Here is a 115,343-nt window from a genome sequence, read left to right on the forward strand (position 1 = left end):
TCCGCGGCCTGGGCAACACCGACTTCGACCTCAATGCGTCGCAGCCGGTGTCGCTGGTGTATGACGATGTGGTGCAGGAAAGCCCGTTGCTGAAGGGCTTCCCGCTGTTCGACCTGGCCAACGTGGAAGTGCTGCGTGGCCCGCAGGGCACGCTGTTCGGCCGCAATACCCCGGCCGGTGTGGTCAAGTTCGACTCGGCGCGCCCGTCGCAGGATGCCGATGGTTACCTCCGCGTCGGCTATGGCAGCTACAACAGCTGGAACGTGCAGGGCGCCTACGGCGGCCCGCTGACCGACCGCTGGTCGGCGCGCGTCTCGGCCATCTACCAGCGCCGCGACGACTGGGTCGACAACACCCGCGTCGGTGCACCCAACAGCGGCTTCGAGGGCTATGACGAAGCGGCCGGCCGCGTGCAGTTCCTGTACGAAGGCGATGACTTCGAAGCGCTGTTCAACCTGCACAAGCGCAAGCTCAACGGCACCGCCCGCCTGTTCCGCGCCAACATCATCCAGAAGGGGGGCAATGCGCTGGTCGAGAACTTCGACCGCGACAAGGTGGCCAACGACGGCGTCAACTTCTCCGACCTGGAGACCTGGGGCGGCAGCGCGCGCCTGCAGTGGAACCTCGGCTCGGTAACCCTGCACTCGATCACCGGCTATGAAACCGCCGAATCGCTCAACCGTGGCGACATCGACGGTGGCTACGGCGCGTCCTTCCTGGGTGCCGGCAACTACGGCCCCGGCCTGATTCCGTTCTCGTCGGAGTCGGCCGACGGTCTGCCGCACCACCGGCAGTGGACGCAGGAAGTCCGCGTCGAGTCCGACGAGTGGGGCCGCTTCGACTGGCAGGCCGGCGTCTTCTACTTCGATGAAGACGTGACCATCAACAACTTCAACTACGACTCGCTGACCCCGGGCAATCCGCAGACCGGCCACGTGGTGCAGAACCAGCGCAACAAGGCGTGGGCGGTGTTCGCCTCGGGTGACTTCGATGTCACCGACCGCTTCAAGCTGCGCGCCGGCGTGCGCTACACCCAGGACAAGAAGGACTTCAGCGCCAGCGTGCTGCAGGCCGTTCCGTTCGGCACCCCGGTCAGTGGCCCGTACCTGGCCAACACCGACGTCAACGACGTCAGCTGGGATTTCAGTGGCGTCTACAAGCTGACCGACGACATCAACGCCTATGCCCGCGTGGCCAAGGGCTTCCGCGCGCCGTCGATCCAGGGCCGCCTGGCCTTCGCGCCGGGCCTGTCGCAGGCCGATTCGGAGAAGGTGATCTCGTACGAGGCCGGCATCAAGGCCGACCTGTTCGAGCGCCGCGCGCGCCTGGGCCTGAGCGTGTTCCGCTACAACGTCGATGGCCAGCAGCTGATCGCGGTGGGCGGCGCCAACAACACCGCCACCCTGCTCAACGCCGACAAGACCGTCGGCCAGGGCGTCGAGCTGGACCTGGAGGCCTACCTGGCCGACAACGTCCTGCTGACCTTCGGCAGCAGCTACAACGACACCGAGATCAAGGACAAGAACCTGGCGGTGGCGATCTGTGGCGGTGGCTGCACCATCACTGACCCGACCACGGTGATCAACGGCCAGACCTACGCGCTGGTCAACGGCAACCCGCTGCCGCAGGCGCCGAAGTGGATCCACAACGCTACCCTGCGCGTGGGCTTCCCGCTCAGCGATGGCAGTGAGCTGTACGCCTACACCGATTGGGCGTACCGCAGTGCGGTCAACTTCTTCATCTACGAGTCGCCGGAATTCCGCGGCCGCAGTTCGCTGGAAGGCGGCCTGCGCCTGGGCTACAACTGGGATTACGGCCAGTACGACGTGGCCGTATTCGGCCGCAACCTGACCAACCAGACCCGCGTGGTCGGCGCGATCGACTTCAACAACCTGACCGGCTTCCTCAATGAGCCGCGGACCTGGGGCGTGGAGTTCACCGCGAAGTTCTGATGCGGTGGCTGCGGTAGTGCAATGAAGAAGGGCCGGCGCAATGCCGGCCCTTCCTTTTGATGCGCGACCATGTCGCAAATGGACACACCCGCACTGCGGGCAGCGGTCAAGAAGTGTGAGCGGCGGCAAGAATATGTCTCAGTTGCCGTGAACCCGAGCCCGTGTCGATGCGCTCGGATGGAACAGGCGTACAACCGTAGCTACCGGAATCTTCCGGGCAACCGGGGTACTGCAATGAAGAACAGAATGTCGCGGATGACCGTAGGCTTGGCCATGCTCGTGCTGTCGATACAGGCATCTGCGGGGGTGAACGCTGCTGAAGCAGCAACAACGACGCTTCCGGACGACCAGCACCTGCACCTGGAGAAGCGGACCGCGTCGATCACCGATCAGCGATCATTCGACGCGTATGCAAAGGCATTCGGGGACACCGATACGTTTCCCCTTTACAAAATGACGCCTGCAGCGCGCGCGCGGTTCACCGCATCGCTACGGTTCAGTGCGCTCGGACTGACCACCTTCGATTACTCCGATCTGGCACGGGAACTGGGAGCGGCCGATCTCCATCGCGTACTCAAACCGTTTGGGTTCCAGCACCTGGTGGCGGTCATTCCCGATGTCAGGGTCAATTCGGAAGAAGACCAACGGGTTCTGCAGATACAGAACACTGCGCGCAGCCTGCGTTGTAGCGTGGGAGAACATTGCAACGAGGCAGACTATCCTGGCTACAAGTGCATCTCGCACGCGACATGCGAGGAATCAACGGCACACATATGCACGTCCAACTGCTGATCGCGGCCCTGCGGCGCCCACGGGTCATGATGCGTGGGTTGCTCCCGGTCGCCACCACGCTGGCGATGATCCTGTCCTCTCCCTGTGCCGCCGGGGTATCTCTGGAGGAGGGCTATGCCACCGTGCAGGGAACGTGGGAAAGTCTCTCAGGGCCGGACCATGACTGGCGTGAGCGCGGAGCCCAGGTTGATCGTGCGTTTGACACGGGTGTTTTGCCTCATACCGCTACGCTGTCCCGCCTGAGCACACCCGACCTGCGGGTACTGTTGCGGGCGACCCACGCGGCCGCCGTGGCAGGCAAGCAGCCGCACTACTCGGCCATTGCACTGAGCGTGGGGGTCGAGCTCCGCAAGCGTGGTGAACTGCAGCCTGCTGACGCACGCGCCGGAGCGACCATTGCCGTTCTGAGCCGTGATGCCGCTGCGTTGGCCCCGGTATCGCCGTGGCGGGCCGCTTTCAATGGCCGCCCCGTGCCCCGGTGGCCGCGCGTCACCAAGCCGTTCGAGTACTGGACGCCCAGTGCGGATGGCGCGAGCTTTCGCGCGGCGCACGCCGACATGGCGTCGTTGAAGATCATTGTCATCGCGCATCCAGCCTGCGGCTTCACGCGTGCGGTGGCAGAAGCGGCGCGCGCCGACCCCGACGTGTTGCGGATACTTTCAGGAAGCCGCGCGCTGTGGCTGTCCCCGCAGGACGGGACGCTTGATCTGCGCATCTTCACCGACTGGGCCGAACGCCATCCCGATCTGCCGATCCAGGTCGTGGCCCGCCAGACGGACTTTGCAGACTTCGGCTACTGGGGAACACCCACCTTCTACATCCTGCGCGACGGCAGGGTCGCCGCGCGGGTGGTGGGTTGGCCGCGCGGCGGCAACAAAGCAGCCCTGCAGAAGGCGTTCGCCGACGCAGGGATCGCCGCAGAGCCCTGACCCTGGCACCGACCGTTACAGCGCGCTCTGCGGGCGGATCTTCAGCACCGCGTTCTCGGTGGTGCAGTCGCGGCTGGAGTGCAGACCGGCCTTGCGTGCCGCTTCGATCTCCCTGCGTGCGGCCAGCAGGTCCTTGTTGAACGCGGCGTTGTCGTGCAGGCGGGCCACGGCGGCGGCACCCATGAAGCGGCCTTCGAGGATGTCGCTCTGCCAGTGCACGTTGCAGACCAGGCGGCTCTCGCCGTAGTTGCGGCCACGGGCCTGGATGGCGTCGGCGCGGTCCGGCGCGATCTCTGACAGGATCAGGGCCCAGGCCCAGCCGATCGAGGTGTGGCCGGAGGGGTAGGAACCGTTCTTGCGCAGGCCGTCCTCGTCCTTCGGCGAGCAGGTCGGCTCACCGTTGACCATGAACGGGCGCGGGCGCTGGTAGTGGTTCTTGGCCGCCTTGGTCGCCGCACTGGCGTCGATCCGGCTGCGCTCCAGCAGGCGGTACAGCGCCGGGGTCTTCACCGCATCGACGTCGATGTCGGCGGCGCAGGAGAAGTGGTTGGCGCCCTCGGGGAAACCGAGTTCCGCATCGACGCCGGCCTGGGCGAAGCGCGGGCTGCCACGCAGCGCGCGGGCTTCACGGCTGACCTGCTCGTCCAGGGCGAGGGCGGCCGAACCGGCGACCGGCGGTGCCGGCACCAGGTCGAGGCTGGCCGGAACCGCGCTCTTGTCCAGATAGCCGACGGCCTTGGTGGTGATGTTGGCTTCGACGGCGGTCGGCTTGGTGGCGGTGGCGGCACAACCGGCCAGGGCCGCAGCCACGGCAAGGCCGAGCAGCGGGCGGGCAGGGTGGGAAATCAGCGACATGGACAGGCTCTGGGCAGGAAACACCGCGCCATGATCGCAGCCCCCGCACGACACCGCAGTGACCGTCGGTCATACGGCCAGACCCGGCATGGTCACTGCCATGGAATAAAAACCGTCATCGTTCGGCGTCATTCTCCCGATTCCGGGCGCAGCGCACGGACTTTCACGCGCCTGCAGCGCGAGCATCGACACAACGGTGGTCGAGATGCCGTCCAGTTCCAGTCGGGTCGGGGGGATCCGCTGACAGAGGGAGAGAAGCGATGCGCAGCACCGCAACAGGAAGTACCGTCCTGGCCCTGCTCCTCGGGCTGGCAACCGCCCCGGCGCAGGCCGCCGACGTGGTCGGCGTGGCCTTCGTGCATGGCACCGGCGCGCAGACCAATGCCACCCAGGACTACTGGCAGCCGGCGATCATCGACACCGTGCGCCAGGGCCTGCCCAACAGCAGCAACTACGTCGTCATCAACTGTGACTTCACCCAGTACATGTGGAAACCGGAAGCGGCCGGTTGCCTGGCCAACCAGCTGACCGGCTTCATCGACAGCCGTGGCATCACCCAGCTGGTGGTGATCACCCACTCCAACGGCGGCAACGTGGTGCGCTGGATCCTGTCCAACCCGACCTACGACAGCCGCTATCCGAAGATCATCCGTACGCTGCGCAAGGTCACCGCGCTGGCGCCGTCCTCGGCCGGCACGCCATTGGCCGATGCGGTGCTCAACGGCAATACCTTCGAAACCTCGCTGGGCTGGCTGCTCGGCTACAAGAACGACGCGGTGCGCCAGCAGCAGGTGGCGAGCATGGCCACCTACAACGCGCAGAACCTGTATGGCACGGCCGGTCGCCCGGCGCTGCCCAAGCCGTTCCGTGTGGTGGTCGGCAGTGACGTGGAATCGGCGGTATGGGACAGCAACAGCTACTGCGGTGGCTATGCCGCCAATGTCGGCCTGGAGTTCACCCAGAACTGGCTGTCGTCCTGCTCCGATGGCTTCCTGGAGTGCAGCAGCCAGAAAGCTGCCGGCACCACCTGGTTCACCGACAAGGCGCGCACCCAGGGCGCAGAACCGCTCAGCCACAACCAGAGCCGGCGCGAGTGCTTCGGCCTCGGCACCCTGCTGCGCAACGACCTGACCCAGTGAGGGAGATGACCATGACGATCCATTCCACCCTGCTGGCCAGTGCGGTGCTGGCAGTGCTGTCCCTTTCCACGGCGCAGGCCGCGCAGCCGCTGCAGGCGGCCCGCGCGGGCGATCAGGTGCCTGCCACCCTGGTGGCCGCGCCGCTGCCCACCGATGACAGCGAACACGCGCCGCTGGCGTTCGCCTGGACGCTGGACCCGGCGCAGCCGCTGCAGGCAGCCACGCCGTACGCCTCGGTCAGCCGCAGCTACTGGCAGCAGGTCGATGGCACGCAGCTGCAACGCGGCCTGGACCTGCCGCTGACGGCCGCCGATGCGGTGATCCAGCTGAGCCCGGCCGAAGGTGCCCGCGCGCTGCCGGCCAATACCCTGCAGGTGCGCGACCCGGCCGGCCGCAGCAGCGTGGCGCGCAGTGTCGATGCGCGCGCGCTGCAGGAGGCCGGCATGCCGGTGAAGGATGGCAGCAGCATGCTGCGCACCGGCGCGACCAGTGCCGCCGGTGCGTACACCCTGCAGAGCGCACAGGCACAGGGCCGCTACGTGGTGCAGGTGCTCGAGCCGAACAGCCCGCTGCGGCTGGAAGTGCAGGCCAACCAGGCACAGGTGCTGGCCGGTGGCAGCGTGCAGCTGCAGGCACGCCTGCTGGAAGACGGCGCCACCACCGCCCAGCTGGCATCGCGGCGTAGCGGCCTGGGCGGTGAAGCGCTGCTGGTGGCACCGGACGGACGCAGCTGGCCGCAGCGGCTGCTGCGCACCACCGATGGCGCCCTGCGTGCGCAGGTGCGGATTCCGTCCGACGTCGGCAGCGTGCAGGGGCTGTGGGAGTTGCAGGTGTTCGCGCAGGCCGATGGCGTGCTGCGCGATGGCAAGGTCGCCTTCGCGGTGGCGCGGCCGACCGCGCGTTTCAGCGGCCAGGCGGCACCGGACCCGGCCAGCCGCCAGGTGGCGCTGCCACTGCAGGTGGCCGCAGCCGGTCGCTACGAGGCGCGTGGCACGTTGTATGCCACCGGTCGCGACGGCCAACTGAGGCCGGTCGCGCAGGGGCATGCAGCGGCGTGGTTCGATGGCCCCGGCGCGGGCCAGCTGGTGCTGCCGTTCGACCAGGCCGCATTGCCGGCGGGCTTCGGCGCACCCTATGAGCTGCGAGACCTGCAGCTGCAGGACCAGAGCCGGATGGCACCGATCGAGTCGCGCGCGCTGGCGCTGAAGTTCTGAGCAAGGGTGCAGCGGGCCGGAACCTCCGGCCCGCTGCATTGCAGCCTGTAGAGCCGAGCCCATGCTCGGCTGCTGTGTGCTGTGATCACGAGCCGCCGAGCGTGGGGTCGGCTCTACAACCGCATGTCGATTACCCCGCGTACGCGGTCAGCCGGCCTTCCTGCTCGCACACGGTGATCGTGCCGCCGAATACCGCCGACAGCGGCGTGCTGCGCAGCAGCTCGGCGCGGGTACCGTCGGCCTGTACGCGGCCGTCGCGCAGCAGCACCACCCGCTCGATCTCGGGAATGATCTCTTCGATGTGGTGGGTCACCAGCACCAGGGTGATGCCCTGCTGCGCCAGTACCCGCATGGTCGCCACCAGCTGCTCGCGCGCGACCAGGTCCAATCCGGTGGACGGTTCGTCCAGCAGCAGTGCCTGCGGCCGGTTGACCAGCGCGCGGGCGATCAGCACGCGGCGGGTCTCGCCGGCCGACAGCTCGGCGTAGGCGCGTTCACGCAGGGACAGGGCGCCGGTCATCGCCAGCGTTTCGCCGACGCGGGCGCGCATGTCGTCGGTCACCTCGCGGAACGCGGGCACCACGTAGCTGGCGAAGAAGCCGGACAGCACCGCCTGCTCCACGGTCAGCCCCGGCATGTCGGCCAGGTTGCTGCTGAGGTCGCCAGTGACGATGCCCAGCTGCGAGCGCAGCCGGTCCACCTGCCAGCGGTTCTGGCCCAGCACCTTCACGGCCACCGAGCCGTCGCCCAGCGCCAGCGGGTACAGCTCGCGGGTGATCAGCTTGATGAAGGTCGACTTGCCGCAGCCGTTGGGCCCGAGCAGGGCGGTGTGCTGGCCCTGCGCGATGCGCAGGCTGAGCCCGTGCAGCACCTTTACCTGGCCGCGCACCACGGTGGCGCGGTCCAGTTCGATCAACGGGGGCGGCTCCGCGACGGGCGGGGCAGCGGTGATGGCGCTGGTGCGTGGATCAAGGCTCGACAACTCGGGTCCCCAACTGTGAACGGTGCCACGGATGGCGATGCGATACACCGCCGTAGGGATGCAGTTTGCAACGCAAGCGCCCATCATGTCTGCCATCCCCGCGTCGATCCGGAGAGCTGCCATGCCTGATGCCCTGATGTCCCTGTTGACCGGTGGTGTGCTCGGCCTGGGCGGGTGGGCCCTGCTGGCGGTGCTGCTGGTCTTCACCCAGATCACCATCTTCTCGGTGACCCTGTACCTGCATCGCAGCCAGGCCCATCGCGGGGTCGATTTCCACCCGGCGCTGGCCCATGTGTTCCGCTTCTGGCTGTGGCTGACCACCTCGATGATCACCCGGGAATGGGTGGCGATCCACCGCAAGCACCACGCCAAGGTGGAGACCGAGGACGACCCGCACAGCCCGGTCACCCGTGGCATCGGCAGGGTGTTCTGGCACGGCGTGGAGCTGTACCGGGAGGCACGCGCCATGCGCGCGGACATCGAGCAGTACGGGCGCGGCACCCCGGACGATGCGATCGAGCGCCACCTGTATACCCCGCACGCCACGCTGGGCCCGGTGCTGCTGCTGGTGATCAACAGCGTGCTGTTCGGCCTGCCGGGCGTGGCGTTGTGGGCGATCCAGATGGCGTGGATCCCGTTCTGGGCGGCCGGCGTGGTCAACGGCCTGGGCCACTGGTGGGGCTACCGCAACTACGAGTCGGCCGATACCTCCACCAACCTCACGCCGTGGGGGTTCTGGATCGGCGGCGAGGAGCTGCACAACAACCACCATGCCTTCCCCAGTTCGGCGCGCTTTGCGATGCGGCGCTGGGAGTTCGACATCGGCTGGAGTGCGATCCGACTGCTGCAGGCGCTGCGCCTGGCCAAGGTGCTGCGGGTGGCGCCGGCCATGGACGTGCGACCGAACATCGCCGTGCCCGATGCCGAAACCCTGAAGGCGCTGCTGTCGCATCGCTTCCAGGCGATGACGGATTACCAGCGCAACGTGTTCATGCCCGCCCTGCGCGAGGAAGCCGCGCAGGCTGGAGCCAAGCTGCGCCGCCTGTTGCCGCGCCGGCTGCGCCGCGGCCTGGTCAATGATGGCCGCTGGCTGAAGCCGGACGGGCGTGCCCAGCTCAGCGCCTGGGTGGCACAGCGCCCGCGCATCCGCACCCTGGTCGAGTACCGCGCGCGGTTGGCGGCGCTGCTGGAGGCGCGCGGCCACGATGCTGCCGAGCGCCTGCATCAGCTGCAGGCCTGGTGCCGCGAGGCCGAGGAAAGCGGTATCGCCGCGCTGCAGGCCTACGCCGCACGGTTGAAGGGCTACAGCCTGGTGGGCGCGTGAGGGCAGGGCACGGGCTTCTGCTGGCGCTGCTGTTGCCGGGCGTGGCGCTGGCCCAGGTCACCGACACCGCCAGCTATCTGCAGCGGATGGACAGCGATGGCGACGGCCGGGTGAGTGAATCCGAGTACGTGCAGTGGATGCTGTATGCCTTCGACCACATGGACCGCAATGGTGATGGCGTGCTGAGCGCCGACGAGCTGCCCGGCGGCAAGGGCAGGGCGATCAGCCGCGAGCAGCAGCGGCAGGTGATCGTGCAGCGCTTCCACAAGCAGGATGCCAACGGTGATGGTTTCCTGGACGCCCGTGAGCTGTCCGCGCCGCCGCGTTGAGCGGGCGTAGAATCACCCCATGCCCGAACTACCCGAAGTCGAAACCACCCGCCGCGGCCTGGCGCCGCACCTGCAGGGCCGGCGCGTGCATGGCGTGATCCTGCGCCGCGCCGACCTGCGCTGGCCGATTCCGCCGGAAGTGGCCGAGCTGCTGCCGGGCCAGCGCATCGAGGACATCCGCCGCCGCGCCAAGTACCTGCTGCTGGATACCGCCATCGGCAGCGCGGTGCTGCACCTGGGCATGTCCGGCAGCCTGCGCGTGCTGCCGGGTGATACCCCGCTGCGGGCGCACGACCACGTCGACATCAGCCTGGACAACGGCCGCCTGCTGCGCTTCAACGACCCGCGCCGCTTCGGCAGCCTGCTCTGGCAGCCGGCCGGCGAGATCCACCCGCTGCTGCAGGGGCTGGGCCCGGAGCCCCTGGACGATGCCTTCGACGGCGATTACCTGTTCGCCCGCAGCCGGGGCCGCAGTGCGCCGGTGAAGACCTTCCTGATGGACCAGGCGGTGGTGGTGGGTGTCGGCAACATCTACGCCGCCGAGAGCCTGTTCAAGGCCGGCATCAGCCCGCTGCGCGAGGCCGGCAAGATCTCGCGCGAGCGCTACCAGCGGCTGGCGGATGCAGTGAAGGAGATCCTGGGCTACGCGATCGCCCGCGGCGGCACCACCCTGCGCGATTTCATCAGCCCCGATGGTGCGCCGGGCTACTTCGAACAGGAACTGCTGGTGTACGGCCGTGACGGGCTGCCGTGCCCGAACTGCGGGCGCGCGCTGAAGCACGCCACCATCGGCCAGCGCGCCAGCGTCTGGTGCAGCCACTGCCAGCGCTGAGCCGGGCAGCCAGCGGCAGCTGAACGGGCAGGGCGCGTCTCCGCTGCCCGTTAACGTTTGTCTGCCTATCATGGCCGACCTTCCTCCCTGTGCCTGACGCGCCTGCATGCAACGACGCGACTTCATCCGCAATGCCTCCCTCGCCCTGGCTGCATTCGGCCTGCCGTCCCTGCCCGCGTGCGCGGCCAGCCGGAGCGGCCAGATGGGCCTGCGCCGCCTCGGCCAGCCGCAGCCGTTCGATTTCGCCACCCTGAAGGGCCAGGCGCGCGCGTTGGCGCAGGCGCCCTACAAGAGCCACAAGCGGGTGCTGCCGGGCCGCCTGGAGGGCCTGGACTGGGACCAGTACCAGTCGATCGGCTACCGCCAGGACCATGCGCTGTGGGCCGACCAGCCCGGCAAGTTCCAGGCCAAGTTCTTCCACCTGGGCCTGTACTTCCATTCGCCGGTGCGCATGTTCGACGTGGTCGACGGCAAGGCGCAGGAGCTGGCCTATGACGGCGCGGCGTTCAACTACGGCAAGAGCGGCATCAAGGATGGCGAGCTGCCGGCCGACCTCGGCTTCGCCGGCTTCCGCCTGAACACCCGCAAGGATACCGACCGCGATTTCGCTGCCTTCCTCGGCGCCAGCTATTTCCGCGCGGTCGGCAAGGAAGGCCAGTACGGCCAGTCCGCGCGTGGCCTGGCGATCGACACCGGGATGGGCAAGCCGGAGGAATTCCCGGATTTCATCGCCTACTACCTGGAACAGCCGTCGGCTGATTCGGACACGATCGTGGTCTACGGCCTGCTGGATTCGCCCAGCGTGGCCGGTGCCTATCGCTTCGCGATCACCAACGGTGACGTGCTGCTGATGGACATCGACAGCGCGCTGTACCCGCGCAAGCCGATCGAGCGGCTCGGCATCGCACCGTGCACCAGCATGTACCAGGTGGGCGAGAACGACCGCCGCATGGGCTGGGACTGGCGCCCGGAGATCCACGATACCGACGGCCTGTCGCTGTGGACCGGTGCCGGCGAATGGATCTGGCGCCCGCTGCTGAACCCGCGCAACCTGCGCTTCAACATGTTCGTGGACCGCAACCCGCGCGGCTTCGGCCTGCTGCAGCGCGACCGCAACTTCGACCACTACCAGGATGACGGCGTGTTCTACGAGAAGCGCCCGTGCCTGTGGGTGGAGCCGAAGGGCGAATGGGGCGAGGGCTCGGTGCAGCTGGTGGAGATTCCCACCGTGGACGAGACCTTCGACAACATCGTGGCGTTCTGGAATCCGAAGGAGAAGCCGCAGCCGGGCCAGGAGCTGCTGGTTGGCTACCGCCTGTACTGGGGCGCCGAGCCGCCGGCACGTCCGCCGCTGGCGCACTGCGTAGCCAGCCGTACCGGCCTGGGCGGTGTGGTCGGCAAGAAGCGCGAGTATTTCAGCTGGCGCTTCGCGGTGGACTTCGAAGGCGGCGAACTGGCCAGACTGATCGACAAGGCCGAGGTCGAGGCGGTGGTGGAAGCCAGCCGGGGCCGGGTCGAGATCGTGTCGGCGCGGCCGCTGCGCGAGATCAACGGCTATCGCGCGATGTTCGACCTGGTGCCGCCGGAAGGCAGTACCGAGCAGATCGACATCCGCCTGTTCCTGCGCAGTGGCGGCAAGACCCTGACCGAGACCTGGCTGTACCAGTACACCCCGCCGCCGGCCGGAGCGCCGGAGCGCACGCTGTACTAAGAGGGGTGCGGGTTTGCAGGGCTTGCAGCCCTGCACCTGCCGAGGCCAAAGCCACAGCAACAGCCGAAGCAGAAGCTGGTTTCCTGAGGGTAGGCGGGGTGGGTCCGGTGGCGGGAGACGCCGTAAACCCGTCCATGGGGGCTTGGCCGCGGCATTCATGCCGCGGACGCTCCCGCCACCGGCCCGCCATCCCACGGAATGCGGCTCTGGCTTTGGCCGTTGCCGTTGCTTCTGCAGGTGCAGGGCTGCAAGCCCTGCAAAAGAACACCCTTTACAGCGGCAGGGGCGCCTGCGCCGGGTCGATCCGCCCTTCACCGCGCGTGATCTTCTTGAACTCCGCACGGCTGACCGACACGTAGCGGTCGTTGCCACCGATCTCCACCTGCGGGCCGTCCTGCACGGCGTGGCCATGCTCGTCCACGCGCACGGTCATGGTCGCCTTCTTGCCGCTGTGGCAGATGGTCTTGATTTCCTGCATCTCGTCGGCCCAGGCCAGCAGGTACTGGCTGCCCTCGAACAGTTCGCCGCGGAAGTCGGTGCGCAGGCCGTAGCACAGCACCGGAATGCGCAGCTGGTCGACCACCTCGCTGAGCTGCCAGACCTGGGCGCGGGTCAGGAACTGCGCCTCGTCCACCAGCACGCAGCCCATCGGCCCGTTTTCCGCAAGGTCCTGCTCTACCCAGCGCTGCAGGTCGGTGTCGCGGTCGAAGGCCATGCCCTCGGCGCGCAGGCCGATCCGCGAGGCAACCACGCCGGCGCCGGCCCGGTCGTCCAGGCGCGGCGTCAGGATCGCCACCCGCATGCCGCGCTCGCGGTAGTTGTGTGCGCTCTGCAGCAGGGTGGTGGTCTTGCCGGCGTTCATCGCCGAGTAGTAGAAGTAGAGCTTGGCCATCGGCCGATTGTACGCCGCCGCCCCCACTGGCCGAAGCTGTTCAGCAAGCCTGCCGGCCGCCCGCTGTGGTTGTCCCGCCCGCCCGCTACAATCCCCACTCCATGCACGGTCTCAATCCCCCCCAAGCTGCCGCGGTCCTGCACATCGAAGGCCCGTTGCTGGTGCTCGCCGGCGCCGGCAGCGGCAAAACGCGCGTGATCGTGGAGAAGATCGCCCACCTGATCAGCTGTGGCCGCTACCCGGCGCGCCGCATCGCCGCGATCACCTTCACCAACAAGTCGGCCAAGGAAATGCGCGAGCGCGTGGCCAAGCGCCTGCGCGAGCAGGACGCCGACGAAGTGACCATCTGCACCTTCCATGCGCTGGGCCTGAAGTTCCTGCAGATCGAGCACGCCGCCGTGGGCCTGAAGCGTGGTTTCTCGATCTTCGATGCCGATGATGCCGCCGCGCAGATCAAGGACCTGATGCACGGGGCCAAGCCCGATGACATCGAGGACATGAAGAACCTGGTGTCGCGTGCGAAGAACGCCGGCCTGTCGCCCGAGCAGGCGATGGCCGCCGCGCGCAGCAACCGCGAGAAGGAAGCGGCCAGCGTCTACGAGCGTTACCAGCTGCGGCTGACCGCGTTCAACGCGGTCGATTTCGACGACCTGATCCGTCTGCCGGTGCAGATCCTGGAAGAGAACCCGGAGATCGCGCTGGCCTGGCGCGAGCGCATCGGCTACCTGCTGGTGGACGAATGCCAGGACACCAACGACGCGCAGTACCGCCTGCTCAAGCAGCTGGCCGGCGAGAAGGGCAACTTCACCTGCGTGGGGGACGATGACCAGTCGATCTACGCCTGGCGCGGGGCCAACCCGGAAAACCTGCAGCAGATGGGGCGCGATTACCCCGCCCTGGAGATCATCAAGCTGGAGCAGAACTACCGCTGCTCCAACCGCGTGCTGCGCGCGGCCAATGCGCTGATCGCCAACAACCCGCACGAGCACCTGAAGAAACTGTGGAGCGACCAGGCCGACGGCGAGCGCATCCGCGTGTGGGAATGCCGCAACAGCGAGCATGAAGCGGAAAAGGTCGCGGCCGAGATCGCCTTCGTGGCGCAGTCGCGCAAGGTGCCGTGGAGTGATTTCTGCATCCTGTTCCGCGGCAACTTCCAGTCGCGGCCGCTGGAAAAAGCGATGCAGCTGCTGCGCATCCCGTACCACCTGACCGGCGGCACGATGTTCCTGGAGCGCCAGGAAGTGAAGGACACGCTGGCCTGGCTGCGCCTGCTGGTGAACCCGGACGACGACACCGCGTTCATGCGCGCGGTGCAGTCGCCCAAGCGCGACGTGGGGGCCGGTACGCTGGCCAGGCTGGCCGAGCTGGCGCAGGAAAAGGACATGCCGATGGCGCATGTGGCCGAGACCATCGGCGCCCTGCAGCAGTTGCCGCCGCGCGCGGCCAACAGCCTGGCGCGCTTCACCGACATCCTGCGCGACCTGCGGGCGCAGATGCGCCAGGTGACGTCCGGCGACATGATCCGCAAGGTGGCCAAGGAATCGGGCCTGCTCAGCGAACTGCGCCAGCAGGCCAAGGAAGAGGCCAGCTACCAGCGCCGCGCCAACAACATCGAGGAACTGGCGCAGTGGTTCGAGGGCGGCCCGCGCGGTGCCACCGCCGCCGACCTGGCCGGCCAGCTGGCGCTGCTGTCGCGCAGCGACAAGGACGAGGGCGGCAACCAGGTGCGCATGATGACCCTGCATGCCTCCAAGGGCCTGGAGTTCCCCTATGTGTTCATCGTCGGCTGCGAAGACGGCGTGCTGCCGCACCAGGTCAGCCTGGATGAGGGCAACCTGCAGGAAGAACGCCGGCTGCTGTACGTGGGCATCACCCGCGCCAAGATCCAGTTGTGGATGAGTTACAGCAAGCTCACCCGCAAGTTCGGTGAGCATGTACGGCTGAAGCCCAGCCGGTTCTTCGAGGAAATTCCCGCCGAGGAGATCCAGCGCGATGGTGCCGATCCGGTCGCCGATGCGGCGCGCAAGAAGGAGCGGGCGACGGCGGGTCTGGCGGCGATCGAGGCGCTGTTCGATTGATCCGGCACCCCGGCTCACGGCCCTACAATCGGTTTTCCCATTGGAGATCCGCGCGTGCATCCCATTGAAAGCGAACGCCTGCGCCTGCGCCGGATCGATCCTGACCGCGACGCGGTGCCGATGCTGGCCTTGTTGAATGACCCCGGCTTCCTGCGTTTCATCGGTGACCGCGGCGTGCGTACGGCGCAGGAGGCACGCGACTACGCCACGGCGCGGGTGCTGCCGGCCTATGCTCTGCACGGCTACGGGATGTATGCCATCGAGCGCTTGTCCGATGGCGCGTGGCTGGGCAACGCCGGGCTGGTGCGGCGCGATGGCCTGCCGGGACCGGATATCGGCTATGCGGTGCTGTCCGAATTCGCCGGGCAAGGCTATGCCGGTGAGGCGGCGCGGGCGGTGTTTGCCTATGCGCGTGGCGAGCTGGGCCTGCGCGATCTGTATGGCATCACCGACCTGGACAACGTGGTGTCCGGAAAGATCCTGCTGGGCCTGGGCATGCAGGAGCGCGGGGTGGTCCAGCTGCCGGGCGTGGACAGCCCGAGCCGGCTGTATGCCACGCCGGGTGCGGCCGACGTCGGGTAGTGCCGGCCGCTGGCCTACAACCAGGCACGACCAGATGCCGGCCAGCGGCCGGGCACTACCGCCGCACCCGGGCAGGGCTATGCCGGTGAGGCGGCGCGAGAGCGCGGGGTGGTCCAGCTGCCGGGCGTGGACAGCCCGAGCCGGCTGTATGCCACGCCGGGTGCGGCCGACGTCGGGTAGTGCCGGCCGCTGGCCGGCAACCAGGCATGACCAGATGCCGGCCAGCGGCCGGCACTACCTGCGCATGTCGACGCTCAACCGCGCAGTTCGGCCAGCTGCGCCTGCAGTTCGGCCACGGCTGCTTCCAGCTGGGCCACGCGCTCGGCCAGGCCCGGCTCGGCCGCGTCGCTGCTGCCGCTGCTGCTGGCGTACTTCGCCGCCAGCGCCGCGCCATCCACTTCACCGCACAGCAGGTGCATGTAGCGGTCTTCGCGCTGGCCACTGGCACGCGGCAACACCACCAGCAGCGCGCGCTGCTGCAGGCGCTCGATGGCATGGCGGGCTTCGTCGGTGTCGGCGAAGCGGTGCAGGCGCTCGCTGCGCGTGACCAGCTCGCCCAGCGTCTGCGGCCCGCGCAGCAGCAGCAGCGCCAGCAGCACAGTCTGCTGCCGGGTCAGGTCCAGCGCTGCCTGCAGGCGGTGCTCGTAGCGGTCTGCCCGCGAGGAGAAGTGCTGGCGGGCCAGCCCCAGCGCCTCCAGCTGGCGCAGCGCGTGCTGCACCGTGCCGGCATCAACGTTCATCACCGGCTCGCGGGCGGTCTTCTGGTTGGCGGCCGATTGGGCGGCGTTGACCGTCAGCGGGTAGGTGTCCGGCGTGGTCGCCTCCTTCTCCACCAGGCAGCCCAGCAGGCGGGCCTGCACGGCGTCGAGCAGGGGGACGTCGGGGGTCTGGCTGGAATCGGTCATGGCGGCCTCCGGAAGGGCAACGGGTCAACCGCCAAGCATAGCCGTCCCGGGGCCGCCTTTGCCGGTAAAATGCGCCGGTATATCTGATTGCCGGTGAATCCATGCGTCGTCCCGTTTCCCTGTCCCTGACCCTGCTCGCTACCGCGGCGCTGGGCCTGTCCGCCTGCAAGCGCGTGGAGGCGCCTGCCGCCGAAGCCGCTGCCCCGCAGGCGCCCGCTGCCGCTGCCAAGGCCGAAGGCGCGCTCGATGCCACGGCCAACGACAACCTCAATGCGGTGCTGTGGATGCAGCGCGCGCAGGAGTACAAGGCGATCACCGAGCAGACCTACCGCGCCGCCGCCGACCATCTGGATGTGGCGCTGAAGGAAGCCCATTGGGATGCGCTGGTGCCGGAAGAGCGCGGCAACGATGCCAAGGGCCTGAAGCCGGCGGTGGTGCTGGACGTGGACGAAACCGTGCTGGACAACTCGCCCTACCAGGCGCGCCTGGTGCGTGATGGCAAGGAATACGACGAGCTGAGCTGGGACCAGTGGGTGGCCGAAAAGAAGGCCAAGGCCATTCCCGGCGTGGTTGATTTCGCCAAGGCCGCCAACGCCAAGGGCGTGACCCTGCTGTACATCTCCAACCGCGCCGTGCACCTGAAGGACGCGACGCTGGCCAACCTGCGCGAGCAGGGCCTGCCGGTGGCCGATGACAGCGTGTTCCTGGGCCTGGGCACGGTGGTGCCGGGGTGCGAGCAGGCCGGCAGCGAGAAGAACTGCCGACGCCGCCTGGCCGGGCAGAAGTACCGCGTGCTGATGCAGTTCGGCGACCAGCTGGGTGATTTCGTCGAAGTCACCGCCAATACCAATGAAGGCCGCGACGCGCTGCTGCAGCAGTATCACGACTGGTTCGGCGAGCGCTGGTGGATGCTGCCGAACCCGACCTACGGTGGCTTTGAGCCGGCGCAGTTCAACAACGACTACAGCCAGTCGCGCCAGGCCCGCCACGACGCCAAGCGCGCCGCCCTGGACTACGCCCCGTGAGCCGCGCACCGCTGCCGCTGCGCGATGACGAGCGCCTGATCTTCGCGCTGGACGTGCCTGATCGCGTGCAGGCACTGGACTGGGTCGATCGCCTCGGTGACAGCGTGGCGTTCTACAAGATCGGCATGGAACTGCTCGCCTCCGGCGAGTACTTCCAGGTGCTGGACGAGCTGGCCCGCCGCGACAAGCGCGTGTTCGTCGACCTCAAGTTCTTCGACATTCCAGCCACCGCGGCGGCGGTGATCAAGCGCCTGTCGCACTGGCCGGTCAGCTACGCGACCATCCATGGCTGGCACCCGGCGATGATGGAGGCCTGCGCGGCCGCCAACAGCAGCGACATGCGCCTGCTGGCGGTGACCGTGCTGACCTCGATGGGGCGCGCCGATCTGGCGCAGATGGGCATCGACCGCGAGCCGGTGGACGTGGTGGTCGAACGCGCGTTGGCCGCCCAGGCAGCGGGCGTCGATGGCGTGATCGCCTCGGGCCAGGAGGCTGCACCGATCCGCGCCGCGACCGGTAGCGGGTTCTCGATCGTCTGTCCGGGTATCCGCCCCGGTGGTCCGGCTGGCGATGACCAGAAGCGCACCGTCGGCGTGGCCCAGGCCTTTGCCGATGGCGCCGATGCCATCGTGGTCGGTCGCCCGATCCGTCTGGCGGCCGATCCGCAAGCGGCAGCGCGGGCGATCCAGCAGGAAATCGCGTCGGCTCTGGCTGCACGCTGAGCCCACTGCTGACGCCGGTCACGCCGGCACCACGAACGCCATTCCGATCCATGCGGGATGGCGTTCGCATTTGTCGGCCTGCGACTGTCGCAGGCAGCGCATTGCGCCGAAACTGTGCGCGCGTTCGCGCTGCAGGCTTCATCCCTGCTCCCCAATCGATGCACCGGCACGGACCGCGGCCGCGCCGGTTCCAACCATTGATAGAGGAGTACAGGGATATGTATCGCAGCACCTCTTTGTTCATCGGCCTGTTGTTGGCCGCGTCCGCCGTACCCGCCTTCGCTGCGCCACAGGTGCGCGATGCGCCGCGCGTGATCGGCGGCGAAGCGGCACTCGCCGGCGAGTACCCGTTCATGGTCAGCATCCAGGGCATCTTCGACGGCGATTCGGATCATGACCGCCACTTCTGCGGCGGAACGCTGATCTCACCGTCCTGGGTGCTCACCGCCGCGCACTGCCTGCAGGGCGAGCAGCCGATGGGGTTGGCGGTGCTGGGGGGCCAGGCCACGCTCTCCACCGGTGCCGCGCCGCGACCGTCCAACGTCAAGGCGATCCACGTCCATCCGGCCTTCAACAGCGGCAATTCGCTCGAACACGACGTTGCGCTGGTCCAGCTGAGCGCGCCCCTGGAGGGCGCACAGCCGGTGGCACTGCGGCTGCGGCCCGACGCCAGCTACCTCAAGCCGGGCCGCGAGTTCACCGTGATCGGCTGGGGCGACACCGACATCGGCGATGGCCGGATCTACCCCACCCAGCTGCAGACCGCGCAGGTGCCGTTCGTGTCCTTCAGCGACTGCCAGCAGGCCTACAGCGGTGAACTGTCACGCGGCAAGGTGATCTGCGCCGGCCGTGAAGGCGTGGACAGCTGCCAGGGCGATTCCGGCGGCCCGCTGCTGCTGCGCCTGCGCGAGGGCTGGACCCAGTTCGGCATCGTCAGCTGGGGCGAGGGGTGCGCGCTGGCCGGCTATCCCGGGGTTTATGCCCGAATCGCCGAAAAACATGCCGTAGATTTCATTGAGGCGGTTTGGCAACGAGACTGATCCATTAAAATCAAGTAGATACGATGCATTACGTAAAGTGTTGCCTTAACTTGGGCGGCAGCGTAGGATCGCCGCCATCCGGTCCTTGACCGGACATGCGCCACAACACTGTCCTCCGGCCCCGTGCCGGCTTGAAGAGCCTGCGATCCCCGTGATCCGGGCTCTTTTTTTATCCCGGTGGCGGCTCTGGGGTCAGATTCCTTCTGCCTGCGGGCAGAAGGGACCTGACCCCCGTGGTTGGAAACCGTGACCGCACGGCTTGCCGCTGTCACGTCGCAGGCCGCAAGATGCGGGCCGGTCCGGGGAGTCCGAGTGCATGAGCGTGGCGGTGCGAGGAAGGTCTGCGCGTGGGTGGGGGCTGGCAGCCATGCTGCTGCTGGTCGTGGCGGCGTGCCGCGAGCCTGGCAACGATCCGGCCAGGCCGGCGGCCGAGCCGGTGGCGGCCGTGCAGGCGATGGCATTGCGCCTGGCCGACGATGATCTGGTCGGCTACGCAAAGCTGTCGGTACCGCCAGGCCAGTACCAGCGCCTGCAGCAGGCCTGGGCCGAGGGACACAGCCAGTGGCCGCTGACCGAACTGCCGCTGGGTGACCAGCTGCTGCCGATGCTGGCCGCACTGCGCAAGCCCGGGGCCAGCGCCGAGCTGCAGCGCAGCTTCGACCGCCAGCTGGCCGGCCAGGCCAGTGCCGTGCGCCAGGCTGCACAGTCGATGGGCAACTTCGGCGTGCAGTACCTGCGCCATCAGAAGGGCTACACGCCCGGCCAGCAGGCGCACTACATCGCCCTGGTGGAAACCCTTGCCGTCTGGGCGCAGGGCGCGCCGATCAGCGACCGCGCCCGTGCACGCAGCACCATCGCCGCGCTGGTCGGCGCGGCCGGCAAGGTCGGTTTCGACGACGAGGCGGGCCTGCAGGCCGCCGGCATGGAAGGCAGCCTGCAGCAGCTGGCGCCGTTCATCCACACCCTCAAGGCGGTGCTCGGCAGTTACGGGCTGGGCGTGGACGACGCGCTGCGCAGCGTGCGTGGCGAGCTGCTCTCGGTGGAGGGCGACAACGCGCTGGTGCGCCTGCACTACGACCTGGCCGGCCGTGAGATGAGCCTGCAGCTACCGCTGAGCCGCCGCGAAGGCCACTGGTACCTGACCCGCACCCTGGCCGACACCGATGCGCTGCTGCGCAAGGCCGACGCGGCCCGCGCTGCGGCCTCGCCGTCGCCGGCTGAGGCCCCTGCCGGGGGTGGGGAAGCAGCAACGCCGCCGCCTAAGCCATAATGGCGCCGATGTCGAAACAGAACCCGCTGCCGTTCCCCGGCGAAGAATCCCAGTCGACGCTCGCCGATACGGTGCCGGCGTCCCCCTCGACCGGTACCGGCCCGAACCCGGTACCGCCGCCCGCGCACGCGCGCCCGGCCGGCCGCCGCCCGCTGTGGGCGCGCCTGCTCGGTCGCCTGGTCGAGCCGTGGCTGTCGCTGAAGATCGAACCGGAAGACCCGGGCCAGTACAACGATGGCCGTCCGGTCATGTACGTGCTGGAAGACTACGGCCTGTCCAACGCGCTGATCCTGGACAAGGCCTGCCGCCAGGCCGGTCTGCCGTCGCCGCTGGTGCCGCTGGCCGGTGATCCGACCGGGCGCAAGCGCGCCTACCTGGCGCTGTCGCGGCGCAGTTCCAGCAATTCGCTGATTCCCGAGCAGCGCGGCGCCAAGACCCACTCCGATTCGCTGGCCAAGGTCCTGCAGGCGCACCGCGTGCGCGATGACCTGGACGTGCACCTGGTGCCGGTGTCGATCTTCGTCGGCCGCGCGCCGGACAAGCAGAGCGGCTGGTTCGCGGTGCTGTTCTCGGAAAACTGGGCGCTGGTCGGCCGCTTCCGCCGCCTGCTGGGCCTGCTGCTGAACGGGCGCAATACCATCGTGCGCTTCGCCCCGCCGATCTCGCTGCGCAGCACCGTGGACGAAGGCCTGGAGCCGGAACGCACGGTGCGCAAGCTGCAGCGCGTGCTGCGCACCCATTTCCGCCGCATCCGTGAATCGGTCATCGGCCCCGACCTGTCGACCCGGCGCCTGCTGGTGGACCAGGTGCTGGCCGCCGAGCCGGTGCGCGAAGCGATCGCCGCACAGGCCAAGCGCGACAACTCGAAGCCAGCCGATGCCTGGAAGAAGGCGCACGCCTACGCCTGGGAAATCGCCGCGGACTATTCCAGCCCGGTAGTGCGCTCGGCCAGCTTCATGCTCAGCCACGTGTGGAACCGCATCTATGCGGGCGTGCTGGTGCACCACCTGGACAAGTTCAAGGCCGCCGCGCCGGGCCACGAAGTGGTCTACGTGCCCAGCCACCGCAGCCACATGGACTACCTGCTGCTGTCCTACCTGCTGTACGACCGTGGCATCGTGCCGCCGCACATCGTGGCCGGCATCAACCTGAACCTGCCGGTGGTCGGCACCCTGCTGCGCAAGGGCGGTGCGTTCTTCATCCGCCGCTCGATCCGTGGCAACGCGCTGTACTCGGCGGTGCTCAGTGAATACGTGGCGCAGCTGGTGGCCGGCGGCTATTCGCTGGAGTACTTCGTCGAAGGTGGCCGCTCGCGCACCGGCCGCCTGCTGCAGCCCAAGGGCGGCATGATCTCGATGACGCTGCGTGCGTTCCTGCGCCAGCCGCGCAAGCCGGTGCTGTTCCAGCCCATCTACATCGGCTACGAGAAGCTGATGGAAGGCGGCAGCTACCTGGACGAACTGTCCGGCCGGCCGAAGGAAAAGGAATCGATCTGGTCGCTGCTGTGGGGCATCCCCAAGGTGCTCAAGCAGAACTACGGCCAGGTGGTGGTGAACTTCGGCGAGCCGATCGCGCTGAACGACGTGCTGGCCGAAAAGGCGCCGGAATGGAAGGGCGAGGCAGTGTCCGAGGACGAGAAGCCGGCCTGGCTGTCGACCACCGTGGATACGCTGGCCGAGCGCATCCAGGTGCGCATCAACGGCGCCGCCGACGTCAATCCGATCAACCTGCTGGCACTGGCGCTGCTGTCCACGCCGAAACACGCGATGGGCGAGGCCGACCTGATCGCGCAGATCGAGCTGTGCAAGACCCTGCTGGCCGAGATGCCGTACTCGGACCGGGTGACGGTGACGCCGCATTCGCCGGAACGGATCATCGCCCACGCCGAGGAAATCAACGTCCTCACCCGCATCAAGCACCCGCTGGGCGATGTGCTCAGCGTCAGCGGCGACACCGCGGTGCTGCTCAGCTACTTCCGCAACAACGTGGTGCACCTGTTCACCGCCTCGTCGTGGGTGGCGTGCTGCTTCCAGAACAACCGCCGCATGAGCCGCACCGGCCTGGTGCAGCTGGGGCGCACGGTCTACCCGTTCCTGCAGGCCGAGCTGTTCCTGCCCTGGAGCGAGGACGAGTTCGCCCAGCGCATCGACCGCACCATCGACGTGTTCGTGCGTGAGGGCCTGCTGCAGAACGTCAACGATGACGATGGCGGCATCCTGGCGCGCAACACCGGGCAGACCGACGAGGTGTTCCGCCTGCGTGCGATCGGCCATTCGCTGCAGCAGGCGTTCGAGCGCTACTACATCGCCATTTCGGTGCTGGTGAAGAACGGCCCGGGCGTGCTTGGCGCCGCCGAGCTGGAGAGCCTGTGCCAGCAGGCCGCGCAGCGCCTGAGCCTGCTCTATGCACCGGCCGCGCCGGAGTTCTTCGACAAGGCCCTGTTCCGCGGTTTCATCCAGAAGCTGCGCGAACTGCGCCTGGTGTGGCCGGACGAGAACAGCAAGCTGCTGTTCGACGAGCGCCTGGACGCCTGGGCCAAGGACGCCAAGTTCATCCTGGGTCGCGAGCTGCGCCACACCATCGAGCGGGTCAGCCCGGAAGCGGCCCGCCCGGACGAACCTGCGCCGCAGGATTGAAGGCAGCGCCGGGTCCTGCCCGGCGAACGGCATGCCAACCAGGGGGGCATCTACCGGGGCCAAGCAGTAGATCCACGCCATGCGTGGATGGCCACCGCTCAGGCCGGTTCGTCGGGAATCTGCAGGCTTTCCAGCTTGGCGATGCAATCCTTCAGCTGCAGCTTGCGCCGCTTCAGGCGCTTGGCTTCCAGCTCATCCTCGCCGTTGGCGGCCATGCGGGTGATCTGTTCATCCAGCAGGCGGTGCTCGGCGCGCAGGGCAGCGAGGCGTTCGACGATCTCGGCGGGGTCGTAGGTATCCACGGCTTCGAGGATACACAGCGTTGATGACCGCCGGGAGAGGGGAATCCCGACTCCCGGCCGGGGCCGCTCCGAGCCGTTAGAATGGACCCCATGAGTGCCGTGATTTCCCTTCCCGATCCCCCGCCGCGCACCGCCCGCGATCCGCGCGTGGCCGAACGCGAGCAGCACAAGCTGGCCAAGCGCCTGCGCCGCCAGGTGGGCGAGGCGATTGCCGACTTCGGCATGATCGAGGCCGGCGACAAGGTGATGGTCTGCCTGTCCGGCGGCAAGGACAGCTACACCCTGCTGGATCTGCTGCTGCAGCTGCAGAAGAAGGCACCGGTGCCGTTCGAGCTGGTGGCGGTGAACCTGGACCAGAAGCAGCCGGGCTTTCCCGAGCACATCCTGCCGGAGTACCTGGCCGGGCTGGGCGTGCCGTACCACATCATCGAGCAGGACACCTATTCGGTGGTCAGCCGGGTCATCCCGGAAGGCAAGACCATGTGCTCGCTGTGCTCGCGCCTGCGGCGCGGCGCGCTGTACCACTACGCCGAGACCCACGGCTTCACCAAGATCGCGCTGGGCCACCATCGCGACGACAGGGTGGCCACGTTCTTCATGAACCTGTTCCACCATGCCAAGCTGGCGAGCATGCCGCCGAAGCTGCGCAGCGATGACGGCAGGCACGTGGTGATCCGGCCGCTGGCGTACGTGCGCGAGAGCGACATCGTCGAGTACGCGCAGGCACGCCGGTTCCCGATCATTCCCTGCAACCTGTGCGGCAGCCAGGAGAACCTGCAGCGCCGCCAGGTCGGCCTGATGCTGAAGCAGTGGGAGAAGGACCACCCGGGCCGCATCGAGCAGATCGCGCGTGCCCTGGGCGACGTCCGGCCCTCGCAGCTGGCCGACAGCACGCTGTTCGACTTCATGTCGCTGGGCCGTGGCGACGACGCGCCACTGCCCGACGCCCATGCCTGGCTGGCCGGTACCCCGGCTGACGCCGACGCAGATCCCGAGACGCCCGCCGTTTAAGGTCGGTCGCCCTTCCTCTTTGCCATCCGGAATTCCATGTTCTTTCGCAACCTGACGTTCTTCCGTTTCCCGACCACGACCGATTTTTCCGAAGTCGACACCCTGCTGCCGCATGCCGTGCTCAAGCCCGTGGGCGCGCTGGAAATGAACTCGCGTGGCTTCATCTCGCCGTTTGGCCGCGAGGAGAAGGAACTGCTGTCGCACCGCATCGCCGAACACCTGTGGCTGACCGTGGGCGGCGAGGACAAGATCCTGCCGGCGGCGGTGGTCAACGACCTGCTCGAGCGCAAGCTGGAGGAGATCGAGGAGAAGGAAGGCCGCCGCCCCGGTGGCCGCGAGCGCAAGCGCATGAAGGACGACCTGCTGCATGAACTGCTGCCGCGCGCCTTCGTGAAGTCCTCGCGCAACGACGCCTTCATCGACCTGCAGCACGGCTACGTCGCGGTGGATACCTCCAGCCGCAAGACCGGCGAGTACTTCATGTCCGACATCCGCGGCCTGCTCGGCAGCTTCCCGGCGATGCCGCTGAACGCTGAAGTCGCGCCGCGCTCGATCCTGACCGGCTGGATCGCCGGTGAGCCGCTGCCGACCGGGCTGAGCCTGGGCGAAGAGTGCGAGATGAAGGATCCGGTCGAAGGCGGTGCGGTGGTCAAGTGCCAGCACCAGGAACTGCGCTGCGACGAGATCGACAAGCACCTGGACGCGGGCAAGCAGGTGACCAAGCTGGCGCTGATCTTCGAGGACAACCTGTCGTTCGTGATCGGCGACGACCTGATCGTGCGCAAGCTGAAGTTCCTCGACGGTGCCCTGGACCAGCTGGAGCATGCCGACGAAGACGGCCGCCGCGCCGAGTTCGACGCCCGCTTCGCCCTGCAGAGCGCCGAGATCCGCCGCCTGTTCCTGTTGCTGGAAGACGCGTTCAAGCTCAGCAAGGCTGACTGAACACGCACCTCATGGGCCGCCGGTCATCCGGCGGCCCGAAGCAGCGCTATGCTGGGTGCATGAGCCGTCTGCTGCGCCGCCTGATCAGCCCGACCCCGCCCGCCACCGTGCAGCGCGACACCGTTCGCCTGCGCCTGGAGGATGCCGAGATCGAGGTACTGCGCGTGCGCGATCCGCGGGCACGCCGGATCAAGTTGAGCGTGGACGAGCGTGGCGCACGCCTGACCCTGCCGCCGCGGGCCAGCCTGGTGATGGGCGAGCGCTTCCTTGAGCAGCACCGCGACTGGCTGGCGCTGCAGTTGCGCCAGTACCAGGGCCAGGGCCTGCCGGCCCCGCTGCAGCCGGGCGAAGCCGGCGTGCTGCCCCTGCGCGGCGAACTGCTGCCGCTGCGATGGCAGGAAGGCCGCTACGCGCGGCTGGAGATCGATGAGCACGGCGCCTGCGTGCAGTGGCCGACCCGGGGCGGCGATGCCACCCTGCGCCGCCTGCTGCGCGAGTTCTACGAAGCCCAGACCCGCGCCGATGTCGGCCGCTGGCTGCCCAGGTACCTGCCCACCCTGCCACGCGCACCCAGCCGCCTGCGGCTGAAGGTGATGTCCTCGCAATGGGGCTCGCTCGCCCCCGATGGCAGCATGGCACTGGACCTGGCACTGGTGCTGGGCCGCCCCGAAGCGTTCGAGTACGTGCTGGTGCACGAACTCTGCCACCTGATCCAGCCCAATCACTCGCCGGCGTTCTGGCATGAAGTGGAACAACGCTTCCCGGACTGGCGGCAGCAGCGCGACTACTTCCAGCTCGAAGGGCGACGCTTGAAAGCCATGCTCCGCCAGCTGTTGTAGAGCCGAGCCGATGCTCGGCTGACGCGCGTAGCGCGGATATTCAGCCCTCGCGATCAACAGCAGCCGAGCATGGCTCGGCTCTACAAAAGCGCGCGCAGCGCGCGACCCGCTCCTGCTCTTCCTTCTTTCTTTCTTCCGTGATGGGCACACAGGAAACTGTCCGTGGCCGGGCGGGGTGGGTTGCGCAGGGGCGTGAGCCGCATGGATGCGGCGACCGAGCTTACAAGGACGTACTTGCAGCGACCCCTGCGCAATCCACCCCGCCCGGCCGAGCACGGCTTCTGATTTGAACGACCCACCACGAGGGGCTCAGCCGTTGGCCGGAACCCTCATCCCGCGCGCAACGCCGCCGCTGTCGCCCAGCGCGCCGCCACCCGCGGTGCGGTGATGCACACCGCCTGGTCGGTCACCGTGGTCACCGCGCGCTCCAGCAGCTGGATGTCGGCCTCGTGCTGGCGCGCCACATGCGGGTCCTCGAAGAAGATCGCGCGCTGGCAGCGGCCCTCCAGCACGCGATCGGCAATCTGCGCGTCGCCACCCATCGGGCCACTCTGGTACCGCGTCACCCACGGCGTATCGCTGGGCCACCCCCGGCTCCACGCCAGCTCGTTCAGGCGTTGGCCGGTGGTGCCGGTGGCAACGCGCTGGCCAAAGCGTGCCAGCACATCGAAGTGTTCATCGGCAAAGGCCAGCATCGCCGGCTTCATTGCATCATGCGCGATCAGCGCCAGTGTCTGTTCCTGGAACGCATGCAGGTCGTCGGCACCGGCATCGGCCGCCAGCCCGGCGTGGATGCGCTCCACTTCGATCCAGTCGCGCGCGGTGGCCACGGTTGAGATGAACGGCTTGCCGTGGATCACACACTGCCGCTTGAGCGCAGTGGCTTCCGGAAACACCGAGGAAGGATCGACCGGGTCGATCAGGTAGATCGCACCGTCCAGGGTGCGCTCCGGTCCCATGCCGACCACTTCGGCCACCAGCTTCATCAGGCCACCTTCGCGGCCGTAGGGATAGCGGTGCAGGCCGCCGTACCCGGCCAGGAAGCCCTGCCGCGCGATGGCATCGTGGGTACGCCCGACCGCATGCAGTGACACCCCCAGCTCGCGCAGGCCCGCCTCGCTGGCACGCAGCCAGCGGAACAGCGCAGCGCGTGCATCGTGGTGATGGAGACGGTTGGCGGCCAGGCCGATACGCATCGAGCGCTCCGTAGGGACGGGTAGAAGCGGCAGTGTATGTCGCCATTCGCCGATGCGGATGTTTTTCCAATTTTTCTCATTGTGGCGGAAGCCTGCCCCGCTAGCGTGGCTGGCAGCGGTACCGCTGCGCGGCCGTGGTTCCTGCCCGCGAAATGAGGACGCCAACCGTGAATGCCGCCGGCCGCCGCGCCGTCGCCGCTGTCATGACAATGCTGCTGCTGCCCGGCGTCGCCACTGCGTCCAGCTGCACAAGCCCGTTGCAGGTGGCATGGCGCTCCGATCGGCCGCCGCTGTCCTACAGCGTGCAGGGCGACCTCGCGGGATTGGCTGCAGACTATCTGCCGCTGCTGGGCGAGCCGGCGGCGACGGATGCCAGGCCGCTGGCTGCTGCGGCGCTCACCGAGGGCCAGGTGCCGGCCGGCACCCAGGTGCTGTTGGGGTGGCCGCAGGCACAGCTCCCCGCCGGATGGGTGGCCAGCAGGGCCTACTTGGAGGTGCCACAGGTGATCGTGCGGCGCGAGAGCGCGGCAGCCGTGCTGGGGCTGGAGGACCTGCATGGGCGCAGCGTGGCCAGTCCGGACCGGCTACCGCTGGAGGCACTGCTGGCCGAGCAGGCTCCGGGCGCGCAGCTGCTGGCCCCTGCGCCGCTGGACCATGCGCTGTCACTGCTGCGCGCCGGGCTGGTCGATGCCGTGATCGCCAATCTTGCTGAAGTCGAAGCCGCGCTCCGTGCCGGGCCGGGTGACCCGCTGGTGATCGCCGCACCGGCGGGCTTCGGCGATGCCCTGGTGGTGGCAGCGGTGCCGGCCTGTGCCGGGGTGATCGCTGCCTTCGACCGGCAGTTGCGGCAGGAGGACGACGCGCATCGCGCATCCGAGCACAGCGCGTGGCGGCCGGAGCGGCCACGGGCACAACCCGCCGGCGCGACGCTGCGTTGGCTGGTGCCGGCGTCGCTGGTCCTGCTCGCGCTCGCGCTGGTCCATGCCTTCGGCTATTGGCGCGTGCATCGTGAGAGCACCCGCCGGCGCGTGCTGGAGCAGCGCTTGCAGGAGGTCACCGCGAACCTGCCGGCGGTGGTCTACCAGGCCCGCCGCTCGCCGACCGGGCACTACAGCCTGACCCAGATCGCCGGTGATGTGCAGGCGCTGTTCGGGGTGAGCGTGGAGACCGCGCGGATCGATCACTTCCAGCTGCTGGCCGCCGTCCATCCCGACGACCGCAGCCGGGTGATGGCCTGCATCGAAGCTGCCGCGTTGGCGCGCGGCCCGATCGACGTCACCTTCCGCACCCGGTCGGCGCAGGGCTGGCGCTGGGTCCGCTCGCAGGGGCGTCCGTTGCCGTGCGATGACAGCAGCGTGGAATGGAGCGGTTACTGGATGGACGTCAGCGAGGCACAGGCGCGGGCGACGGCGCTGGCTGATGCACGCCGCGCAGCCGAGCAGGCGGCGCTGGCCAAGAGCCATTTCCTGGCGACCATGAGCCACGAGATCCGCACGCCGATGAGCACCCTGCTGGGCATGCTGGAGCGGTTGGCGGGCGGGCCGCTCGACGCGGGCCAGCAGCAGGTGCTGGGCACGGTGGCGGATGCGGCGCAGATGCTGCGGCAGATCCTCGACGACGTGCTGCACAGCCAGCGCCTGCAACCCGCCCCGCTGCAGCTGCGCCCGACCGACCTGGCGGCGATGGTGCGGGCGGTGCAGCAGCTGCTGGCGCCGGTCGCGAGCAGCCGGGGCCTGCAACTGCACAGCGAGATCGACCCGGCATTGCAGGCCTGGTCGCTGGCCGATGGGCTGCGCCTGCGGCAGGTCCTGTTCAACCTGGCCGGCAATGCACTCAAGTTCACCCTGCAGGGGTGCGTGGTGTTGCAGGTCCGCGTGCTGCAGCAGCGCGAGGGCGGCCAGCAGCTGCGCCTGCAGGTGACCGACACCGGCGTGGGCATCAGCGTGGAACGGCAACAGGCGGTGTTTGCCGCCTACGAGCAGGCCGAGGCGTCGACCACGCGCCGTTTCGGCGGCAGTGGCCTGGGGCTGTCGATCTGCCGCGAGCTGGCGACGTCGATGGGCGGGCGCCTGCACCTGCGCAGCGTACCCGGCAAGGGCACCACCGTGTGGCTGGAGCTGGACCTGGCGGCCTGTGCGGCCCCCGCGGCGGGACCGGCGACGGCACGGGCCGCGCAACGACCGCTGCCACCGGCGCGGGTGCTGGTGGCCGAGGATCATCCGACCAACCTGCAGTTGCTGGCACAACGCCTGTGCGAGCTGGGACTGCAGGTGCACGCCTGCGGCGACGGCCTGCAGGCCTGGGAGGCCTGGCAGGGGCAGCCGTTCGACCTGGTGATCACCGACTGCCACATGCCGCACATGGATGGCTTCGCGCTGGCCCGGGCGATCCGGAGCGACGCCTGCGCCACCCGTGCGCGGGTCCCGATCATTGCGCTGACCGCCAGCGTGCTGGAGCGCACCCGTGAGGCCTGCCGTGATGCGGGCATCGACCATTTCCTGGCCAAGCCGCTGGAGGCGCGCGAACTGCGCGCGCTGCTGGACGCGTTGCTGCTGCCGGACTCAGTGCGCCAGTAGGCGGACGATGCTGGCAGCGGCGTCGCGACCTTCGGCCACGGCGGTCACCACCAGATCGGCACCGCGCACCGCATCGCCACCGGCGAACAGGCGCGGGTGCGCGGTCTGGAACGGCAGACGGTCCTTGCCACCGGCGAGGATGCGGCCGTTGGACTGGGCTTCCACGCCCAGTTCGGCCAGCCACGCCGGCACGCTGGGCGAGAAGCCGAAGGCGATGATCACCACGTCCGCCTCCAGCAGCGATTCACTGCCTTCGATCGGTAGGGCGTTCTGGCGGCCATTGGCATCGGGTTCGCCCAGCCGCGTTTCGACCACGGTCACGCCGATCACTTCGTCGTCGGCGCCGGCTTCGATCGACAGCGGTTGCCGGTTGAACAGGAAGCGCACGCCTTCTTCGCGCGCATTGGCCACTTCGCGCGCGCTGCCGGGCATGTTGGCTTCGTCGCGGCGGTAGGCACAGGTGACCTTGGCCGCGCCCAGGCGCACGGCGCTGCGTACGCAGTCCATGCCGGTATCACCGCCACCGAGCACCACCACGCGCTTGCCGTTGAGGTCGGGCAGGGCGATGGTGTCTTCCCAGCCGGCAATCGGCCGCCCCTTCGGATCATCGCCGCCGACGATGCGGCTGTTCTGCACCAGGAACGGCAGTGCCGGCAGCACGCCCTTCAGGTCCTGGCCGTCGAGGCCACCGTCGGTGTAACGGTAGGCACCGGTACCGACGAACACGGCATCGTGGGTGTCCAGCAGCTGCTGCACGCTGAGGTCGCGGCCGATCTCCACGCCGAGGCGGAACTGCACGCCCATGCCCTCCAGCACTTCGCGGCGCCGGTGGATCACGTCCTTGTCCAGCTTGAAGCTGGGAATGCCGAACTGCAGCAGACCGCCGATCTGCTCGTAGCGGTCGTAGACCACCGCGGCAATGCCGGCGCGGGCCAGGCGATCGGCGCAGGCCAGACCGGCGGGGCCGGCCCCGATCACCGCAACGCTGTGGCCGGTCGGCCGCACCGCGCCCAGGTCCGGGCGCCAGCCACTGGCCAGGGCGGTATCGACGATGTACTTCTCCACCGCGCCGATGGTGACCGCGCCGAATTCCTCCAGCGTGCAGCTGCCTTCGCACAGCCGGTCCTGCGGGCAGACCCGGCCGCAGACTTCCGGCAGCGGGTTGGTGCTGTGGCACAGCGTGGCGGCCTCGTGGATGCGGTTCTCCTGCACCAGCTGCAGCCACTGCGGAATGGCGTTGTGCACCGGGCACTTCCAGCTGCAGTACGGGTTGCCGCAGTCCAGGCAGCGGCCGGCCTGGTACTGCGCGTCTTCCTTGCCGAACTTTCCGTACAGCTCGCCCCAGTCGCCGGAGGTGCGCAGTTCCACCGGAATGCGCTGCGGCATGGTGCGGGGCAGGTCGAGGAACTGGAAGGCGTGCTTGCGGCTCATGGCGGGCTCTGTGGTGTTTTGCGGTTGCCGGCCAGCGGCCGGCACTACGTGATCCTGGGTTGCCGGCCAGCGGCCGGCACTACGTGGTCCTGGGTTGCCGGCCAGCGGCCGGCACTACCGTTACGCGGCGCGGCGCAGCGTTTCGGTCAGCGACTCGATGCTGGCGGCCTTCGGTTTGACCAGCCAGAACTTGCCGATGTAATCGCGGAACTCGTCCAGGATCTGCTGTGCCCAGATGCTGCCGGTCAGCTCGCGGTGGCGGCCGATCAGGCGGTGCAGGTGCTGGCGATAGTTCTCGAAGCCTTCGGCGGATACGCGATGGATGTCGATCAGCTCGTGGTTGTAGCGGTCGACGAAGTCGCGGTCGACGTCCAGCACGTAGGCCAGGCCGCCGGTGAAGCCGGCACCGAAGTTCAGGCCGACCTTGCCCAGCACCAGCACCACGCCATCGGTCATGTACTCGCAGCAGTGGTCACCGGCCCCTTCGACCACCGCCAGCGCGCCGGAATTGCGCACCGCGAAGCGTTCGCCGGCACGACCGGCAGCGAACAGTTCACCGCCGGTGGCGCCGTACAGGCAGGTGTTGCCGATGATGGCAGTGCTGCGTGCCTCGAAGCGCGCGCCCCGCGGCGGCCGCACCACCAGCCGGCCGCCGGCCATGCCCTTGCCGACGTAATCGTTGGCTTCGCCTTCCACTTCCAGGTGCAGGCCGCCGACATTGAAGGCGCCGAAGCTCTGCCCGGCGCTGCCGCGGAAGCGCAGTTCCAGCGGCGTGTCGGCCATGCCCTGGTTGCCGTGCGCGCGTGCCACCGCGCCGGCCAGGCGGGTGCCGATGCTGCGGTCGGTGTTGTGGATCAGGAAGCGATGCTCGCCGCCGCGCTTGTGCTCGATGGCCGGGGCCAGCAGGCCATCCATCTGCGTGGCCAGGCTGTCCGGCGATTCGTACAGGCGCTGCGCGGCGCAGTGGCTGCCTTCATAGCGGCTGTCGGCCAGCAGGCGCGACAGGTCCACGCGGACGCCGTCACGCGGCGCGGCCTCGATCTGCCGCAGCAGGTCGGTGCGGCCGACGATCTCTTCCAGCGAACGCGCGCCCAGGTAGGACAGCCAGCCACGCACTTCTTCGGCCAGCAGCCGGAAGAAGTTCTCCACGCGCTCCGGCTGGCCGGTGAAGTGGTTCTCGCGCAGGCGTTCGTCCTGGGTGGCCACGCCGGTGGCGCAGTTGTTGAGGTGGCAGATGCGCAGGTACTTGCAGCCCAGCACGATCATCGGCGCTGTGCCGAAGCCGAAGCTGTCCGCGCCCAGCAGCGCGGCCTTGACCACGTCCAGGCCGGTCTTCAGCCCGCCATCGGTCTGCAGCAGGGTGCGCCCGCGCAGGTCGTTGGCCAGCAGCGCCTGGTGCGCTTCGGCCACGCCCAGTTCCCACGGCACGCCGGCATAGCGGATCGAGCTGACCGGCGACGCGCCAGTGCCACCGTCATGGCCGGAAATGGTGATCAGGTCCGCACCGGCCTTGACCACGCCGGCGGCGATCGTCCCCACGCCGGCATGGCTGACCAGCTTCACCGACACCAGCGCGGTCGGGTTGACCTGCTTGAGGTCGTAGATCAGCTGCGCCAGGTCTTCAATGGAATAGATGTCGTGGTGCGGCGGCGGCGAGATCAGGCCGATGCCGGGGCGTGCGTAGCGCAGCCGTGCGATCAGTTCGTTGACCTTGTGGCCGGGCAGCTGGCCGCCTTCGCCGGGCTTGGCGCCCTGGGCGACCTTGATCTGCAGCACCTCGGCATTGACCAGGTACTCGGCGGTCACGCCGAAGCGCCCGGAGGCCACCTGCTTGATCTTGCTGCGGCGCTGCGTGCCGTAGCGTGCCGGATCTTCGCCGCCTTCGCCGGAATTGCTGCGGCCGCCCAGGCGGTTCATGGCAATGGCCAGCGCTTCATGCGCTTCCGGCGACAGGGCGCCGAGGCTGATCGCCGCGGTATCGAAGCGCGGGAACAGTGCGCTGGCCGGGGCGACCTCGTCCAGCGGCACCGGCACGGCGGCCGGTACCAGTTCCAGCAGGTCACGCAGTGCCGAGGGCGGGCGCGCATGCACCGCATCGCAGTACTGCTGCCACGCACGCGGGTCACCGCTGCGCGCCGCGCGCTGCAGGGTGGTGACCACGTCCGGGTTGTACATGTGGTATTCGCCGCCATGCACGTACTTCAGCAGGCCACCGACATCGACATCCTGCTGCGCGTCCCAGGCCTGCGCGCACAGCTCGCGCGCATCGGCGTCCAGGCGTGCGAAGCCGGCGCCGCCGATGCGCGAGGCGGTATCCGGGAAGCACAGGTCCACCACTTCCGGTTCCAGGCCGATGATCTCGAACAGCTGCGCGCCGCGGTAGCTGGCCACGGTGCAGATGCCCATCTTCGAGATGATCTTCGACAGGCCCTTGTAGACGCCCTTGCGGTAGCGGCGGCCGATCTGCGACTGCTCACCGCCCTTGCTGAGCTTGAGGATGCCGCGACGGCCGAGGTCGAACAGGGTCTGATAGGCCAGGTACGGATACACCGCGGTGGCACCGAAGCCGAGCAGGCAGGCCATGTGGTGCGGATCGCGCGCGGTGCCGGTCTCGACGATCAGGTTGACGTCGCAGCGCAGGCCCAGCCGCGACAGGTGGTGGTGGATGGCGCTGGTGGCGAGCAGGGCATGCACCATCGGGCGTCCGGCCACCGGGTAGCGGTCGGACAGCAGCAGCATCACCATGCCATCGCGCGCGGCCTGTTCGCCCTCGGCACAGATGCGCTCGATGCCGGCGCGCAGGCCCTCGTCTTCGCTGTAGGACAGATCGAGCAGGCGGTTGGCCTGCACGTACTGGTCCATCTTCAGCAGCTGGCGCAGCTTGCGTTGGCTCAGCACCGGCGAATTGAGGATGACGTGGTTCACCGTCTCCGGGCCGGCATGGAAGATGTTGGTCTCCTTGCCGAGCTGGGTGGACAGGGACATCGCGCAGTCTTCGCGCAGCGGATCGATCGGCGGGTTGGTGACCTGCGCGAAGGCCTGGCGGAAATAGTCGTACAGCGGGCGGCTGCGCTGGCTCAGCACCGCCATCGGCGTGTCGTCGCCCATCGAACCGGTGGCTTCCTGCTCGGTCTCGGCCAGCGGCCGCAGCACCTGCTCCACTTCCTCGCTGCTGAGCTGGTACAGCTTGTGGTAGCTGCGCAGGGTGGCTTCGTCGAACGGCTCTTCCACCAGCGACGGGTCGATCAGTTCGGTCTGCAGGTAGGTCACGCCCTGCTGCAGCCACTGCTTGTAGGGCGCGCGGCCGCGGTTGATGCGGTCCACCGCATCGGAGTCGAGCAGGTCGCCGCGCTTGAGGTCGATCGCGATCATCTCGCCGGGGCCGAGCTTGCCCTTGCGCACCACCCGCTCGGTGGGCACTTCCCACACGCCCGCTTCAGAGGCAACCAGGAAGTGGCGGTCGGCGGTCAGCATCCAGCGCGCCGGGCGCAGGCCGTTGCGGTCGAGGGTGCAGACGGCGTAGCGGCTGTCGCAGGCAACGATGCCGGCCGGGCCATCCCACGGCTCGCTGTTCAGGCCGTGGAACTCGTAGAACGCGGCCAGGTCCGGGTCCTTGAACTCCAGCGACTGGGTGGCCGGCGGCACCAGGATGCGCAGCGCCTGGATCAGCTCCATGCCACCGGCGACCATCAGTTCCAGCATGTTGTCCAGGCTCTGCGAGTCCGAGCCGTGCATGGAGATCACCGGGTCGAATTCGGCGATGTCAAAGCGCGGCGTCTTCCACACCTTGCTGCGCGCCTGGGCCCAGCGGCGGTTGCCTTCGATGGTGTTGATCTCGCCATTGTGGGCGAGCATCCGGAACGGGTGGGCAAGCGGCCAGCGCGGCAGCGTGTTGGTCGAGAAGCGCTGGTGGAACACGATCGCGCTGGAGGCCAGCTCGCGCCGCTGCAGGTCCGGATAGAAGCGGCTGAGCTTGTCCGGCAGCACCATGCCCTTGTAGCTGATCGCATCGGGGGTGAGGGTGGTGACGTAGAAATCAGCGTGATCGCGCAGCTGCTGTTCGCTGCGGCGGCGGGCCAGGAACAGCGCCAGCGCGAAGCCGGCATCGTCCTGGCCGACGCCGGCATCGACGAACACCTGCTCGATGCGCGGCAGGGTGTCACGCGCCAGCTGGCCGCAGACGCTGTCATCGGTCGGCACTTCGCGCCAGCCGGCGACCCGGCAGCCGACCGCTTCGACCTGCGCCTGCAGCTGGGTGCGGCAGGCATGGGCGGCATCGGCGTCGTGGGGCAGGAACACCAGGCCGGCAGCAAAGCGTGCGGAGACGGCGATGCCGGCTTCGCTGGCCAGCAGTTTCAGGAACGCGTCGGGGCGGCGCAGCAGCAGGCCGCAGCCATCGCCGGTCAGGCCATCGGCGGCAACACCGCCACGGTGGGTCATGCGCGACAGCGCGGCGATGGCGGTATCGACCAGCAGGCGCGAAGGTTGATCGTCGAGCTGGGCGACCATGCCAAAGCCACAGGCATCGCGCTCGGAGCGCGGGTCGTAAAGCCCTTGGCGGTTGCGGGGGGCCATCTCTACCTCGATGCGGGATGAATTGAACGGGGACACTCAAGCCCGCCCAATCCCTGGAGCGCATCGTGAGGCCACCGGATGCCTCGACTAGATCACAGGTTGCTGCAACGCCGCAATACACGGTTGCAGGTGCAACGGAACGCGCCGGCAACCCCGTGCCGGCGCGGGGTCGGCCTCAGCCGCAGCGCACGCCGCTGACCAGGCCCTTGTCGTCCACTTCGATGTTCAGGCGGTCGCCAAGGAACTCCATCGTGGCCACGTCGTTGGGCTTCATCACGCGCAGCTGGTGGGCACCGGCATCTTCCTGCGCCTGCTTGCCCAGCGCGTCGGCATAGGCCTGGCCGACCAGGCTCTGCACCTGGCTGGCATCGCAGGTGCCGACCGGCGGTGCCTCGGTGGCCTTGCCGGCTTCGTCGGCCGGTGCCTTGGCCGCTTCGGCCGCCTGCTGCGCATGGGCCGTGGCCGAATCCTGTTCATCCAGCGCCGGAGCCTGGCAGGCGGTCAGGGCCAGTACGGCCGGCAGCAGCAGGGCGGAGAGCGAACGGGCGCGAATCGGGAACGACATCATGACTCCGGAAGGGATTGTGAAAACCCGAGCATAGCGGCGATCCGGCCCTCACGTGTTTGTCTTCTGTTATCGACAGGATCGCGGCATCGCGACGGCGACACTGTGGTCATGCCAACCCCCTCTTCCCCCGAACGACAGGCCGCGCGCGCGGCCGGCCTGCGCTATGTCGATGACACCCAGCCGGGCATCAGCCGGCGCCGCGCCGGCCAGGGCTTCAGCTACCGCGACGCGGACGGTCACGTGGTCCGCGACGCGGCCACCCTGCAGCGCATCCGCGCATTGGCCATTCCACCGGCCTACACCGCCGTGTGGATCTGCGCCCACGCCAACGGCCACCTGCAGGCCACCGGCCGCGATGCGCGCGGGCGCAAGCAGTACCGTTACCACGCCGACTGGGCGAAAGAGCGCGACGCCGGCAAGTTCGACCGCATCATCGCCTTTGGCGACGCCCTGCCCACGCTGCGGCGACGGCTGTCGCGGGACCTGAAGCGTCCAGGGTTTCCGCGCGAAAAGGTGCTGGCGATGGTGGTCGCACTGCTGGCCGACACGCTGGTGCGGGTCGGCAATGAAACCTATGCCCAGCAGAACCGTTCATTCGGGCTGACCACCCTGCGCAACCGCCATCTGGAGCTGTTGCGGGGTGGGCGGGTGCGCATGCGCTTCCGAGGCAAGTCCGGCCAGCTGCAGGAAGTGACCGTGGGTGATCGCCGGCTGGGGCTGCTGGTGCGGCGCCTGCAGCAGCTGCCGGGCCAGGCGCTGTTCCAGTACCGCGACGATGAAGGTGCGCTGCAGCCGGTGGATTCGGGTGCAGTGAACGATTATCTGCGCGAAGTGATGGGCGAAGATTTCACGGCCAAGGATTTCCGCACCTGGGGCGGCACCGTGGCCGCAGTGCAGGCGTTTGCCGCCACCGAGCTGCCGGAACCGGCCAGCCAGCGTGCGTTGGCGCAGGCACAGCGCAGCGTGGTGTGCCAGGTCGCGGCGCGGTTGGGCAACACACCGGCCGTGTGCCGCAAGGCCTACATCGACCCGTGCGTGTTTGCCGGCTGGGAGCGCGGTGAACTGGCGGCGCTGGCCGGCCTGCGTGGGCCGCGCCAGTGGGAGCAGGCCACCCTGCGCGTACTGCGCAGGGCGCGCCGGCTCAGCCGCCGTCGTCAGCCGCAATAGATCGCGACGATGTTGTTGGTCCGGCCTTTCTCGATGGTCAGGCGGTCGCCGCCTTCACTGGCCGGTGGTACCCGCGGGCCGTCATGGCGCAGCACGCGCACCTGCAGGCTGTCGCTGTCCACGCGTGCGCGGGCCACGGTGGCGTCCGAAGCGGCCAGGCCCACGGCGCCACGGACCTTGTCGCTGTGGCACTGGCCGGAAATCACGCCATCGATCGGCTGTACCTGTGCGACCGGCGTACTGCTGCAGGCGGTGACGGCGAAAGTGAGTACGGCCACGCTGAATGCGCGCATCATGGTCCTGCTCCGTGGTGATCGGGTCGACAGCGTGCCGGGCGCTGCGTGGTGACGGCATGAATGGCCTGCACGCGCGCGACACAGGGCATTCACCGTCGGCGACATCGGCGATGGCCACACTGACGTTTCTTTCCACACCACGGAGGCGCGAGATGGCCACCTGTGATGTCTGCGGTAACGACTACGACAAGAGCTTCACCCTGCAGCAGGGCGGGCGCAGCGGCACGTTTGACTCGTTCGAGTGCGCGATCCATGCCTTCGCCCCGCACTGCGCGCACTGCGACTGCGCGGTGATCGGCCACGGCGTCGAAGGCGACGGCCGGATCTTCTGCTGTGCGCACTGTGCCAGCCACGCCGGCGTGCAGGGCGTGGCCGACCGCGCCTGAGCAGCCCCCATTCCCATCTGACTGAAGGAGACCCCATGGCCACGAGCAAGAAGGTGCCCGCCCGCCGCAAGGCATCCCCCAAGGTACGCAAGGGTGCGAAGGCGCCGGCTGCGGAAACGGCTGCAGGCACTGCGCGTACGCGGGTGGTGAAGACCGCAACGCGCAAGGCCGCCGCCGGTGATCCCCGCGCTGCCCGCGTTGCCGCCCGGCAGCGGCGCCTGCAGGACCAGGAAAAGGCCAAGGACGCCCGCGCGGCCAAGAAGGCCACGAAAAAGACCGCCACCCAGGCCGGCGCACGCCGCCAGCCGGAGGCCATGCCGGCCCAGCAGCTGGCAAAGCCGGGGCACGAACACGAACTGGCGCTGGCGCCGCGTTTCCTCGCGCCGGACTACACCGGCAGCGGCAAGCTGCAGGGCATGCGCGCGATCGTCACGGGCGGTGATTCCGGCATCGGCCGCGCGGTGGCCGTGCTGTTCGCACGCGAAGGCGCCGATGTGGCGGTCCTGCACCTGGACGAGGCCGAAGATGCCGACCTCACCCGCCAGCACGTGGAGCGCGAAGGCGGCCGCTGTGTGGTGATCGCCGGTGACGTGCGCGACCCGCGCTTCTGCAACAAGGCGGTGAAGCAGGTGGCCAAGGCCTTCGGTGGCATCGACATCCTGGTCAACAACGCCGCGTTCCAGCTGCACTGCGAGCGGCTGGAGGATCTGGAAGACGCGCACCTGCAAGAGACGCTGCAGACCAACATCGGCGGCTACATCCAGATGGCGCGTGCGGTACTGCCGCACATGGGCGAGGGCGCGAGCATCATCAACACCGGTTCGGAAACCGGACTCTTCGGCAGCAAGGCGCTGATCGATTACTCGGCCACCAAGGGCGCGATCCATGCGTTCACCAAGGCCCTGGCCAGCCAGCTGCTGCCACGTGGCATCCGGGTCAACTGCGTGGCACCCGGTCCGGTGTGGACGCCGTTGAATCCGGCTGACAAGCAGGCTGAAGACGTAGCGGAATTCGGCAAGGACAGTGACATGGGCCGGCCAGCACAGCCCGAGGAGCTGTCACCGGCCTATGTGTTCCTGGCGTCGCCAGCCTGTGCCAGCTACATCAGCGGGGTGATCCTGCCGGTGATGGGCGGGCCGCGTGGGTGAACAGGCACTGCCGGTAGTGCCGGCCGCTGGCCGGCCGCCTCAGGGCACGGTCACCGCAGGCGCATAAAGATCGGCAATGCGTGGAATGAACTGCTGCGGATTGGCACCGACAAGATTGGTCAGCACCACCACTGCCACGCCGCGCTCGGGATAGACCACGAAGGCCGAGCGGGCACCGCCGATGCCGGCGACCTGCAGGTCCGGTGTGTCCTGCAGCACGGGCCAGCCGGCGGCCCAGGGGCCGGCACGGCCATCGGCCAGACGCTCGGCCGACCACATGCGTGCACGCGCGGCGTCGTCCAGCAGGCGGCCTTCGGTCAGCGCGACCAGCCAGCGCGCGGTGTCGTCGGCGGTGGTGAGGATGCCGCCACCGGCCCACAGCGAAGGCGGTATGTCATAGAACCAGTGCGACAGGCGCGACGGCGCATCCGCCGCGTCGGTGGCACGCGGGGCCAGGCTGTACATCGTCGCCACATCCGGAATCAGGTCATAGCTGTCGCCGAAGGTGGTGCGCGCCATGCGTGCACTGCTGAACTGGCCGGTGGCCAGGAAGCGTTCGTAGGGCATGCCGGATAGCTGCGCGATGATCCTGGCCAGCAGCACGTAGTTGGTCTGGTTGTAGGCAAAACGCTGCCCCGGGGCGGCTTCGACAGGGCGCGCGGTGACTGCCGCCCATGCCTGTGCCTCGGAGCCACCGCCAAGCAGTCCGTTCACATCGAGGATGTCCGGAAGGCCTGAGGTATGCGCCAGCAACTGGCGCACGCGTACGTCTTTCCACGCAGGTGGAAGATCATCCAGGTAGCGCGACGCCGGCGCGTCCAGATCCAGCTGCCCCCGCTGTGCCAACTGTGCGGCGGCCACGCCGGTGAACGCCTTGGTGGCCGAATTGAGCGGGAAGCGGGTGTCGCGCGTGGCAGGCACGCCATTCTCGACGTTGGCCAGGCCATAGGCCTCTGACAGCACGATCTGTCCCTGCTTGACCACGGCGACCTGCAAGCCGGGGATGCGCTGTTCCAGCATGACCTGGCGGATCAGGCGGCGGGTCTGGTCGTTGGCCGGGTCGTGGCTGGCAGAGATGGCAGCGAAGGGCAGTGCACTGATGAGCATGAGCAGCACTCGGAGCGTGGGACGGAACATGCGGCATTCCAGTGGGACGTTGCGGATCGGATGCAGACGGCGCGTCAAAGGTTTAAGGGCGCGGTGGCGCCTACCGTTCGTCGGCCCATGACTTCCGGGGGGTTGACTACAACTGTCGTCACAGAGAAAGTGACGACACGTGTAGTCAAGGGAGTGGTGTCATGCGTGGCAAGACGATCGGGGACCAGGAACTGGCCCTGCTGCAGTACATCGATGAACATGCGCCGGCCACGGTCGGCGAGGTCGCCAGTGGCTACGGCGAGGCCCGCGGCCTGGCCCGTTCGACCGTGCTGACGATGATGGAGCGGCTGCGGGCGAAGGGGTATCTTCAGCGCCACCAGCAGGACGGCGTCTACCGCTACCAGGCCACCCGTGGCCCGCAGAGCGTGCTGCAGGGCGCCGTGGCCCAGTTCGTCGACAACACCCTGCAGGGCTCGGTGTCGCCGTTCGTGGCCTACCTGTCGCAGCGCCAGCAGGTCAGCGACAACGAACTGGCCGAGCTGGAAGCGCTGGTGGCCCAACTCCAATCGCGTCGCCACGAGGGCTGAGCCATGGACACCACGATGCTGATCCCGTTGTTGGAACGGCTGGGCTGGACCAGCCTGCAGACTGTGTTGCTGGTGGCCCTGGTGCATGGCGTGTGCCGCGCGCTGCCGTCACTGTCGGCGGCGACCCGCTGCCGCCTGTGGTGGCTGGTATCGCTGCAGGCCGTGCTTGGCCTGTTCTGGAGCCAGCCGCTGCAGCTGGCCTGGCTGCCCGCACCGCAGGCGGTGGCGATGACCGCAACCGATGCGGCCGCCGACGTGGTCTATCCGCTGGGCCCGGAAGCCTCGGCACAGCTGCTGGCTGCGATGCCCACGGCTGCGGCGGACATGCCGGCCATGGCGTGGTGGGCGGTGGCACTGGCCGGCCTGTGGATGTCGGGCGTGCTGCTGATGGCCCTGCGCACCTTCGGTGAATGGCGTCGCTGCCGCGCGTTGCTGGCGGCGGCGTATCCCTGCACGGACGAGGCGCTGGTAGCCGCGTTGCAGCTGGCGTCCGATGCACACGGCGTGCGCCCTGCGCCGCGGCTGTGGATGAGCAGGCAGGTGGACGCACCGCAGCTGGTCGGTCCGTTCCGCCCGGTGCTGCTGCTGCCGGCGGGCGACAACGCCCTGCAGGGCGACGCGCTGGACCTGGCACTGACCCACGAACTGCAGCACCTGCAGCGCCGTGACCTGCAATGGGGCCTGCTGCCCGCGCTGGCCCAGCACCTGTTCTTCTTCCACCCGTTGCTGCGCCTGTCGGTGCGCGAATACGCGCAGGCCCGCGAGGAAGCCGTGGATGCGGCCGTGGTGGGCCAGCAGGGTGCCAGCCGCCAGGCCTATGGCCGCCTGCTGCTGCAGCTGGGCGTTGCGCCGCAGCCACACCTGGGCGTGGCCAGTGCCGCGCCGGACGCCACCAGCCTCAAGCGCCGCCTGCTGTCGCTGCAGCCGCGCCGGGCCTGCCCGCGCGTTCTGGCGATGGCGCTGACGGCGGTGGTGGTCCTGGTGGGCGTGGCGCCGATGCGCCTGGTCGCGGCCCCGGTGCCGCCAACTCCGCCCGCGCCGCCGACGGCACCGAAGGTGGCTGTGCCGCCACCGCCGAAGGCTCCCAAGGCCCCGGCCGCACCGCCATCGGCCGCGGGTGTGCCGGCGGCGCCTGCAGCACCGGCTGCACCGGAGGCGCCTGCAGCACCGGCCGAACCCGCTGATACGACCGGGCCTGACGATGCCGACGTGGCCGATGTCGACGCCGCCGCCGGCATGGCCGAAGACCTCCAGGGAACGACTTCGACGGCCTCATCCATCACCACCTATGGCCGCCTGGACCTGGGCAGGTCGCCGCCGCAGGCCTTCGTGCTGGTCGATGGTGATTCGACCTTCGCCAACGGCGGCATGGATGACGTGACGGTGGCCCGCCGGCAGCTCGGCAAGGGCCCGGCGTTGTGGTTCCGCCAGGGCGACAAGCGCTACGTGGTGCGTGATCCGATGATGATCCAGAGCCTGCAGCGTGCCTACAGTGGCGCGGTGGATCTGGGCCGCCAGCAGCGCGAACTCGGCCGTCAGCAGAGTGCGCTGGGCCGCCGGCAGAGTGAACTCGGCAGGCAGATGGGCGAGATGGGTCGCCTGCAGGGCGAGGAGGCGCGACGCATCGCCTTGGCGGCCGCCGGGGCCGCGCGCAGCGCGATGGCCGCGCATGACATCAACCGCGAAGCGGCGGCCGAGGCGGCGAAGGCGGCGCGGGGCGCGACCCGCGATTCGGCCATTGCACGTGAGGCCGCGCGTGAGGCCGCAGCACAGGCACGTCGTGCCATGCAGGACGTGGACAACGAAAGCGTGCGTGCCAGCCACACCCGCGACATCCAGCGGCTGGCCAGCCAGCAGTCTGAACTGGCCAGCCGTCAGGCGGCGCTGGGCAGCCAGCAGGCCGCGCTTGGCGAGCGCCAGGCCCGCGTGCATGCGCAGGCGTCGCAGCAGGCACAGCAGGTGATCGCGCGCGCACTGGCCAGCGGGAAGGCCGAGCGTCTCTGACTGGTAGTGCCGGCCGCTGGCCGGCAATGTGGGGCGCCGGCCAGTGGCCGGCACCCACCGGGTCGATCAACCGCAGCTGGCGCGTTCGATGCGGTTCTGCGCGTCCACCTGCACGGTGACGCGGTCCTGGCGGAAGTCCATGGTCACCGCCATGCCCGGCTTGACCACCCGTGCGCCGCGCGCGCCGCTGTCAGCCACCAGTTTCCTGATCGTGGCCTCGTCGGCGGTCTTGCCGGTGAAGGCGTCCAGCGCCTCGGGTCTGCATTCGTGCCCGGCATCGGCCACGGGCGCCGGTGCAGGATCGTGGGCGGTGCTGCCGCCGGCGTGACTGCAGGCGGCCAAGGGCAGGATGGCGAGCAGGACAAGGGGACTGGGACGCATCGTCGGGCTCCAGGCGTGGATGGTGCCGGCAGTGTCACCGCTGCCACCGTCAGGGCATGTCAACGCCTACTGCCCGACCAGCGCCAGCGTCTCGCGTTCGCGCTGTTCCTCGCGTACCAGCCGCTGCAACAGCAGGGCCAGGGTCACCACGTCCTGGTGGTTGTGGTCGGCCACCCGCCGCAGGTTCACCGCGTCGCCGCCGCGCAGGAAGCGCAACCAGGCACCTGGCGCCTCCGAGCCCGGCAGGTCGTCCTCGCGCACGACGCGCAGCAGCTGGCGTTCGATGGTGGACAGCTTGCAGTTCTCCCAGCGGCCGCGGTAACGGCGGCGCGTGGGGTAGAGCAGGTCGACGTGGTCCAGTGCACTGATCGGGTCGGGCTGGCGGGCCAGCCGATAGCGCGCCTTCAGCAGCGGCGCATCGTAGCTGCGGCCGTTGTAGCTGCAGAACACGGTGGACGGTTGCAGCCAGCCGGCGAAGGTGGCCAGCATCGCGTCCTCGGCGGCCATCGTGGCCATCAGCAGCTGGCGGATGCGCAGGCCCTCGCCGCGCTGCGGGCACACGTGCCAGTCGGCCGCGCCGATCATGAAGGCGCGGGTGCCGGTGCCACCGGCCAGCCCGGTGGTCTCGGTATCGAAGAACAGCAGATCGCGCGCGGCCACGTGCTGGTCCTCGCGCCTGGCGAAGGCCAGTGACAACGGGGCGGCCGGGATCGGCTGCGGTTGCAGCGATTCGACCAGGAACAGGCCCGGTGCGATCTCCTCCCCCGGTAGCTGGCGATCCTGTGCGCTGGCGCGTGCCGGCGTGGCGGCGCCGCGCGCGCGCAGGCCGAGCAGGCGATGCAGGCTTCCCACCTCCGGCCGCCGCAGCGTTGCCGGCGCCGGTGTCGGGCAGGCCGCAGCGCCGGTCGGCTTGTGGCGGATCTCCTGTTCGACCCAGGCGAACACCGAGCGCTCGACCGGCGGCTGTCGCGCATCGTTGGCGGCCCGCGGTGCCGCAGGTGCAGCGGGAGCGTCCGGTGCCGCCGGTACGGCGGCTTTCGGATCGCCGGCCTGCTTCCGCAGCAGGCGCAGCTTGTCCAGGCTCAGGCTCACGGTGCCAGCCACTCCATCGGCTCGCGCGTGGTCACCACCACGTCGCGCACGTACTGGCAGGCCTCGGCATCGAACAGGTCCAGCACGCGCAGCGCCAGCGCCCGCAGCGAGGTCTCATCGTCCTCCTGTGCGGCCAGCACCGGGCCGACACAGGCCGGGCAGCCGGCCTTGCAGTCGCAGCGCTGGACCAGTTCGCGCGCGCGCTGCACCAGCTCGGCCTGGCGCTGCCAGAGCGGTTCGCTGAGGCCGACGCCGCCGGGGAAGTTGTCGTACAGATAGACCGTGGGTACGAACTCCTGCAGCAGCTCCACCCCGCCAGGATCGCCTTCGCTGCCGCGCAGCTGGCCACGGCCGCTCTGGTCGGCGATGGCGAACCAGGAACCATCGCCGTTGCCGACCGACTTCTGCAGGTCGCGCGCATCGGCCATCACCGCCACGGTGGCGACGATGTGCAGCGCATACGCCGCACCGAGGAAGCCATCGAGCGCATCCTGCTTGCTGGCGAACGCGCGCAGCAGCAGGGCCTGCGGCAACTGCCACCAGACCGCGGTGGTGTGCAGTTCCTGGTCGGGCAGATTCACCGGGCCATAACCGATGTTCTCGTGGGTGTAGTAGCGGATCTTCTTGTAGCCGGCCACGCGGCGCACCACGTGCACTTCGCCATGGTGCGAATCGCCGCGGCCGGCCACGCCGCCGTCGAAGCGGTCCAGCACCTTGAGCCGGGTGAAGTCGATGCTGTCGGTGTAGTAGTCCACGTGGGTGCGGGTGACGTAGGCCTTGCGGCCCTCCCAGTCCAGCGTTTCCACCTGGTAGGGCGTGGACTGCACCATGTGGATGGCGCCCTCGTACAGGGTGAGCGCGGCGGCGGAATAATCGACCTCGGCGATGATCTGCTGGCGGCCATCGCTGCGGTCGACCACCACGAAGTTGCCGTCGGCGACCGCGCGCAGGCTGACCGCGTTGGCCGGGTAGCTGTCGGCGATCCATTCCCAGCGTTCGCCTTCGCGGTGGAGGACCTCGGTTTCGGCCAGCGCTTCCAGGAACACTTCCGGGTCGATCGGGCCGAAGCCATCGCCGACCCGGAACGGCAGCTCGAACGCGGCGCAGCGGATGTGGTCGAACAGGATCAGCGGCTGGTCCGGCGCGATGCGCGCATGTTCGGGCGAGGCTTCGGCAAAGAAATCCGGATGCCGCACCACGTACTGGTCCAGTGGCTGCGAGCTGGCCACCATCACCCCCAGCGCCGGCTGCTGGCGACGGCCGGCACGGCCGAAGCGCTGCCAGGTGGCGGCCACGCTGCCGGGGTAGCCGTTGAGGATGACCACGTCCAGGCTGCCGATATCCACCCCCAGCTCCAGCGCCGAGGTGCTGACGATGCCGTCGATGTTGCCGGCGCGCATCGCCCGCTCGGTCTCGCGGCGTTCGGTGGGCAGGTAGCCGCCGCGGTAGGCACGGATGCGCGGCGGCTTGCGCGGGTCGTGGTCGAAGATGTCCTTCAGGTACTTGGTCAGCACTTCGACCATCAGCCGTGTCTGCGCGAACACCAGCGTCTTCAACCCGGACTTGATCGCGATGCGCGCGATGCGGTTGCTCTGCGAGCGCGCCGAAGCGCGCAGGCCCAGGTCCGGATTGATCACTGGCGGGTTCCACAGCAGCACCTGCTTCGGCCCGCTGGGTGCGCCGGATTCGGTGATGGCGGTGACCGGCGCCTCGATCAACGCCTCGGCATGCGCCTGCGGGTTGCCGATGGTGGCCGAGCACAGGATGAACTGCGGTTGCACGCCGTAGAACGCGCAGATGCGCTTGAGCCGGCGTAGCACGTTGGTGACGTGGCTGCCGAACACGCCGCGGTAGGTATGCACCTCGTCGATGACGATGTAGCGCAGGTTCTCGAAGAACTGCGCCCACTTGGTGTGATGCGGCAGGATCGCCTGGTGCAGCATGTCCGGATTGGACACCACGATGTCGCCATGCAGGCGGATCGCCTGCCGTGCATCACCCGGGGTATCGCCATCGAAGGTGAAGGCCTTCACGCCCAGGTCGCCGGCACGGTTGAGTTCGAGCAGCTCGGCCACCTGGTCCTGGGCCAGCGCCTTGGTCGGGAACAGGTACAGCGCCTTGGCCTTGTCCTGCATGGCCGCGCTGACCACCGGCAAGGTGTAGCACAACGACTTGCCGCTGGCGGTGGGGGTGACGATGGCCACGTGCTCGCCGCGCTGGCTGGCCTCCCAGGCCTCGGCCTGGTGGCTGTAGAGCTGCTCGATGCCGCGTGCCTGCAGCGCCGCGGCCAGCGCCGGCGGTACCGAGGCGGGAAGCGGCGCATAGCGGCCTTCGCGGCCGGGAATGGCGAAGCTGCCGGTGATGCGGTCCTGGTAGCGACGCTGCAGGCGCGCGCTGAGCAGTGCGCCATCGCGGGCCGGCAGGCCATCGCGGGTGGCGAGCTTCTGCTCGGCATCGGCGGTGCGCTTGGCGAGTTCGTAGACCATGGAAAGTGGAGCCGGGACGTTTTACGAGGGGTCACATGGCACCACATCCACGTCTCAGGATGTGAGACACCGCCTGCGCGGCCGTGAACCGTTCAGTGCCTTTGCCGGATGGCATCGCTGCATCTCCCCTGGCTGAACAGCTGCCGATGCAGCAACGAATTCTGAAGCCGGCATCCGTATCCTTGGGTGCTGGACGCGACCAACAGGGTGGATGGCTGTGGCACGACGTGGAACGCAGGGAGCACTCCTGGCCGGCCTGCTGCTGGCGGGTATCGCGCAGGCGCAGCAGGCCGCGCCGACAGCGGGGCCTGATCCAGCGCCCACTCCCCCGGTGGATGCGCCGGCTGCAGGCACCGCGTCCCTCCCCGCCGCTCCATCGCAGGACAACGTCACCACCCTCGGCGAAGTGCGTGCGCTCAAGCCCGACGACGAGCCGCTGGACCTGTACCGCTTCAAGAACCCGGTAAAGTTCGGCGACAACCGCTTCAGCCGCGACTGGAGCGAACCGCCGTCGCCGGAGCAGGTCAGCATGGGCGGCGGCTACATCATGATGGGCGTGGTCAAGGGCGTGCTGGCGGCGGCCAAGGGGATCAACAAGCTCACCGGCGGGCCGGACCAGATCCAGGCGGCCGTTGCACGGCCTCCGCCGGAGCTCAGTGCCGAACAGCAGCAGCGTGCGCTGCGCTTTTCCCAGCAGCAGGATGGGGGCGAGGCGCCGCCGGTGAAGTAGGCCGGTTATCCTGCGGGTTCCTCAATCGGTAGCGCTGCCATGTTCCTGCGTTCGTTCTGCCTGCTGGCTGCATTGCTGCCGGCGTCCGCCTTCGCTGACGGCATCGCCGGTGGGGGCGCCTGCCGCAATGGCGCATTCCCCTCCGAACAGGGCCAGTTTGCGCTGGCGCGGGTGGTCGATACGCCACGCCTGTACCTGCTCGGCGACATGGACGGCTGCCCGGCGAAGGGCGAACCCGCCTGCCGCCAGCGCGGCTATGTGATCAACGGCGATACGGTGGTGACCGGTCGCGATCTGGGCCGTTACCGCTGCGCGTTCTTCCCGAACAAGGTGGGCGGCAGTGCGGGCTGGGTGGACCGCAGCAAGCTGCAGCCGCTGCCGGTGGTTGTGCCGGCGCTGAAGGACTGGGCGGGGCACTGGAAAGACGGCGACAACGGCCTGCGCATCACCGTGCAGGGCGGGCAGCTGCATGTGGAAGGCGACGCCTACTGGCCCTCCGCCAACCCCACGCCGGAGCAGCGTCCGTATGGGCCGAACATGGGCCAGGTGGAAGCGCGCGCGACGCCGCGGGGTGCCGATGTGGAATTCGTTGAAGACACCTGCAAGGTGCGGGTGCACTCGCTGGGTGAGGTGCTGATCGTGGCCGACAACAGCGAATGCGGCGGCATGAACGTGCGCTTCAATGGCGTGTACCGGCGCGCGGGGAAGCACTGAAGGACGCATGACGGAGGGGGCTGGTAGATCCACGCCATGCGTGGATGCTGTGTGCGATCCAGTCGGTGGGTTCAGAGCCCTTTCGCCAGCGAAAGGGATCCGACCCCGGGTCAGCGCCGCCGCTCCAGCCACCACAGCAGCGATGCGCACAGCACGAATCCCAGCCACCCGGGCCAGCGTGAGCCCGGCACCGGCGACATGAGCGTCGTATTCGCCGACCTACGTGAGGCCAACGCCTGCGTGGTGGCCTCGATCATCGCCTGCCGGTGCAGTGCGGGCGCGTCCTTCGGGTCGAATGCGTAGCGCCAGACCGTAGTCTCACCGTGCCGCAGGCGCTGCCAGCCCGCCTCACGCGGCCACCAGCCCGCGCAACGCAGGTCTGACGTGGTGCGGTCGACGATCAGCGGCACACCGCCGCCGCGTGCGTTGAAGGCCTGCAGCGGTGCCTGCACGCCGCACAGCGCCTGCCGTTCGCCGGCCCAGCTGATCGGCTGTGGCGACCACAGCGCATCGGCGCTGCCTTGCGCACGCGCCAGCGTGGCAACCACGCCGCTCCACAGCTCGCCGTGGCGGTCGTCGCGGCCCGCCAGCACCCAGCGCCAGGTGTCGGTCAGTGGCAGCAGGCCGATGCGGCCCCGGCCGGCAGCGCGCCAGCCGCCGACCGCCCTGCCGGTGCGATCGTGCAGCAGCGCGGTGCTGCCCGGCGCCTGCAGCGCCAGTGCTTCCAGCGTGGGCAGGGCGGCGCTGTGCGAACTGCGGTCCGCCTCTTCGCCGTAGCCGGTCGGCAGCGTACCTGCGGCGAGCGGGCCACGTCGTGCCGCGAGCACCGCGCTGTCGCCGTCGCCGGGAAGTTCGAGCGCGTGGCTGCTGCCATCGCCCTGCACCGGCAGCCCCAGTTCGCGCAGGCGCAGGCGCGCGCTGGCCGAAGGCGTGCCGCCACTGCGCACCAATACACCCAGTCCTTCGCGCAGGGCCTGGCGCACGGTGGCCAGCTGGGCTGTGCTCAACGCGGCCAGGCTGCGCTCGTCCAGCACCAGCAGGTCGATGCGTGCCAGTGATTCCGCATCGAGCGGCAATGCACCGTCGCCGACGCTCACCCCGGCGCCGACATCGGCCTGCACCTGCACGTGGATGCCGGCATCGGCCGCCCATCGCCGCAGGTACTTCAGTTCTGGCCCCGGCGCACCGGCGCGCACCCGCAGGCGCAGCGGCGCGGCCGGCAGGGTCTGCTGCGGCACCGGCACGCTGTCCACCCCATGGCCGTCGGCATCAAGCAGGCGCAGCTGGAACACGCTGCGGCCTTCGGCGCGGGCAACGCCGCTCAGCTGCACCTGACCATCTGCTGCAACATCGCGGCGGTCGACGACGCTGCCGGCCGGGTCGAGCAGCTCCGCCTTCGCCCGGGCAGCGCCGCGCGCCTGCGCCCGTACCTCGAAGCGCGCACCGGGCGCGACGTCGGCCGGTGGTCGCAGCGCGATCCAACCGCGTGGTGGCGGCGCCGGCTGCCAGCGCACGTCCGGTGGCAGCGCGGTGTCCCGATCGCGCGCGGCCAGGCCGGCACCGACCAGGGTGAGCGTGGAGGCCGGGTGCAGGCGCAGCGCGGTGGCCAGATCGGGGACGCGCTGGGCGCCGGGCACATCGGCCGCTTCCGGCAACAGCAGCAGCGGGCCTTCGCTGGCCGGCAGTGCGCCGGCCTTGCCGGCATCGATTCCGAGCACGACCAGACCGCTGGCGGGTTGCTGGCGGGTGAGCGGCACCAGGCAGACGTACAGCAGCGCGGCGGCGATGATCTGCAGGGCGATCAGCCACCATCGGCGGCCTGGGGACGCGGTGCTGCCACGCAGCTGGCGCACGCTGGCGATGACCACGATCAGGGCCAGTGCCAGCGCGATCCACAGATTCAGGCCGGCGGTGTTCATGGCTGCGCCTCCAGCGCATCGAGGTAGCGCTGGCCCATCGCATCAGCGGCACTGCGCCGCATCGCCTGCGGCAGTGGACGCTGCAGCGCCCGCCACAGCTGCGCGCGCAGGCGCTGGCGGCAATCGCTGCAACCGGGCTCGATGCGCAGTTGTTCGATGGCGGCGGCCAGATCGAGTGCATCGGGCAGGTAGGGAGCGTTGCGCTGCTGCCAGGCCGCGAGCGCATCGAGATCCGGTGCGCCGTTGTCATCACCGAGGCGCTGCCAGGCTTCGACGATGGCCGGATCCGGTGGGGTGCGCGCGGCCAACGGCAGCTCACGGCTGGCCAGCCCGGCGCGGTCACCGCCCAGGCGTCGGCCTTCATCGATCGGCGGCAGCTCCGGCCCGACCCGGGCCAGATAGATGCGTTCGGCCTGCTGCACCTGCTTGATGAAACCCAGGGCCTTGTAGGCGAACGGCAGCGCCTGCTGCGGGCGCCCCTGGCGCAGCTCGCCTTCGGCCGACCACATCTGGTCCAGCGCGGCCTTCAGGGTGGCGCGGGTCTGCGGATCGAGCAGCGTCGCCGCCTCGGCGTGGTCATGGGTGTGTCCGTATTCGGAGAGCACGTCGGTATCGCTGCCGAACACCGGTGGCGTATCGGCATTGGCCGGCTTGCCGCCGTGATCGTGGCCATGCGCGTCGTGCGCTCCGGCATCGGCGCCATGGTCGTGATCGTGATCGTCGTCGTGGCTGTCCGCGGTCGGCGCATCGCTGGTGGGCAGGTCGCTGGTCGGCGGCGGCTTCGGTGCGCCTTCGCTTTCTTCGCCCAGGAACTGGCCATAGCGCAGGCGCAGGATGCGCTGGTCGACGCCGATCGCATCGCTGCGCTTCACGAAGTCGTCGGCGGCAAGGGTGCGCCGCTGCCGGATCAGCGCTTCGGCATCGATGATGATCTGCCGCTGGCTGCGGAAGTAGGCCGGCAGGGTCTTCTTGATCCGTCCTTCCAGCTCGGCACCGAGCGCGACGTCGGCGCTGGGCAGGCGCAGGATCACACTGCTGCTGCGCCCGGTCTGCGGCGTCGGCGCGTGGTTGTCGCGTACCTCCAGCTGGGCGATGACATCGCTGCCGGGTTGCGCGCCCAGCGCGGCCAGGTCGAGGGTATGCGCGAAACGCCGCGCGGTTGCTTCGCCGCTGCCGATGAGGACGACACTGCGGCGAACGAAGGTGATGTTCTCGCCGCTGCCCTGCGTGACGGTGATCGACAGCGTTGCCTGCGTGGCCACGGCGTAGTCATCGCTGGCCTCGAAGCGCAGCGACCACTGGCGTTGCCCGGGCGTGCCCGGAACCAGGGTCGCGGCGGGCTCCAGCACGCGTACGCTGGGCGCGCGGTCAGCGACCACATCCAGCCGGTGCAGGCGGGCTTCGGCCAGTGCGGGTTCGCTCACCACGCGGTACAGCACCGGCGTGCGCGCCACGTCCTCCGCCTGCCACTGTCCATCCCGCTGGCTCAGCGGCAGCCGCCGGCCGTCGTGGAACTGCAACCATGCCTTGTCCGGCGCGCGATCGAAGCGCAGCGACCACGACAGCGTGCTGTCGGCGGCGACCTTGGCATCCAGCGTGCTCTGGGTAAGCGTGGCCTGGCCGGTATAGGCCGGCGCATTGATGCGCAGGCGGGCGGACTGCAGGTGCAGCGGGCCTGCGGCCGCCGTGCTGCCAGGCGCCGACGTGCGCGCCGGTGCGGGGCCCGGGCTGGAACGTGGCCAGCCGAATGCCAGCGCAACGATGGCCAGGCCAGCGACCCAGTTCAGGGCCAACGCCCTGCGCGGCCAGCGCGGACGCAGGTCCGGCATTGCGCGCTCCAGCGTGGCCAGCACATGCGTGCGCTGGCGCTGTTGCAGTGGATTGAGCGTAGCGCCATCGGCGAACAGCAGGTCGGCACTGTCCTCGCTGCTACCGCCGCCGTCGAGCTGGCGCTGCAGCCACTGCCGGTCCAACTGGCGGGAACGCGCCGTGGCGAGCGCTGCGCAGGCGAGCAGGCTGACCGTGCCGGCCACGCAGGCGCTATCGAAGCCCGCCAGGCGCAGGGCCAGCATCGTGGCGGCCAGCGCCCATGGCAGGCCCAGCAGCAGGGTGATGAGCGCCCGGCGGCGGCGCGCGCGTTGCCAGGCGCGTTGCAGGGTGTTCATGCGGCCACCCTGCGCCGGCGGCTGCTGGCCATCCAGCGCTCCAGCGCGAACAGCAGCACGATGGCCAGCAGCAGCCAAGGCGTCGGCTCGCGCAGCGGTGGTGTTGCAGCAGGCAATGCGGCCCGGTGCGGCGCCTGGTCACGTGCATCGCCGAGGCGCGGCGAAGGGGGCGCTTGCAGGGCCAGCAGCAGGGCACGCGGCACCTGTGGATCGCGCAAGGCAGTGTTGCCCGAGGCATCCCAGTCGCCGGGCAGAGACAGCAGGACCCCGTGGCCGACGCGTTGCTGCCACAGCAGGGGGGCGCCCTCGGCATCGCGCAGGAGGATGCGGGCGTCGGCAGCAGGCTTGCCGGCAGTCATCACCCGGCCACCGGCGCGCAGCCATGCCTGCCATTCCGCCGGCAGTGCGTCGCTGCGGCTCCAGACGCCGATCTCGCCGCGCTCGGGTAGGGTCTGCGCCGGCAGCGATGTGGGCAGCGCCCCCGCGCCCCACGCGCGCTGCAGTGCATTCAACCAGTGCTGGGCGGTGGCGGACGCTCCGTCGTGCGCGCGCAGCCGCGGAATGGCCACGGCCGTCCGGGAAGGAGTGACCGGCATCGGCTGCGGGTGCCATTGCACGTCGCGTGACAGTTGCAGGCGGGTGCCATCCAGGCCGGGCAAGGGGTCGGGAACATGCACGGTCAACGGGGTGCCCGCAGGCAGCTGCGCGTCCAGCTCACGCAGCAGGCTGGGCAGCGACGCACTGGATGCACCGGGCGCCTGATCGATGGTGGGGAAGCCGGGGGCCAGCCAATGCCAGTTGCCCTCGTCGGCGGTGCCGCGCAGCGCCGCAGCATCCAACCCCGGGGCCACGACCGTCCACGCAGTGGGGGCTGGCGCAGGCCCGGTCAACGCTGGTCGTGCCAGCAGTACTGCCAGCGCGGCCAGCAACAGCAGGCGCACCAGCAGCAACGGCCAGTCATCGAAGCGGATGCGCTGGCGCGGCCGGATCTGAGCGCGCAGCCAGCGCAGCGCGGCGAAATCCAGTGGCGTGTACGGATGGCGGCGGGCCAGGTGGATCAGCAGCGGCAGCAACCCTGCAGCGAGCGCGGCCAGGCCCAACGGGAACAGCAGGGTCATGCGCCGCCCCCGCGGCCGAACAGTGCCTGCAGTGGCTGGTCCAGCGGCTGGTCGAGCCAGCCGGTGGCACGGGCGATGCCGCTGGCCTGCAGGCGCGCCTGCAAGGTGCTGCGCGCCTCAGCGAAGCGCTGCAGGTAGTCGACGCGGATCGCCGCGCCGTCACCCAGCAGTTCCTCGCCGGTTTCCGGGTCGCGGAAGCGATGGCCGGCATCGAACGGGAAGTCGCGCTCGTCGGCGGTGAGGATCTGCAGCAGTGCCACTTCGCGGCGGGCGCTGGCCAGCTGTTCCAGCAGCACGATGCCGGCCTCGTCGAAGCCATCACCAATCGCCAGCAGCAGGTCGCCCGGGCGCACGCGCTCCCACAGCGGGCGCAGGCGATCAGCCGCAGGCCAGCCGCCGCGCGCCTGCAGGGCATGCAGTTGCAGGTGCACGCGATCACGCTGGCGTGCGCCGTTTGCGGCGGGTACCAGTTGCAACCCATCGCCATTGATTGCCAGCAGGCCGAAACGGTCGCCCTGCTGCAGGGCCAGTTCAACCACGCAGGCGGCCACGCCGCGCATGTGGTCCAGGCGCGTGCGCTGCGGTGCCGCGCGGTCGGCCTGGCCGGCCGAGGCGGTGGCATCAAGCAGCAGCCAGACCGTGATCGGGCTTTCGCGTTCGGACTCGCGCACGAAGAAGCGGTCCGAGCGGGCATACAGCTTCCAGTCGATCTGGCGCAGTTCGTCACCGGGCTCGTAGGCCCGGTACTGGGCAAATTCGAGCCCGGCACCACGGCTGCGGCTGGCGTGCTGGCCGATGCCACTGGCGCCGCTGGCCAGGCGTGGCCGCAGCCGCAGCAGGCGCAGGCGCGCACGCAGTTCCGGCGGCAACGTCAGGGCGGCAGCTGCGTTCACGCGTGGCTCAACCCGGGAACGGCACGGCCTGCAGCAGCGCGGCGACCACGTCGTCGGCACGCTTCTGCTCGGCCTCGGCGGCAAAGGACAGCAGCAGGCGATGGCGCATCACCGGTGCGGCCAGCGCCTGCACATCCTCGCGGGTGGCGGCGAAGCGGCCCTGCAGCAGTGCGCGCGCTTTGGCCGCGAGCACCAGCGACTGTCCCGCGCGCGGACCGGCGCCCCACTTGACCCACTGGTTGATCGCCGCCGGTGCGCCTTCGCCGGGCCGGCTGGCGCGCACCAGGCGGGTGATCCAGGCCAGCACGTCGGGGCTGACATGCACCTGCCGCACGGCCGCCTGCAGGGCGATCACCGCCTCGGCATCCATCACCTTCGGCACCGCGTCGGTGGTGCCACCGGTGGTCTGTTCCAGGATCCGCCGCTCCTCGTCCTCGCTGGGGTAATCGACCAGCACGTGCAGCAGGAAGCGGTCCAGCTGCGCTTCCGGCAGCGGGTAGGTGCCGGCCTGCTCGATCGGGTTCTGCGTGGCCAGCACGAAGAACGGCGCGGGCAACGCGTAGGTGGTACCGGCGTAGCTGACCGTGCGTTCCTGCATCGCTTCCAGCAGAGCGGCCTGGGTCTTGGGCGGGGTGCGGTTGAGCTCGTCGGCCAGCAGCAGGTGGGTGAAGATCGGGCCCTGCTGGAAGCGGAAATGGCGATGGCCGGTGCCGTGGTCTTCTTCCAGCAGCTCGGTGCCGAGGATGTCGCTGGGCATCAGGTCCGGGGTGAACTGCACGCGCCGGAACTGCAGCTCCAGTGCCTGGCCCAGTGAGCGCACCAGCAGGGTCTTGCCGAGCCCGGGCGCACCTTCCAGCAGGCAGTGGCCGCCGGCCAGCAGGCCGATCAGCAGCTGCTCGACCACGGTGTGCTGGCCCACCACCGCGCGTGCGAGCGCGGCGCGCAGTGCATCCAGGCGCGGCAACAGGGAATCGAGGTCGGGGGAGGTCATGGGCGTGCAGGTCCTGTCAATGGTTCAACGCGTACATCACGATGTTCACGCCGAAGCGGGTGTTGTCTTCGGCCAGGAAGCGCTTGTTGCGCCAGTCGTAGTCCCACTCGCAGCCGTAGTCCTTGTTGCTGTAGAGCAGGCCCAGGCGTCCGTCGACCTCGATGCCCTTCAGGTAGTCGTGCACCAGGTCGTCGCCCCAGCCGTTGAGTTCAAAGCTGGTGGCAGGCGGGCCCTCCGGGAAGCGGAAGAAGCTGCGGTACAGCGCGTGGCTGTTGGGCAGCTTCTGCAGTGCCTTCGGTCCGAACAGGCGACCCATCTGTGCTTCGAACGACGTGGCGAACAGGCCATCGATGTCATGGTTGCAATCGTCGACGAAGACGAAGCCGCCATTGCGCACGTAGCGCACGAAGTTCTGCCGTTCGGCGGCGTTGAACTCCACCAGCGTGTGCCCGGCCAGGTAGCAGAACGGCGCCTCCAGCATGCGCGGGTCGGCCAGCGCCACCACGTGTTCCTGCGGGTCCACGCGCAGCGAGGTGTAGTCGATCAGCGAGGTGATCAGGTTGGACGGCATGCGCGCGTCGACGTCCCAGTCACCGGAGTCGTACTGCAGGCGGGTGAACCAGAAGTCGTAGCGCGAACTGCGCGGGCCTGCCTGCGCCCAGGCCGGCAACGCCGCCGCCGAAGCGGCAGCGGCCAACCAGCGCAGGCAGGCCCGGCGATCCATCAGACCGCGTCGGACAGCGAGGTGAAGGTGAAATCGCGCAGCTTCATCGGCGGGATCATCATCACGAAGCTCGATTCATCACCGGCCACGCGCACCGGCTTGCCCAGCTCCTCGATGTTGTTGAGCATGATCACCGGCGACTCGTTGAAGCGGAAGTTCTTCACCGGGTACTTGATCTGGCCGTTCTCGATGTAGAAGGTGCCGTCGCGGGTCAGGCCGGTCAGCAGCACGGTCTGCGGATCGACCATGCGGATGTACCAGGTACGGGTGACCAGGATGCCCTTCTGGGTGCCACGCACCAGTTCGGCGGTGCTCTTGTCGCCGCCGCTCATCAGCAGGTTGCCCGGCGAGGCCTTGGCGGTCTTGCCCTGCTTCTGCGCCCAGAAGCGCGAGTAGTCCAGGTTGGCGATCCTGCCGTTCTCGATGATCGCCATGCGCTCGCGCGGCAGGCCCTCGTTGTCCCAAGGCAGCACCGGCGCCTCCGGATGCCACGGGTCGGCGATCATGGTCACGCGCGGGTCGTAGACCTGCTCGCCCAGCTTGTTGCCACCGCCCTTCTTCGACAGGAAGCTACGGCCTTCATCGGCCGAGCGTGCACTGAAGAAGTTCATCATGAAGCTGATCAGGCCCGCCGCTGCGGCCGGCTCCAGGATCACCGTGTACTTGCCCGGTTCCAGCGCCTTGGCTTCGGCCGATTCGGTGGCCTTGCGCATGGCGATGCGGATGTCCTGGTCGGCCTTGAAGTCGGCGGCGTCCTTCAGGTTGCGGCCCACCCAGCCCGAACCACGGCCATCCTCGGTGCGCACGGTGCAGGTGTAATTGAAGTTGGTGGTGCGCTGGTAGGCGAAGTTGCCGTTGCTGTTGGCGGTGGCCTGGAAGCCCTGGCCGTCTTCGAGGAAGCCGGCGGCGATCAGGCCATGGCCACGGCACGGCGCGATCGAATCTGCGGCAACCTTGGCACGGAAGGCCGGATCGATCGCGGCAGTGGATTCGCTGAAGGTGGGGCTGGCGCGGTAGCTCTGCTTGCCGATGGCCGGCATGAACTCCGGGTTCTCCGGGGCCAGGCGGGCCAGGTCTTCGGCACGGCGCACCACGCGTTCCAGCGCGGCATCGTCGAACTCGTTGATCGAGGCCGTGCCGACGCGCTTGCCGAACGCAACGGTGACCGCCAGTTCGGTGTTGTCGACGATGCCGCTGGTGGAAACGTTGTTCAATGCGAAACGGATGTTGCCGTCGATCGCGCCGGCCAGCACGGCGGTGCATTCGTCGGCCTTGGACAGGGCGATGACCTTGTCGAGGATGGCCTTGGCCTGGGCTTCGGTGAAGATACTCATGGTGTAAGGGCTCCTGACCGGTCAGCCGAGGCTGCGTGCGGTGTTGATGACGTTGATGCCGTTGAAGCGCGCGGTGGACGAACCGTGCGAGACCGCCGAGACCTGGCCCGGCTGGCCCTTGCCGTCGAAGAACGAACCGCCCAGGCGGTAGTCGCGCTCGTCGGCCACGGCGGCGCAGGCGTTCCAGAACTCCGGCGTGCGGATCTGGTAGGCCACGTCTTCCAGCATGCGGGTGATCTGGCCGTTCTTGATCTCGTAGAACAGCTGGCCACCGAACTGCGCGTTGTAGCGCTGCTGGTCGATCGAGAACGAACCATCACCGATGATGTAGATGCCGTTCTCCACGTCCTTGATCAGGTCCGGCACGCTCAATGGCTTCTTGCCCGGTGCCATCGACACGTTGGCCATGCGCTGGAACTGCACGCTGGACCACGAGTCGGCATAGCAGCAGCCGTCGGACTCGGTCTTGCCGAGGATGTGGGCCTGGTCGCGGATGGTCTGGTAGTCCACCAGCTTGCCGTTGCTGATCAGGTCCCAGCGCTTGCACTTCACGCCTTCATCGTCGTACGCCACTGCGCCGAGGCTGCCCGGCTGGGTCTTGTCGGCGAAGATGTTGACCAGCTCGCTGCCGTACTGGAAATGCTGTTCGCGCTTGTCCAGCGTGGCGAAGCTGGTACCGGCGTAGTTGGCTTCGTAGCCGAGCACGCGATCCAGTTCCAGCGGATGGCCGATCGATTCGTGGATGGTCAGCCAGGTGTGCGACGGGTCGAGCACCAGGTCGTACTTGCCCGGCTTCACCGACGGTGCCTTCAGCTTTTCCTGCGCCTGCCGGGCAGCGGCGATGGCGTCTTCCTTCATGTCGTAGGAAGAACTGTAGTTGACCACGCCATTGGGGCTGACCACCTTGCCGGCGGCGGCGCCATCCAGGTATTCGTAGCCCAGGCCCATCGGCGAGGACAGGCCCGAACGGGTGCGGAACTTGCCGCTGGCCTTGTCGATGGCGGTGACCGTCATCGGCGCCCAGATGCGGTGCACGTCCTGGTCGATGTAGGAACCATCGGTGGAAGCGAAGTACTTCTGCTCGTTGACCAGGAACAGCATCGAATTGACGAAGCTGGCGCCAGCGCCCATTGCGGCGGCGTTGACGTCCAGCAGCAGCCCGACCTTGTCCTTGATCGGCACCTCCATCGCATTCTTGCGGATCGGCGTGCGCCAGCTGACTTCACCCACGCCCGGCGCCTTGGCCAGCTGCACCGGCGCGGTCTGCACGCCGGCATTGGCGTTGGCGATCGCCGCGGCCTGCTGCGCGGCCCGGGCCACATCGGCGGTACCCAGCGCGTTGGTGGCGGCAAAACCCCAGGCACCGTTGACGATCACGCGGATGCCCACGCCGGTGGACTCGGTGTTCACCACGTTCTGCACCTTGTCCTCGCGGGTGATCACGAACTGCCGCAGGTAGCGGCCGATGCGCACGTCGCAGTAGGTGGCACCGGCGCTGCGCGCCGCCTGCAGTGCAGCGTCGGCCAGGCGCTTCTTCAGCGCCGGGTCGAGGCTGGATTGCAGCTGCTCGGCGGCGATCACCTTGCCGAAGAAGGAGGGCACGATCAGCCCGCCCGCGGTAAGCCCGGTCAGGGCCAGGAAGTCACGTCTTTGCAAGGCTGCTCTCCATGTCGAAGGATGGGTGGCTCAAGCGCCGAGACTGCGCGCGGTGTTGATGATGTTGATGCCGTTGAAGCGGGTGGTGGACGAACCGTGCGAGACCGCCGAGACCTGGCCGGGCTGGCCCTTGCCATCGAAGAACGAACCGCCCAGGCGGAAATCCCGCTCGTCGCAGATGGCGGTGCAGGCGTTCCAGAATTCCGGCGTGCGGATCTGGTAGGCCGCGTCCTCGACCATGCCGGCGATCTTTCCGTCCTTGATCTGGTAGTACAGCTGGCCGCCGAACTGCGCGTTGTAGCGCTGCTGGTCGATCGAATACGACCCGCGGCCATGGATGTAGATGCCGTTCTCCACGTCCTTGATCATGTCCTCGACGCTGAGCGGCTGTTTGCCCGGCGCCAGCGAGACATTGGCCATGCGCTGGAACTGCACGCTGGACCAGGAATCGGCATAGCTGCAGCCGTGCGAGGCATCGCGGCCGAGGATGTGGGCTTCATCGCGGGTGGCCTGGTAATCGACCAGGATGCCGTCGCGCACCAGGTCCCAGCGCTGGGTCTTTACGCCCTCGTCGTCGTAGCCGACCGCACCGAGGCTGCCCGGCTGGGTCTTGTCGGCGAAGAAGGTGACGATGTCGCTGCCCCAGCGGAAGCCGGCGTCGCGCTTGTCCAGCGTGGCGAAGCTGGTGCCGGCGTAGTTGGCTTCGTAGCCGAGCACGCGGTCCAGCTCCAGTGGGTGGCCGACGTTCTCGTGAATGGTCAGGAACAGGTTGGACGGGTCCAGCACCAGGTCGTACTTGCCGGGCTTCACCGACGGCGCCTTCAGTTTCTCGCGCGCGTGGCGCGCGGCCGCAATGGCGTCCTCGACCGGGTCGTAGGAATCGCGGTAGGCGGTGATGCCACCGGGCAGCTGCACCTTGCCGCGCGCATCGCCATCAAGGAACTCGTAGCCCATGCCCATCGGCGACGACAGGCCGGCGCGGGTGCGGAACTTGCCGCTGGCCTTGTCGATGGCGGTGGCGGTGAACGGCAACCAGATGCGGTGGATGTCCTGGTCGATGAACGAGCCGTCGCTGGAGGCGAAGTATTTCTGTTCGTTGACCAGGAACAGGGTGGAATTGATGTAGTCGGCGCCCGCATTCAGCGCGGCCGCATTGAGTGCCAGCAGCAGCTCGACCTTGTCCTGGATCGGCACCGCCATCGCGTTCCTGCGGATCGGGGTCTGCCAGCGCACCTCCCCGACCGGCGGCGTCGGCGCCAGCTGCACCGGCCGGGTCTGGATGCTGGCGTTGGCGCGGGCGATCGCGGCGGCCTGCTCCACCGCCGCGCGGACCGCGGCCTCGGTCTGCTGGTGGGTGGCGGCGAAGCCCCAGGCCCCGTTGACGATCACCCGCACGCCCACGCCGGACGATTCGCGGTTGGTCACATTGCCGACCTGGTGCTCGCGGGTGATGACCGACTGGTTGAGGTAGCGGCCGATGCGCACATCGCAGTAGCTGGCCTTGGCCGTGCGTGCGGTCGCCAGCGCAACGTCCGCCAGGCGTCGGCGCTGGAGGGGGTCGACCGGGGCGAGCAGTTGCTCGGCGGCGATGGCACGGGAATGCGGCAGCAGCAGGCCCGCCAGGCCCAGACCGGAAAAAGCCAGGAACTCACGTCGTTGCACAGCGTTTCTCTCTCTCGCTTGCGTGCGGTTGGCAACGGGCCGGACCGATCACGTCAACTCCTCGACTTTCGCCAGCGCGGCGCCACCGGGCAAGTGACTGCAGTCATGGTTGGGGAGGGTTTCGGCAGGGCTGCGCCCTGCACCTGCCCAGAGCCGGAGCAACAGCAACAGCAACAGCAGACTTGCTGAGGGATGGCGGGGCGGTGTGGGTGGGCAGGACACGCCGTAAACCCCCAGACCGGCCCAGCCGCTGGCGGCTGTGCGTTCGGGCGCTTGCGAAGCAGTGCTTCGCAAGCAAAGCGCCCTCACCCCTGGGGGCTCGATGGCGCCATCCATGGCGCCAACGGTCCGGCCCACCCACACCGCCCCGCCTCTGACAGATCCCTGCGGCTGTTGGTAGGTGTCGACCTTGGTCGACACATCTGTCAGATATCGAAATGGAACCGGGGTCAGATCCGTTTTCCTTCGGAAAACGGATCTGACCCCATGACGTCCCAACAGACCGCAGGAAACTGTCGAAGGCGGGGTGGGTCCGGTTGCGGGGGCGTGAGCGCCATGGATGGCGCGACCGAGCCTCCATGGACGGATTCACGGCGTCCCCCGCAACCGGATCCGCCCCGCCATCCCACAGGAAGCCCGCTGTTGCTGTTGCTGTTGCCGTTGCTCCGGCTCTGAGCAGGTGCAGGGCGCAGCCCTGCTCGGAACACCCCCCTCGTGCACAATGGGGCCGACCCCGCCTGGACACCGTCCTGATGTCGAGCAAGCCGTATTCAGCAGCCTGCGAGCGCAACCGCGAACCCATCGCCGCCGCGCTCGACCCGTGGATGGGCGACCGTCATCGGCTGCTGGAAATCGGCAGTGGCACCGGCCAGCACGCGGCGTTCTTCGCCGAGCGTTGGCCCTGGCTGCGCTGGCAGCCCACCGACCATCCGGACCATCTGCCCGGCATCGAGGCCTGGCGCGCGGAAGCGGCGCTGCTGAACCTGCTGCCGCCGGTGGCACTGCAGGTGGAGCTGCCGCCGGCGAACGGCCTGAGCCTGCCGGAAGGCAGCATGTTCGACGCCGCATTCAGCGCCAACACCCTGCACATCATGAGCTGGGCGCATGTGCAGGCACTGTTCGCCGCGCTGCCTGCGGTACTGCGCCACGGCGCGCTGCTGGCGGTGTATGGCCCGTTCAACTACGGCGGTCGCTACACCAGCGACAGCAACGCGCAGTTTGACGCCTGGCTGAAGGCGCGGGATCCGCGCAGCGGCATCCGCGACAGCGAGGCGGTGCAGGCGCTGGCGGCCGACAACGGATTCACCCGGCTGGGGAATGTCGCGATGCCGACCAACAACCGGTTGCTGCTGTGGCGGCTGGGCTGAACCGCCGGTAGTGCCCGCCGCTGGCCGCACCGATTGCCAGGATGGATGCCGGCCAGCGGCCGGCATTACCTGTTCCGCGGCCTTACGCCACCTGCACGATGTGCAGCGCCTTCGGGTTGCGCCACTGAGCCAGCAGAACCGCTTCGCGCGCCTTGGCCTGTTCGAAATGCGCTTCCTTGACGTGGCCGAAGCCGCGGATGTGCTCGGGAATGCTGGCGATCTCCACCGCCAGTGCCAGGCGATCATCGTCCAGGCCATCCAGCAGCACCTGCACGGTGGCCTCGTAGTCGGTGATCAGCGTGCGTTCCATGCGGCGCTCGGCCGTGCGGCCGAACACATCGAAGCGACCGCCCCGCAGGAACTTCAACCTGGCCAGCAGGCCGAAGGCCTTGAACATCCACGGCCCGTATTCCTTCTTCAACAGCCGGCCCTGCTCGTCCTTCTTCGCAAACAGCGGCGGTGCCAGGTGGAAGCGCAGCTGGTAGTCACCCTCGAACTGCTGCTGCAGGCGGCGCTGGAAGTCGCCGCTGGTGTACAGGCGGGCCACCTCGTACTCGTCCTTGTACGCCATCAGCTTGAACAGATAGCGGGCCACGGTCTCGGTCAGCGCCGTGGAGCCGCCGATGCAATCGGCTTCGGCGCGGCGCACGCGCTCGACCAGGCTGCGGTAGCGGTTGGCGTAGGCCGCGTCCTGGTACTCGACCAGGAACGCCGCGCGGCGCTCGATCATTTCATCCAGCGAGCGCGACAGGCGGGCGTCGTCCAGCGGCAGGAACGCCACGTCCCCGCCGTGCGCAGGCAGGCCGCGCAGTTCGCGTTCGTCACCGGTGTTGCGCGGTGCCGCGGTCGCACCCCATTCATTGCCTTCCCACTCGCCCGGCGGCAGCGGATGCAGCGGGCCCGGGGTGGATTCGGTGTCGGTGTGGCGGTTGCGCACCAGGCCGGCGGCCTGCTGCACCGCCTGCGGGTCGACCACGGCCAGGCGGCCCCAGGCAAAGGCCTGCTGGTTCATCGCCACGGCGGCACCGTTGAGTTCGATGGCGCGCATCAGCGATTCGAACGACAGCGGCACCAGGCCCTGCTGCCACGCGTAGCCGAGGATGAACAGGTTGGCGGCGATGGCATCGCCCAGCAGGGCGGTGGCCAGCTGGGTGGCATCCAGCAGCAGCGGCTCCTGGCCGCCCAAGGCCACGCGCACGCCGGCGATGATGTCGGCGGCCGGGAACTGCATGTCCGGGCGCGTGGTGAAGGTACCGGGCATGGCTTCGTAGGTGTTCAGCACGACCTGCGAACGGCCGGCACGCACCTTCGACAATGCCCAGTAGTCGTTCACCACCACCATGTCGCAGCCCAGCACCAGGTCGGCCTCACCGGCGGCGATGCGCACGGCGTGGATGTCGTCCGGGCGGCGTGCAATACGGATATGCGTGGTCACCGCACCGCCCTTCTGCGCCAGGCCGGTCTGGTCGAGCACGGTCGCGCCCTTGCCTTCCAGGTGGCCGGCCATGCCCAGCAGCGCACCGATGGTCACCACGCCGGTACCGCCGACGCCGGTGATCAGGATGTTCCAGGGCTGTTCCAGCGTGCCGCGGATGGTTGGTGCCGGCAGATTGTCCAGCAGGGTGGAGGCATCGCGCTTGCTGCCCTTGCGCGGCTGGCCGCCGTGCACGGTGACGAAGCTCGGGCAGAACCCGTTCACGCAGGAATAGTCCTTGTTGCAGTTGGACTGGTCGATCTCGCGCTTGCGCCCGAACTCGGTTTCCTTCGGCAGCACCGACACGCAGAAGCTCTTCTTGCCACAGTCGCCGCAACCTTCGCAGACCAGCGAGTTGATCATCACCCGCTTCTGCGGATCTTCCAGCTTGCCGCGCTTGCGGCGCCGGCGCTTCTCGGTGGCACAGGTCTGTTCGTAGATCAGGATCGAAACACCCTTCACCTCGCGCAGGCGCTTCTGCACCTCATCCAGTTCGCTGCGGTCGTGGAACTCGACATCGCTGGGGAAGTGCTCGCGCTGGGCGGTCCACTTGCCGATGTTGTCCGACAGCACCACGATGGTGTGGATGCCTTCGGCGCGCATCTGCCTGGCGATGTCCGGCACGCTCAGCGGGCCGTCCACCGGCTGGCCGCCGGTCATCGCCACGGCATCGTTGTAGAGGATCTTGTAAGTGATGTTGACGCCGGCGGCGACCGCCTGCCGGATCGCCAGCGAACCACTGTGGAAGTAGGTGCCGTCGCCGAGGTTCTGGAACACGTGCGGGGTATCGGTGAACGGCGCCTGCCCGGCCCAGGTCACGCCTTCGCCGCCCATGTGGGTGAAGGTATCGGTGCTGCGGTCCATCCAGGTCACCATGTAATGGCAACCGATGCCGGCCAGCGCACGCGAGCCTTCCGGCACGTTGGTGGACGTGTTGTGCGGGCAGCCCGAGCAGTAATGCGGCACGCGCGGGAAGCTGGCGCGCGGCAACGCCAGCTCGGCTTCCTTCTCCTGCATCCACTGCAGGCGCTGCTCGATCGACGCGTTGTTGAAGAACTTCTGGATGCGGCGGCCGATCACGCCGGCGATGGTGGCCGGGGTCAGTTCACCGGTGGACGGCAGGATCCATTCGCCGCTCTCGTCGTACTTGCCGACGATGGACGGGCGCTGGCCCCAGCTGGCCGGCCAGTTGAAGAACTGTTCCTTCATCTGGCGCTCGATGAAGGCGCGCTTCTCCTCCACCACGATGATGTCTTCCAGGCCCTGCGCGAAGCGCGCGATGCCCTGCGGCTCCAGCGGCCAGGTCATGCCGACCTTGTACACGCGGATGCCGATGTCGGCGCACGCGGCTTCGTCCAGGCCCAGGTATTCCAGCGCCTGCAGCACGTCCAGGTAGCTCTTGCCGGTGGTGACGATGCCCAGCCGCGCGCGCGGCGCATCCATCACCACCCTGTCGATGCCGTTGGCGCGGGCGAACGCCTGTGCCGCCTTCACCGCATAGCGGTGCAGGCGCATTTCCTGGTCCAGCGGCGGGTCCGGCCAGCGGATGTTGAGGCCGCCCGAGGGCATTTCGAAGTCTTCCGGCAGCACGATGCGGCGCGCCATCGGGTCGACCTCGACCGAGGCCGACGATTCGACCGTCTCGGCGATGGTCTTGAAGCCGACCCAGCGCCCGGTGTAGCGGCTCATCGCCCAGCCCAGCAGGCCCATGTCCAGGATGTCCTGCACGCCGGCCGGGTTCAGCACCGGCATCATCGCGCTGACGAACTCGTCCTCGCTGCCATGTGGCAGGGTCGAACTACGGCAGGCATGGTCATCGGCGGCCAGCGCCAGCACGCCGCCGTAGCGCGAGGTGCCGGCGGCATTGGCGTGCTTGAACACGTCGCCGCAGCGGTCCACGCCCGGACCCTTGCCGTACCACATCCCAAACACGCCCTGCACGTTGGCGCCGGGGAACAGGTTGGTCTGCTGGGTGCCCCACACCATGGTGGCGCCCAGGTCCTCGTTCAGGCCCGGGGTGAACTTCACCCGGGCGGCTTCCAGGTGCTTGCGCGCCCGCCACAGCTCCAGATCGAAGCCGCCCAGCGGGCTGCCGCGGTAGCCGCTGACGAAGCCGGCACTGTCGATGCCTTCGGCGGCATCGCGCAGGCGCTGCATCAGGGGCAGCCGTACCAGCGCCTGTACGCCACTCAGGTAGATCCGCCCCTCGTTGCGGGTGTACTTGTGGTCGAGCGTGTAGTCACGGTCGATCAGGTCGGCGGAAGAGGGCGAAGTGAGTTGCGCGGTACTGGTCATGGCTGGCCCGGTAGGATCGGCTGGCACCGGCCGCGTGCGGGCACGCGGCGGGAAAGGCGCGAATTGTAGCAGCGAGGCTCCGGCCGCCCCGGCACTCGCGCCCGCAGCCATGCTGCGGTTAGGATCGGGGAGAGAGAGGGAGGCTGCAGTTGCGGTCTGGGGGAGATGGGATGTCAGTTGCAGGAAAGATCCTGGGCAGCATGCTGCTGGTCTCGGGAACGGCCCCGGTGTGGGCCGCGCCGGTCGTGCCGGCACCACAGGAGTTCTACTTCGACAGCGATGCGGCCGCCGCGCCGATGGTCGTGGTCCAGGCCGAAGGTGATGCGCTGGTGGCGCAGCTGCTGAAACAGCGCGAACGTGGCCGGCGTACGGTCGAAGCCACCGTCCAGCTGGCGTCGGTGGCCATCGCCCAGGGCCGCACCGAACTGGGGGAACAGCTGTATCGCGAGGCACTGAAGGACGCGCCGGTGCAGGGCAGCCTGGGCCGCGGCGTGCGCTGGAACTACGGCTGGGACCTGCTGCGCCAGGGCAAGGCCGAGGCCGCCCTGGAGCAATGGCAGGCCGCCGCCGGTGGTTCACTGAGCAAGCCGGCCTGGTTGCCGCCCACCTATGCGCTGGCGTTGTGGCGGGCCGGGCAGAAGCAGGAGGCGGTGCAGTGGTATGCCGCGGCGGTACGCACCGAGCCGGCGCAATGGAGCGACAGCAGCCGCTATGCGCAGTTGCTGCCGCTGTGGCGTGACGACGAGCGCGCCTCGCTGGCGGAAGTGCAGCAGGCGTGGGCGGCTGCCCCGCCGGCCTGGCCCTGAGGGTAGGGGGCGGCCGGGTTGCACCCGGCACCCGCAGAGGCAAGGGCTGGAGCCAAAGCCAAAGCCAAAGCGGGTTTCCTGAGGGATGGGGCGGGGCACTGTGGGTTTGCGGGGCCGCCGTAAACCCATCCATGGGGGCTTGGTCGCCGCATCCATGCGGCTCACTGATCTGGCCCCCCGCAAACCCACAGTACCCCGCCTCCGACAGGTTCCGGCGGCTGTTGGTAGGTGTCGACCTTGGTCGGCACGGTCGATCCACGCCATGTGTGGATGCGATCTGCCCGGGATAGAAATCGAACTGGGGTCAGATCCGTTTTCCAGAGGAAAACGGATCTGAGCCCATGCGCTCAAGAGCGGCCAGCCAAGCGCTTTTGCTTTTGCGCGTCCACTTCAATCGTCCGCGGAAACCGTCCGCCCCGACGCCCATGCCCGCAACGCCTCGACCTGCTCGGCCATCAGCACCGACAGCGGTCGGGTCGCGCGGATCTCGTTCATCAGCAGCTCGGTGTCCAGCGGCCGGCCTTCCGCATGCGCTGCATACAGCCCGGCCACGATCGCCTGCTCGATCTCTGCGCCGGAGAAGCCATTCGCCGCCGCCGCCAGCGCCGGCAGCGCGAAGTCGTCGCCATTGAGCTGGCGCCGGCCCAGGTGCAGCCGCAGCAGCTCCACACGCACCTCAGGCGTGGGCAGGTCGACGAAGAAGATCTCGTCGAAACGGCCCTTGCGCAGCAGCTCGGCCGGCAGCTCGTGCACCTGGTTGGCAGTGGCGACGATGAACACCGGCGCCTTGCGCTCGGCCATCCAGGTCAGCAGGTAACCGAGCACGCGGCGCGACACGCCGCCGTCCTCGCCACCGCTGGCCAGGCCCTTCTCGATCTCGTCCATCCACAACACGCAGGGCGCCAGCTGCTCGGCCGAGGCCAAGGCCTGGCGCAGGTTGGCCTCGGTCTCGCCGTGGTACTTGTTATAGAGCGCGCCCACGTCCAGGCGCAGCAGCGGGACGCCGAAGCCGGCGGCCGTGGCCTTGGCCAGCATCGATTTGCCGCAGCCCTGCACGCCCAGCAGCAGCATGCCGCGCGGCGGGTCCAGGCCGGCCGGTGCCGAACCGGCGATGAAGGCCACCCGGCGCTGGTTGATCCAGCGCTTGAGCCGGTTGGCGCCGGCCACGTCACCGAAGCGCGCGCTGTCATGCTCGAAGAACAGGTGGCCGCTGCGGTTGAGCAGCTCGAACTTCAGCCGCGCCAGCTGCGGCAGGTCGTCATCGCGCAGCGCACCGTCGGCGTAGATCAACTGGCGTGCGATGCGGCGGGCATCGACCAGGCTCAGGCCCTGCAGGTTCTTCAGGATCTTCTTCACTGCCTCGCTGTCGACCTCGACGCGGCGGCCGCCGTGCTCGCGGGCGTAGGCGTCGGCCTCTTCGCGCAGCATCTTCAGCAGCGCGTTGGCATCGGGCAGTCGCGGGTTGAAGCGCACCGCCAGCGCTTCCAGCTCGGCCGGCAGTTCGACCTTGGCGCCGATCAGCACCAGCACATGCGGTTCGCTGTGGCGGCGCTGGATCAGGTCGCGCAGGGCGCGCTGGTGGCTGGCATAGCCCAGGTAGGGGTGAAAATCGAGCAGCAGGTAGACGCCACGCTGGTCGGCCTGGCGGATCATCTGCAACGCAGCGCTGGCATCGGGGGGGCCGACCGCCGCGTCTTCGCGGTCCAGGTCGATGCGGCGCAGGCCCTCGGTGATGGACCAGCGGTGCAGGGCCCGCCACACGTGCATCAGCGTCTGCCGGAACAGCTCGACGATGCGACCCTCGTCCTGGGTCTCGATCACGATCAGGGGGGTGTTGGCGCGGATCAGTGCGCTCAGGTCCTGCAGTTCGCTCATGGCGGTTCGATCCTTCGGGGGCGCCACGATAGCAAAGGCGATGGCCACCGGTTCAGCACGGTGCTACCTCCCGTCACCACCGCCGGTGTACGCTCGGGGCACGTACCCGGAAGCGAGGCTGGCATGAAGACGATCCTGGTGGCCGGTTCCAAGGGCGGGGTGGGCAAGACCACCGTCGCCACCCACCTGGCCGCGTACGCGGCATTGCAGGGCAAGGCCACGGTGATCGCCGATGCCGACCCGCAGGGCTCCAGCACCCGCTGGGCGCAACGGCGTGCCGGGCTGGAGAGCGCGGTGCTTCCCATCGACGTGTATCGGAAGAAGCAGTGGGCGCAGAAGCTGCCCGACGGTACCGATACCGTCATCATTGATGCGCCGGCCGGTGCGCTCGCCGACGATATCCCCCATTTCCTGGACGCGGCCGATGCCGTGGTGGTGCCGGTGCTGCCCTCGGCGCTGGATATCGAAGCCATCGTCGGCTTCCTCAACAGCCTGGCCCAGAACCCGCGCGTGCACAGCCGCAAGCTGCCGGTGGGGCTGGTGCTCAACCGTACCAAACCCTGGACCCAGACCTCGCAGCAGGCGCTGCAGATGCTGGCCGAGTGGCCGTACCCGGTGGTCGCGCAGCTGCGTGACAGCCAGAGCTACGTGGTCATGACCGGCCTGGGCCGCAGCCTGTTCGACTACCGCTCGGCCCAGGTGCGCGAGCACCAGGCCGACTGGGAGCCGCTGCTGTCCTGGCTGAAGCTGTAAGGCTGCACGTCTCCATCCTCTTTTTCATGGAAACCCGCGATGCGTGAATTGATCCTGCTGCGCCATGCCCATGCCGAACCGGCCACCCCCGGCCAGGCCGACCTCGATCGGCCGTTGTCGCCGGTCGGTCTGGCCGAAGCCGAGGCCGCCGGCAAGTGGCTGAAGGACAACAACCTGCTGCCCGACTGCGTGCTGTGCTCGCCGGCGCGGCGCACGCGCGAGACCCTGGAGGCGGTGCTGGCCGCCATCGGGTATGTGGAAAAGCGCCTGGAAGACCGGATCTACGAGGCCACCCCGGGCACCCTGGCGGCACTGGTGGATGAGCGCCGCGACCTCGATCGGGTGCTGATCGTCGGCCACAACCCGGGCCTGGAGCGCCTGGTGGCGCTGATGACCGAGGGCACCAGCAGCGACTACCGTGGCATGCCGCCGGCCGGCATCGCCGTGCTGGGCTTCCCGCGCGAGGCCACGATCGAACCGGGCGTGGCCAGCCTGAACGCGTTCTGGTGGCCGTGATCCGATGAGCCGGGTGCGGCGCGGCCGCTTCCTGCTGCCCGCGTTGCTGGCGCTCGGCCCGGCCTGGGCTGCGGCGCCCCCGCCGACCCCGTTGCCGGCGGTGTCGGCCGAAGCACCCCGGCCATTGCGGCTGGATACCCAGCGCTCGCGGATCGGTTTCGAAGTGCGGACCCGCTTCGGCCAGCGCATCGAAGGCGTGTTCCCGCATTTCGAGGGGCGCATCGAGATCCTGTCCGACGGCCGCCACCAGGTGCACCTGAAGATGTTCACCCGCTCGGTGGAGATCCCCGGCAAGGCGCGCTATACCGGCTGGATGCGCGGCGAGGAGTTCTTCGATGCCGGGCGCCATCCGGTGGTCGAGTTCGACTCGCTGCCCTACTGGCCGGAGACCGTGGAGCAGGGCGGCGACATCCAGGGCCGGCTGACCCTGCGCGGCATCAGCCATCCCGAGTCGCTGCGGGTCGAGAAAGCGGAGTGCGCCCGACCCGGCTATGATTGCGATGTCGTCAGCCGCGGTACCGTGCAGCGAGGCCGGTATGGAATGGACAGCTGGCAGCTTGCCTTGAGTGACCGAGTGACCTTCGTATTGCGTGCGCGCCTGAGCGAGGCGCCGAAACCGTGAACCTCCTGCTGCGTGTACTGGCGCTGGCAACCGTGTTGCTGGGCAGCGGTTGTGCATCGCTCTCGCATGCCGAACGCGATCGCGCCGAGGCGATCGCCGTGCAGGCGCGCTCCAGCCAGGTGGACTGCCAGCGCGCCGACCGCTGCGCGCAGGACTCGCCGCTGCGCGCGTTGGCCGGCCGGGCGTTCACCGAATCCACCCCGCAGCAGCCGCGCCACTACGCCACGCTGCTCGACGAGGGCGAGGGTGCCCTCGTCGCGCGCCTGAACCTGCTGCGCAGCGCCACCCGCAGCATCGACCTGCAGACCTACATCTTCGACAAGGACGACAGCGCCCGGCTGGTCATCGACGAGCTGCTGGCCGCATCGCGGCGCGGGGTGAAGGTGCGGGTGCTGATCGACCAGCTCTCGGCGATCTCCGACCTGCAGATCCTCGGCGCGCTGTCCGGCGCCCACCAGAACTTCCAGCTGCGGGTCTACAACCCGACCTTCGGCAAGGCCCGGCTGAACTACTTCGACTATGCCGGCAGCGTGCTGTGCTGCTTCCGCCGCTTCAACCAGCGCATGCACAACAAGCTGCTGGTGATCGACGATGCGATCGGCGTGGTCGGAGGCCGCAACTACCAGGATGACTATTACGACTGGGACCGCGAGTACAACTTCCGCGACCGCGACGTGCTGATTGCCGGCCCCGAAGCGCGTGCGATGGCAGCCAACTTCGATGCCTTCTGGCGTGCCCAGCGCAGCGTGCCGGCCGAGCGCCTGAACGATGTCGGCCGGACCCTGCTGCGCGAAGGCGTGCCGGCCCTGCCACCGGCCAGCTTCCGCCGCCCCGAGCGGGTGCAGCGGGTCAGTGCCGAGGCCAACGACATGGACTTCGTCACCCGCGCGTTCGTCGATACCGCGCTGCCGGTGGCGTCGGTGCGCTATGTCGCCGACCTGCCACGCAAGCACCGGCGCCAGAAGGCCGATGCGCCACTGGCCGGCCAGCACGTGACCGAGCCGCAGCTGGATGCGCTGATTGCTGGCGCGCAGAAGGAAGTGATCCTGCAGACCCCGTACCTGGTGCTGTCCAAGCCGGCGCAGGCGCTGTTCCGCGAGCTGCGCAAGCGACCGCAGCCGCCGCGGGTGGTGGTGTCCAGCAACAGCCTGGCGGCCACCGACAATCCGATCGTGTATGCGCTGTCGTACAAGTACAAGCGGCGCAACATGCGCGAACTGGGCTTCAACATCTTCGAGTACAAGCCGTTCCCGCTGGATGCCCCGGTCGACTACCGCAACCTGCTGCCTGATCCGATCGCCGCACCCGGGGGCGACGACGACGGTGGACGCAACCCGCTGATCGGCGGCAGCGCCGCCGGCAGCAATGCCGGCGACCGCCGCGACGCGCCCGCGGCGCCTGCCAGGCAGGCGCCGGTGAACCATCCGCGCACCGGCAGCGCGTACCAGAACGCACGCGAACGTCGCCGCGCGGCCGGCAGCGAGGTCGAGACCCGCCTGCTGCGCACCGAGACGCGGCCCTCGTTCCTGGGCAGCAAGGCGGTCAACAAGCCGCTGCCGGTCACCCGCAAGGGCGCGCGCATGGGCCTGCATGCCAAGTCGCTGGTGGTCGATCGCCGCATCGGCGTGGTCGGCACCCACAACTTCGATCCGCGCAGCGAGAACTACAACACCGAAGGCGCGGTCATCATCGATGACCCGGCCTTCGCCGAGCAGCTGGCCGAGAGCATCCTGCGCGACACCCACCCGCAGAATTCGTGGACGGTGGCCCCGCGGGCCAAGCCGCCGGTGCTGTCCGGGCTGAACTACAGCGTCGGCAAGGCCTCCGAAGCGCTGCCGATCCTCGACTTCTGGCCGTGGCGCTATGCCACCGACTACGAGTTCAAGCCCGGCCCGGACTGCCCGCAGCCGCTGCCCCGGCAGGACCCGGACTTCCACCGCTGCTACGTCGCCGTGGGCGACTTCCCCGAGGTCAATGTCGGCCCGAAGTGGCTGCTGGTCCGCATGCTGACCGCATTCGGTGCCGGCCTCGTTCCCATCCTCTGAAGGTGCCCGCATGACCCAGGTGTTCCGCGAAGCCGTTTCCCTCGAGCAGCTCAATGCGCTCAGCCGCAACACCGCGATCGCGTCGTTGGGCATTGTCTTCAGCGCGGCCGGTGACGACTGGCTGCAGGCCACCATGCCGGTGGACGAGCGCACCCGCCAGCCCTACGGCATCCTGCACGGCGGCGCGTCGGTGGTGCTGGCTGAAACCCTGGGCAGCAGCGCCGGCAACCTGTGCGTGGACACGGCGCAGCAGGTCTGCGTGGGCCTGGAAATCAACGCCAACCATGTGCGCGCCGTGCGCTCGGGCACCGTCACCGGCACCGCGCGCGCGCTGCACGTCGGCCGCAGCACCCAGCTGTGGGAGATCCGCATCGAGGATGAGCAGGGCCGGCTGGTATGCATCTCGCGGCTGACCCTGGCGGTGGTCGCGGCCGGCCACGGCTGAGCCCCGGAAGGCCGGTGACGGCAGCAGAACCCAGCGTTCCCTGCCGATTGCCCCGGTCAATGGCAGTTATGGCCTAAATCGGCTGGCAGCGATGACGGCCCTCCGGTATCGTGCGCGGATGACTTCCCCCACTCCGGCCCCCCGCGGCGGCGTGGCGCGTGTGTGCCGTTACCTGTACCGCGTACCGCTGCTGTTGGTCCACATCATCGTGTTCCTGCCGCTCATCCTGATCGGCATGCTTCGGCCGTGGGGCGAACTGCGCGTGGGCGAGGCGACCCTGGGGGCCAAAGTGGTCAACTGGTGGCAGGGGGGGCTGATGTGGATCTTCGGCTTCCGCCTGGTGCAGATCGGCACGCCGCTGCCCGGCGCCGTGCTGTTCGTCGCCAACCACGTCAGCTGGGTCGACATCTGCATCCTGCACAGCCAGCGCATGATGGGCTTCGTCGCCAAGCGCGAGATCGCCAGCTGGCCGCTGGTCGGGTGGCTGGCCGCGCGTGGCCAGACCATCTTCCACCAGCGCGGCAACACCGAATCGCTCGGTGGCGTGATGCAGGTGATGGCCGATCGCCTGCGCGAAGGCAAGGCGGTGGGCGTGTTCCCGGAAGGGCGTACCCGCGGGGGCCACGAAGTTGGCCCGTTCCATGCGCGCATCTTCCAGGCTGCGGTGGAAACCGGCGTGCCGGTGCAGCCGGTGGCGCTGGTGTACGGGGCCAACGGTGATGCGCAGACCATTGTCGCCTTCGGCCCCGGCGAGAGCTTCTTCGCCAATTTCCTGCGCCTGCTCGGCGAGCCGGCGCGGCGTGCGGAAGTGCATTTCCTGGCACCCATCGGTGCGCAGGACCTGGAAGGCCGTCGGCGCATCGCGGAGACGTCGCGCGCGCGCATCGTGGCGGCCATGAGCACCGGGTGAGGGTGCGGTGGCCCTGATCCCGCCACCCGTCCTGGACGCCGGCACGCCGACGTTGCACGCGGCTGACTACCAGCCGCCGCGCTGGCTGCGCAACCCGCACCTGCAATCGATGCTCAGCTCCAGCCGCATGCGCCTGCAGCGCGGCCTGCTGTTGCTGGCCGCGACCGGCGCGGTCAGCGAAGAGCTGATTCTCGATGGCGGCGATGGCGTGCGCCTTCAGGGCTGGCACAGCCATATCGAAGGCCGCGAGCCCAAGGGCATGGCGCTGCTGCTGCACGGCTGGGAAGGCAGCGCCGAATCCAGCTACATGCGCATGGCGGCCGCGCGCATGCTCGAGCAGGGCTTCGACGTGGTACGGCTGAACTTCCGCGACCACGGCAATACCCATCATCTCAACCCCGGCATCTTCCACTCCAACCTGATCGACGAAGTGGTGCATGCCGCGGGCGACATCGCCCAGCGCTGGCCGCAGCTGCCACTGGTGGCCGCGGGTTACTCGCTGGGCGGCAACTTCGTGCTGCGCCTGGCCCTGCGCGCGCCGGCGGCCGGCGTGCCGCTGCTGCGCGTGGCGTCGGTATGCCCGGTGCTGGACCCGGGCTTGACCATGGAGAACATCGAGAACGGTCCGGCGATGTACGACTGGTATTTCCGCCGCAAGTGGGCCGGTTCGTTGCGGCGCAAGCGCGATCTGTTCCCCGAACTGAGCGACTGCGACGACCGCGTGCTGAAGCTGGACATCCGCGCGCTGACCGCCTGGCTGGTCGAGCGCCACACCAGCTTCGGCTCGTTGCAGGCCTATTTCGATGGTTACTCGATCGCCGGCGATCGCCTGGCCACGCTGCAGGTGCCGGCCGACATCCTGATGGCGCAGGACGATCCGGTAATCCCGTACGCGACCTTCAGCGACTGGCAGCTGCCGCGCCAGGCGCACCTGGAAACCGCCTGCTGGGGAGGCCACTGCGGCTTCCTGGAAAACTGGCGGGGGGATGGCTTCTCCGAACGCTGGGTGGCGCAGCGGCTGCGGCGCGTGCTGCAAGGCTGAACCGGCACGGGCGCGCAGGCCGCTACAATGCGGGTTTGCCCTTGAACCGGACCGCCATGCAAGACCAGATCATCCAAGCGTTGCGCCAGAACGAGGCCGACCAGGCCGTGCAGCTGGCCCAGGCATGGACTTACGATGAACCCGGCCAGGCCGCGGCCCACCGCTGGCTGGCGCTTGCGCTGCAGCAGCAGGGCAGGGCCGAGGACGCGATGGACGCCCTGCAGCAGGCGCTGCAGCTGGCCCCGGACGATGCCCAGCTGCACCTGCAGCACGCCGGCCTGCTGCTGGCCCTGCGCCAGTTCGAGGGCGCCGGCGAGGCCCTGACCCGCACCACCGGGCTGGACCCGAACGCGTTTGCCGCGTACCTGATGCAGGCCCACCTGGCGATCGGCCGCAATGATTTCGACGAAGCACAGCGACTGTCCACCCTGGCTTCGCGCGTCGAACCGGACCACCCGGAACTGCTGACCATCGACGGCATGATCGCGCTGCGCCGCGATGACCCCGATCGCGCGCTGAGGCTGCTGTCGGCCGCCAACCAGGCCCAGCCCAACGACCCCCGCGTGCTCTACGCACTGGGCTTCGCCTACCTGGGCAAGGACATGCTGGCCTTCGCCGAACAGGCATTCCGCCGCGTGCTGGAGCTGAACCCGGCGATCTCCTCGCTGCATGGCCTGGTGGTGCAGCTGGCCATGCGCCAGGGCAACCTGGAAGCCGCCGCCGAAGCCATGCAGGTCGCACTGCAGCAGCAGGGCATGGATACGCCGTCGATGCGCCGCCTGGCTGGCGAACTGGCGCTGCGCAGCGGCCAGCCGCTGCAGGCGCTGGAACACCTGCTGCCGTTGCTGGAATCGGCGCCCGGCGACCGCGAGGTGCTGCAGCTGCTGCTGATGTCCTGGCAGCGCCTGGGCCGCGAAGACGAAGCACGCGCACGCCTGGATGCCGCGCTGGAGCAGCACCCGCAGCTGCACGACCTGTGGCTGGCGCGCCTGGCGGTGGAAGAGGTCGGCAGTCCCACTGCTGCCGCCACGGTCGAGCGCTGGATGGACACGATGCCGGGCCACCTGCCGGCGCTGGAAGCGCGCCTGCGGCTGCACGACATGGTGGGCGAACACGCCCAGGCCGAAGCGATCGCCGAGCGCATCGTCAGCCTTGAGCCGGGCCGCGTCAGCGGCGAGACCCGCCTGGTCGAAGGCCTGCTGCAGCGCGATCCGGCCGCCGCCATCGCCCGCGTGCAGGCACTGATCCAGATGGCCCCCGAAGGCCACCGCGCCGACCTGCGCACCTGGCTGGGCGAGATCCAGGATCGCGCCGGGCAGCACGAAGACGCGCTGCAGACCTGGCTGGCGCTGCAGGCCGACCAGGCACCGCAGCGCCTGCCGCTGCCGCCGCAGGCCAAGGCGCCGCCGAGCTGGCCGGACAAGGGCGAGATCGATGCGCAGGCCACTTCCGCGCCGATCTTCCTGTGGGGGGCACCGGGGTCGGGCGTGGAACGCGTGGCAACCGGCCTGGCCGCCGCCAGCCCGGTGCTGCGCAGCGACCGCTACACCTCCAGCGCACCCGACGACGCGTTCCAGAACTACCACACGCTGCAGGACCTCGCTTCCGGCGTGCTGACCCCGGAGCGGCTGGTGCAGCGCTGGCGCGAACAGCTGCCGTCGCGCGGCGTGCAGGACGACGCGATCATCGACTGGCTGCTGTGGTGGGACAACGCGCTGCTGTGGGCGCTGCGCCCGCAGCTGCCGCAGGGCCGCCTGCTGGTGGTGCTGCGCGACCCGCGCGACATGCTGCTGGACTGGGTGGCCTACGGTGCGGCCGCGCCGCTGGCGATGACCTCGCTGGCCGAAGCCAGCGAATGGCTGGCGCGCGCGCTGGCCCAGGTTGCCGCCCTGCACGAGGACGACCTGTATCCGCAGGTGCTGCTGCGCATCGACCAGATCGGCAACGATCCGCAGGCGATGGCCGATCTGCTGGGCCGCCTGTTCGAACGGCCGATGCCGCCGGCCGCGCAGCTGGGCGCGCCGCGGTTCCCGCCGGGCCACTGGCGCAACTACCGCGACGTGATGAGCGCCGCCTTCGCCAAGCTCACCCCGATCGCGGTGCGCCTGGGCTATCCGGAAGAGTGAGGAGAATGCAATGCAGCTGAGCAGCCACAGCCTGGCCAATGGTGCGCCGATCGACCGTGAGTTCGCCGCCGGCGATGCCGCAGGTTTCGCACCGGACCGCAATCCGCACCTGGCGTGGAGCGGGGTGCCGGAGGGCACCCGTTCGTTCCTGCTGGTATGCGTCGATCCGGACGTGCCGACGGTGCCGGAAACGGTCGGGCGCACCGACATGAGCGTGCCGCGCGACCAGCCGCGCGGCGATTTCGTGCACTGGGTGATGGCCGATATCCCGGCCTCGGTGCGCGAGATTGCCGCAGGCAGCTGCAGCGACGGCTTCGTGGTGAAGGGTAAGTCCGCACCGGCCGGCCCGGCCGGCAGCCGCCAGGGCCTGAACGACTTCACCGGCTGGTTCGCAGGCAATCCGGACATGGCCGGCGATTATCTGGGCTATGACGGCCCCTACCCGCCGTTCAACGACGAACGCGTGCACCGCTACTTCTTCCGCGTGTTCGCGCTGGACGTGGCGTCGCTGCAGCTGCCGGAACGCTTCACCGCCGCCGACGCCTACAGGGCCATGCACGGCCACGTGCTGGCCGAAGCGGCGCTGCACGGCACCTACACTTTGAATCCGGCGCTGGGCTGAGGCGGCATGACGGGTCGTGCCGGCCGCTGGCCGGCAACGCCCGTGTGCTGCCGGATCCGCGCAGGGCAGCCGGCCAGCGGCCGGCTCTACCCACAACGAAGAAGGGCGGCCTTGCGGCCGCCCTCCACCCGTCAGCCGACTGGCAGTCGGCTCTACATCACTTCTCGATGGCCGACTCGACCACCATGTCCAGCACGTACGCCTGCGACGGCGCATCGGCCGGCGGGTTCTTCACCTCGTAGCGCTTCACGCGCACCACGTTGCGCACGCCGTCTTCGTGGGTGTAGCCCTCGATGGTGCCGTAGAAGTTCTCGAACTTGCCCGGCTCACCCTGCTTCAGGCCCTTGTCGTCGAACTTCACTTCGCGCACCTGCAGGCACTGGTAGTCCGGAATCAGCGGGTGCGAGCACTTCTCGGTCTTGGCCGCCACTTCCAGGAACACGGTCTCGCCGGCGCCGCCATAGCGGGTTTCAGCGGTCGGTTCCGGGTTGAACACCAGCACGTCGCCCTTGGCGTTGGTCAGGGTCAGCGTGCCATCGGCACCCTGCTCGGCCTTCAGTTCGCCCTGCAGGCGGCTCGACACGGCCTCGTCCAGCGCCATCAGCGCCTTGTCGGTGCAGGCCATCATGGTCGACGCCATCGCGCTGACGCTCAGCTTGCCAGCGTCGAAGGTGTAGCCGCCGCCCATGCGGTTGCAGGTGTTGCTGACCGACAGGCGGCCCTCAGCGAAGTCCAGGGTGACCGGCTTGTCTTCGCGGGCGAACAGCGCGTCGATGCGCTTGCCGTCGGCGCCGGTGGCCTGCTGCAGCCGCCAGTGCTGGCTCTGCAGGCGCTGCGCATCCAGGTGCGCCAGCGTCTGCTGGTCTGCTGCCTTGGCCGCGGCCGGGGCCACGTCGTCGCCGCCGGTGCCGGCCGGGGCCGGGGTCTGGCTGCAGGCGGCCATCAGGGCCAGCGGAAGGAGCAGGGTGAGCTTGCGGTTCATGGTGATTCTCCTTGGGGAACCGTGGGGGAAACGGAGCGGGGCCGGCAACGGGGTTGCCACGCCCCGGCGCTGTTCAGCTGCCGGATGGCAACCACAGCAGCAGTGCCGCGCCCAGCGCGATGCGGTAGAGGGCGAAGGCGGTGAACGTGTGTGACTTGATGTAGCCCATCAGCCACTTCACTACGACGAAGCCGGTGACGGCTGCGGCAAGGAAGGCCACGCCCACGTCGGCCCAGTTCTCGCTGCCCAGCTGCCCGGCCCTGGCCATTTCCAGGAAGGTGTAGGCGCTGGCGGCGAACATGGTGGGAATACCCACCAGGAAAACGAACTCGGCCGCGGCGGCACGGCGGCTCAGGCCCAGCAGCATGGCCAGGAAGATCGCCGAGGCCGAACGTGAGGTGCCGGGGAACACGCCGGCCACCACCTGCGCCAGGCCCACGCCGATGGCCACCGTCCAGGTCACCTGGTCGCGGTCGGGCAGGCGTGCGGTGTAGGCCTCCACCAGCAGCATCCAGACGCCGCCGATGATCAGCGCCCAGGCCACCGGGCTGACCGTCTCCGGCAGTGACCAGCCGGCCTTGCGCACCACCAGGCCGACCACCGCGGTGACCAGGAACGCAGCGCCCAGCTTGAACACGTACTCACGGTTCTCGCGCTGGTTGAAGCCGGTGGCCAGCTGCAGCAGGCGCTGGCGGAACACCAGCACCACGGCCACGATGGCGCCGGCCTGGATGACGATGTTGAAGAAGTCCGAGCGGGCTCCCAGCCAATGCTGGGCAATGAGCAGGTGGCCGGTGCTGGAGATCGGCAGGAATTCGGTCAAGCCTTCGAGGATGCCCAGCAGCAGGGCGGAGAGCAGGTCGGACATGGACGGTGCGTGCACGCGCGGCGGAAGGAAGAAGGTCGAGAGGATAGACGATCCCCGCTGCACCAAACGGGTGCGTCCGGTACCCCGCGCACCCGTTTGGTGCGCGCCGTTCTGCACCGGCGTGGGGCGGGCTTAGTGAAATCAACGACTTGCGGGTCGCAAAAAGTTGGCACGGTCATTGCTGTACCTCAGCAGGCATTCATCCCCATCCGAGGTCGTACCGATGTCCGTGGAAAACGTTGAGAAGCTGATCAAGGACAACCAGATCGAATTCGTCGATCTGCGTTTCGTGGACATGCGTGGCGTCGAGCAGCACGTCACCTTCCCGGTCAGCATCGTCGAGCCGTCGCTGTTCGAAGAAGGCAAGATGTTCGATGGCAGCTCGATCGCCGGCTGGAAGGGCATCAACGAGTCGGACATGGTGCTGCTGCCGGACCCGTCCAGCGCCTATGTTGATCCGTTCTATGCCGATCCGACCCTGGTGATCAGCTGTGACATCCTCGACCCGGCCACCATGCAGGCCTATGGCCGTTGCCCGCGCGGCATCGCCAAGCGCGCCGAGGCCTACCTGAAGTCCTCCGGCATCGCCGAAACCGCGTTCTTCGGCCCGGAGCCGGAGTTCTTCATCTTCGACTCGGTCCGTTTCGCCAATGAAATGGGCAACACCTTCTTCAAGGTCGATTCCGAAGAAGCCGCCTGGAACAGCGGCGCCAAGTACGACGGCGCCAACAGCGGCTACCGCCCGGGCGTGAAGGGTGGTTACTTCCCGGTTCCGCCGACCGATACCCTGCACGACCTGCGCGCTGAGATGTGCAAGACCCTCGAACAGGTCGGCATCGAGGTGGAAGTGCAGCACCACGAAGTGGCCACCGCCGGCCAGTGCGAGATCGGCACCAAGTTCAGCACCCTGGTGCAGAAGGCCGATGAACTGCTGCGCATGAAGTACGTGATCAAGAACGTCGCGCACCGCAACGGCAAGACCGTCACCTTCATGCCCAAGCCGATCGTCGGCGACAACGGCAGCGGCATGCACGTGCACCAGTCGCTGTCCAAGGGCGGCACCAACCTGTTCTCCGGTGACGGCTACGGTGGCCTGAGCCAGCTGGCGCTGTGGTACATCGGCGGCATCTTCAAGCACGCCAAGGCCATCAATGCCTTCGCCAACTCGGGCACCAACAGCTACAAGCGCCTGGTGCCGGGCTTCGAGGCGCCGGTGATGCTGGCCTACTCGGCCCGCAACCGTTCGGCCTCGTGCCGCATTCCGTGGGTGTCCAACCCGAAGGCACGCCGCATCGAGATGCGCTTCCCGGATCCGATCCAGTCCGGCTACCTGACCTTCACCGCGCTGATGATGGCCGGCCTGGACGGCATCAAGAACCAGATCGACCCGGGTGCACCGAGCGACAAGGACCTGTACGACCTGCCGCCGGAGGAAGAGAAGCTGATCCCGCAGGTCTGCTCCTCGCTGGACCAGGCGCTGGAAGCACTGGACAAGGACCGCGAGTTCCTGAAGGCCGGCGGCGTGATGAGCGATGACTTCATCGACGGCTACATCGCGCTGAAGATGCAGGAAGTGACCAAGTTCCGCGCGGCCACCCACCCGCTGGAATACCAGCTGTACTACGCCAGCTGACCGGGCGCGATGGCGGTGGGTTCCCCCTCCCACCCGCCGCCATCGCTTCCGTTTTCGCGGCTGGGGAGCCGCAAGGCGGGCGCAGGCCCGTCGTTGTAGAGCGGACTGTCAGTCCGCTGCATTGGAACGCGGGCCTTTGGCCCGCTTATCCAGGGGCAAGAGAGAGACCGGATACGCGACCAGGGCCGCCCTCCCTCCCGCGTCGGTCGTGCAAGGAGAGAGGCACGGCCGTCCCGGCCCTGTATGTGTCCGGTGCAACAGCCACGGTCATCATCCTGATGACCCGTGGTTGCCTGATGCCAACGCGCGCTGGCGCGCTGGCCCCATCCACCATCGGGACATGCGCATGAAACTGATCTCCGCCATCATCCGACCGTTCAAGCTCGACGAGGTCCGCGAGGCCCTGTCCGATGCAGGCGTGTCGGGCATCACCGTGACCGAAGTGAAAGGTTTCGGTCGCCAGAAGGGCCACACCGAGCTGTATCGCGGCGCCGAGTACGTCGTGGATTTCCTGCCCAAGATCAAGATCGAAACGGTGGTCACCGACGAGCGTGCCGACGCGGTGATCGAAGCGATCCAGTCGTCGGCAGGCACCGGCAAGATCGGTGACGGCAAGATCTTCGTCACCGCCGTTGAACAGGTCATCCGCATCCGCACCGGCGAAATCGGTGCCGACGCGCTGTAACCCCCTTCCGGAGATTCCCCCCATGAAGATGCGCCTTCTCACCGGGTGGCAAGCCCGGTTCCACCTGGTGTGCCTGCTGATGCTGCTCAGCGCGCTGGCCGCCGGCGCCTGGCCGGGCAACGCCCACGCCCAGGCCCAGGTCTCGCCGTTGCCCAGCGAAAGCGTGGCGGTCGAGCCGCTGCACGATGCCGCCGCCACCGCCGCTGCGCCGGCCGTGGCCGAAGCCGCCGCCGCCTACGATCGTGGCGACGTCGCCTGGATGCTCACCTCCACCCTGCTGGTGCTGTTGATGGTCGTGCCGGGCCTGGCCCTGTTCTATGGCGGCCTGGTGCGTTCGAAGAACGTGCTGTCAGTGCTCAGCCAGATCCTGGTGGTGTTCTCGCTGGTGCTGCTGCTGTGGGTGGCCTATGGCTACAGCGCGGTGTTCAGCGCCGGCAATCCGTTCTTCGGTTCGTTCACCGAATTCGCCTTCCTCAAGGGCTTCACCCCGGAGTCGGTGGGCAACACGCCGATCAAGGGCCTGCCGGATTACCTGTTCGTCGCCTTCCAGTCGACCTTCGCCGGCATCACCACCGCGCTGATCGTCGGCGCATTCGCCGAGCGCATCAAGTTCCGCGCGGTGCTGCTGTTTTCGGCGCTGTGGTTCACCCTCAGCTACATCCCGATGGCCCACATCGTCTGGGGCGGCGGCTACCTGGGTGAACTGGGCGCGATCGACTTCGCCGGTGGCACCGTGGTGCACATCAATGCGGGCGTGGCCGGCCTGGTCGGCGCGTGGTTCGTCGGCAAGCGCCTGGGCTACGGCCAGACCGCGCTGAAGCCGCACAACGTACCGTTTACCTACATCGGCGCCATGCTGCTGTGGGTGGGCTGGTTCGGCTTCAATGCCGGTTCCGCCGCCGCCGCCGATACGGTGGCCTCGCTGGCCTTCCTCAACACCGTGCTGGCCACCGCTGCTGCCGTGCTTGGCTGGACCCTGGTGGAGGCGATCGGCAAGGGCAAGCCGTCGGCACTGGGTGCGGCGTCGGGTGCGGTGGCCGGGCTGGTCGGCATCACCCCGGCCTGTGGCACCGTCGGGCCGCTTGGCGCGATCGTGATCGGCTTCGTCGCCGGCGTGGTCTGCGTGTGGGGCGTGACCGGTCTCAAGCGCCTGCTGAAAGTGGACGACACTGCCGACGTGTTCGGTGTGCATGGTGTCGGCGGCATCGTCGGCGCGATCCTCACCGGCGTGTTCAGTGCACAGTCGCTGGGCGGTACCAAGGCCGATCTGGATATCGCCCACCAGGTGTGGGTGCAGGTGGTCAGCGTCGGCCTGACCGTACTGTGGTCGGCGGTGGTGACCGCGGTCATCCTGCTGGTGGTCAAGGTCGTGGTCGGCCTGCGCGTGACCGAAGAGGCCGAACGCACCGGCCTGGATGTGACTTCGCACGGCGAGTCGGCGTACGAGGCCTGACCGGCTTCACGGTTTCGCGGACGCCTCGTTACTGCCGTCGCACAGGCAGTAGCGGGCGTCCGCCCTCGGCGGCCCTAGGGCCGCCGATGTCTATCCACCGGCTGGCAGCGTCGGAGCAGATTCCGATGGCCGCCGGCTGCCAGAAGCCGCCTCGTCGGACATCACACTTTGCTGGGCAAGGCTTTGGCCCGCGTAGCTTGCCGGCTCTGTCGCCTTCCATGCGATTCCCCTAAAGTGCGGCCTCTTCCAGCCGAATACTCGTCGGGCTGGCAGTTATCCGCAGGGAAAGAGCATCGTGAAACAGGGACGTAAGGTACGCAGCCGCGCGTTGCGGTGGCGGTTGTCCGTGGGCGTGGGATTGGCCATCGCCGGCCTCCAGGCGCCGGCATGGGCGCAGACGGTGTCGCCGGAGCAGGAACTGCTCCGGCAGCAGGAGCGCGAGCGCCTCCTGCGTGAACAGCAGGAGTCCACGCCGGACGTCCGCCTGCAGCCGGCTACCGAAGACCTCGGCCACCTGCCGGTGGAGGAGTCACCGTGCTTCACCATCAACGCCATCGCGCTGCAGGGGGATCTTGCGGACCGCTTCCGCTGGGCGCTGGCGGCAGCTGATCCCCGCAGCGATCCCGCCACCGGGCGCTGCTTGGGTACGGGCGGCGTGGACGTCGTGATGAAGCGCGTTCAGAACGCGATCATCGAGCGCGGCTACGTCACCACCCGCATCCTGGCCGCACCGCAGGACCTGAAGGCCGGCATCCTGACGCTCACGGTCGTGCCAGGGCGCGTCAACGCCATCCGCTTCGCCGATGGAAAAGGCCGCACCCCCGCCCTCTGGAACGCGATGCCGGTGACGCGCGGCGAGGTGCTGAACCTGCGTGACATCGAGCAGGCGCTGGAGAACCTGCAACGCGTGCCGACCGCCTCGGTGGACATACAGATCGCGCCACCAGCCGACGGCGCGGCCGCCAAACCCGGCGAAAGCGATCTGGTGATCAGCTGGAAGCAGGCGCGCCCGGTACGGGTCAATCTGACCCTGGACGATGCCGGCAGCCAGAGCACGGGCAAGATGCAGGCCGGTGCCACGGTGTCGGTGGACAACCCTGCGGGCCTGAGCGATCTGTTCTACATCAACGTGGGCAGATCGGTGTTCAATGGCAGCGAACGTGGCACCGACAGCTGGGCGGCGCACTACAGCCTGCCGCTGGGCGGTTGGTTGCTGGGCGCCAATGCCAGCAAGTACGACTATGAGCAGACCGTTGCCGGTGCGTTCGAGAACTACGTCTACAGCGGCTCCAGCCGCAATGCGGAACTGCGTTTGACCCGCATGCTGTTCCGCAATGCGCACGCCAAGACCAGCATGTACGCGCGTGGCTGGTATCGCGAATCGGACAACTTCATCAACGACACCGAGATCGAAGTGCAGCGCCGCCGCATGGCCGGCTGGGAGCTGGGCCTGGGCCACCGTCACTTCATCGGCAAGGCGACGCTGGATGTGAACCTGGCGTACCGCAAGGGTACCGGTGCCTTCAACGCGTTGCGTGCGCCGGAAGAGGCCTTCGGCGAAGGCACGGCGCATGGCCGCATCTATACCGCGGACGCGCAGCTGGTCCTGCCCCTGCAGTGGGGCAAGCAGAGCCTGCGCTACATCGGCAGCTGGCGCGCGCAGTGGAACCGCTCGCCATTGGTGCCGCAGGACCGGTTCTCCATTGGTGGCCGCTACACCGTGCGTGGCTTTGATGGCGAAATGTCGCTGACCGGTGAGCGTGGCTGGTTGCTGCGCAATGAAGTGGGTGTGCCCCTGGGCGGCGGCGTGGAGGCCTACGTTGCCGTTGATCACGGGCGTGTTGCCGGCCCGTCCACGGCGCGATTGCTGGGCAACCGGCTCACCGGTACCGCGCTCGGACTTCGCGGTGGCACCCGCCACATCAACTGGGATGCGTTCGTCGGCAGCCCGCTGTCCAAGCCACGTGGTTTCCAGACCGCCTACACCACGTTCGGAATGAACGTGGGCGTCTCGTTCTGACACCTGCACATGACCGGCCTGCGCAGTCCGCTGCGCGGCCAACACGATGTGGTACCGCGCAGCCTGCTGCGCATACAACCCAACAGCACCGAAAGGAATCAGCGCCGTGAACAAAGTCTACCGTCTGGTCTTCAACCGTACGCTCGGGGTCATGCAGGTGGCGTCCGAGCTGGTCAACGCCGCGCACGGCGGTGCCGACAACCGGGAAGGCCGTACGGTTGGCACGCTGCGTCCGATCAGTTTCGCGCTGTGGCTGATGCTGGGGTGGGTGGGTCTGGTGCAGCCGTTGTCCGCGCAGCAGGCGCCGGCCGACCCGGGCCGAATTGCCGCAGACCCCGGCGCGCCGGCGAACCAGCGCCCGACGGTGATCACCTCGGCCAACGGCACGCCCCAGGTCAACATCACCACGCCCAGCGCTGGCGGCGTGTCGCGCAATACCTACCAGCAGTTCGACGTCGGCCAGCAGGGCGTCATCCTCAACAACTCGCGCGGTGAGGTGCAGACCCAGTTGGGCGGCTGGGTGCAGGGCAATCCGTGGCTGGCCACGGGTAGCGCGCGCGTCATCCTCAACGAGATCAACAGCAGCAATCCGAGCCACCTCAATGGCTACGTGGAAGTGGCGGGTGCGCGGGCGCAGGTGGTCATCGCCAACCCGGCCGGCATCCAGGTCAATGGCGCGGGCTTCCTCAATGCCAGCCGGGTGACCCTCACCACCGGTACGCCGATCGTCACCCAGGGCGTGCTGGACGGGTACCGCGTGGAAGGTGGCAGCATCGGTATCGGTGGCGCAGGCCTGGATACCAGTCGCGCCGACTACACCGACATCATCACCCGTTCGCTGCAGGTCAACGCCGGCATCTGGGCCAACCAGCTGCAGGCCAGCCTGGGCAGCAACGTGGTCAGCGCTGACCACAGCAGCGTGCAGCTGCAGAGTCCTGCATCCGCGGCGCCCACCTTCGCGCTGGATGTGGGCGCGCTGGGCGGCATGTACGCCAATCGCATCTGGCTGGTCGGCAACGAACACGGCGTGGGCGTGAGCAACGCCGGCAAGATCGGCGCGCAGGCCGGCGAGCTGGTCGTCACTGCCGACGGCCGGCTGCAGAACACCGGCGCGATGCATGCGCAACAGGACCTGCGCATCGATGCCAGCGCGGGCATCGCCAATGCCGGCACGCTCAGTGCCGAGCGCGAGCTGCGCGTGCAGACCCCGGCAGATATGGACAATAGTGGCGGCACGCTCAATGCGCGACGCATCGAAGTGAATGCCGATGCGCTGCGCAACCGCGGCGGCAGCATCGAACAGCTTGGCGCGCAGGTGCTGCAGCTGCAGGCGGCCGACGTCAGCAATCTGCAGGGCCGCATCGGCAACGTGGCCAGTGCGTCGCCGGGTACCGGCACCGGTACCCTGCCAGGCACGGGTACACCGGCAACCGGGACACCGGGTACGGGCAACCCGGGTACCGGCACGCCAGGCACGGGGACCCCGGGCACCGGCTCTCCTGGCACCGGCACCCCGCCGGTCACGTCGCTCCCGCCGCTGGCAACCGGCCTGCTCAACATCGCCGGAACCCTGAGCAACGACGGCGGCCGCATTGAAGCCAGTGGCGACCTGCAGCTCAGCGCCCGCAACAGCCTGGACAACAGCGACGGCACCCTGGGCGCAAGCACCCTGCAGGTGCAGGGACAGGCGCTGCGCAACATGCGTGGCACCCTGCAGGTCCAGGGCGCGGCCAGCGCGCAGGTGCAACAGCTGGACAACAGCGGCGGCCGCATGACCTTCGCCCGTGGCTTCGAGTTGAAGGCGATGTCGGCGATCAATCGCGGCGGCAGCCTTGCCCACGGTGGCAGCGCCGAGACGACCTGGACGATTGGCCAGCTCGACAACAGCGAGGGCAGCATCTCCAGCAATGCCACGCGCCTGGGTCTGGACATCGGCACCCTGGTCAACACGCGAGGTGGCATCAGCCACGCTGGCAGTGAAGGGCTGTTGCTGCGTGCGGGGGTACTGGACGGTGTGCAGGGCAGCATCGCCACCGCAGGCGCGGCAGACCTGCTGCTGGGCCGTGCCGACCATCGCGGTGCGCAGCTGGTCGCCCGCGAGCTCGAGCTGACCGCACAGGACTTCGACAACCGTGGCGGCCGCGTGCTGTCCACCGGGCTGCAGGCCAGTACGCTCAACGTCCGCAATCACCTGGACAACAGCGACGGTGGCCTGCTGGCCAGCAACGCCGACCTGCAGATCGACGCGGCGTCCTTCGGCAATGCTGCCGGCACCGTGGAGCAGGCGGGCGCCGGCAACCTGCGCATTGCCACCGCCAACCTGCAGGGCCAGGGCGGCACTGTTCTCAGCAACGGCACCCTGCAGCTGCACGGCAATACCCTGAACCTGCGCAACGGCACCACCGCCGCGCAGCGCATCGATGCACGTGCCGGCGACCTGACCACCGCCGGTGGCACGCTGACCTCGACGGGCGGCGACGCGCTGCAGCTGCAGGTATCGCGCACCCTGGACAACAGCGGCGGCACCGTTGGCGCCAATGGTGCGCTGGACATCAACAGTGGCATCCTCATCAACGATGGCGGCAAACTGATCGCCGCAGGCACTGGCACCAGCCGCATCCATGCTAGCCAGCGGTTGCAGAACCAGCGCGGCCTGCTGTCCGGCAATGGCGATCTGGACATCAAGGCCGATGGGCTGCTGAACGAGGGCGGCAGCATCGACCATGCCGGCACCGGCACGCTGCAGATCGAGGCGATCACCGTGCAGGGGGCTGGCGGCAGCATCGCCAGCAACGGCCAGCTGCAGTTGAGCGGGCAGCAGCTGGACCTGCAGAAGGGCAACACCCGCGCCCGTGACGTGACGATCACGGCCACGGGCCTGGACACCAGCGGCGGCAGCCTGTTGTCCCTGGGCAACAACGCGATGCAGTTGCAGGTGCAGGGCCTGCTGCGCAACGACGGCGGCAGCATCAGCGCCAATGGCGCGCAGCAGATCCAGGCGGGCGCGCTGTCCAACCGCGGCGGTGCGCTCACTTCGGCGGGTACTGCAGCGTCGCAGATCCGGGTCGACGGCACGCTCGATAACAGTGGCGGCAGCATCGCCAGCAACGCGGCCAATCTGCAGCTGAAGAGCGGCGCGCTGGTCAATGCCGGCGGTACCCTCAGCCATGCGGGCAGCGCCGGCCTGGTCATCGATACCGGGCGCCTGGACGGGGCGAAGGGACAGATTGCCACTGCTGGCGCCCTGCAGCTCACTGCGGCCGAGGTCGACCACCAGGACGCATCGCTGGCTGCCGCACAGCTGGATATCACGGCGGCCGGGTTGGACAACCGCGGTGGGCGCATCATCGCCACCGGCACCGGCGGCAACACGCTGCGCGTGCAGGGCACGCTGGACAATGGCAATGGAGGCACCGTTGCCAGCAATGGCAACCTGGACATCCACGCGCGCACCTTCGGCAACGCCGGAGGAACCGTGCAGCAGGCCGGTTCCGGCAGCCTGGTCATCACCACGCAGGACCTGACCGGCGCCGGTGGCACCCTGCTCAGCAACGGTTCGCTGGACCTGCAGGGCGATACCCTCGATCTGCGCGATGGCACCACGACGGCGCAACGCATCAGCATCGCCGGTGACAGCGTGATCACCGCGGGCGGCAATCTGAGCGCGCTCGGCAGCCAGGTGCTCCAGTTGCAGGCCCGCAGCCTGCTCGACAATACCGGCGGAACGCTGGGCAGCAATGGCGCCGTCGACGTGCACGCAGGCCGCTTCGTCAACGACCACGGCAAGTTCATCGCCGCCGGTGACGCTGCATCCGCAATCCGTGCCGCGCAGCTGGAGAACCGCAGCGGCTCGATCTCCGCCAACGGCAACCTGCGCATCGACGCGCAGATGCTGTCGGGCCAGGGCGGCAGCATCGGTGCTGCCCGCGCGCTGTCTCTGCAGGGCGGTTCATTGGATCTCCGCGGCGGCAGCGTGGCGGCCGAGCAGCTCGATATCGTGGCCGACGGCCTGGACAACAGTGCAGGCGCGCTGCGTGCAACCGGCAGCGGAACGCTGGCATTGCAAGTAAGCGGCCGGCTGGCCAACGACGCGGGCACCATCGCCAGCAACGGTGCGCAGCACATTGAAGCCGGTGAGCTCTCCAACCGTGGCGGCACGCTCAGTTCGGCCGGCAGCGCGTCCACTGAGCTGCGCGTCAATGGCCTGTTCGACAACAGCAACGGCACGCTGGCCAGCAATGGTGCGGCGCTGAAGATCGACGCCGGCAGCATGGCCAACGTCAAGGGCACGCTCAGCCATGCCGGCACGCAGGGCCTGCTGCTGCGTACCGGGCAACTGGATGGCCAGGGCGGCACCATTGCCAGCGCAGGGGGCATCACCCTGCAGGCGGGCAGCGTGGACCATCGCGGCGCCACCCTGCAGGCCGAGCGCATCGCGCTGGACGCACAGTCGTTCGACAACCGGGCCGGCAAGGTCATCGCAACCGGTGCCGAGGGCAGCCGGATCGAGGTGGCCGGCACGCTGGACAACGGCGAGGGTGGCCTGCTGGCCAGCAATGGCGACCTGGGCATCCAGGCGGCGGTGTTCGACAATGCCGGCGGTGGCGTGCAGCACGCCGGCGAAGGCGTGCTGTCGATCAGCGCCGGAGCGCTCAACGGTACGGGCGGCACGCTGGTCAGCAATGGCAGCCTGCTGCTCAAGGGCACCACCACCGACCTGCGGGCGGGTGTCACCTCCGCCAAGCGGATCGAGGTGGACACCGGCACCCTGGTCACCGCCGGCGGCACGCTGACCGCGACCGGCAGTGACATGCTGCGGCTGAGCGCACGCGAACGCATCGACAACAGCGGCGGTACGGTGTCCAGCAACGGCGGCCTGGATCTGCGCAGCGCCGTGCTGGTCAACGCCGGCGGTACGCTGCAGTCCGCGGGTACAGCGGCCAGCCAGCTGAGCATCGGCCAGGACCTCAACAACCGCGGTGGCCGCATCCTGGCCAACGGTGGGCTCGGCATCGCTTCCGGCAGCATCGACAATCAGGGCGGTGCGCTGCACAGCGCTGAACGGCTGGTGGTCAAGGCCGATGGCCTGCTCGACAACAGCAACAAGGGCGTGATTGCCAGTGGCGCGGGCATGCAGGTGGCGGCGGCTTCGCTGGACAACCGCAGCGGCAGCATCGAGCAGGCGGGTGACGGCCTGCTGCAGATCGATGCCACTACGCTGCAGGGCCACGCCGGCCGTATCGTGAGCAACGGCGAGCTGCAGCTGAAGGGCGAGACCGTCGATCTGAGTGCGGGCACCACGGCCGCGCAGCAGGTCAGCATCGAGGTCGGCCAGCTCGACAACACGGGCGGTACGCTGAACGCCACCGGCAACCAGGCGATGTCGCTGCAGGTGCGCGGCGCGCTGGGCAATGACGGCGGCACCATTGCCGCCAACGGCGCGCAGCAGATCAGCGCCGGTTCGCTGTCGAATGCGGGCGGCACGTTGAGCTCGGCAGGTACGTCCGACAGCCGGGTCACCGTCACCGGCCGATTCAACAACGGCGGCGGCACCCTCGCCAGCAATGCCGGCAACCTGCGTATCGATGCCGGGCAGCTGGTGAACGCCGCGGGCAGCATCGTCCATGCAGGCAAGGGCGTGTTGACCGTGCAGGCCAACCAGCTGGATGGAGCTGCCGGAAGCATCGCCACGGCAGGCGCATTGCAGCTGGATGCGATGACTGTGGACCATCGCGGCGCCACGCTCAGTGCCGATCACTTCAACATCATTGCCGACCGCTTCGACAACCAGAACGGCAAGCTGCTGGCGACGGGCACGCAGGCCAGCAGTGTGCAGGCCACCACCTCACTGGACAATGGCGGCAACGGTCTGATCGCCAGCAATGGCGACTTGGCCCTGACCAGCGCAGTGTTCGGCAATGCTGGCGGCACCGTGCAGCAGGCCGGCACCGGCACGCTGGCCATCAACGCGCACACCTTGAATGGCCAGGGCGGCAAGCTGCTCAGCAATGGCGCCCTGCAGTTGACCGGCGAGACCACCGACCTGAGTGACGGCACGCTGTCGGCTGCCCGCATCGCCGTGGATACCGGCACGCTGCTCAACGCGGGCGGTTCGATCATCGCCTCCGGTCGCGATGCCTTGAAGGTGTCCGCGCGCGAAAGGCTGGACAACACCGGTGGCACGCTTGCCGGCAATGGCACGCTGGATCTGCGCAGCGCGCAGCTGCTCAACAACCGGGGCACGATCCAGGCTGCCGGCGGCGGTGGCAGCACCCTGGCGATCACCCGTGCGCTGGAGAATCGCGGAGGCCGCATCCTGACCACAGGAGACGCCACCCTCACAGCAGGTGCGTTCGACAATCGCGGCGGCACCGTGCACAGCGATGGCACCAGCGCGTTGACCGTGCGCGTCGACAGCCTGCTCGAGAACAGCGACAAGGGCACCCTGTCCGCCGGAGGCACGCTGCTGGCCGAGGCACAGTCCATCAACAACGACGGTGGCACCGTGGCGGCTGGTCAGGACATGCAGCTGACCAGCGGTGAAGTGCTGCGCAACCAGGCTGGCCTGGTCCAGGCCGGCAAGCACCTGCAGGTCTCGGCCAGCGGCCTGAACAACACCAGTGGCCGGATCATCGCCAACGACCTGCAGCTGGATACCCGCGGCCAGGCGCTGGACAACCGCAGCGGCATCATTGCCAGCCTTTCCGGAAATGCGGAGCTGCGCAGTGGTGCGCTGGACAATACCGGCGGGTTGTTGCAATCGGCGGCGGCGCTCAGCATCAACACTTGGGGACAGCGGCTGACCAATGCCAGTTCCAATGGCAACGGCATCGTCAGCAGCGGCACGCTGCAGATCCGCAGCGGCGATCTCGACAACCGTGGCGGCGCCGTGTCCGCCAAGTCCGGCGCCGACGTGCAGGCCATCAACATCGACAACAGTGGCGGTGGCTCGCTGGTGAGTGCGGCCGACCTGCTGCTGCGCGCGCAGCAGCTGGCCAACAGTGGTGGCAGCGTGACCGCCGCTGGCAACGCCGATATCGGCTTGCAGGGCGCGCTGCTCAACAGTGGCGGCCTGGTGGCCGCAACCGGCCGCCTCGACCTGCAGGCCAGCCACGTCGACAACCGCAATACGCTCAGCCCGGGCAATGGTCCTGCACTGGGGCTGCAGGGCAAGACCCTGCAGGTAACCACCAGCAACCTGGACAACCAGAACGGCCAGGTGATTGCGGACAACCTCGTGCTGCAGGTGAACCAGCGCCTGGACAACAGCGGTGGCCTGGTGTCGGCGGCCCTGGGCTCCGATGTCCGCGCCGATACCCTGGTCAACAGCGGCGGCACCCTGGTGGCCGGCAGGCAGCAGACCCTCCGCACCCGCGAGATCATCGGTGACGGCCGGCTGATGTCGCAGGGTGACATGACCCTGGAGCTGGGACAGAGCCACACCAACCGTGGCGAGATGGTGGCCAACGGCACGCTGAGCCTGTCCATCCAGGGCAACCTGGACAACACCGGCAAGCTGGCCGGCGCCAACGTCAACATCAATGCGGGCAACATCACCAATGCGTCCACCGGCGAGATCAGCAGCATCGGCCTGACCCGCCTTGCAGCGGGCGGCGCACTGGTCAACTACGGCCTGCTGGACGGCAACGTCACCCATATCACCGCCGCGACCGTCGACAACATCGGCAGCGGCCGCATCTACGGTGACCGCGTCGCCATCCAGGCGGGCTCGCTCAACAACGTGGCGGCCAACATCGGTGGCGTGGAGCGTGCAGGCACCATCGCCGCGCGCCAGCGCGTGGACCTCGGCGTCGGCACGCTGACCAACAGCGGCAAGAGCCTGATCTTCAGCGATGGCGACGCCGCCATCGGCGGCGCCCTGAACGGCCTGGCCGCAGTTGGCAGCGCGCAGCGGGTGGACAACATCGGATCCACCATCGAGGTCAGCGGCAACCTGGATCTGTCCGCGCTGGCAGTGAACAACATCCGCGAGAACGTAGTCGTGGAGAAGGTCACCACCGTGCACGCGCCGGTCCGGCTGGAGCAGCCCGGCTGGTTCAAGAACGCCAACAACAACAACCGCGATTTCAGGGCAACCTCGAACTACCAGCCGTACGAGATCTACTACCTTGATCCGTCGGACATCCTGGAAGACACCCCCTACGTCACCCCGGATGGCCAGCAGATCCGCAAGGCGGTCATCCGGCTGACCAGCAACACCAGCGCCTATGCCTTTGCCCGCGGCGGCGCGTACGGTGCGCGCGCTTCACGCGAACGCCTCAACGTGCAGGACGGCACCGTCACGATCTATTACGTCGGCCGTGCCGACAACCGCAACAATCCCGACCAGCTCGGCGCGGGCGCGGAAGATCCCTTCCGCGACCTCTCCGTCCGCGGGGCCGGTTCGCCGCCGATCGAGTACGTGACCGATACCCTCCGGTACAACAACGCCTACGGCACCTGCACCACCACCTGCGTGCAGCTCATCACTTATCCGGACTATGACAATCCGGATGCGACGCTGATCAACATGCAGCGTCACCCGCAGGAGACCAGCGGCAACGAGAAGACCCGCATTGCCACCCGCACCACCGTGGAAGACGTGGTGGTCTCGGCAGGCAACAACGCCGTGATCAATGCGGGCGGCAACATGCGGATCAGCACCGATCGGCTGGAGAACCGTTTCGCCAACATCGCTGCGGGTCGCGACCTGGCCATCGTCGGCCTGAATCGCGATCAATCCGAGGTGATCAATGCTGCCGAGCAGCTGACCCGCACCAGCACCTTCGACAACGTGTCCATCACCTACGGTGGCTCCTCCAGCCGCTGGAAGGCGGCACCGATCACCGAGAAGACCGGTGCGTTGGGTTCGTCGATAACCGCCGGTGGCAAGCTCACCATCGATGTCGGCAACCTGCGCAACGACAACACCGGGGGCAGCAACCCCAACGCCGGTGGTGGCAAGGGCACCGCGCAGGTGGATACCAACGGCCGCGGTGCAGGTGCGGTCGGTCCCGGCGCGGGCAGCGTGCAGGGGCCCGGCCAGAGCACGGGGCAGGGTGCGGGCAGCGTGGACGCGCAGGGGCCGGGCGCCGCTGGCGCGGCGCAGGGGGCCAACGGCGGCCATCAGCAGGCGGTAGCGCAGGCCGACGGCGTGCGGGCAGACGCGGCGGGTGCCCAGGGCCCCGGCCAGGCCGGCAATGCCGGGGCGGGCGCTGGCACGACCCAGGACATCAGTGCCACCGAGGCCGGGCAGGCCAATGCCAACGGCCCGGCGGCGGTGCGCGCCGGAGAGCATGCCGGCAGTGGTGGCAATGCCGCGGTGGATGGCAAGCAGGCCACAACGACAACCGGTGCTGATCCGCGCGTGGTGGTCACCACCAACCCGAATGCCAGTGCGCCCACCGCCAGCCTGTTCAATGTGGATGCCAACCGTGGCAACCACATCGTGGAAACCGACCCGCGCTTTACCAGCTATCGTGATTGGCTCAGCTCGGACTACCTTCTGCAGCGCGCAGGCTTCGATCCCGCGCAGACGCAGAAGCGTCTGGGTGATGGCTTCTACGAGCAGAAGCTGGTGCGCGAGCAGATCGGAGAGCTCACCGGCCGCCGCTTCCTTAGCGGCCACGCCAGCGACGAGGAGCAGTACCGCGCGCTGCTGGAGGCCGGTGCCACGGTGGCGAGCGAATGGGACCTGCGCCCCGGCGTAGCGCTCACCGCCGAGCAGATGGCACGCCTGACCAGCGACATCGTCTGGCTGGTGGAAAAGGACGTCACCCTGGCCGATGGCTCGGTGGTTCGCGCGCTGGTCCCGCAGGTCTACCTGCGGGTGCTGCCGGGCGACCTTGGCAACGATGGCGCATTGCTGGCCGGCGCGGAGGTGGACGTCAAGCTGCGCGGTGACCTGGTTAACAGCGGCACGATTGCCGGCCGGCAGCTGGTCAGCATCGATGCCGGCAACATCCGCAACCTGTCTGGCGGCCAGATCAGCGGTGCCCAGGTGGGCCTGTCGGCGCGGCAGGACATCGACATCATCGGAAGTACCGTCAAGGCTACCGATGCGCTCGCACTGAAGGCCGGCGGCAACATCACCGTGGCTTCGACTACCACGGAATGGAAGGACCAGGGCGATCGCCTGTCGCAGCAGAAGACCACGCTCGATCGCGTGGCTGGCCTGTATGTCACCAATCCCAGCGGCGACGGCGTGCTGTCGGTGGTGGCCGGCGGTGACATCGGCCTCAAGGCGGCGGAGATCCGCAATGCCGGGAAGGATGGCATCACCCAGCTGGTTGCTGGCGGCACCCTGGACCTGGGTGCGCAGACGCTGGGCCAGAGCAGCGCGCTGAACCACGACAACCGCAATCACACCAGCAACAGCCAGACTACGCATGCGGTGTCTTCGATTGAAGGCGCTGGCGATGTGGTGCTGGCAGCGGGCAAGGACATCAACCTGGCTGCAACCCGCATCAAGGCCGATGGCGGCATGGCCCTCCAGGCCGGTGGGGACATCAACAGCCAGGTGCTGGTGGACAGCCGCAGCAGCGACTTCAACGCCGGTGGCAAGCGCAGCTCGCTGCAGATCAGCCAGAGTGATGAGACCGTGCGCGGCAGCCAGCTTCTGGCTGGCGACAACATGGTGCTGAGGGCAAACCGCGATATCAATCTGACCGCTACCCAGGCCACCAGCTCGGATGGCACGTTGAGTGTGACCGCCGGTCGCGACGTCAACCTGCTCTCGGCCAGCGAGACGCATGACTTCAGCCTGGACAGTTACGATAAGAAAAAGAAGACACTTTCGAGCACCACCACCACCCGCCATGCCGAGAGCAGCGACAGCTACGCGATCGGCACCGGTCTGATGGGCGAGAGCGTGAGCGTCACCGCCGGCCGTGACCTGACCGCGGTGGGCGCGGTGGTCGATGCCACGGGTACGGTCGTTCTCGGCGCTGGCAACAATGTGCTGATCACCTCCGCTGAGGACCATCACAGCAGCGAGTCCAGCGAGAGCAGGAAGAAGTCCGGCTTCACCGGTGGCTTCTCCAATGGCACCGCTTCGATCGGTTACGGTAGCTCGAAGAACAGCAGCAGCACTGCCGAGCAGTCGACCACCCAGGTCGGCTCGGCCATCGCCTCGCGCGAAGGCAGCGTGCTGATCAACGCCGGCAACCAATTGACGGTCGCGGCGTCCGACGTGGCGGCAGGCAAGGATCTGACCCTGGTCGGCAGGGACATCAATCTGGTTGCCCGGCAGGACACCGTGGATACGCAGTCCAGCCAGTCGAGCAAGTCCAGCGGGTTCTCGGTGGGCGTCACCTACGACCCGGCCAAGGCGTACCGCGCCGCACGCGACAACGCTACCGAAGGCATGGCCGATAGCGGCACGATGATGGGCCGGATCACGCGCACCGCCGAGGGCGTGGCGGCCGGCGTGTCGGCGGCTGTGCTGCCGGCGATCACGGCTGGCAGCCAGCGCTCGAACAGCAACCAGAGCCACTCGACCAGTGATGCCCGGGTCAGCAACCTCAATGCAGGTGGCAATCTCTCGCTGATTGCCAATGGCGGCTCGATCACCAGCCAGGGTGCGCAGATGTCGGCCGAGGGCAATGCCGCCCTGCTGGCCACCAAGGACATCGTGTTCGATGTCGCGCACAATACCGAGCGCAGTGACAGCGACAGCCGTGGCAAGGGTTGGGGTATCGCCACCAACTCGGCAGGCCTGCCGTTCGGCACCAACAACTCACGCAGCGATGGCGCCGGACAGAGCGACACCATTACCGGCACCCAGCTGTCGGTCGGTGGTGGCGTGCGCATGGCCACCACGGAGGGTGACATCGGTCTCACTGCTGCGAACATTGCGGCGGAGAAGGACGTCAGCATCCGTGCTGCGGGCGATCTGACGATCCGTAGCGGGCAGGACACGGTCAGCAATGCCAACCGCTCGGACAGCAAGGCGATCGGCACTGTGCAGATCTCCGATACCGAGAAATTCTCCGGTTGGCATCGCGAACAGCATCGCGATGACAGCGCGCAGGTCTCACAGGTGGCCAGCACCGTCGGCAGCCTCGGCGGCAACGTCAACCTCACCGCAGGTGGCAAGTACACGCAGAGCGCCAGCAATGTAGTGGCAGCCAAGGACGTGAACATCACCGCTGCCGAGATCGAGCTGCTGACCGCCGACGAAAGTGGCCACTACTCGCAGAGCGAAAAGGACCTGAAGATCGGTGCCTTCGCGCGGGTGAAGTCGCCATTGATCGATCTGCTTAACAACGTCGACGCCGCGCGCAAGTCCGACGACCGCCTGCAGAAGATGCAGGGACTTGCCGCTGGTGCCAATGCCTATCAGGCCGCCAGTGCCATCTCCAGCATGGCCGGCAAGGGCGGAGGCGGGGCACTGCTCAGTGCCGAGGCCGGCGTCGGCTTCAAGACCTCCAGCAGCAGTGCCGATGGCAGCAGCCAGGTCTCGCGCGGCTCCACCATCCAAGGGGGCGGCAACGTCAACCTGACCAGCACCCAGGGCGACATCCACGTGGTGCAGGGCAATCTGAGCGCGGGCAACACGCTCAGTCTGGATTCGGCCGGTGACATCCTGCTGGAAGCGGGCAAGGCGCACGTGGCCGACCGCAGCAAGAGCAGCAATGCTGGCGCCGAAGTCGGCGTGGGCGTCGCAGTGGGCGCGCAGACCGGCGTGTACGTTTACGCCGAAGCCAGCGTCGGCAGCAGCAAGTCCAATGCCGAGAGCAGCACCTGGCAGAACACCACGCTGACCGGCAAGAACATCTCGATGAAGGCCGAGGGCGATACCACCCTCCGTGGCGCCACGGCGACCGCTGATCGCATCGACGTCAAGACCGGCGGCACGCTGACCATCGAGTCGTTGCAGGACATCGCCGAGAGCATGTCCAAGAACAGCCAGGTGGGTGGCCGCGTGCAGGTGTCGTTCGGCACTGCGTGGAATGCTGATGGTTATGCCAGTGCAGGCAAGGCCAACGGCAGCTATCAGGGTGTTGGCCAGCAGAGCGGCCTGTTTGCCGGCAATGGCGGGTACCACGTCGATGCCGGCCAGGTGAACCTGGTGGGCGGCGCGATTGCCAGCACCAATGCGGGCAACAGTGAACTGACTGCGGGCTCGCTGACGTTCACCGACCTGCAGAACCACATGGACTACAAGGCCAGCTCGGGCAGCATCAGTGGTGGCTTCGGCAACGGGGGCAAGGGACCGGCCGGCAAGGGCGTGGGGGCCGGCGAGCAGCTGAAGGGCATCGGCACGAGCATCGTGACGGGCAAGTTGGAGGGGCCGACGGGTGTCTCAATGGGTGGCGGGCTGCCCATGCATGAGAGCGGCAACGACAGCTCCAGCACGCGCGCGACGCTGACCGAGGGCAACATCACCATTGGCGGCAGGAAGACCACCGCGGCCGAGCTGGGTGTCAACACCGATGCAGCCGCTGCACACCGCGCGCTGGACGCGATGCCTGATGCCAACAAGCTGCTGGCCGATCAGCAGGCAATGGCGAACGCCGCCAGCACGGTGCTCGCCACCAGCAAGCAGGTCGCCGTGGATGTGCAGGCCTATCAGAGCAACAAGGCAACCCAGGCGTACTACGACAGCCTGTCAACGGAACAGAAGAAGGCGTTCAACGCGCTGAGTGCAGAACAACGCGATGCGGTGCTGACGGCAAACAGCCCAGCCTACGAAAATGCCAAGAAGTGGGGCACGGGCGGCGAATATAACCGTGCATTGAACGCGGTGACGACAGCGCTTGTGGGAGGCGTAGCGGGACAAGGTGCTGGTCAGGTCGCTTCCAATGCACTGGCGCCCTATGCCGCCTATTTCATCGGCAGCACGCTTGACCCGAACCATGGCAGTGACCCGAACGCGACGCTTCAATTGCTGTCGCATGCGGTGTTGGGTGCGCTGCTGGCGGAAGCCAATGGTGGCAGTGCAGGGACCGGTGCCGTGTCGGCGGCAGGCGGCGAGTTGGCTGCGAAGGTGCTGACCAATACGTTGACCGGGGGAGATCCTTCCAGATTGAGTCCGGAACAGAAGGAGATGGTGCTGGCGTTGTCGCAGGCGGTGGGTGCACTGGCGGGTGGGCTGTCGGGGCAGGATCTGGCTGGGATCGCGTTGAATGCGGGGATTGCCGAGAACTCGGTTGAGAACAACTTCCTAAGTAAACGCGATGTTCGGGCGCTTAGCGACAACTTGAAACAGTGTTCCGCCACTGATGAGGCATGTCGTGTCGCAGTAGTGAAAGAAGCGAGCGAGCGCAGTATCGCGAACTCGGAGAGATTGCTTGCGTGTACTTCGAAGGAGTGTGTGGACGGGTTGATTCCTGAGATATTCAACGGAGTGCGGGATTTCAACGCTCTCTATGCGGCAGATGCTGCGAAGGATAATACGCAGAAACTCGCATTTGGCTCGATATCTGACATTGAAACGTATGCCCTTTTGCTTGCGGCCAACATGTCGGCTGGAATGCCAAAGTATCTTGACGGCAGTGTTGATCGGAAAGAATTCATTGATTCCGTGAAGAGGCTTGAATATACAGTCGGCGAACCCGGTACTACTTTCCAGTCAATTTTTGGCGCTTATGAATGGGCAGTGGGGTCCACCAAGCAGCCGCACGAGTACTCGACGACTTCGGTTGCATGCGTAGTGAGCTATACAAGCTCGTGTGGCGATGCCGTTGCACAATACAACGCGCTCAGGCGGTATGCAGGACCCGGTACGGATGGTAAGGGTTTGGCGGACAACGGCGTGGTGAGCTATCTTTCCATCATGGGTCTGTCTCTAGGTTACGTAACGCATCTCGTCGATCCGAGCACGAGTAGTCTGATCAACATCACGGTGCCTGGAGCACATGCATTGGATCCGGGCTTTGTGATCCGACAAGTGATTCCGGACGGATTCGGTGGATTCTCAGTCTCAACTAGAGGCTGGGGTACGGGCTCGAGTCCAATGTTCAACTCGAATTCGTGGGCTGATAGACAAGTGTGGAGTCCCAATACGCGCGATATTGGTAGCGAAGTTGGCAAGTTGCAGTGGCCTTGGAGTACTTTTCCCTCAAAGCAGAAATGCATGAGCTACCGGGGCCCTGATGGAAAAATGGTGGAGGTCTGCCAGTGACTGAGCGTGAATTGGGGGCAAAGATTGTCTCCGTGATTGCGAGTTCCGTGCTTGGCGGGGCTTTATTCATAGGCATTCCGCTGAGTTCTCGGATAGGAAGTCTTTCGCAGGCTGCAATTTTTACATCACTTGTTTGCATCATAGCCGCTGTGTTGGGCCTCATCTTCGGTTTGCCTGGGGTTATGCTTGTGGATAAATTTCTTCCGCGGTTCAAGGCTCGCCATGTTGTAGCTGCACCAGTCTGTGCCTTGTTGGCGTGGCTCGCGTTCGAGGGTGCCTTTTCTCCTGGCGCTTGGATAAAGGTCTGGACCAGTCCTTATTTTTGGTTTGAGTGGGCTCCTAGGCGCGCTGGCATCATGCTTTTCATCGGGTTGGCCGTGGGTACCTTCTACAGGTTGATCTGGCCTCGGATTGCGCGACTGATGAGGGTCAATAGGGCGTAGTGAATGAGGTGGGTGGAATCGGTTGCCTGTACGCAGCAAAGTGGCGCCGGCAAATAGCCAGGCGCATAGCGGCGCGAGGAAGTGGGGCGCGGCGATGAGTACTACTGTGCTTGTCATGCGGTGACGACTGCGCTGGTGGAAGGCGTGGAGCGCAGGTGCTGGTCGTGTTGCCTCCAATGCACTGGCGCCGTATGCCGCCTACTCCGTTGGCAGCACGCTTGATCCGAATCACGACAGTGACACTGATGCGATGCCGCAACCGGCGTCGCATGTGGTGCTGGTGCGCTGCTGGCGGAAGCCAATGGTGTCAGTGCGGGGACCGGTGCCGTGTCGGCGGCAGGCGTCGAGTTGGCTGCGAAGGTGCTGACCATACGTTGACCGGGGGAGATCCTTCCAGATTGAGTCCGGAACAGAAGGAGATGGCGTTGTCGCAGGCGGCGGGTGCACTGGCAGGTGGGCTGTCGGGACAGAATCTGGCCGGGATCGCGTTGAATGCGGGGATTGCCGAGAACTCGGTTGAAATAACTACCTTTCATTTGAGCAGCGAACAGCCAAAGATACTGAAAAGGTGAGGTGCGGGAAGGACGATGCCTGCCGCCGTGAGGTTGAGAGTCGATGGGCGGATGTCAGTCAAGATCAAAGTCGGGAAATGAAAGATCGCTATCTCTCGTATCTGTCTGAAGACGAGAGATCTGTGCTGTTCAATCTGAAGCCCGGACCCGCCGCATATTACGAGATCATTGCTCGAGCAGTTATTCGAGAGAGTGGAAAATCGCCAGGCTACAGTTCGATTTTCGCTCGGGACGTATCGCTTCTGAAGGAGAACGATTGGGTTGGCGCCTTGGCTGGCGGAATACCTGGGGTGACAAAGGACCCGGCAGCAGTGGGAGGAGGCACTCCTCGGCCCAAGGCTATGGGGTTGTTGGAAAATCCACTTCTGACCGACGTTAAGTTCTCAAAGGGTCAGACCAGGTATAGTGCGGATCAGACGCAAACAAACATTTCCGTTGGTGATGCGATCCGAACTCTTGAGAGTAATGGATATTCCAAGGCCGTTTCCAAGGATGGGACTGGGTGAGTTCAACCCGTCGACGCAACGGCTTGGCTCAGCTTAGCGGCTGGCGTCTGGAAGCCCAAGGTCTTACGAGGTCTTTCGTTGAGACGTCTGGCGATCTTGTTCAAGAATGCCTGCGAATGGCGGGATAGATCCGTGCCGTCGGGGAAGTACTGCCGCAGAAGGCCATTGGTGTTTTCGTTCGAACCGCGCTGCCAAGGGCTTTGCGGATCGCAGAAGTAGACCTGCGTGTCGGTCGCCACGGTGAAGTTCTTGTGGCTGGCCATCTCACCGCCTCGATCCCACGTCAGCGATTTTCGCAGCGCGGTTGGCAGTGTTTTCACTTGCCGGCTCAGCGCCGAGACGACGCTGCTGGTGTCCTTACCCTTCACTTTCACCAGCATCACGAAGCGCGAGTGCCGTTCCACAAGCGTCGCGATGTGGGAATTGTTGCTGCCCGTGATCAGATCACCCTCCCAATGCCCTGGCACGGCGCGATCTTCGACTTCCGCCGGACGCTCCCGAATCGATACCGCGTCGATGATCCCGCCGCGAGGCATCGCGGTGGCCAGCTTTGAGTGGCGCATACGGCGACGCGTGCGCAGGTGCGCCAGGAGTTCCTTCTTGAGCAGGCCGCGCGCCTGGATGAACAAGCTCCGGTAGATCGTTTCGTGCGACACCTGCAGTGCCTGGTTGAGCGGGAACCTCAGCTTAAGCCAGCCGGCGATCTGTTCCGGCGACCACTGCTGGCCCAGCTTGCAAGCCACCAACCAGCGCAGACGAGGGTTATCGGCCAACCGGCAAGACTGTGGCCTCCGGGCTGCCTCCCAAGCGGCCTCATCGGCATGTGCGGCCCGATATCGGTCACGGCCACCATGCCGTGCCACTTCCCGGCTAATCGTCGAGGTAGGCCGCCCTAGGCTGAGCGCAATCTGGCGAAACGACTGGCCAGAAGCTAGGCATCGAGATATCTCTTCGCGATCCATTAAGCTCAGCGACCGGGCGGATCGGCGACGTTCCCTCGGCGCGATCCCGCCTTGCGCGGCCAGAACCCCGAAAATCGAACCCGGATTCTTGTCAAAGAAGCGGGCAATGTCGCTGAGCGACTGGCCGCCCTTCCATCGTCGCCATAGATCTCGCTTCTGGGCTCGAGACATGCCGGGCCGCCCCATCCTTGCCATATCGTTCGCTCCTATCAGTGCAACTGTTGATCATGTTGCATTGACGGGTTGAACTCACCCTGTGACAGTTTTGCAGAAAGGAGATAATATTTACAGGTTCTATCCAAAGTCATCTTCTGACGGTGTTCCCTCAGCGTCGCTTACAGTTGCTGGGCAGAAAAAACCTGTGCTGAAGATTCGTTTCGTTGGGAGTGAAAATGGAAATTGATGGCCTGGCGGAAGTCAAGGCGAGGGTGGCGAGACTTGTCTCTCGTCTGGTTGATCTTGATAATGATCTTCCACAAATGGTTTTTAAGGGGGGTGGCTGGCGCTTCAGATTTTTTGAGAGGCCGGTTCTATTGAATAAAGAGCTTATGGAGAATGTTATTGAAAACTCATTTGCGACTTTTGGTCCGGGTCTCTTCGTGAAATTCTCACGGTTACCTGACTGTAATTCAGTTGTAGCTATTGATAGCACCGATGTTGAGCGTGCGTTTGATTCGGTCGCTGAGGCTTATGATGGTAATTTGATGGGCTTGGGCTACCCCATAGTTTTTGGTGATTTGGATGGGCGGTGGATTGGGTTTGAAAGTGTTCGCGAGGAGTTGGGTGTTCTCGCAGTTCGAGACTCCGAGGAGGGGCGAGAGTTCTTCACGAGCCTTGATGAGGAATTGATTTCCATTGGTGATTTGCAAGCCTGGTCCCGAGAAGGGGACGGGTGGGGGAAAATAGCGGAGACGTTTCTGGTTGCCTATGGTGTTTGAGTTTTATTGATTAATGCAGGCCAATTCACCGGTTTTGCGAGGATGGTTACAATCTGCCCATGATCAGCCCCCGCCTCCTGGCTTCCACACTGCTGGCCCTGGCTCTTTCGGCCTGCACCGCCACCGCGCCGGTGCAGCACAACCCGCTCGCCACCTGGGTGCCATCACCCAACCAGAACGCGCGCACGCCGGTCATCATCGTCATCCACCACACCGAGCAGAAGTCGGTGCAGCAGAGCCTGCATACGTTGCGCACCGCCAACAGTGGCGGGCCGGTCAGTGCGCACTACCTGATCGGCGCCGATGGCCATCGTTACCAGCTGGTGGCCGATGAGCGCCGCGCCTGGCACGCTGGCGCCGGGCGCTGGGGCACCATCACCGATCTCAACTCGGCTTCGATCGGTATCGAGCTCGACAACGATGGCCGCAGCCCGTTCAGTGCAGCGCAGATCGAATCGCTGATCGTGCTGCTGCGCGATCTCACCACGCGCCTGAACATTCCGCCGCGCCAGGTGATCGGCCATGCCGACCTGGCGCCGACGCGCAAGCAGGATCCGAGCCGCTTCTTCCCATGGCAGCAGTTGGCCGAGGCCGGCTTCGGCGTGTGGCCGCGCGCGGCCGACGGCGCGGCACCGGAAGGCTTCGACGCGTGGAATGCGCTGGCCCGCTTCGGTTATCCGCTCGACAACCGCGACGCCACCGTCGCCGCCTTCCACCGCCGGTTCCGTGGCCGCGACGACCTGCCGAAGACGCTGGATGCCGAGGATGCCCGTATCCTGCATTCGTTGCTGCTGCAGATGCCGTGACCCCGCGCATGAACGCTTGACCCCGCGCTGGGTTGCCGCACAGCGGCCGGCACTCCACCATGGCGGCATGATCGATTCCGCTACCTTCTTCAAGCGCAAGCACTGGACCCTGTTGGCAGCGGCGGTGCTCGCCGGTTGCGCAACCACCGCTCCCCGCACGGGTTCCGAAGCGCCCACGCCGCCCTCACCGCCGGCGGCCACCTACGCCAAGGTCGACTGGAAAGCCCTGCCCGCAGTCTCCGACGCTGATCTGCAGGCCGGCTTCGTGGCTTGGCGCAGCAGCTGCGCCCGCCTGAAAAACGACGCTATCTGGGCCAAACCCTGCGCCACCGCCGCCGCGGTGTCAGACAAGGACCCGGCCGCGATCCGCCAGTTCCTGCAGCGCGACCTCGATGCCTACGCGCTGCGTGCCGGCGGCCATCAGGCCGACGGGTTGATTACCGGCTACTACGAGCCGATCTACCCCGGCAGCCTGACCCGTACCGACAAGGCCACGGTACCGGTGTACGGCACGCCCGATGATCTGATCGTGGTGCAGCTGGACAGCCTCTACCCGGAACTGAAGGGCAAGCGCCTGCGTGGTCGCGTCGAAGGCAAGGTGCTCAAGCCCTATGACGACGCCGGCACCATCGCGGCCAAGGGCGCCAAGGCCCCGGTGCTGGCATGGCTGACCGACCCGATGGACCTGCAGCTGCTGCAGATCCAGGGGTCCGGCCGCGTGCGCCTGGCCGATGGCAAGCAGGTGCGGCTGGCCTATGCGGAACAGAACGGCCACCCGTACCGCGCGATCGGTCGCTGGCTGGTGGACCAGGGCCAGTTGAAGAAGGAAGACGTCACCATGGACGCGATCCGCGCCTGGGCCCGGGCCCATCCCGCGCGCGTACCGGAACTGCTGCGCAGCAATCCCAGCTACGTGTTCTTCGTGCGCAACCCGGACAGCCCGGAGGGCCCGCGGGGTTCACTGAACGTGCCGCTCACCGCCGGCTACAGCGTGGCAGTGGATCGCACCGTGGTGCCACTGGGCAGCCTGCTGTGGCTGTCCACCACGCGCCCGGACGGCACCCCGGTGGTGCGCCCGGTGGCTGCGCAGGACACCGGCGGCGCCATCGCCGGCGAAGTGCGCGCCGACCTGTACTGGGGCAGCGGCGATGCCGCCGGCAAGCTGGCTGGCGACATGAAGCAGAAGGGCAACATCTGGATGCTGTGGCCGAAGGGCGTGCCCCTGCCGAACTGAACCGGCAAGGGTCGGATCCCTTCCAAAGGAAAGGGCCCTGACCCCGGATGCCTGATAATGGCGCCATTCCGTACTTTCCGGCCGCGCCTGCGGCCAGGGCTCCTGCAATGACCTACGCAAAGCACAACGCAAAATCCGGCGCGAAATCCGCCGCAAAGAAGTACTACAAGCACTGGGCCGAGTCGGGCCTGGGCAAGGGCAACGTGCTGATGGAAGCGCGCGGCGAGAAGATCGTGCGGCAGGTGGAAATCTACGGCACCAAGATGGTCTGGGCCGACGAGCATGCCCACAGCGACGACCGCTTCCTGCTGGCCGACCAGCCAGTGTCGTTCCTGGATTTCGACGAGGACGACGAAATCTCCGCGCGTGAATTCGAAGCCGCCTGGAAGAAGGCACGGGAAGCCACCGGTTACCCGGTGTAATCCCCCCGGCACCCTGCCCTTGTAGTGCCGAGCCTTGCTCGACGCTGCAAAAGCGGGCATGTGAAATGTTATATGATTACATTTCACTGTAACCGCCCCTTCCCATGAAGACTCCCACCCTGGTGGCCGCCCTCGCGGCCGCACCGTTCGCCCCTGAAGCCTTCGCGCAGTCGGCCGACGCCGCGCTCACCCTCGGCAAGGTGCAGGTACACCAGCACGGCGAAGGCCAGCTCAGTGCGCACCAGGTGCTGACCTCGGTGGACGTCCTGGGCGCAGACCAGATCGAAAACCGCAACGTCTCGCACAGCTGGGAACTGCTCGGGCAGATGCCCGGCATCCAGCTCACCGAAACCCGGCAGGGCGCCGAATCGGGCAAGGTCAGCTTCCGCGCCTTCAACGGCGAGGGCTACCTCAACGCCATCAAGACGCTGATCGATGGCATCCCCAGCAACGTCAACAGCGGCAACCAGCGCTTCATCGACATGCTGTTCCCGCTGGACATCAGCTACATCGAAGTGGTGCGCGGTACCAACGACCCGCGCTATGGCCTGCACAACATCGGCGGCAACGTGAACTTCGGTACGCGCCAGGGTGGCAGCTACACCGATGCGCGCCTGGCCTACGGCAGCTACAACACCCGTGATGCGCAGCTGGCGGTTGGCCGCGAAGCCAATGGCTTCGCGCAGAACTATTTCGTCGGCACCCAGGCCAGCGATGGCTACCGCGACCACGACACCTCGAAGAAGTACTCACTGGGCGGCAAGTGGTTCTTCGGCTCGCTGGACGACGGCCTGCGCGTGGGGCTGACCGCGCGCGCATACCACCATCAGGCCGACGAACCGGGCTTCATGACCGCCGAGGAACTGCGCACGCACCGCCGTGGCAGCGAGCTGCGCAACGGCAACGATGGTGATGACCGCGACATGCGCCAGCTTGCCGCGCACCTGGACATGAAACTGTCCGACGCACTCACCTTCGGCACGCGTCTCTACTACAACCGCTACGAAGACGACCGCCGCGTGACCTTCAGCAACCTGCCCACCGGCAACCTGCCGCGCCAGCGCCGCGTGTGGGAAGAGCGGCAGCATGGCCTGCTCAGCACGCTGACCTGGCAGGCCAGCCCCGCGCTTACTGTCGAGGGCGGCCTGAACTACGAGCAGCAGGACAACGGCTACATCCGTGAGCGCTACGCCTACGCCGAACCCACCGATTTCAGCCAGCTACCGGCGCGGGTGCAGAACAACGATCGCCACAGCTTCGGCAACTGGGGTGCCTACGTGCAGGCCATCTACCAGCCGGTCGAGGCGTGGAAGATCGTGCCGGCCTACCGCGTCGACCGTTTCAGTGGCCGCACGCACCTGATGAACGGCATCACCGCCCGGCTGCAGGATTACGGCAGCATCGGCCAGCCCAAGCTGAGCATCATCCACAGCCTGGGCCAGACCACCCACGTCTACGCGAACTGGGGCCGCACCTTCCAGGTGCTGACCGGATCCACCGCACCGGCCTACCTCACCCCGGGGCAGGCACCGATGCAACCGTCCACCAACACCGGCATGGAGCTGGGCCTGAAATTCCAGCCGTTTGCCGGCAGCCAGGCACGCCTGGCGGTGTGGCAGCAGGATGCGGAAAACGAGGTGTCCAACATGCCGGCCACCGGCACCACGGTCACCCTGGGCAAGACCCGCCGGCGCGGCGTGGATGCGCAGCTGAGCCTGCAGCTGGGCGGCGACTGGACGGTATGGGCGTCGCACGCCTACCAGGAAGCGAAGATCACCCGCGACGACCGCGATGCCAGCGTTTCCCTGCAGGGCCGGGAAGTGGCCGCCACGCCGCGCCATATCAGCAATCTGGGCGTGGACTACCGCGCCACGGATGCGCTGCGGCTGGGCCTGCAGGCGCGTGCACAGGGCGATTACTACCTGGAAGAGCGCAACGTGGCCGGCAAGTTCGGAGGCTTCGCCGTGCTCGACCTCAGCGCAGCCTACCAGCTCACCCCGCGTTTCAGCCTGGACGTTCAGCTGAAGAACGTTACCGGCCGCGAGTACGCCTACGCCTGGTACGACAGCTTCTTCTGGGACACCGCGCGCCCGATGTTCTCGCCGGCGCCGGGCCGCAGCGTATTCGTCGGCCTCAACATGAAGCTGTAACCGGCCACGCATCTGGTAGTGGTCGAGCTTGCTCGACCTGCAGCAGGGGGCAGAGCCCTTTCCTGGCGGAAAGGGATCCGACCCCGGAACCCGCAGCGCATGCGGTCAGATCCCTTTCCGCCAGGAAAGGGCTCTGACCCCGAACCCCGCGTTTTGCACTACATTGGTGCAATGTCCGACCCCGCACCGCCGCCGACCCTTGAAGCCCTGGGCACGCCGCTGGCCTGGGCCGGGGCCGATGGCCGCATCATCGGCTGCAACCCGGCCTTCGGGCGCTGGCTGGGCGTCAGCGGTCGCCGCCTGCTGGGCCAGCCACTGGCCGCACTGGAAGTGCAGGGCGAAGCCCTGGCCCGCTTCCTGGCACGCGATGAGCGCGACAGCCTGCGCCTGAACCGGCTGGCGCTGGCGGTGCCCGGCGAGGCGCCGCGCTTCGCCGAGGGCTGGATGAGCCGGCGCGACGATGGCGGCTGGTTGCTGGAGGCGCATCCGGTCGATGAATTCCCCGGGCTGGACCCGACCCAGGCCCTGCCCAGCGCGCTCAGCGCGGCGCTGAAGGGCCTGGCCCACGAGCTGCGCAACCCGCTGGCCGGGTTGAAGGGGGCGGCCCAGCTGCTGGCCCGCCGGGCCGCACAGCGCGACGCCAGCGAACGCGAACTGATCGAGCTGATCGGCTCGGAGATCGAACGTCTCAACGGCCTGCTCGACCAGCTGCTGTCGCCGGCCCCGGCCGCACCGCACGCCGAACTGAACATCCATGCCGCGCTCGAGCGCGTGCTGCGCCTGGCCGAGAACGAGGCCGGCTGGGCGGTACGCCTGCAGCGCGACTACGACCCCAGCATTCCCGAATTCCACGGCGACGCCGACCGCCTCACCCAGGCGGTGTGGAACCTGGTGCGCAATGCAATCCAGGCCGGTGCCGGCAGCATCACCCTGCGCACCCGCGTGGAGCATGGCGTGCGCATCGCCGAACAGCTGCACACGCTGGCCTTGCGCCTGGAAATCGCCGACGACGGCCGTGGCGTGCCCGAGGAACTGGCCGAACACCTGTTCCTGCCGCTGGTCAGTGGCCGCGCCGAAGGCACTGGACTCGGCCTGGCATTGGCCCAGCAGGTGGCGCGCGAGCATCGCGGCACGCTGACCTACCGCTCGCGCCCGGGCCACACCGTGTTTACCCTGCTGCTGCCGATCGGCAACGGCGCCGCTCCGGCCGAGGAGGCCCCGCGCGATGTCTGAATCTCCTTCCGCCGCACAGCGCATCTGGGTGGTCGACGATGATCGTGCCGTGCGCTTCGTGCTGTGCACCGCGCTGCGCGAGGCGGGCTACCAGGTCGTCGATTTCGACAGCGCCGCCCCCGCCCTGCAGGCGTTGCGCGAGGGGCCGCCACCGGCGCTGCTGTTCACCGACGTGCGCATGCCCGGCGACGACGGCCTGGTGCTGCTGGACAAGCTCAAGGCCGCCTTGCCGCAGCTGCCGGTGGTGGTGATGTCGGCCTACACCGATGTGGCCAGCACCGCCGGTGCGTTCCGCGGCGGCGCGCATGAGTTCCTGTCCAAGCCGTTCGATCTGGACGATGCGGTGGCACTGGCGCAGCGGGTGCTGCCGGCGGTGGCACCCACCCTGGCCGCGCCCAGCCCGGCAGTCGAAACCGCCAGCGACCAGCCGCCGCAACTGGTGGGCGATACACCGGCGATGCGCGCGCTGTTCCGTGCCATTGGTCGCCTGGCGCAGGCGCCGCTGGCGGTGCTGATCACCGGCGAGACCGGCACCGGCAAGGAACTGGTGGCCCATGCGCTGCATCGCGAATCGCCGCGTGCGCACGGGCCGTTCGTTGCGCTCAACACCGCCGCGATTCCTGCCGAGCTGCTGGAAAGCGAGTTGTTCGGCCATGAAGCCGGCGCGTTCACCGGCGCGCAGCGCCGCCATACCGGGCGCTTCGAGCAGGCCGACGGCGGCACGCTGTTCCTGGACGAAATCGGCGACATGCCGCTGCCGCTGCAGACCCGCCTGCTGCGCGTGCTGGCGCAGGGCGAGTTCTTCCGCGTCGGTGGCCGCGAACTGATCCGCGTCGATGTGCGCGTGGTCGCCGCCACCCACCAGGACCTGGAAGGCCTGGTCGCGCAGGGGAAGTTCCGCGCCGATCTGCTGCACCGCCTGGACGTGGTGCGCCTGCAGCTGCCACCGCTGCGCGAGCGCCGCGAGGACATCGCACAGCTGGCCAGCACGTTCCTGGCCGCCGCCGCACGCAAGCTGGACACGCCGCCGAAACGCCTGACGGCGGCCGCATTGCAGGCACTGCGCGAGCACGACTGGCCGGGCAACGTGCGCGAGCTGGAAAACGTGTGCTGGCGGATGGCCGCGCTGGCCGCTGCTGACACCATCGGCGTGGCCGACGTCGATACCGCGCTGAACCGCGCACGGAGCCGTCGCGGCAGCAGTGCCGATCCGGGGCAGTGGGAAGCGCTGCTGGCCGAATGGGCGCGCCGGCAGCTGGCTGAAGGCGTGGAAGGACTGCACGCACAGGTGCGCGAGCGGGTCGACCATGCCCTGCTGGACGCCGCGCTGCAGATCACCCATGGCCGCCGTGCCGAAGCCGCGGCACGACTGGGTCTTGGCCGCAATACCCTGACCCGCAAGCTGGGCGCGGGACGTCGTCGCGGCGGCCATTGAACGGCCCCTGCACGCGATCCTCGCACCCGCTTGCCGAACTGTTGATCGTTCATGGACGATGCAACGCTTAGTGTCATCTGCAAGGAGTCTTTGATGCGCCTGTCCTTTGCCATCCTGTCGTTGTCAACCGCCGTGCTGCTGTCTGCCTGTGGCAGTGCGCCGAAGAAGGCCGAACCCACGCCGCCGCCGCCCACCGTGGTCAGCGCTGCCCGGCAGGGCGAGGCCAATCTCGCGCCGGCCTCGGCCAGCATCGTCAGTGGCCGCATCGCACTGATGGTGGAGCCTGGCGGCATCCACATCACCGGCCTGGTCGGTGGCCTGCAGCCGATGCAGCAGGCCGGCTTCCACATCCACGAGCGTGGCGACTGCAGCGCGGTGGATGCCAGCAGCGCCGGCAACCACTTCAACCCCGCCGGGGCTGCGCATGGTCGCGCCGGCACCGGCAAGCACCACCTGGGCGACATGGACAACCTGCGTGCCGACGCCCAGGGCCGCGCCAACGTCGATATCCACCTCAAGGGCGTTACCCTTGGCGGAGGCGCCGCCACCGATATCGCCGGACGTGCACTGGTCGTGCATGCCAACGCCGACGACTATCGCAGCCAGCCCGCCGGCAATGCCGGCGTCCGCATCGCCTGTGGCGTGATCCGGGTCGTCCGCTGATCACTTCACCACAGGCATCATCGAGGGAGAGATTCCAATGCGTCTGATCCACACTTCGCTGTTTGCGGCCATCGCCGCGCTGGGCCTGGCGGCCTGCAACCCGCAACCGGCCGCGCCGCAGGCGGAAACCCCGCCGGCCACGCCGGCCGACGGCGCCACCACCGAACCCGCTGCAACCCCGCAGCCGGCTGCCGCACCGGCGGCCGATGCTTCGGCCACCGCCGAGCTGGCACCGACCCAGGGCAACGAAGCCAAGGGCAGCGTCACCTTCAAGGTGGTTGACGGCAAGGTCCACGTGACCGGCCAGATCACCGGCCTGAAGCCGGGCAGCGAGCACGGCTTCCACATCCACGAGAAGGGCGACTGCAGCGCGCCGGACGGCATGAGCGCCGGCGGCCACTTCAATCCCGGCAAGCAGGATCACGGCAACGTCGCCACCGATCCGCATCACGGCGGCGACATGCCCAACATCAAGGCCGACGACAAGGGCGTGGCCACCATCGACGGCCCGGTGTCGAGCAACGTCAACATCGGCAAGGGCGATGACTTCGACATCATCGGCCGTGGCCTGATCGTCCACGCGGATGCAGACGACTACAAGACCCAGCCGACCGGCAATGCCGGCGCGCGCCTGGCGTGCGCGGTGATCCAGAAGGCCCCGTAAGCATCAAGGAACGCCGGCGCAAGCCGGCGTTCTTCCTTATCGGTAGTGCCGGCCGCTGGCCGGCAATCGCAGTTCCGGACGTTGCCGGCCAGCGGCCGGCACTACCCGCCTTCAGCGCGCCAGCAGCTCGCGTGCGTCCTGGCCTCGCAGTGCACGAACGACACTGCGGCCATTTCTGCTGGAAACGGAAAACGCCGGCGCAAGCCGGCGTTCGTTCTTCTTTATCGGTAGTGTAGGCCGCTGGTAACCATCGCAGATCCGGACGTTGTACCAGCGGCCTATCCTTCAGCGCGCCAGCAGCTCGCGTGCGTCCTGGTAAGCGCAGTGCACGAACAACACTGCGGCCATTTCTGCTGGAAACGGGAAACGCCGTAAAGTAAGCGTTCGTTCTTCTTTATCGGTAGTGTAGACCGCTGGCCCATCGCAGATCCGGACGTTGTTACCATCGGCGCACACTACCCGCCTTCAGCGCGCCAGCAGCTCGCGCGCGTCCTGGCCGGCCTCGCAGTGCACGAACAGCACTGCGGCCATTTCTGCTGGAAACGGAAAACGCCGGCGCAAGCCGGCGTTCTTTCTTTCTTTATCGGTAGTGCCGGCCGCTGGCCGGCCATCGCAGATCCGGACGTTGCCGGCCAGCAGCGGGCACTACCCGTCTTCAGCGCGCCAGCAGCTCGCGGGCGTCCTGGCCGGCCTCGCAGTGCACGAACAGCACCGGCACGCCATGCGCTTCCAGCACCGCGGCCATCTGCCGCTGGCGCATCAGGAACTGCTCGTAGATGCCCTGCAGGCGGTCGCAGTCGTTCTTGCTGTGGTTGTAGTACGCGCACCAACCGGCCGGATCGAACAGCGCCATGCGTGCCTCGCCATGGGTATAGCGCAGCAACGGCTCGGGCGCGGCATTGAGCCACTCATCCTCGCCCGGCGCCATGATCGCGGTCTCGATCAGCGGCCACAGCGCGGCCAGGCCCTGGTTGTCGTACTGCATCGACATCATCGCGGCCAGGTCGTTCACGGTGAAATAGCGCGCGTGCTCGATGCGGGCCCCGAAGGCGTTCTGCGCCATCAGCGCGGTATCGGCATGCGCCATGCCGTTGGCCAGGAGGGTGTCTTCCAGCGCCTCGGCCACGGCATGGGTGGTGGCCACGTCGCTGCCGGTCAGCAGGAACGGCACCACGCGCAGGCCGCCCCCCACCAGGGTCACATCGGCCTGGAACGGCAGCGGCACATCGCCTGCGGCATCGGTGCCGAAGGCCAGCAGGCGCGGGCCCTGGTTGCGGCCCGGGGCACGCATCTGCAGTTCTTCCAGGCGGCGATGGATCGGCCAGCCCGGACGCAGGACTTCGGCCGGGTCGAAATGCGCGGCGGCGAACACCAGGTCCAGCTCGGCGACCTGTGGCACCAGCTTGGACAGGTCACGGCCGACACGTTCGGCCAGTTCACCGGCCTGTTCAGCGCTGAGTACCGCCTGGCGGGGGATTTCGCCGCCGGCCAGTTCCAGGGCCAGCACGCCAAGGGCATTCATCGCGGGGTCGGGTTTGCTCATGGTTCCACGGTTGGCCCATCACAGGGCGGCAGCTACACTTGGCTCCATTATGCCTGCTCCGCCGTGCAGGCCATGTTGCAGACACCCTCATCCATGCCAGGTATCTCCATGCCCAACGCTCGTCCCGTCGCCATCCTCGGTGGCGTCCGCATTCCGTTCTGCCGCCAGAACACCGCGTATTCGGATGTCGGCAACCTCGGCATGTCGGTCCGTACGCTGGGCGCGCTGGTCGAACGTTTCGGCCTGCACGGCCAGCAGCTGGGCGAAGTGGCGATGGGTGCGGTGATCAAGCACTCCAGCGACTGGAACCTGGGCCGTGAGGCCACGCTGTCCTCCGGCCTGTCGCCGCTGACCCCGGGCATCACCCTGCAGCGCGCCTGCGGCACTTCGCTGGACAGCATCATCACCGTGGCCAACAAGATCGCGCTGGGCCAGATCGAATCGGGCATCGGTGGCGGTTCGGACACCACCTCCGACGTGCCGATCGTCTACGGCAAGAAGCTGCGTGCACGCCTGCTGGCCGCCAACCGCGCCAAGAGCACCGGCGACAAGATCCGCGCGCTCACCGCCGGCTTCAAGTTCTCCGAGCTCAAGCCCGAGTTCCCGGGCGTGGCCGAGCCGCGCACCGGCAAGAGCATGGGCGACCACTGCGAGGACATGGCCAAGGAATGGAACATCTCGCGCGACTCGCAGGACGAGTGGGCGGTGTCCTCGCACAAGAAGCTGGCCGCCGCCTATGAGCGTGGCTTCTTCAACGACCTGATCGCACCGTTCCGTGGCGTCGAGCGTGACAACATCCTGCGCCCGGACACCTCGCTGGAAAAGCTGGCCACGCTGAAGCCGGCGTTCGACAAGGTTTCCGGTCGCGGCACGCTGACCGCTGCCAATTCCACCCCGCTGACCGAC

At 67.9% G+C, this 115,343-nt stretch carries 84 protein-coding genes (2 of these 84 cut by a window edge); 55 read left to right on the forward strand and 29 right to left on the reverse strand.

The window, feature by feature from the left end:
* From NSQ78_RS00255 to NSQ78_RS00265, 3 genes are all read left to right on the forward strand, one after another.
* Positions 1-1,952 carry the 3' portion of a TonB-dependent receptor gene (locus NSQ78_RS00255; RefSeq protein ID WP_064237359.1) on the forward strand. It extends 319 nt beyond the left edge of the window, so 1,952 of the gene's 2,271 nt are visible here — the last part of the coding sequence; its start codon lies off the left edge, out of view; the stop codon is at positions 1,950-1,952.
* Between the two features lie 246 nt (positions 1,953-2,198).
* Positions 2,199-2,744: a hypothetical protein gene (locus NSQ78_RS00260; RefSeq protein WP_064237360.1), complete on the forward strand. Its 546-nt coding sequence runs from the start codon at positions 2,199-2,201 to the stop codon at positions 2,742-2,744.
* Positions 2,726-3,673, forward strand: coding sequence for a hypothetical protein (locus NSQ78_RS00265; RefSeq protein ID WP_154803395.1), 948 nt, complete (start codon positions 2,726-2,728; stop codon positions 3,671-3,673). Before NSQ78_RS00260 ends, NSQ78_RS00265 begins: the two co-directional genes overlap by 19 nt.
* Before the next feature lie 15 nt (positions 3,674-3,688).
* On the opposite strand, the gene NSQ78_RS00270 is transcribed toward NSQ78_RS00265, so the two are convergent.
* The gene (locus NSQ78_RS00270) at positions 3,689-4,528 is read right to left on the reverse strand and encodes a phosphatase PAP2 family protein (protein WP_064237362.1); all 840 of its coding nucleotides are present in this window, start codon (positions 4,526-4,528) and stop codon (positions 3,689-3,691) included.
* A gap of 260 nt (positions 4,529-4,788) precedes the next feature.
* Here NSQ78_RS00270 and NSQ78_RS00275 point away from each other — a divergent pair, with 260 nt between their 5' ends.
* Together NSQ78_RS00275 and NSQ78_RS00280 are read left to right on the forward strand one after the other, a co-directional pair.
* On the forward strand, positions 4,789-5,667 hold the full coding sequence (locus NSQ78_RS00275; protein ID WP_064237363.1) for a hypothetical protein: 879 nt from the start codon (positions 4,789-4,791) through the stop codon (positions 5,665-5,667).
* 11 nt (positions 5,668-5,678) lie between these two features.
* A complete protein-coding gene (locus NSQ78_RS00280; RefSeq protein WP_064239580.1) occupies positions 5,679-6,881 on the forward strand; it encodes a DUF4785 domain-containing protein in 1,203 nt (400 codons plus the stop codon).
* Positions 6,882-7,011: 130 nt separating this feature from the next.
* On the opposite strand, the gene NSQ78_RS00285 is transcribed toward NSQ78_RS00280, so the two are convergent.
* Complete coding sequence (locus NSQ78_RS00285) at positions 7,012-7,833, reverse strand: ATP-binding cassette domain-containing protein (protein WP_064239581.1); 822 nt, start codon at positions 7,831-7,833, stop codon at positions 7,012-7,014.
* A 151-nt stretch (positions 7,834-7,984) separates the two neighbouring features.
* Here NSQ78_RS00285 and NSQ78_RS00290 point away from each other — a divergent pair, with 151 nt between their 5' ends.
* From NSQ78_RS00290 to NSQ78_RS00305, 4 genes are all read left to right on the forward strand, one after another.
* Positions 7,985-9,187, forward strand: coding sequence for a fatty acid desaturase (locus tag NSQ78_RS00290; RefSeq protein WP_064237364.1), 1,203 nt, complete (start codon positions 7,985-7,987; stop codon positions 9,185-9,187).
* The gene (locus NSQ78_RS00295) at positions 9,184-9,516 is read left to right on the forward strand and encodes an EF-hand domain-containing protein (RefSeq protein WP_049468487.1); all 333 of its coding nucleotides are present in this window, start codon (positions 9,184-9,186) and stop codon (positions 9,514-9,516) included. Before NSQ78_RS00290 ends, NSQ78_RS00295 begins: the two co-directional genes overlap by 4 nt.
* 19 nt (positions 9,517-9,535) lie before the next feature.
* Positions 9,536-10,348 (forward strand): bifunctional DNA-formamidopyrimidine glycosylase/DNA-(apurinic or apyrimidinic site) lyase, encoded by an 813-nt coding sequence (gene mutM / locus NSQ78_RS00300; protein ID WP_064237365.1) that lies wholly within the window; start codon positions 9,536-9,538, stop codon positions 10,346-10,348.
* A gap of 106 nt (positions 10,349-10,454) precedes the next feature.
* Positions 10,455-12,059, forward strand: a complete 1,605-nt coding sequence (locus NSQ78_RS00305) for a glucan biosynthesis protein D (RefSeq protein ID WP_053461772.1) — start codon at positions 10,455-10,457, stop codon at positions 12,057-12,059.
* A gap of 271 nt (positions 12,060-12,330) precedes the next feature.
* On the opposite strand, the gene NSQ78_RS00310 is transcribed toward NSQ78_RS00305, so the two are convergent.
* Complete coding sequence (locus NSQ78_RS00310; protein WP_049468491.1) at positions 12,331-12,951, reverse strand: thymidine kinase; 621 nt, start codon at positions 12,949-12,951, stop codon at positions 12,331-12,333.
* A gap of 101 nt (positions 12,952-13,052) precedes the next feature.
* On the opposite strand from NSQ78_RS00310, the gene NSQ78_RS00315 reads away from it, so the two are divergent.
* Entirely contained in the window at positions 13,053-15,029 is a 1,977-nt protein-coding gene (locus tag NSQ78_RS00315) for a UvrD-helicase domain-containing protein (RefSeq protein WP_049468492.1), read from the forward strand.
* Between the two features lie 54 nt (positions 15,030-15,083).
* Entirely contained in the window at positions 15,084-15,611 is a 528-nt protein-coding gene (locus NSQ78_RS00320; RefSeq protein ID WP_064237366.1) for a GNAT family N-acetyltransferase, read from the forward strand.
* A gap of 254 nt (positions 15,612-15,865) precedes the next feature.
* Here the strand turns inward: NSQ78_RS00320 and NSQ78_RS00325 are convergent, their stop codons facing one another.
* Positions 15,866-16,516 (reverse strand): DUF480 domain-containing protein, encoded by a 651-nt coding sequence (locus NSQ78_RS00325; RefSeq protein WP_049470542.1) that lies wholly within the window; start codon positions 16,514-16,516, stop codon positions 15,866-15,868.
* Positions 16,517-16,617: 101 nt separating this feature from the next.
* Here NSQ78_RS00325 and NSQ78_RS00330 point away from each other — a divergent pair, with 101 nt between their 5' ends.
* The 5 genes from NSQ78_RS00330 to plsB all read left to right on the forward strand — a co-directional run bounded on the left by NSQ78_RS00330 (position 16,618) and on the right by plsB (position 23,209).
* Entirely contained in the window at positions 16,618-17,541 is a 924-nt protein-coding gene (locus NSQ78_RS00330; protein ID WP_049470541.1) for a 5'-nucleotidase, lipoprotein e(P4) family, read from the forward strand.
* Positions 17,538-18,263 carry an orotidine-5'-phosphate decarboxylase gene (pyrF, locus tag NSQ78_RS00335; RefSeq protein ID WP_064237367.1) on the forward strand — a complete coding sequence of 242 codons (726 nt, stop codon included), beginning with the start codon at positions 17,538-17,540 and terminating at the stop codon, positions 18,261-18,263. Before NSQ78_RS00330 ends, pyrF begins: the two co-directional genes overlap by 4 nt.
* A gap of 218 nt (positions 18,264-18,481) precedes the next feature.
* Positions 18,482-19,303, forward strand: coding sequence for a serine protease (locus NSQ78_RS00340; protein ID WP_064237368.1), 822 nt, complete (start codon positions 18,482-18,484; stop codon positions 19,301-19,303).
* A gap of 316 nt (positions 19,304-19,619) precedes the next feature.
* Positions 19,620-20,573, forward strand: coding sequence for a hypothetical protein (locus NSQ78_RS00345; protein WP_057493723.1), 954 nt, complete (start codon positions 19,620-19,622; stop codon positions 20,571-20,573).
* On the forward strand, positions 20,573-23,209 hold the full coding sequence (plsB, locus tag NSQ78_RS00350; protein WP_057493722.1) for a glycerol-3-phosphate 1-O-acyltransferase PlsB: 2,637 nt from the start codon (positions 20,573-20,575) through the stop codon (positions 23,207-23,209). The genes NSQ78_RS00345 and plsB overlap by 1 nt, the downstream gene beginning before the upstream one ends.
* Before the next feature lie 98 nt (positions 23,210-23,307).
* On the opposite strand, the gene NSQ78_RS00355 is transcribed toward plsB, so the two are convergent.
* Entirely contained in the window at positions 23,308-23,511 is a 204-nt protein-coding gene (locus NSQ78_RS00355; RefSeq protein ID WP_049470524.1) for a DUF465 domain-containing protein, read from the reverse strand.
* A 90-nt stretch (positions 23,512-23,601) separates the two neighbouring features.
* On the opposite strand from NSQ78_RS00355, the gene ttcA reads away from it, so the two are divergent.
* From ttcA to NSQ78_RS00370, 3 genes are read left to right on the forward strand one after another with little or no spacing between them, the layout of a single operon-like run.
* Positions 23,602-24,522: a tRNA 2-thiocytidine(32) synthetase TtcA gene (ttcA, locus tag NSQ78_RS00360; protein WP_176422035.1), complete on the forward strand. Its 921-nt coding sequence runs from the start codon at positions 23,602-23,604 to the stop codon at positions 24,520-24,522.
* A 36-nt stretch (positions 24,523-24,558) separates the two neighbouring features.
* Positions 24,559-25,464: a recombination-associated protein RdgC gene (locus tag NSQ78_RS00365; protein WP_053461785.1), complete on the forward strand. Its 906-nt coding sequence runs from the start codon at positions 24,559-24,561 to the stop codon at positions 25,462-25,464.
* A 59-nt stretch (positions 25,465-25,523) separates the two neighbouring features.
* Positions 25,524-26,303, forward strand: a complete 780-nt coding sequence (locus NSQ78_RS00370; protein WP_049470515.1) for a SprT family zinc-dependent metalloprotease — start codon at positions 25,524-25,526, stop codon at positions 26,301-26,303.
* Between the two features lie 329 nt (positions 26,304-26,632).
* Here the strand turns inward: NSQ78_RS00370 and NSQ78_RS00375 are convergent, their stop codons facing one another.
* Positions 26,633-27,499 carry a methylglyoxal synthase gene (locus NSQ78_RS00375; protein WP_049470511.1) on the reverse strand — a complete coding sequence of 289 codons (867 nt, stop codon included), beginning with the start codon at positions 27,497-27,499 and terminating at the stop codon, positions 26,633-26,635.
* 167 nt (positions 27,500-27,666) lie between these two features.
* Between NSQ78_RS00375 and NSQ78_RS00380 the strand changes: the two genes are divergently transcribed.
* Entirely contained in the window at positions 27,667-30,075 is a 2,409-nt protein-coding gene (locus NSQ78_RS00380) for an ATP-binding protein (RefSeq protein ID WP_064237369.1), read from the forward strand.
* On the opposite strand, the gene NSQ78_RS00385 is transcribed toward NSQ78_RS00380, so the two are convergent.
* The 3 genes from NSQ78_RS00385 to NSQ78_RS00395 form a co-directional block, all read right to left on the reverse strand.
* Positions 30,061-31,506 carry an FAD-dependent oxidoreductase gene (locus NSQ78_RS00385; RefSeq protein WP_064237370.1) on the reverse strand — a complete coding sequence of 482 codons (1,446 nt, stop codon included), beginning with the start codon at positions 31,504-31,506 and terminating at the stop codon, positions 30,061-30,063. The genes NSQ78_RS00380 and NSQ78_RS00385 overlap by 15 nt on opposite strands.
* Before the next feature lie 120 nt (positions 31,507-31,626).
* Entirely contained in the window at positions 31,627-36,081 is a 4,455-nt protein-coding gene (gltB, locus tag NSQ78_RS00390; RefSeq protein ID WP_339207566.1) for a glutamate synthase large subunit, read from the reverse strand.
* 175 nt (positions 36,082-36,256) lie between these two features.
* On the reverse strand, positions 36,257-36,646 hold the full coding sequence (locus NSQ78_RS00395) for an I78 family peptidase inhibitor (protein WP_014035471.1): 390 nt from the start codon (positions 36,644-36,646) through the stop codon (positions 36,257-36,259).
* A 111-nt stretch (positions 36,647-36,757) separates the two neighbouring features.
* Between NSQ78_RS00395 and NSQ78_RS00400 the strand changes: the two genes are divergently transcribed.
* Positions 36,758-37,816 (forward strand): DNA topoisomerase IB, encoded by a 1,059-nt coding sequence (locus tag NSQ78_RS00400; RefSeq protein WP_049470499.1) that lies wholly within the window; start codon positions 36,758-36,760, stop codon positions 37,814-37,816.
* Here the strand turns inward: NSQ78_RS00400 and NSQ78_RS00405 are convergent.
* Complete coding sequence (locus tag NSQ78_RS00405; RefSeq protein WP_049470497.1) at positions 37,804-38,112, reverse strand: hypothetical protein; 309 nt, start codon at positions 38,110-38,112, stop codon at positions 37,804-37,806. The two genes, NSQ78_RS00400 and NSQ78_RS00405, sit on opposite strands and share 13 nt — an antisense overlap.
* Before the next feature lie 152 nt (positions 38,113-38,264).
* Here NSQ78_RS00405 and NSQ78_RS00410 point away from each other — a divergent pair, with 152 nt between their 5' ends.
* The gene (locus NSQ78_RS00410) at positions 38,265-38,498 is read left to right on the forward strand and encodes a hypothetical protein (RefSeq protein ID WP_057493717.1); all 234 of its coding nucleotides are present in this window, start codon (positions 38,265-38,267) and stop codon (positions 38,496-38,498) included.
* A 35-nt stretch (positions 38,499-38,533) separates the two neighbouring features.
* Positions 38,534-39,646, forward strand: a complete 1,113-nt coding sequence (locus NSQ78_RS00415) for an SDR family oxidoreductase (RefSeq protein ID WP_049470492.1) — start codon at positions 38,534-38,536, stop codon at positions 39,644-39,646.
* 39 nt (positions 39,647-39,685) lie between these two features.
* On the opposite strand, the gene NSQ78_RS00420 is transcribed toward NSQ78_RS00415, so the two are convergent.
* Positions 39,686-40,753: a serine hydrolase domain-containing protein gene (locus tag NSQ78_RS00420; protein WP_064239582.1), complete on the reverse strand. Its 1,068-nt coding sequence runs from the start codon at positions 40,751-40,753 to the stop codon at positions 39,686-39,688.
* Between the two features lie 191 nt (positions 40,754-40,944).
* Between NSQ78_RS00420 and NSQ78_RS00425 the strand changes: the two genes are divergently transcribed.
* Both NSQ78_RS00425 and NSQ78_RS00430 read left to right on the forward strand, forming a co-directional pair.
* On the forward strand, positions 40,945-41,331 hold the full coding sequence (locus NSQ78_RS00425) for a BlaI/MecI/CopY family transcriptional regulator (protein ID WP_053461791.1): 387 nt from the start codon (positions 40,945-40,947) through the stop codon (positions 41,329-41,331).
* A gap of 3 nt (positions 41,332-41,334) precedes the next feature.
* A complete protein-coding gene (locus NSQ78_RS00430; RefSeq protein WP_064237372.1) occupies positions 41,335-43,335 on the forward strand; it encodes a M56 family metallopeptidase in 2,001 nt (666 codons plus the stop codon).
* A 66-nt stretch (positions 43,336-43,401) separates the two neighbouring features.
* Here NSQ78_RS00430 and NSQ78_RS00435 read toward each other — a convergent pair whose 3' ends face one another.
* From NSQ78_RS00435 to NSQ78_RS00445, 3 genes are all read right to left on the reverse strand, one after another.
* Positions 43,402-43,716 (reverse strand): I78 family peptidase inhibitor, encoded by a 315-nt coding sequence (locus NSQ78_RS00435; protein WP_049470483.1) that lies wholly within the window; start codon positions 43,714-43,716, stop codon positions 43,402-43,404.
* A 66-nt stretch (positions 43,717-43,782) separates the two neighbouring features.
* Positions 43,783-44,808: a ribonuclease H-like domain-containing protein gene (locus tag NSQ78_RS00440; protein WP_064237373.1), complete on the reverse strand. Its 1,026-nt coding sequence runs from the start codon at positions 44,806-44,808 to the stop codon at positions 43,783-43,785.
* The gene (locus NSQ78_RS00445) at positions 44,805-47,294 is read right to left on the reverse strand and encodes a DEAD/DEAH box helicase (protein WP_064237374.1); all 2,490 of its coding nucleotides are present in this window, start codon (positions 47,292-47,294) and stop codon (positions 44,805-44,807) included. Before NSQ78_RS00445 ends, NSQ78_RS00440 begins: the two co-directional genes overlap by 4 nt.
* Before the next feature lie 211 nt (positions 47,295-47,505).
* Here NSQ78_RS00445 and NSQ78_RS00450 point away from each other — a divergent pair, with 211 nt between their 5' ends.
* Both NSQ78_RS00450 and NSQ78_RS00455 read left to right on the forward strand, forming a co-directional pair.
* Entirely contained in the window at positions 47,506-48,024 is a 519-nt protein-coding gene (locus NSQ78_RS00450; protein ID WP_064237375.1) for a hypothetical protein, read from the forward strand.
* A gap of 39 nt (positions 48,025-48,063) precedes the next feature.
* Positions 48,064-48,738, forward strand: coding sequence for a hypothetical protein (locus NSQ78_RS00455; protein WP_064237376.1), 675 nt, complete (start codon positions 48,064-48,066; stop codon positions 48,736-48,738).
* A 110-nt stretch (positions 48,739-48,848) separates the two neighbouring features.
* Here NSQ78_RS00455 and NSQ78_RS00460 read toward each other — a convergent pair whose 3' ends face one another.
* Genes NSQ78_RS00460 through NSQ78_RS00500 form a run of 9 tightly spaced genes read right to left on the reverse strand, consistent with a single transcriptional unit; the run spans position 48,849 to position 61,200 of the window.
* Positions 48,849-50,657, reverse strand: coding sequence for a hypothetical protein (locus tag NSQ78_RS00460; RefSeq protein WP_064237377.1), 1,809 nt, complete (start codon positions 50,655-50,657; stop codon positions 48,849-48,851).
* Complete coding sequence (locus NSQ78_RS00465; protein WP_064237378.1) at positions 50,654-52,822, reverse strand: hypothetical protein; 2,169 nt, start codon at positions 52,820-52,822, stop codon at positions 50,654-50,656. The genes NSQ78_RS00460 and NSQ78_RS00465 overlap by 4 nt, the downstream gene beginning before the upstream one ends.
* Positions 52,819-53,940 carry a BatA domain-containing protein gene (locus NSQ78_RS00470; protein WP_064237379.1) on the reverse strand — a complete coding sequence of 374 codons (1,122 nt, stop codon included), beginning with the start codon at positions 53,938-53,940 and terminating at the stop codon, positions 52,819-52,821. The genes NSQ78_RS00465 and NSQ78_RS00470 overlap by 4 nt, the downstream gene beginning before the upstream one ends.
* A complete protein-coding gene (locus NSQ78_RS00475; protein ID WP_064237380.1) occupies positions 53,937-54,833 on the reverse strand; it encodes a DUF58 domain-containing protein in 897 nt (298 codons plus the stop codon). Before NSQ78_RS00475 ends, NSQ78_RS00470 begins: the two co-directional genes overlap by 4 nt.
* Before the next feature lie 7 nt (positions 54,834-54,840).
* Positions 54,841-55,824 carry a MoxR family ATPase gene (locus NSQ78_RS00480; RefSeq protein ID WP_057493706.1) on the reverse strand — a complete coding sequence of 328 codons (984 nt, stop codon included), beginning with the start codon at positions 55,822-55,824 and terminating at the stop codon, positions 54,841-54,843.
* Positions 55,825-55,840: 16 nt separating this feature from the next.
* Entirely contained in the window at positions 55,841-56,548 is a 708-nt protein-coding gene (locus NSQ78_RS00485; protein WP_049470457.1) for a DUF4159 domain-containing protein, read from the reverse strand.
* The gene (locus tag NSQ78_RS00490) at positions 56,548-57,882 is read right to left on the reverse strand and encodes a TldD/PmbA family protein (RefSeq protein ID WP_049470455.1); all 1,335 of its coding nucleotides are present in this window, start codon (positions 57,880-57,882) and stop codon (positions 56,548-56,550) included. Before NSQ78_RS00490 ends, NSQ78_RS00485 begins: the two co-directional genes overlap by 1 nt.
* A 21-nt stretch (positions 57,883-57,903) precedes the next feature.
* On the reverse strand, positions 57,904-59,538 hold the full coding sequence (locus tag NSQ78_RS00495) for a TldD/PmbA family protein (protein WP_064237381.1): 1,635 nt from the start codon (positions 59,536-59,538) through the stop codon (positions 57,904-57,906).
* 30 nt (positions 59,539-59,568) lie between these two features.
* On the reverse strand, positions 59,569-61,200 hold the full coding sequence (locus tag NSQ78_RS00500; RefSeq protein ID WP_064237382.1) for a TldD/PmbA family protein: 1,632 nt from the start codon (positions 61,198-61,200) through the stop codon (positions 59,569-59,571).
* Between the two features lie 752 nt (positions 61,201-61,952).
* On the opposite strand from NSQ78_RS00500, the gene NSQ78_RS00505 reads away from it, so the two are divergent.
* Entirely contained in the window at positions 61,953-62,567 is a 615-nt protein-coding gene (locus tag NSQ78_RS00505; protein WP_064237383.1) for a DUF938 domain-containing protein, read from the forward strand.
* Between the two features lie 82 nt (positions 62,568-62,649).
* Here NSQ78_RS00505 and NSQ78_RS00510 read toward each other — a convergent pair whose 3' ends face one another.
* Positions 62,650-66,336, reverse strand: a complete 3,687-nt coding sequence (locus NSQ78_RS00510; RefSeq protein ID WP_064237384.1) for an indolepyruvate ferredoxin oxidoreductase family protein — start codon at positions 66,334-66,336, stop codon at positions 62,650-62,652.
* Positions 66,337-66,506: 170 nt separating this feature from the next.
* Here NSQ78_RS00510 and NSQ78_RS00515 point away from each other — a divergent pair, with 170 nt between their 5' ends.
* Positions 66,507-67,142: a hypothetical protein gene (locus NSQ78_RS00515; protein ID WP_049466260.1), complete on the forward strand. Its 636-nt coding sequence runs from the start codon at positions 66,507-66,509 to the stop codon at positions 67,140-67,142.
* A 390-nt stretch (positions 67,143-67,532) separates the two neighbouring features.
* On the opposite strand, the gene NSQ78_RS00520 is transcribed toward NSQ78_RS00515, so the two are convergent.
* Positions 67,533-69,017, reverse strand: a complete 1,485-nt coding sequence (locus tag NSQ78_RS00520) for an AAA family ATPase (RefSeq protein ID WP_049466262.1) — start codon at positions 69,015-69,017, stop codon at positions 67,533-67,535.
* A 123-nt stretch (positions 69,018-69,140) separates the two neighbouring features.
* On the opposite strand from NSQ78_RS00520, the gene NSQ78_RS00525 reads away from it, so the two are divergent.
* The 9 genes from NSQ78_RS00525 (at position 69,141) to NSQ78_RS00565 (ending at position 78,098) form a co-directional block, all read left to right on the forward strand.
* Positions 69,141-69,770 (forward strand): ParA family protein, encoded by a 630-nt coding sequence (locus NSQ78_RS00525; RefSeq protein ID WP_005420986.1) that lies wholly within the window; start codon positions 69,141-69,143, stop codon positions 69,768-69,770.
* Positions 69,771-69,809: 39 nt separating this feature from the next.
* Positions 69,810-70,286 (forward strand): histidine phosphatase family protein, encoded by a 477-nt coding sequence (locus NSQ78_RS00530; RefSeq protein ID WP_049466266.1) that lies wholly within the window; start codon positions 69,810-69,812, stop codon positions 70,284-70,286.
* A 4-nt stretch (positions 70,287-70,290) separates the two neighbouring features.
* Positions 70,291-70,908, forward strand: a complete 618-nt coding sequence (locus tag NSQ78_RS00535) for a YceI family protein (protein WP_049466268.1) — start codon at positions 70,291-70,293, stop codon at positions 70,906-70,908.
* Positions 70,905-72,953 (forward strand): phospholipase D family protein, encoded by a 2,049-nt coding sequence (locus tag NSQ78_RS00540; protein ID WP_049466270.1) that lies wholly within the window; start codon positions 70,905-70,907, stop codon positions 72,951-72,953. Before NSQ78_RS00535 ends, NSQ78_RS00540 begins: the two co-directional genes overlap by 4 nt.
* Before the next feature lie 10 nt (positions 72,954-72,963).
* A complete protein-coding gene (locus NSQ78_RS00545) occupies positions 72,964-73,398 on the forward strand; it encodes a hotdog fold thioesterase (protein WP_049466272.1) in 435 nt (144 codons plus the stop codon).
* Positions 73,399-73,516: 118 nt separating this feature from the next.
* Positions 73,517-74,308, forward strand: a complete 792-nt coding sequence (locus tag NSQ78_RS00550) for a lysophospholipid acyltransferase family protein (RefSeq protein WP_049466274.1) — start codon at positions 73,517-73,519, stop codon at positions 74,306-74,308.
* 52 nt (positions 74,309-74,360) lie between these two features.
* Entirely contained in the window at positions 74,361-75,350 is a 990-nt protein-coding gene (locus NSQ78_RS00555; protein WP_049466306.1) for an alpha/beta fold hydrolase, read from the forward strand.
* A gap of 56 nt (positions 75,351-75,406) precedes the next feature.
* Positions 75,407-77,476 carry a tetratricopeptide repeat protein gene (locus tag NSQ78_RS00560; protein WP_064237385.1) on the forward strand — a complete coding sequence of 690 codons (2,070 nt, stop codon included), beginning with the start codon at positions 75,407-75,409 and terminating at the stop codon, positions 77,474-77,476.
* A 10-nt stretch (positions 77,477-77,486) separates the two neighbouring features.
* A complete protein-coding gene (locus NSQ78_RS00565; RefSeq protein ID WP_064237386.1) occupies positions 77,487-78,098 on the forward strand; it encodes a YbhB/YbcL family Raf kinase inhibitor-like protein in 612 nt (203 codons plus the stop codon).
* A gap of 157 nt (positions 78,099-78,255) precedes the next feature.
* Here the strand turns inward: NSQ78_RS00565 and NSQ78_RS00570 are convergent, their stop codons facing one another.
* Together NSQ78_RS00570 and NSQ78_RS00575 are read right to left on the reverse strand one after the other, a co-directional pair.
* The gene (locus tag NSQ78_RS00570; RefSeq protein WP_049466280.1) at positions 78,256-79,080 is read right to left on the reverse strand and encodes an META and DUF4377 domain-containing protein; all 825 of its coding nucleotides are present in this window, start codon (positions 79,078-79,080) and stop codon (positions 78,256-78,258) included.
* A 73-nt stretch (positions 79,081-79,153) separates the two neighbouring features.
* A complete protein-coding gene (locus tag NSQ78_RS00575) occupies positions 79,154-79,948 on the reverse strand; it encodes an undecaprenyl-diphosphate phosphatase (protein WP_057493697.1) in 795 nt (264 codons plus the stop codon).
* Between the two features lie 223 nt (positions 79,949-80,171).
* Between NSQ78_RS00575 and glnA the strand changes: the two genes are divergently transcribed.
* The 7 genes from glnA (at position 80,172) to NSQ78_RS00610 (ending at position 102,387) form a co-directional block, all read left to right on the forward strand.
* Positions 80,172-81,581 carry a type I glutamate--ammonia ligase gene (gene glnA / locus NSQ78_RS00580; protein ID WP_019661939.1) on the forward strand — a complete coding sequence of 470 codons (1,410 nt, stop codon included), beginning with the start codon at positions 80,172-80,174 and terminating at the stop codon, positions 81,579-81,581.
* Between the two features lie 346 nt (positions 81,582-81,927).
* On the forward strand, positions 81,928-82,266 hold the full coding sequence (locus NSQ78_RS00585) for a P-II family nitrogen regulator (protein ID WP_004134334.1): 339 nt from the start codon (positions 81,928-81,930) through the stop codon (positions 82,264-82,266).
* A 22-nt stretch (positions 82,267-82,288) separates the two neighbouring features.
* Positions 82,289-83,719 (forward strand): ammonium transporter, encoded by a 1,431-nt coding sequence (amt, locus tag NSQ78_RS00590; RefSeq protein WP_064237387.1) that lies wholly within the window; start codon positions 82,289-82,291, stop codon positions 83,717-83,719.
* Between the two features lie 295 nt (positions 83,720-84,014).
* A complete protein-coding gene (locus NSQ78_RS00595; protein WP_064237388.1) occupies positions 84,015-85,739 on the forward strand; it encodes a ShlB/FhaC/HecB family hemolysin secretion/activation protein in 1,725 nt (574 codons plus the stop codon).
* A 106-nt stretch (positions 85,740-85,845) separates the two neighbouring features.
* Complete coding sequence (locus NSQ78_RS00600) at positions 85,846-100,866, forward strand: hemagglutinin repeat-containing protein (protein ID WP_064237389.1); 15,021 nt, start codon at positions 85,846-85,848, stop codon at positions 100,864-100,866.
* Between the two features lie 862 nt (positions 100,867-101,728).
* Positions 101,729-101,881, forward strand: coding sequence for a VENN motif pre-toxin domain-containing protein (locus tag NSQ78_RS00605; protein ID WP_162272189.1), 153 nt, complete (start codon positions 101,729-101,731; stop codon positions 101,879-101,881).
* Between the two features lie 77 nt (positions 101,882-101,958).
* Entirely contained in the window at positions 101,959-102,387 is a 429-nt protein-coding gene (locus NSQ78_RS00610) for a hypothetical protein (protein WP_339207585.1), read from the forward strand.
* A gap of 2 nt (positions 102,388-102,389) precedes the next feature.
* Here the strand turns inward: NSQ78_RS00610 and NSQ78_RS00615 are convergent, their stop codons facing one another.
* Positions 102,390-103,535 (reverse strand): IS30 family transposase, encoded by a 1,146-nt coding sequence (locus NSQ78_RS00615; RefSeq protein ID WP_125899122.1) that lies wholly within the window; start codon positions 103,533-103,535, stop codon positions 102,390-102,392.
* 206 nt (positions 103,536-103,741) lie between these two features.
* On the opposite strand from NSQ78_RS00615, the gene NSQ78_RS00620 reads away from it, so the two are divergent.
* From NSQ78_RS00620 to NSQ78_RS00660, 9 genes are all read left to right on the forward strand, one after another.
* A complete protein-coding gene (locus NSQ78_RS00620) occupies positions 103,742-104,287 on the forward strand; it encodes a hypothetical protein (RefSeq protein ID WP_149901860.1) in 546 nt (181 codons plus the stop codon).
* A gap of 59 nt (positions 104,288-104,346) precedes the next feature.
* Entirely contained in the window at positions 104,347-105,093 is a 747-nt protein-coding gene (locus tag NSQ78_RS00625; RefSeq protein WP_064237391.1) for an N-acetylmuramoyl-L-alanine amidase, read from the forward strand.
* A 67-nt stretch (positions 105,094-105,160) separates the two neighbouring features.
* Positions 105,161-106,327, forward strand: coding sequence for an MltA domain-containing protein (locus NSQ78_RS00630; protein ID WP_064239583.1), 1,167 nt, complete (start codon positions 105,161-105,163; stop codon positions 106,325-106,327).
* A 107-nt stretch (positions 106,328-106,434) separates the two neighbouring features.
* Positions 106,435-106,749, forward strand: a complete 315-nt coding sequence (locus NSQ78_RS00635; protein ID WP_053461818.1) for a hypothetical protein — start codon at positions 106,435-106,437, stop codon at positions 106,747-106,749.
* A 104-nt stretch (positions 106,750-106,853) separates the two neighbouring features.
* Positions 106,854-108,899 carry a TonB-dependent receptor gene (locus tag NSQ78_RS00640; protein WP_339207589.1) on the forward strand — a complete coding sequence of 682 codons (2,046 nt, stop codon included), beginning with the start codon at positions 106,854-106,856 and terminating at the stop codon, positions 108,897-108,899.
* Between the two features lie 171 nt (positions 108,900-109,070).
* Positions 109,071-110,132, forward strand: a complete 1,062-nt coding sequence (locus NSQ78_RS00645; protein WP_064239584.1) for an ATP-binding protein — start codon at positions 109,071-109,073, stop codon at positions 110,130-110,132.
* Entirely contained in the window at positions 110,125-111,567 is a 1,443-nt protein-coding gene (gene ntrC / locus NSQ78_RS00650) for a nitrogen regulation protein NR(I) (protein WP_064237393.1), read from the forward strand. The genes NSQ78_RS00645 and ntrC overlap by 8 nt, the downstream gene beginning before the upstream one ends.
* 93 nt (positions 111,568-111,660) lie before the next feature.
* Complete coding sequence (locus NSQ78_RS00655; RefSeq protein WP_064237394.1) at positions 111,661-112,230, forward strand: superoxide dismutase family protein; 570 nt, start codon at positions 111,661-111,663, stop codon at positions 112,228-112,230.
* A gap of 37 nt (positions 112,231-112,267) precedes the next feature.
* Complete coding sequence (locus NSQ78_RS00660) at positions 112,268-112,894, forward strand: superoxide dismutase family protein (RefSeq protein ID WP_049439226.1); 627 nt, start codon at positions 112,268-112,270, stop codon at positions 112,892-112,894.
* A gap of 655 nt (positions 112,895-113,549) precedes the next feature.
* Here NSQ78_RS00660 and NSQ78_RS00665 read toward each other — a convergent pair.
* Complete coding sequence (locus NSQ78_RS00665) at positions 113,550-114,437, reverse strand: hypothetical protein (RefSeq protein WP_064237395.1); 888 nt, start codon at positions 114,435-114,437, stop codon at positions 113,550-113,552.
* A 93-nt stretch (positions 114,438-114,530) separates the two neighbouring features.
* Here NSQ78_RS00665 and NSQ78_RS00670 point away from each other — a divergent pair, with 93 nt between their 5' ends.
* Positions 114,531-115,343 carry the 5' portion of an acetyl-CoA C-acetyltransferase gene (locus NSQ78_RS00670; protein WP_005420942.1) on the forward strand. 483 nt of this gene lie beyond the right edge of the window, so the window shows 813 of its 1,296 coding nt (coding positions 1-813); it begins with the start codon at positions 114,531-114,533; its stop codon lies off the right edge, out of view.

This window comes from Stenotrophomonas sp. FSL W7-1447, assembly GCF_037966425.1.
Lineage (GTDB): Bacteria > Pseudomonadota > Gammaproteobacteria > Xanthomonadales > Xanthomonadaceae > Stenotrophomonas > Stenotrophomonas pavanii.

Bases quoted from the DNA above. Each gene is read 5' to 3' on its own strand.
- NSQ78_RS00260 (WP_064237360.1), top strand. From the start codon at position 2,199: ATGTCGCGGATGACCGTAGGCTTGGCCATGCTCGTGCTGTCGATACAG.
- NSQ78_RS00265 (WP_154803395.1), top strand. From the start codon at position 2,726: ATGCACGTCCAACTGCTGATCGCGGCCCTGCGGCGCCCACGGGTCATG.
- NSQ78_RS00270 (WP_064237362.1), bottom strand. From the start codon at position 4,528: ATGTCGCTGATTTCCCACCCTGCCCGCCCGCTGCTCGGCCTTGCCGTG.
- NSQ78_RS00275 (WP_064237363.1), top strand. From the start codon at position 4,789: ATGCGCAGCACCGCAACAGGAAGTACCGTCCTGGCCCTGCTCCTCGGG.
- NSQ78_RS00280 (WP_064239580.1), top strand. From the start codon at position 5,679: ATGACGATCCATTCCACCCTGCTGGCCAGTGCGGTGCTGGCAGTGCTG.
- NSQ78_RS00290 (WP_064237364.1), top strand. From the start codon at position 7,985: ATGCCTGATGCCCTGATGTCCCTGTTGACCGGTGGTGTGCTCGGCCTG.
- mutM (WP_064237365.1), top strand. From the start codon at position 9,536: ATGCCCGAACTACCCGAAGTCGAAACCACCCGCCGCGGCCTGGCGCCG.
- NSQ78_RS00305 (WP_053461772.1), top strand. From the start codon at position 10,455: ATGCAACGACGCGACTTCATCCGCAATGCCTCCCTCGCCCTGGCTGCA.
- NSQ78_RS00310 (WP_049468491.1), bottom strand. From the start codon at position 12,951: ATGGCCAAGCTCTACTTCTACTACTCGGCGATGAACGCCGGCAAGACC.
- NSQ78_RS00315 (WP_049468492.1), top strand. From the start codon at position 13,053: ATGCACGGTCTCAATCCCCCCCAAGCTGCCGCGGTCCTGCACATCGAA.
- NSQ78_RS00325 (WP_049470542.1), bottom strand. From the start codon at position 16,516: ATGACCGATTCCAGCCAGACCCCCGACGTCCCCCTGCTCGACGCCGTG.
- NSQ78_RS00330 (WP_049470541.1), top strand. From the start codon at position 16,618: ATGCGTCGTCCCGTTTCCCTGTCCCTGACCCTGCTCGCTACCGCGGCG.
- NSQ78_RS00340 (WP_064237368.1), top strand. From the start codon at position 18,482: ATGTATCGCAGCACCTCTTTGTTCATCGGCCTGTTGTTGGCCGCGTCC.
- NSQ78_RS00345 (WP_057493723.1), top strand. From the start codon at position 19,620: ATGAGCGTGGCGGTGCGAGGAAGGTCTGCGCGTGGGTGGGGGCTGGCA.
- plsB (WP_057493722.1), top strand. From the start codon at position 20,573: ATGGCGCCGATGTCGAAACAGAACCCGCTGCCGTTCCCCGGCGAAGAA.
- ttcA (WP_176422035.1), top strand. From the start codon at position 23,602: ATGAGTGCCGTGATTTCCCTTCCCGATCCCCCGCCGCGCACCGCCCGC.
- NSQ78_RS00365 (WP_053461785.1), top strand. From the start codon at position 24,559: ATGTTCTTTCGCAACCTGACGTTCTTCCGTTTCCCGACCACGACCGAT.
- NSQ78_RS00370 (WP_049470515.1), top strand. From the start codon at position 25,524: ATGAGCCGTCTGCTGCGCCGCCTGATCAGCCCGACCCCGCCCGCCACC.
- NSQ78_RS00375 (WP_049470511.1), bottom strand. From the start codon at position 27,499: ATGCGTATCGGCCTGGCCGCCAACCGTCTCCATCACCACGATGCACGC.
- NSQ78_RS00385 (WP_064237370.1), bottom strand. From the start codon at position 31,506: ATGAGCCGCAAGCACGCCTTCCAGTTCCTCGACCTGCCCCGCACCATG.
- gltB (WP_339207566.1), bottom strand. From the start codon at position 36,081: ATGGCCCCCCGCAACCGCCAAGGGCTTTACGACCCGCGCTCCGAGCGC.
- NSQ78_RS00395 (WP_014035471.1), bottom strand. From the start codon at position 36,646: ATGTCGTTCCCGATTCGCGCCCGTTCGCTCTCCGCCCTGCTGCTGCCG.
- NSQ78_RS00400 (WP_049470499.1), top strand. From the start codon at position 36,758: ATGCCAACCCCCTCTTCCCCCGAACGACAGGCCGCGCGCGCGGCCGGC.
- NSQ78_RS00405 (WP_049470497.1), bottom strand. From the start codon at position 38,112: ATGATGCGCGCATTCAGCGTGGCCGTACTCACTTTCGCCGTCACCGCC.
- NSQ78_RS00410 (WP_057493717.1), top strand. From the start codon at position 38,265: ATGGCCACCTGTGATGTCTGCGGTAACGACTACGACAAGAGCTTCACC.
- NSQ78_RS00415 (WP_049470492.1), top strand. From the start codon at position 38,534: ATGGCCACGAGCAAGAAGGTGCCCGCCCGCCGCAAGGCATCCCCCAAG.
- NSQ78_RS00420 (WP_064239582.1), bottom strand. From the start codon at position 40,753: ATGCTCATCAGTGCACTGCCCTTCGCTGCCATCTCTGCCAGCCACGAC.
- NSQ78_RS00425 (WP_053461791.1), top strand. From the start codon at position 40,945: ATGCGTGGCAAGACGATCGGGGACCAGGAACTGGCCCTGCTGCAGTAC.
- NSQ78_RS00430 (WP_064237372.1), top strand. From the start codon at position 41,335: ATGGACACCACGATGCTGATCCCGTTGTTGGAACGGCTGGGCTGGACC.
- NSQ78_RS00435 (WP_049470483.1), bottom strand. From the start codon at position 43,716: ATGCGTCCCAGTCCCCTTGTCCTGCTCGCCATCCTGCCCTTGGCCGCC.
- NSQ78_RS00445 (WP_064237374.1), bottom strand. From the start codon at position 47,294: ATGGTCTACGAACTCGCCAAGCGCACCGCCGATGCCGAGCAGAAGCTC.
- NSQ78_RS00450 (WP_064237375.1), top strand. From the start codon at position 47,506: ATGGCTGTGGCACGACGTGGAACGCAGGGAGCACTCCTGGCCGGCCTG.
- NSQ78_RS00455 (WP_064237376.1), top strand. From the start codon at position 48,064: ATGTTCCTGCGTTCGTTCTGCCTGCTGGCTGCATTGCTGCCGGCGTCC.
- NSQ78_RS00460 (WP_064237377.1), bottom strand. From the start codon at position 50,657: ATGAACACCGCCGGCCTGAATCTGTGGATCGCGCTGGCACTGGCCCTG.
- NSQ78_RS00465 (WP_064237378.1), bottom strand. From the start codon at position 52,822: ATGAACACCCTGCAACGCGCCTGGCAACGCGCGCGCCGCCGCCGGGCG.
- NSQ78_RS00470 (WP_064237379.1), bottom strand. From the start codon at position 53,940: ATGACCCTGCTGTTCCCGTTGGGCCTGGCCGCGCTCGCTGCAGGGTTG.
- NSQ78_RS00480 (WP_057493706.1), bottom strand. From the start codon at position 55,824: ATGACCTCCCCCGACCTCGATTCCCTGTTGCCGCGCCTGGATGCACTG.
- NSQ78_RS00485 (WP_049470457.1), bottom strand. From the start codon at position 56,548: ATGGATCGCCGGGCCTGCCTGCGCTGGTTGGCCGCTGCCGCTTCGGCG.
- NSQ78_RS00490 (WP_049470455.1), bottom strand. From the start codon at position 57,882: ATGAGTATCTTCACCGAAGCCCAGGCCAAGGCCATCCTCGACAAGGTC.
- NSQ78_RS00505 (WP_064237383.1), top strand. From the start codon at position 61,953: ATGTCGAGCAAGCCGTATTCAGCAGCCTGCGAGCGCAACCGCGAACCC.
- NSQ78_RS00510 (WP_064237384.1), bottom strand. From the start codon at position 66,336: ATGACCAGTACCGCGCAACTCACTTCGCCCTCTTCCGCCGACCTGATC.
- NSQ78_RS00515 (WP_049466260.1), top strand. From the start codon at position 66,507: ATGTCAGTTGCAGGAAAGATCCTGGGCAGCATGCTGCTGGTCTCGGGA.
- NSQ78_RS00520 (WP_049466262.1), bottom strand. From the start codon at position 69,017: ATGAGCGAACTGCAGGACCTGAGCGCACTGATCCGCGCCAACACCCCC.
- NSQ78_RS00525 (WP_005420986.1), top strand. From the start codon at position 69,141: ATGAAGACGATCCTGGTGGCCGGTTCCAAGGGCGGGGTGGGCAAGACC.
- NSQ78_RS00530 (WP_049466266.1), top strand. From the start codon at position 69,810: ATGCGTGAATTGATCCTGCTGCGCCATGCCCATGCCGAACCGGCCACC.
- NSQ78_RS00535 (WP_049466268.1), top strand. From the start codon at position 70,291: ATGAGCCGGGTGCGGCGCGGCCGCTTCCTGCTGCCCGCGTTGCTGGCG.
- NSQ78_RS00545 (WP_049466272.1), top strand. From the start codon at position 72,964: ATGACCCAGGTGTTCCGCGAAGCCGTTTCCCTCGAGCAGCTCAATGCG.
- NSQ78_RS00550 (WP_049466274.1), top strand. From the start codon at position 73,517: ATGACTTCCCCCACTCCGGCCCCCCGCGGCGGCGTGGCGCGTGTGTGC.
- NSQ78_RS00560 (WP_064237385.1), top strand. From the start codon at position 75,407: ATGCAAGACCAGATCATCCAAGCGTTGCGCCAGAACGAGGCCGACCAG.
- NSQ78_RS00565 (WP_064237386.1), top strand. From the start codon at position 77,487: ATGCAGCTGAGCAGCCACAGCCTGGCCAATGGTGCGCCGATCGACCGT.
- NSQ78_RS00570 (WP_049466280.1), bottom strand. From the start codon at position 79,080: ATGAACCGCAAGCTCACCCTGCTCCTTCCGCTGGCCCTGATGGCCGCC.
- NSQ78_RS00575 (WP_057493697.1), bottom strand. From the start codon at position 79,948: ATGTCCGACCTGCTCTCCGCCCTGCTGCTGGGCATCCTCGAAGGCTTG.
- glnA (WP_019661939.1), top strand. From the start codon at position 80,172: ATGTCCGTGGAAAACGTTGAGAAGCTGATCAAGGACAACCAGATCGAA.
- NSQ78_RS00585 (WP_004134334.1), top strand. From the start codon at position 81,928: ATGAAACTGATCTCCGCCATCATCCGACCGTTCAAGCTCGACGAGGTC.
- amt (WP_064237387.1), top strand. From the start codon at position 82,289: ATGAAGATGCGCCTTCTCACCGGGTGGCAAGCCCGGTTCCACCTGGTG.
- NSQ78_RS00605 (WP_162272189.1), top strand. From the start codon at position 101,729: ATGGCGTTGTCGCAGGCGGCGGGTGCACTGGCAGGTGGGCTGTCGGGA.
- NSQ78_RS00610 (WP_339207585.1), top strand. From the start codon at position 101,959: ATGAAAGATCGCTATCTCTCGTATCTGTCTGAAGACGAGAGATCTGTG.
- NSQ78_RS00615 (WP_125899122.1), bottom strand. From the start codon at position 103,535: ATGGGGCGGCCCGGCATGTCTCGAGCCCAGAAGCGAGATCTATGGCGA.
- NSQ78_RS00620 (WP_149901860.1), top strand. From the start codon at position 103,742: ATGGAAATTGATGGCCTGGCGGAAGTCAAGGCGAGGGTGGCGAGACTT.
- NSQ78_RS00625 (WP_064237391.1), top strand. From the start codon at position 104,347: ATGATCAGCCCCCGCCTCCTGGCTTCCACACTGCTGGCCCTGGCTCTT.
- NSQ78_RS00630 (WP_064239583.1), top strand. From the start codon at position 105,161: ATGATCGATTCCGCTACCTTCTTCAAGCGCAAGCACTGGACCCTGTTG.
- NSQ78_RS00635 (WP_053461818.1), top strand. From the start codon at position 106,435: ATGACCTACGCAAAGCACAACGCAAAATCCGGCGCGAAATCCGCCGCA.
- NSQ78_RS00640 (WP_339207589.1), top strand. From the start codon at position 106,854: ATGAAGACTCCCACCCTGGTGGCCGCCCTCGCGGCCGCACCGTTCGCC.
- NSQ78_RS00645 (WP_064239584.1), top strand. From the start codon at position 109,071: ATGTCCGACCCCGCACCGCCGCCGACCCTTGAAGCCCTGGGCACGCCG.
- ntrC (WP_064237393.1), top strand. From the start codon at position 110,125: ATGTCTGAATCTCCTTCCGCCGCACAGCGCATCTGGGTGGTCGACGAT.
- NSQ78_RS00655 (WP_064237394.1), top strand. From the start codon at position 111,661: ATGCGCCTGTCCTTTGCCATCCTGTCGTTGTCAACCGCCGTGCTGCTG.
- NSQ78_RS00660 (WP_049439226.1), top strand. From the start codon at position 112,268: ATGCGTCTGATCCACACTTCGCTGTTTGCGGCCATCGCCGCGCTGGGC.
- NSQ78_RS00665 (WP_064237395.1), bottom strand. From the start codon at position 114,437: ATGAGCAAACCCGACCCCGCGATGAATGCCCTTGGCGTGCTGGCCCTG.